Source organism: Aliiroseovarius crassostreae (assembly GCF_049803815.1).
In the GTDB taxonomy this organism is placed as follows: Bacteria; Pseudomonadota; Alphaproteobacteria; order Rhodobacterales; family Rhodobacteraceae; genus Aliiroseovarius; species Aliiroseovarius crassostreae_A.
On record NZ_JBNAGI010000002.1, the window covers coordinates 451455 to 566797 of the forward strand.

The 115343-nt window shown below is 59.4% G+C and carries 95 protein-coding genes and 2 tRNA genes (2 of these 97 cut by a window edge); 46 read left to right on the top strand and 51 right to left on the bottom strand.

The window, feature by feature from the left end:
- The 5 genes from ACP15V_RS07980 to ACP15V_RS08000 form a co-directional block, all read right to left on the bottom strand.
- Positions 1-501, bottom strand: the 5' portion of a protein-coding gene (locus ACP15V_RS07980) for a carbohydrate ABC transporter permease (protein ID WP_424943142.1). 432 nt of this gene lie to the left of the window's left edge; the window shows 501 of its 933 coding nt (coding positions 1-501); its start codon is at positions 499-501; the stop codon falls past the left edge of the window.
- Positions 501-1760 (bottom strand): ABC transporter substrate-binding protein, encoded by a 1260-nt coding sequence (locus ACP15V_RS07985; protein WP_424943143.1) that lies wholly within the window; start codon positions 1758-1760, stop codon positions 501-503. The genes ACP15V_RS07980 and ACP15V_RS07985 overlap by 1 nt, the downstream gene beginning before the upstream one ends.
- 42 nt (positions 1761-1802) lie before the next feature.
- Complete coding sequence (locus ACP15V_RS07990; RefSeq protein WP_424943144.1) at positions 1803-2954, bottom strand: aminotransferase class I/II-fold pyridoxal phosphate-dependent enzyme; 1152 nt, start codon at positions 2952-2954, stop codon at positions 1803-1805.
- Positions 2947-3705: a FadR/GntR family transcriptional regulator gene (locus ACP15V_RS07995; RefSeq protein ID WP_424943145.1), complete on the bottom strand. Its 759-nt coding sequence runs from the start codon at positions 3703-3705 to the stop codon at positions 2947-2949. Before ACP15V_RS07995 ends, ACP15V_RS07990 begins: the two co-directional genes overlap by 8 nt.
- Positions 3706-4196: 491 nt before the next feature.
- Positions 4197-4916, bottom strand: a complete 720-nt coding sequence (locus tag ACP15V_RS08000) for a response regulator (RefSeq protein ID WP_424943146.1) — start codon at positions 4914-4916, stop codon at positions 4197-4199.
- 113 nt (positions 4917-5029) lie between these two features.
- Between ACP15V_RS08000 and torC the strand changes: the two genes are divergently transcribed.
- From torC to ACP15V_RS08025, 5 genes are all read left to right on the top strand, one after another.
- Positions 5030-6205, top strand: coding sequence for a pentaheme c-type cytochrome TorC (torC, locus tag ACP15V_RS08005; RefSeq protein ID WP_424943147.1), 1176 nt, complete (start codon positions 5030-5032; stop codon positions 6203-6205).
- Positions 6198-6833, top strand: coding sequence for a TorD/DmsD family molecular chaperone (locus ACP15V_RS08010; protein WP_424943148.1), 636 nt, complete (start codon positions 6198-6200; stop codon positions 6831-6833). Before torC ends, ACP15V_RS08010 begins: the two co-directional genes overlap by 8 nt.
- Before the next feature lie 154 nt (positions 6834-6987).
- Entirely contained in the window at positions 6988-9447 is a 2460-nt protein-coding gene (gene torA, locus ACP15V_RS08015; protein WP_424943149.1) for a trimethylamine-N-oxide reductase TorA, read from the top strand.
- A 79-nt stretch (positions 9448-9526) separates the two neighbouring features.
- Entirely contained in the window at positions 9527-10150 is a 624-nt protein-coding gene (locus ACP15V_RS08020; protein WP_424943150.1) for a hypothetical protein, read from the top strand.
- A 62-nt stretch (positions 10151-10212) separates the two neighbouring features.
- Positions 10213-12558, top strand: a complete 2346-nt coding sequence (locus ACP15V_RS08025) for an ATP-binding protein (RefSeq protein ID WP_424943151.1) — start codon at positions 10213-10215, stop codon at positions 12556-12558.
- A gap of 396 nt (positions 12559-12954) precedes the next feature.
- Here the strand turns inward: ACP15V_RS08025 and ACP15V_RS08030 are convergent, their stop codons facing one another.
- The 5 genes from ACP15V_RS08030 to ACP15V_RS08050 all read right to left on the bottom strand — a co-directional run bounded on the left by ACP15V_RS08030 (position 12955) and on the right by ACP15V_RS08050 (position 21821).
- Complete coding sequence (locus ACP15V_RS08030) at positions 12955-13476, bottom strand: hypothetical protein (RefSeq protein ID WP_424943152.1); 522 nt, start codon at positions 13474-13476, stop codon at positions 12955-12957.
- Positions 13477-13537: 61 nt separating this feature from the next.
- Positions 13538-14449 (bottom strand): hypothetical protein, encoded by a 912-nt coding sequence (locus ACP15V_RS08035; RefSeq protein ID WP_424943153.1) that lies wholly within the window; start codon positions 14447-14449, stop codon positions 13538-13540.
- Between the two features lie 11 nt (positions 14450-14460).
- Positions 14461-16863 carry a vWA domain-containing protein gene (locus ACP15V_RS08040; RefSeq protein WP_424943154.1) on the bottom strand — a complete coding sequence of 801 codons (2403 nt, stop codon included), beginning with the start codon at positions 16861-16863 and terminating at the stop codon, positions 14461-14463.
- Between the two features lie 75 nt (positions 16864-16938).
- A complete protein-coding gene (locus ACP15V_RS08045; protein ID WP_424943155.1) occupies positions 16939-18675 on the bottom strand; it encodes an alpha/beta hydrolase in 1737 nt (578 codons plus the stop codon).
- 356 nt (positions 18676-19031) lie between these two features.
- A complete protein-coding gene (locus tag ACP15V_RS08050; RefSeq protein ID WP_424943156.1) occupies positions 19032-21821 on the bottom strand; it encodes a bifunctional aconitate hydratase 2/2-methylisocitrate dehydratase in 2790 nt (929 codons plus the stop codon).
- A gap of 421 nt (positions 21822-22242) precedes the next feature.
- Between ACP15V_RS08050 and aroQ the strand changes: the two genes are divergently transcribed.
- Together aroQ and ACP15V_RS08060 are read left to right on the top strand one after the other, a co-directional pair.
- A complete protein-coding gene (aroQ, locus tag ACP15V_RS08055; protein WP_424943157.1) occupies positions 22243-22683 on the top strand; it encodes a type II 3-dehydroquinate dehydratase in 441 nt (146 codons plus the stop codon).
- 2 nt (positions 22684-22685) lie between these two features.
- Positions 22686-23453: a helix-turn-helix transcriptional regulator gene (locus ACP15V_RS08060; RefSeq protein WP_424943158.1), complete on the top strand. Its 768-nt coding sequence runs from the start codon at positions 22686-22688 to the stop codon at positions 23451-23453.
- A gap of 444 nt (positions 23454-23897) precedes the next feature.
- Here ACP15V_RS08060 and tsf read toward each other — a convergent pair whose 3' ends face one another.
- The 4 genes from tsf to ACP15V_RS08080 all read right to left on the bottom strand — a co-directional run bounded on the left by tsf (position 23898) and on the right by ACP15V_RS08080 (position 30047).
- On the bottom strand, positions 23898-24773 hold the full coding sequence (gene tsf, locus ACP15V_RS08065) for a translation elongation factor Ts (RefSeq protein WP_424943159.1): 876 nt from the start codon (positions 24771-24773) through the stop codon (positions 23898-23900).
- A 139-nt stretch (positions 24774-24912) separates the two neighbouring features.
- On the bottom strand, positions 24913-25695 hold the full coding sequence (gene rpsB / locus ACP15V_RS08070) for a 30S ribosomal protein S2 (RefSeq protein ID WP_424943160.1): 783 nt from the start codon (positions 25693-25695) through the stop codon (positions 24913-24915).
- 325 nt (positions 25696-26020) lie between these two features.
- Entirely contained in the window at positions 26021-29470 is a 3450-nt protein-coding gene (mfd, locus tag ACP15V_RS08075) for a transcription-repair coupling factor (RefSeq protein WP_424943161.1), read from the bottom strand.
- A gap of 52 nt (positions 29471-29522) precedes the next feature.
- Positions 29523-30047, bottom strand: coding sequence for a component of SufBCD complex (locus tag ACP15V_RS08080; RefSeq protein ID WP_424943162.1), 525 nt, complete (start codon positions 30045-30047; stop codon positions 29523-29525).
- Positions 30048-30303: 256 nt separating this feature from the next.
- Here ACP15V_RS08080 and hemB point away from each other — a divergent pair, with 256 nt between their 5' ends.
- Positions 30304-31323, top strand: a complete 1020-nt coding sequence (gene hemB / locus ACP15V_RS08085; RefSeq protein ID WP_424943163.1) for a porphobilinogen synthase — start codon at positions 30304-30306, stop codon at positions 31321-31323.
- 219 nt (positions 31324-31542) lie between these two features.
- Entirely contained in the window at positions 31543-32121 is a 579-nt protein-coding gene (locus tag ACP15V_RS08090) for a YSC84-related protein (RefSeq protein ID WP_424943164.1), read from the top strand.
- 67 nt (positions 32122-32188) lie between these two features.
- Here ACP15V_RS08090 and ACP15V_RS08095 read toward each other — a convergent pair whose 3' ends face one another.
- Entirely contained in the window at positions 32189-33061 is an 873-nt protein-coding gene (locus tag ACP15V_RS08095; RefSeq protein WP_424943165.1) for an NAD(P)-dependent oxidoreductase, read from the bottom strand.
- Between the two features lie 78 nt (positions 33062-33139).
- Between ACP15V_RS08095 and ACP15V_RS08100 the strand changes: the two genes are divergently transcribed.
- A complete protein-coding gene (locus ACP15V_RS08100) occupies positions 33140-35611 on the top strand; it encodes a penicillin acylase family protein (protein WP_424943166.1) in 2472 nt (823 codons plus the stop codon).
- Positions 35612-35838: 227 nt separating this feature from the next.
- On the opposite strand, the gene hflX is transcribed toward ACP15V_RS08100, so the two are convergent.
- The 9 genes from hflX to dusB all read right to left on the bottom strand — a co-directional run bounded on the left by hflX (position 35839) and on the right by dusB (position 47863).
- The gene (gene hflX, locus ACP15V_RS08105; protein WP_424943399.1) at positions 35839-37125 is read right to left on the bottom strand and encodes a GTPase HflX; all 1287 of its coding nucleotides are present in this window, start codon (positions 37123-37125) and stop codon (positions 35839-35841) included.
- Positions 37122-37358: an RNA chaperone Hfq gene (hfq, locus tag ACP15V_RS08110; protein ID WP_424943167.1), complete on the bottom strand. Its 237-nt coding sequence runs from the start codon at positions 37356-37358 to the stop codon at positions 37122-37124. Before hfq ends, hflX begins: the two co-directional genes overlap by 4 nt.
- A gap of 141 nt (positions 37359-37499) precedes the next feature.
- Positions 37500-39032 (bottom strand): potassium transporter TrkG, encoded by a 1533-nt coding sequence (locus ACP15V_RS08115; protein WP_424943168.1) that lies wholly within the window; start codon positions 39030-39032, stop codon positions 37500-37502.
- 23 nt (positions 39033-39055) lie between these two features.
- Positions 39056-40432, bottom strand: a complete 1377-nt coding sequence (gene trkA, locus ACP15V_RS08120) for a Trk system potassium transporter TrkA (RefSeq protein WP_424943169.1) — start codon at positions 40430-40432, stop codon at positions 39056-39058.
- A gap of 150 nt (positions 40433-40582) precedes the next feature.
- Positions 40583-42019 (bottom strand): sigma-54-dependent transcriptional regulator, encoded by a 1437-nt coding sequence (locus ACP15V_RS08125; protein ID WP_424943170.1) that lies wholly within the window; start codon positions 42017-42019, stop codon positions 40583-40585.
- A 13-nt stretch (positions 42020-42032) separates the two neighbouring features.
- Complete coding sequence (locus tag ACP15V_RS08130; RefSeq protein ID WP_424943171.1) at positions 42033-44264, bottom strand: ATP-binding protein; 2232 nt, start codon at positions 44262-44264, stop codon at positions 42033-42035.
- A 193-nt stretch (positions 44265-44457) separates the two neighbouring features.
- Positions 44458-45825, bottom strand: coding sequence for a response regulator (locus tag ACP15V_RS08135; RefSeq protein WP_424943172.1), 1368 nt, complete (start codon positions 45823-45825; stop codon positions 44458-44460).
- 11 nt (positions 45826-45836) lie between these two features.
- On the bottom strand, positions 45837-46889 hold the full coding sequence (locus tag ACP15V_RS08140; protein ID WP_424943173.1) for a two-component system sensor histidine kinase NtrB: 1053 nt from the start codon (positions 46887-46889) through the stop codon (positions 45837-45839).
- A complete protein-coding gene (dusB, locus tag ACP15V_RS08145; RefSeq protein WP_424943174.1) occupies positions 46886-47863 on the bottom strand; it encodes a tRNA dihydrouridine synthase DusB in 978 nt (325 codons plus the stop codon). The genes ACP15V_RS08140 and dusB overlap by 4 nt, the downstream gene beginning before the upstream one ends.
- 172 nt (positions 47864-48035) lie before the next feature.
- Here dusB and ispD point away from each other — a divergent pair, with 172 nt between their 5' ends.
- From ispD to ACP15V_RS08170, 5 genes are all read left to right on the top strand, one after another.
- Positions 48036-48695, top strand: a complete 660-nt coding sequence (ispD, locus tag ACP15V_RS08150; protein WP_424943175.1) for a 2-C-methyl-D-erythritol 4-phosphate cytidylyltransferase — start codon at positions 48036-48038, stop codon at positions 48693-48695.
- Between the two features lie 3 nt (positions 48696-48698).
- Positions 48699-49178, top strand: coding sequence for a 2-C-methyl-D-erythritol 2,4-cyclodiphosphate synthase (ispF, locus tag ACP15V_RS08155; RefSeq protein ID WP_424943176.1), 480 nt, complete (start codon positions 48699-48701; stop codon positions 49176-49178).
- A gap of 3 nt (positions 49179-49181) precedes the next feature.
- Positions 49182-49685, top strand: a complete 504-nt coding sequence (locus ACP15V_RS08160; RefSeq protein WP_424943177.1) for a phosphatidylglycerophosphatase A family protein — start codon at positions 49182-49184, stop codon at positions 49683-49685.
- 3 nt (positions 49686-49688) lie between these two features.
- Positions 49689-50171: a CinA family protein gene (locus ACP15V_RS08165; RefSeq protein ID WP_424943178.1), complete on the top strand. Its 483-nt coding sequence runs from the start codon at positions 49689-49691 to the stop codon at positions 50169-50171.
- Positions 50172-50334: 163 nt separating this feature from the next.
- The gene (locus ACP15V_RS08170) at positions 50335-51516 is read left to right on the top strand and encodes an ammonium transporter (protein WP_424943179.1); all 1182 of its coding nucleotides are present in this window, start codon (positions 50335-50337) and stop codon (positions 51514-51516) included.
- A gap of 160 nt (positions 51517-51676) precedes the next feature.
- On the opposite strand, the gene ACP15V_RS08175 is transcribed toward ACP15V_RS08170, so the two are convergent.
- Positions 51677-53041 (bottom strand): MmgE/PrpD family protein, encoded by a 1365-nt coding sequence (locus tag ACP15V_RS08175; RefSeq protein WP_424943180.1) that lies wholly within the window; start codon positions 53039-53041, stop codon positions 51677-51679.
- Positions 53042-53153: 112 nt separating this feature from the next.
- Here ACP15V_RS08175 and ACP15V_RS08180 point away from each other — a divergent pair, with 112 nt between their 5' ends.
- Both ACP15V_RS08180 and ACP15V_RS08185 read left to right on the top strand, forming a co-directional pair.
- Complete coding sequence (locus tag ACP15V_RS08180; protein WP_424943181.1) at positions 53154-54446, top strand: HlyC/CorC family transporter; 1293 nt, start codon at positions 53154-53156, stop codon at positions 54444-54446.
- Complete coding sequence (locus ACP15V_RS08185) at positions 54443-55063, top strand: M23 family metallopeptidase (RefSeq protein ID WP_424943182.1); 621 nt, start codon at positions 54443-54445, stop codon at positions 55061-55063. Before ACP15V_RS08180 ends, ACP15V_RS08185 begins: the two co-directional genes overlap by 4 nt.
- 72 nt (positions 55064-55135) lie before the next feature.
- On the opposite strand, the gene ACP15V_RS08190 is transcribed toward ACP15V_RS08185, so the two are convergent.
- Positions 55136-56686 (bottom strand): helicase HerA-like domain-containing protein, encoded by a 1551-nt coding sequence (locus ACP15V_RS08190; RefSeq protein ID WP_424943183.1) that lies wholly within the window; start codon positions 56684-56686, stop codon positions 55136-55138.
- Between the two features lie 494 nt (positions 56687-57180).
- On the opposite strand from ACP15V_RS08190, the gene ACP15V_RS08195 reads away from it, so the two are divergent.
- Positions 57181-57858 (top strand): invasion associated locus B family protein, encoded by a 678-nt coding sequence (locus ACP15V_RS08195; protein ID WP_424943400.1) that lies wholly within the window; start codon positions 57181-57183, stop codon positions 57856-57858.
- Positions 57859-58053: 195 nt separating this feature from the next.
- Here the strand turns inward: ACP15V_RS08195 and ACP15V_RS08200 are convergent, their stop codons facing one another.
- The 4 genes from ACP15V_RS08200 to ACP15V_RS08215 form a co-directional block, all read right to left on the bottom strand.
- Positions 58054-59265 (bottom strand): beta-ketoacyl-[acyl-carrier-protein] synthase family protein, encoded by a 1212-nt coding sequence (locus ACP15V_RS08200; RefSeq protein WP_424943184.1) that lies wholly within the window; start codon positions 59263-59265, stop codon positions 58054-58056.
- A gap of 4 nt (positions 59266-59269) precedes the next feature.
- A complete protein-coding gene (locus tag ACP15V_RS08205; protein ID WP_424943185.1) occupies positions 59270-59533 on the bottom strand; it encodes an acyl carrier protein in 264 nt (87 codons plus the stop codon).
- Positions 59534-59627: 94 nt separating this feature from the next.
- Positions 59628-60737 carry a UDP-3-O-(3-hydroxymyristoyl)glucosamine N-acyltransferase gene (locus tag ACP15V_RS08210; RefSeq protein WP_424943186.1) on the bottom strand — a complete coding sequence of 370 codons (1110 nt, stop codon included), beginning with the start codon at positions 60735-60737 and terminating at the stop codon, positions 59628-59630.
- Between the two features lie 98 nt (positions 60738-60835).
- Complete coding sequence (locus ACP15V_RS08215) at positions 60836-62419, bottom strand: L,D-transpeptidase family protein (RefSeq protein WP_424943187.1); 1584 nt, start codon at positions 62417-62419, stop codon at positions 60836-60838.
- A 443-nt stretch (positions 62420-62862) separates the two neighbouring features.
- On the opposite strand from ACP15V_RS08215, the gene ACP15V_RS08220 reads away from it, so the two are divergent.
- Positions 62863-63408 (top strand): YcbK family protein, encoded by a 546-nt coding sequence (locus tag ACP15V_RS08220; protein ID WP_424943188.1) that lies wholly within the window; start codon positions 62863-62865, stop codon positions 63406-63408.
- Between the two features lie 310 nt (positions 63409-63718).
- On the opposite strand, the gene ACP15V_RS08225 is transcribed toward ACP15V_RS08220, so the two are convergent.
- The gene (locus tag ACP15V_RS08225; RefSeq protein ID WP_424943189.1) at positions 63719-64381 is read right to left on the bottom strand and encodes a cytochrome b/b6 domain-containing protein; all 663 of its coding nucleotides are present in this window, start codon (positions 64379-64381) and stop codon (positions 63719-63721) included.
- A complete protein-coding gene (locus ACP15V_RS08230) occupies positions 64378-66030 on the bottom strand; it encodes a tetrathionate reductase family octaheme c-type cytochrome (protein WP_424943190.1) in 1653 nt (550 codons plus the stop codon). Before ACP15V_RS08230 ends, ACP15V_RS08225 begins: the two co-directional genes overlap by 4 nt.
- Positions 66031-66234: 204 nt before the next feature.
- Here ACP15V_RS08230 and ACP15V_RS08235 point away from each other — a divergent pair, with 204 nt between their 5' ends.
- A complete protein-coding gene (locus ACP15V_RS08235; protein ID WP_424943191.1) occupies positions 66235-66981 on the top strand; it encodes a glutamine amidotransferase in 747 nt (248 codons plus the stop codon).
- 70 nt (positions 66982-67051) lie between these two features.
- On the opposite strand, the gene ACP15V_RS08240 is transcribed toward ACP15V_RS08235, so the two are convergent.
- The gene (locus ACP15V_RS08240) at positions 67052-70291 is read right to left on the bottom strand and encodes a calcium-binding protein (protein WP_424943192.1); all 3240 of its coding nucleotides are present in this window, start codon (positions 70289-70291) and stop codon (positions 67052-67054) included.
- Between the two features lie 797 nt (positions 70292-71088).
- Between ACP15V_RS08240 and ACP15V_RS08245 the strand changes: the two genes are divergently transcribed.
- The 3 genes from ACP15V_RS08245 to ACP15V_RS08255 all read left to right on the top strand — a co-directional run bounded on the left by ACP15V_RS08245 (position 71089) and on the right by ACP15V_RS08255 (position 74471).
- Positions 71089-72231, top strand: coding sequence for an aminotransferase class I/II-fold pyridoxal phosphate-dependent enzyme (locus ACP15V_RS08245; protein WP_424943193.1), 1143 nt, complete (start codon positions 71089-71091; stop codon positions 72229-72231).
- 64 nt (positions 72232-72295) lie between these two features.
- On the top strand, positions 72296-73162 hold the full coding sequence (locus ACP15V_RS08250; protein ID WP_424943194.1) for a glycosyltransferase: 867 nt from the start codon (positions 72296-72298) through the stop codon (positions 73160-73162).
- Positions 73163-73238: 76 nt separating this feature from the next.
- Positions 73239-74471 carry a lipopolysaccharide biosynthesis protein gene (locus tag ACP15V_RS08255; protein ID WP_424943195.1) on the top strand — a complete coding sequence of 411 codons (1233 nt, stop codon included), beginning with the start codon at positions 73239-73241 and terminating at the stop codon, positions 74469-74471.
- A 35-nt stretch (positions 74472-74506) separates the two neighbouring features.
- Here ACP15V_RS08255 and ACP15V_RS08260 read toward each other — a convergent pair whose 3' ends face one another.
- From ACP15V_RS08260 to ACP15V_RS08270, 3 genes are all read right to left on the bottom strand, one after another.
- The gene (locus ACP15V_RS08260) at positions 74507-75379 is read right to left on the bottom strand and encodes a right-handed parallel beta-helix repeat-containing protein (protein ID WP_424943196.1); all 873 of its coding nucleotides are present in this window, start codon (positions 75377-75379) and stop codon (positions 74507-74509) included.
- 17 nt (positions 75380-75396) lie between these two features.
- Positions 75397-76986 (bottom strand): FAD/NAD(P)-binding protein, encoded by a 1590-nt coding sequence (locus tag ACP15V_RS08265; RefSeq protein ID WP_424943197.1) that lies wholly within the window; start codon positions 76984-76986, stop codon positions 75397-75399.
- A 331-nt stretch (positions 76987-77317) separates the two neighbouring features.
- Positions 77318-77407, bottom strand: a tRNA-Ser gene (locus tag ACP15V_RS08270).
- Positions 77408-77614: 207 nt separating this feature from the next.
- On the opposite strand from ACP15V_RS08270, the gene ACP15V_RS08275 reads away from it, so the two are divergent.
- From ACP15V_RS08275 to ACP15V_RS08305, 7 genes are read left to right on the top strand one after another with little or no spacing between them, the layout of a single operon-like run.
- A complete protein-coding gene (locus ACP15V_RS08275) occupies positions 77615-78487 on the top strand; it encodes an SPOR domain-containing protein (protein WP_424943198.1) in 873 nt (290 codons plus the stop codon).
- Between the two features lie 16 nt (positions 78488-78503).
- The gene (locus ACP15V_RS08280; RefSeq protein ID WP_424943199.1) at positions 78504-79682 is read left to right on the top strand and encodes a D-alanyl-D-alanine carboxypeptidase family protein; all 1179 of its coding nucleotides are present in this window, start codon (positions 78504-78506) and stop codon (positions 79680-79682) included.
- A gap of 11 nt (positions 79683-79693) precedes the next feature.
- On the top strand, positions 79694-80329 hold the full coding sequence (gene tmk / locus ACP15V_RS08285) for a dTMP kinase (protein WP_424943200.1): 636 nt from the start codon (positions 79694-79696) through the stop codon (positions 80327-80329).
- Positions 80326-81453, top strand: coding sequence for a DNA polymerase III subunit delta' (locus ACP15V_RS08290; protein ID WP_424943201.1), 1128 nt, complete (start codon positions 80326-80328; stop codon positions 81451-81453). The genes tmk and ACP15V_RS08290 overlap by 4 nt, the downstream gene beginning before the upstream one ends.
- Before the next feature lie 28 nt (positions 81454-81481).
- On the top strand, positions 81482-82294 hold the full coding sequence (locus ACP15V_RS08295) for a TatD family hydrolase (RefSeq protein ID WP_424943202.1): 813 nt from the start codon (positions 81482-81484) through the stop codon (positions 82292-82294).
- Positions 82294-83094 carry an MBL fold metallo-hydrolase gene (locus tag ACP15V_RS08300; protein ID WP_424943203.1) on the top strand — a complete coding sequence of 267 codons (801 nt, stop codon included), beginning with the start codon at positions 82294-82296 and terminating at the stop codon, positions 83092-83094. The genes ACP15V_RS08295 and ACP15V_RS08300 overlap by 1 nt, the downstream gene beginning before the upstream one ends.
- Positions 83094-84026, top strand: a complete 933-nt coding sequence (locus ACP15V_RS08305; RefSeq protein WP_424943204.1) for an AEC family transporter — start codon at positions 83094-83096, stop codon at positions 84024-84026. The genes ACP15V_RS08300 and ACP15V_RS08305 overlap by 1 nt, the downstream gene beginning before the upstream one ends.
- 11 nt (positions 84027-84037) lie before the next feature.
- Here ACP15V_RS08305 and ACP15V_RS08310 read toward each other — a convergent pair whose 3' ends face one another.
- Positions 84038-84850, bottom strand: coding sequence for a helix-turn-helix domain-containing protein (locus ACP15V_RS08310; protein ID WP_424943205.1), 813 nt, complete (start codon positions 84848-84850; stop codon positions 84038-84040).
- 391 nt (positions 84851-85241) lie between these two features.
- On the opposite strand from ACP15V_RS08310, the gene pcaF reads away from it, so the two are divergent.
- The 8 genes from pcaF (at position 85242) to paaZ (ending at position 93030) form a co-directional block, all read left to right on the top strand.
- Entirely contained in the window at positions 85242-86444 is a 1203-nt protein-coding gene (pcaF, locus tag ACP15V_RS08315; protein WP_424943206.1) for a 3-oxoadipyl-CoA thiolase, read from the top strand.
- A gap of 2 nt (positions 86445-86446) precedes the next feature.
- Positions 86447-87436 carry a 1,2-phenylacetyl-CoA epoxidase subunit PaaA gene (gene paaA / locus ACP15V_RS08320; RefSeq protein WP_424943207.1) on the top strand — a complete coding sequence of 330 codons (990 nt, stop codon included), beginning with the start codon at positions 86447-86449 and terminating at the stop codon, positions 87434-87436.
- 12 nt (positions 87437-87448) lie between these two features.
- Positions 87449-87733 carry a 1,2-phenylacetyl-CoA epoxidase subunit PaaB gene (paaB, locus tag ACP15V_RS08325; RefSeq protein WP_055192062.1) on the top strand — a complete coding sequence of 95 codons (285 nt, stop codon included), beginning with the start codon at positions 87449-87451 and terminating at the stop codon, positions 87731-87733.
- Positions 87733-88494, top strand: coding sequence for a 1,2-phenylacetyl-CoA epoxidase subunit PaaC (gene paaC, locus ACP15V_RS08330; protein ID WP_424943208.1), 762 nt, complete (start codon positions 87733-87735; stop codon positions 88492-88494). Before paaB ends, paaC begins: the two co-directional genes overlap by 1 nt.
- Before the next feature lie 72 nt (positions 88495-88566).
- A complete protein-coding gene (paaD, locus tag ACP15V_RS08335) occupies positions 88567-89028 on the top strand; it encodes a 1,2-phenylacetyl-CoA epoxidase subunit PaaD (protein WP_424943209.1) in 462 nt (153 codons plus the stop codon).
- A gap of 49 nt (positions 89029-89077) precedes the next feature.
- Entirely contained in the window at positions 89078-90142 is a 1065-nt protein-coding gene (locus ACP15V_RS08340; RefSeq protein WP_424943210.1) for a 2Fe-2S iron-sulfur cluster-binding protein, read from the top strand.
- Positions 90143-90179: 37 nt separating this feature from the next.
- Entirely contained in the window at positions 90180-90938 is a 759-nt protein-coding gene (locus ACP15V_RS08345) for a Phenylacetic acid catabolic protein (RefSeq protein ID WP_424943211.1), read from the top strand.
- Between the two features lie 64 nt (positions 90939-91002).
- Positions 91003-93030: a phenylacetic acid degradation bifunctional protein PaaZ gene (gene paaZ / locus ACP15V_RS08350; protein WP_424943212.1), complete on the top strand. Its 2028-nt coding sequence runs from the start codon at positions 91003-91005 to the stop codon at positions 93028-93030.
- A gap of 121 nt (positions 93031-93151) precedes the next feature.
- Here the strand turns inward: paaZ and ACP15V_RS08355 are convergent.
- The 3 genes from ACP15V_RS08355 to rplM form a co-directional block, all read right to left on the bottom strand.
- Positions 93152-93228: transfer RNA gene (locus ACP15V_RS08355), tRNA-Arg, on the bottom strand.
- Positions 93229-93327: 99 nt separating this feature from the next.
- Positions 93328-93816 (bottom strand): 30S ribosomal protein S9, encoded by a 489-nt coding sequence (gene rpsI, locus ACP15V_RS08360; protein WP_424943213.1) that lies wholly within the window; start codon positions 93814-93816, stop codon positions 93328-93330.
- Between the two features lie 2 nt (positions 93817-93818).
- Complete coding sequence (gene rplM / locus ACP15V_RS08365) at positions 93819-94283, bottom strand: 50S ribosomal protein L13 (RefSeq protein ID WP_271054690.1); 465 nt, start codon at positions 94281-94283, stop codon at positions 93819-93821.
- A 311-nt stretch (positions 94284-94594) separates the two neighbouring features.
- On the opposite strand from rplM, the gene speD reads away from it, so the two are divergent.
- Both speD and speE read left to right on the top strand, forming a co-directional pair.
- Positions 94595-95110 (top strand): adenosylmethionine decarboxylase, encoded by a 516-nt coding sequence (speD, locus tag ACP15V_RS08370; protein ID WP_424943214.1) that lies wholly within the window; start codon positions 94595-94597, stop codon positions 95108-95110.
- Entirely contained in the window at positions 95107-95961 is an 855-nt protein-coding gene (speE, locus tag ACP15V_RS08375) for a polyamine aminopropyltransferase (RefSeq protein WP_424943215.1), read from the top strand. The genes speD and speE overlap by 4 nt, the downstream gene beginning before the upstream one ends.
- 74 nt (positions 95962-96035) lie before the next feature.
- Here the strand turns inward: speE and ACP15V_RS08380 are convergent, their stop codons facing one another.
- Positions 96036-97463 (bottom strand): PLP-dependent aminotransferase family protein, encoded by a 1428-nt coding sequence (locus ACP15V_RS08380; RefSeq protein WP_424943216.1) that lies wholly within the window; start codon positions 97461-97463, stop codon positions 96036-96038.
- Between the two features lie 94 nt (positions 97464-97557).
- On the opposite strand from ACP15V_RS08380, the gene ACP15V_RS08385 reads away from it, so the two are divergent.
- Positions 97558-97791 carry a DUF1127 domain-containing protein gene (locus ACP15V_RS08385; protein WP_424943217.1) on the top strand — a complete coding sequence of 78 codons (234 nt, stop codon included), beginning with the start codon at positions 97558-97560 and terminating at the stop codon, positions 97789-97791.
- Positions 97792-97872: 81 nt separating this feature from the next.
- Here ACP15V_RS08385 and ACP15V_RS08390 read toward each other — a convergent pair whose 3' ends face one another.
- Both ACP15V_RS08390 and ACP15V_RS08395 read right to left on the bottom strand, forming a co-directional pair.
- Positions 97873-98847 carry an SLAC1 anion channel family protein gene (locus ACP15V_RS08390; RefSeq protein WP_424943218.1) on the bottom strand — a complete coding sequence of 325 codons (975 nt, stop codon included), beginning with the start codon at positions 98845-98847 and terminating at the stop codon, positions 97873-97875.
- Between the two features lie 76 nt (positions 98848-98923).
- Positions 98924-99349, bottom strand: coding sequence for a PaaI family thioesterase (locus tag ACP15V_RS08395; RefSeq protein WP_424943219.1), 426 nt, complete (start codon positions 99347-99349; stop codon positions 98924-98926).
- A gap of 113 nt (positions 99350-99462) precedes the next feature.
- Between ACP15V_RS08395 and ACP15V_RS08400 the strand changes: the two genes are divergently transcribed.
- Entirely contained in the window at positions 99463-100257 is a 795-nt protein-coding gene (locus ACP15V_RS08400; protein ID WP_424943220.1) for an enoyl-CoA hydratase, read from the top strand.
- Positions 100258-100425: 168 nt separating this feature from the next.
- Here the strand turns inward: ACP15V_RS08400 and ACP15V_RS08405 are convergent, their stop codons facing one another.
- Together ACP15V_RS08405 and ACP15V_RS08410 are read right to left on the bottom strand one after the other, a co-directional pair.
- Positions 100426-101202, bottom strand: coding sequence for a class II glutamine amidotransferase (locus ACP15V_RS08405; protein ID WP_424943221.1), 777 nt, complete (start codon positions 101200-101202; stop codon positions 100426-100428).
- Between the two features lie 20 nt (positions 101203-101222).
- The gene (locus ACP15V_RS08410; RefSeq protein WP_424943222.1) at positions 101223-101429 is read right to left on the bottom strand and encodes a DUF6356 family protein; all 207 of its coding nucleotides are present in this window, start codon (positions 101427-101429) and stop codon (positions 101223-101225) included.
- Positions 101430-101542: 113 nt separating this feature from the next.
- Here ACP15V_RS08410 and ACP15V_RS08415 point away from each other — a divergent pair, with 113 nt between their 5' ends.
- From ACP15V_RS08415 to typA, 3 genes are all read left to right on the top strand, one after another.
- Positions 101543-102001 carry an Lrp/AsnC family transcriptional regulator gene (locus ACP15V_RS08415; RefSeq protein WP_424943223.1) on the top strand — a complete coding sequence of 153 codons (459 nt, stop codon included), beginning with the start codon at positions 101543-101545 and terminating at the stop codon, positions 101999-102001.
- A gap of 99 nt (positions 102002-102100) precedes the next feature.
- Complete coding sequence (locus ACP15V_RS08420; RefSeq protein WP_424943224.1) at positions 102101-102430, top strand: SMR family transporter; 330 nt, start codon at positions 102101-102103, stop codon at positions 102428-102430.
- A 93-nt stretch (positions 102431-102523) separates the two neighbouring features.
- Entirely contained in the window at positions 102524-104344 is a 1821-nt protein-coding gene (typA, locus tag ACP15V_RS08425; protein ID WP_424943225.1) for a translational GTPase TypA, read from the top strand.
- Between the two features lie 61 nt (positions 104345-104405).
- Here typA and ACP15V_RS08430 read toward each other — a convergent pair whose 3' ends face one another.
- The 6 genes from ACP15V_RS08430 to guaB all read right to left on the bottom strand — a co-directional run bounded on the left by ACP15V_RS08430 (position 104406) and on the right by guaB (position 114234).
- A complete protein-coding gene (locus ACP15V_RS08430; RefSeq protein WP_424943226.1) occupies positions 104406-104693 on the bottom strand; it encodes a DUF1330 domain-containing protein in 288 nt (95 codons plus the stop codon).
- A 102-nt stretch (positions 104694-104795) separates the two neighbouring features.
- Positions 104796-107441 carry an alanine--tRNA ligase gene (gene alaS / locus ACP15V_RS08435; protein ID WP_424943227.1) on the bottom strand — a complete coding sequence of 882 codons (2646 nt, stop codon included), beginning with the start codon at positions 107439-107441 and terminating at the stop codon, positions 104796-104798.
- A gap of 163 nt (positions 107442-107604) precedes the next feature.
- Positions 107605-108678, bottom strand: a complete 1074-nt coding sequence (recA, locus tag ACP15V_RS08440; RefSeq protein WP_424943228.1) for a recombinase RecA — start codon at positions 108676-108678, stop codon at positions 107605-107607.
- Positions 108679-108870: 192 nt separating this feature from the next.
- Positions 108871-111459, bottom strand: a complete 2589-nt coding sequence (locus ACP15V_RS08445) for an ATP-binding protein (RefSeq protein WP_424943229.1) — start codon at positions 111457-111459, stop codon at positions 108871-108873.
- A gap of 124 nt (positions 111460-111583) precedes the next feature.
- Positions 111584-112738, bottom strand: a complete 1155-nt coding sequence (locus ACP15V_RS08450) for an RsmB/NOP family class I SAM-dependent RNA methyltransferase (protein ID WP_424943230.1) — start codon at positions 112736-112738, stop codon at positions 111584-111586.
- 47 nt (positions 112739-112785) lie between these two features.
- Positions 112786-114234, bottom strand: coding sequence for an IMP dehydrogenase (gene guaB / locus ACP15V_RS08455; protein WP_424943231.1), 1449 nt, complete (start codon positions 114232-114234; stop codon positions 112786-112788).
- Positions 114235-114458: 224 nt separating this feature from the next.
- On the opposite strand from guaB, the gene ACP15V_RS08460 reads away from it, so the two are divergent.
- Positions 114459-115343, top strand: partial view of a pyridoxal phosphate-dependent aminotransferase gene (locus ACP15V_RS08460; protein WP_424943232.1) — the 5' portion only. Its footprint extends 297 nt past the window's final position; 885 of the gene's 1182 nt are visible here — the first part of the coding sequence; it begins with the start codon at positions 114459-114461; its stop codon lies beyond the right edge, outside the window.

The window sequence follows — 115343 nt, forward strand, 5'->3', positions numbered from 1 at the left end:
GATGTTGTAGGGTTCTGACAGAACGCCAAGGGCCGCCAGCCAATGGGGCAACGGGCCGATCACCGGGTTGAACAGCCACGCCCATGTCAGCGCGGACAGAAAGGTCGGAACGGCCCAGGGTAGGAAAACCAGCGCCTGAAACAGTTTCTTGCCATAGAAATGTGTGTTCAGAAGCATGGCAAGGCCCAGACCCAGCAGGAACTGGAAGGTGATCGACCAGAAGGTCCAGAACAGCGTGTTTTCCATCGCGATCCAGAATTTCCGGTCGCTCCAGAGATCGACATAGTTTTCAAAGCCGATCCAGCCCGAGGCAAAGGGTTTCAACAGCTCAATGGATTGGAACGAGTAGGACACCCCGATGATCAGCGGGAACATGATCACCGCGCCAATCAGAAGGATGGCCGGCGACAGGTAGAAGAACGGCTCGACCAAATATTGCAGGTAAAGCGAGCGTCGTGCCCGGGTTTCCCCGGGCCTGACAGTTTTTTGAGCGCGCGCCATCACTGGCTTGCCTTCCACTTTGCGTGTTCCTCGGTCAGGAACGCAGCCCATTCATCCGCAACCTCTTGCGCGCTGCGTTGTCCCAGCAAGGCTTCCTGGCTGGTTTCCAGCAACATCGTGCTGGCGAAATACCCCCATTGTTCAAGGTAGAAGGGCATAATGGTCGGTACATATTCTTCGCCATTCAGCTCTTCAAACCAGCCCTTGAACTGCTCGGTCTTGAAATAGGGGTCCTGATCGGCACCTTTGTGGATCGGAATGACGCCAACCCGTTTGGCCCAGGTGGCGTTGGCCTCGGGCGAAGACAGCGCCGCGACCAGATCAAAGGCTTCGTCTTCGTGCTCGGTGGCCTTGAAGACTGACCAACCGGCATAACCGATCGTTGGGAAGGCCTTGCCCGCCGGGCCAACCGGCATCGGAATAACCGCAAAATCTTCGGCGGGCATCCGTTCGGCGATGGCGATCAGCGCGTCGGGATCCTGATCAAGGAAAGCGCAGGTGCCGGAATAGAACCCGGCCACGATTTCGTTGAAGCCCCAGCTGACGCTGTCCTTGGGGGCATATCCGTTTTGATACATGTCGATCATGAACTGGATGCCGTCGACAGATCCGGGTTCGTTGATGCGGCTGACGCCATCTTCGGTGAAGAACTCGTTTGTGCCATTCATGGCCGCGGCGAACATGATCCAGCCATTGGTGCCGCCGGGACCACCGCGCAGACAATAGCCGTGTTTGCCATCAAGCTTGGACACCGCTGCCGACGCCGCCATGAACTCTTCCATCGTGTTCGGAGGGGTGTCGATGCCCGCTTCGGCCAGCAGTTTCTTGTTGTAGAACATCGCCCGCAGATAGAAGCCATACGGGATCATATAAAGATCGCCCGACTGGCTGCCCATCGCGACGGTCTTGTCGGTCAGCGTCGCCCCATGTTCCCACCCGGCAACATGTTCTTTCAGGCTGGCCAACTGGCCGGACCCTGCATAAAGCGCCTGCCAGCTGTCGGGCATTTCAACCACATCGGGGATGTCGCCCCCCGCCACCATTGTGGCCAGCTTTTCAAAGGCGCTGCCCCATGGCAGTGACACGATTTCAACCGTGACATCAGGGTTGTCGGCCTCAAACTCATCGACCACCCCCTGAAGCACCTCGGTGCGCTCGGGGCTTGTGATCACCTCCACAAGTTTCAGCGTGGTCTCGGCATATGAAGCCGTTCCCATCAGCACGGCAGCAGCCGTCAGCCCTGCAAATAGATTTTTCATGTTTTCCTCCTGTTGGTTTTATGTCTGTGCAAGCCCGCGCTTTCAGGCGGTGCTTGCGGCAAGCGCCGATGTGAAATCGGCCCAAAGATCTTCAGCGGACTCGAGCCCGAGATTGAGGCGCACCAGGTTGGGCGAGACGCCAAATTTCTGCATCGAGTTCTGCTCTCCGGCCTGGGCGAGGCCGACGCGGGCCGGCAGGATCAGGCTTTCAAAGCCGCCCCAGCTCACGCCCAGGCGGAACAGGGTCAGCGCATCGGAAAACTTCGCGATGTCGACGCTGTCATCGAATTCAATCGACATCAGACCCGAACGGCCCGTCAGCCCGGGAACGTCATTGGCACCCGGTGAATTGACCCGGCGCACCTGTGGCACACTGGCCAGCCGGTCGACAAACAGATTGGCCGTCGCCTGATGCTGCATCATCCGCGCGTGCAAGGTGCGCAGGCCGCGTGTCAGCAGGAACGCCTCAAACGGGGCCAGTTTTGCCCCCAGCAAAGGGAGGGTCAGATCACGGATGCGGGCGATATGGTCCTGAGAGGCGACCACCACGCCCGCAACCGTGTCTGAATGCCCCGAGATATATTTCGAGGCGGAGTGAATGACGATGTCTATGCCCAGCGTGAGGGGATGTTGGAAAACCGGGCTAGCCCAAGAGCTGTCGATCATCGTCAACACATTGTGACGTTTGGCATGGTCCGCGACGCGGCGCAGATCCAAGGCGTCAAAAACAACCGATCCGGGGCTTTCCAGATAGGCCAGTGTCACATTCGAAAGAAGGTCGGGGTCATTTTCAAACCGTTCCGGCGCATGGTAGTCAACATGCACCCCAAACGGGCGCAACATGCGTTCGAAAAACCGGTAGGTGTCGGGATAGACATGTTCGACACAGGCGATCCGGTCCCCGGGTTTGACAAATGCCAAAATCGTGGACGAGATTGCCGCCATCCCGGAAGCAAACCCAACCGCGGCCTCGCCGTGTTCGGCGTCTGCCATAAGCTTTTCAAACGCGGCCACCGTTGGGTTTTCCACGCGCGTATAGATCGCCGTGTCAGACCGGCCCGCCATCCGGTCTTCGAAGCTTTGGTAGCTGTCGAAGGTAAACAACGAGGTCTGAACGATCGGCGGCGTCACCGCCCCGTCTGCGTCTGGAAACACCGCGGCAAGTAGGGTTGCAAGCTCTTGTTGATCAGACATCCTGACACTCCATGATTTGCAGGATTTCGGCTTCGACCATATCCATGATTTCCCCCACAATCCGTGCCGCTTCATCCGCGTTTCCGGTCACAACCGCCTCTGCAAGGGGGGTGTGCAGGGGAATGGTCGCCTGACCCAGATGCGGCTGTCCGAAGGGGGCTTCGTAAACCTCGTTAAATCCCTGTTGGATCTGGTGGATCAGTTGCCCGAACAAAGGGTTGCCGGTTGCCTCGTGCAGGGAGGTGTGGAACCGATAATCAGCCTCACGCCAATCCTCGCCGGCGGCGTGTATCGCAATCAGCTCGGCAACACGGGCGGTGATCAGGCGCCCATGCTCTTCGGTACAGTTCAGGGCGGCCATCCGGGCGGCTTCGACCTCCAGCGGTCGGCGCACGGCATGGGTCCTGAGCAGGCTCTCTGCCTCAAGCTTCAGCGTCAGTGGAAGGTGGATTGCATTGGTCGATACTTCGGCCGCCAGACGTGTCCCGGCTTTCTTGTTGCGCACCACAATGCCCATGTTTTGCCAGCTCGTCAGGGCCTCACGCACCTTTGCCCGCCCAATGCCAAGCCGACGCGCAATCTCAACCTCGGGGGGCAGGCGGTCCCCGACTTTCAGACCTTCCGCTTCGATCATTGTGGAAAGCGCATTCAGCACATCGCGGCTGGTGCTGCCCGAAGGCAAAGCCTTCAGCGAGGTTCCAGTACCTTCGCTTAGAGCTTGGTTTTGAGATTTTGCTGCCACGTGCGACATCTCCGAATCAAGTTGTCTTTAAACGATACATATATTGTCCGACATAATAAACATTAATGTCCGACATTATAGATGTTCAGCTTAAACCGGATCGGGGATAGACTTTTTACTTATTTGTTTTCATTGACTTAGAAGGGGAGATAAAGTTCAGCACCCGACCCCCAAAAGGACGGGTCCGAACGGCCCAGCACAGCAAAAACGGCCACAGCGCCGGTATGAAAACGCCGCGGCGTCTTGGTCGAGGCCTGTCGGCACGCCCTGATGAGGGCAACAGGAACAAAACTCACTAGACCGGACTTCTAACCGGCCTGGAACAGGATATTGTTGGAGCTGTGAAGGCTGAAAAAATCAGTTTCCTACGTTTTTTTTCGAGATTGAAGAAGGTATCACCCTCTAGTAAACGCCCAAAAGAATGGGGAAGGGACCCGGACATGCAGTTGGCCCCAGTCGGCCAAGTCGCCACGTCGGCCAAGTGACCACGTCATGCAATCCTAAGATGCCAATTCGGCCTTTCCCATGAAAACATACCCAACGCCGTGAACAGTTATCACGATCGCAGGGGTTTTCGGGTCGGATTCAATCTTGTTGCGCAACCTACCGATCAGGACATCGATTGTGCGATCAAAGGGCTGCCATTCGCGCCCAGCCAGACAATCGAGCAATTGATCACGCTGCAGCACCCGACCCGGGCGCTGCGCCATAAAGCTGAGCAGGTCAAATTCCCCCCGGGTCAGGTGAACATCTTCGCCGGATGCTTTTGTCAATGTGCGTGCGGCGCGGTCGAGGGTCCAGCCGTTGAACTTTTGCAGTTCATCCGTTTCCTGGGGTGGGGTTGCAGGCATGGCCATGCGGCGCAGGATGTTCTTGGTGCGCACCAAAAGCTCGCGCAGATTGATTGGCTTATCAAGATAGTCATCCGCGCCGATTTCCAGCGCCACAATGTGATCGACGTCTTCGGTGCGCGCACTGGTCACTATGACCGGAACATCGGAATGGGTGCGCAATTCACGCAGGAGCGTCAGCCCGTCTTTGCCCGGCAACCGTATGTCCAGCACGATCAGGTCGATGACATGGCGCTTTAGCGCGCGTTCCATTTCATCGGCATCACGGGCGCGCACCACCCGGTATCCTTCAACCTCGTAATACCCGGAAACAGCTTCGAGGCTGGTGGGGTCATCTTCGACAACCAGGATTTGTTTGGCCAGATTCATACCCGCCTCCGCTCTGTTTACACGACGTTTACATATTTTTACCAACGGTTCAAAGCCCAAAGGTATGCCATTTACAGCCCCCGCCTAAGACAGGGGCAGACGGAGGCATAAAGATGTTCAAACGACTGTGGAAAAAATTCTGGGGCCCTGCCGGTGCGTTATCGTTCGGGGTTCTGATGATTGGCGGCTTTATTGCCGGGATCATCTTTTGGGGCGGTTTCAACACCGCGATGGAAGCCACGAACGAGATGGAGTTCTGTATCTCGTGCCATGAGATGCGCGACAATGTGTATGAGGAATACAAGCATTCGCCGCATTTCATGAATGCCTCGGGCGTGGGGGCGGTCTGTTCGGATTGCCATGTGCCCAAGGCCTGGGGGCCAAAGGTGCTGCGAAAGATCAAAGCGTCATATGAGCTTTACGGTCACTTTGTCACCGGCGTGATCGACACGCCTGAGAAGTTCGAAGCCCACCGTGCCGAGATGGCGCAACGCGTGTGGGCGACCATGAAGGCCAATGATTCTCTGGAATGCCGGAACTGTCATGCGGTTGAGCATATGGATTTCAAACTGCAGGACCCGAAAGCGGCGGAACTGATGCAGGCCGGGTTTGAACGCGGTGACACCTGTATCGATTGCCACAAAGGCATCGCGCATAAAATGCCGGATCTGTCGCAGGGCTATCGCAAGAAATTCGAAGACCTTGAACAGATCGCGGCGCAGGGTGTGGATGGTGACACGGCCTATCCGGTCAAAACCATCCCGCTTTATGGATCCGCTGCGGATGCGGCATCCGGCGAAAACGCCATTGGACAGGTGCTGGCCGCCACCCAACTGACGGTGCAGGACCGGTCTGACGGAATGCTGAAGGTCACCATCGAGGGCTGGCAGCAAGACGGGGTCGGGCAGGTGGTTTATGCCCTGCGCAGCCACCGGATTTTTGAAGCCACGGTCAAGAAATCCTCGGTGGATCTGGTGCAGATCCACGGCACGGAAACGGACCCGGATACGGAACTGGTCTGGCACCAGGTCAGCCTGACGGCCTGGGTCGCGCCGGATGCGCTGATTTCAGATGTGGCGCCGCTTTGGGACTACACGTCCGAGATGTACACGGCCAGCTGTGGCACCTGCCATTCGAAACCGGATCCGGGGCATTCCCTTGCCAACCAATGGATCGGCACGCTGAAGGCAATGAAGCGCTTTATCACGCTGGACAAAGAAGAATACCGCGTCTTGCAGAAATACCTGCAGCTGAACGCAAAAGACACGGGCGGGGCACATCATGAGTGATCACCACATGATCCCGCGCCCTGTTGCATATCGCTGGCTGGCGCAGTTCTTTCTGTGCCCGCCGGAGTTGACCACGCTGGAACGCTACCACTCACAAGACGGGATGCAGTTTCTGACCGGGCTGCAATCCATCCCGGCGCTGGACCCTCTGGCGGGCTGGCTGAAGAAGGCAATAGGTGACGCCGAAGATCTCGCCCGGTTGCAGGCCCGGATCACACGCGCCTTCACACAGGTCTTTGATATGGGGGGGCCGCGCGCGGCCTTGCCTTATGCGTCGGTTTATCTGAGCGAGAAGGGCCTGCTCTTTCAACAGCCCACCCGCGACATGAACGCGCTTTTGCAGGAGTTGCAGATGCAATTGCCTGCCGAGATCAACGAACCGGCCGATCATCTGGGGGTGCAGCTTCATGTGGCCGCCGAATTGATCGAACGCGAAGAACTGGGGCAATCGGTGCCGATCTCATCGGCGGCGTTTCTGGATCAGCATGTCCTGAGTTGGCTTGCCGAGTTTCATCAGCGATGTGAGGCCCAAGCCGACAACGCCCCGATCCCGATGCTGGCCCGGGCCGCTTTGGCCCTGGCGCAAGAGAGTTGCCAAGCGGCTGATCTGTGCCGTGAACCCATGTGATCGGGGGGGGGCGTTTACCGTCTGTTTACACAACATTACACGCGGTTAAACCTTTCCCCGAACCCCATTCACATCCGTTTGAAACAGTCATGCCAATCGCAAAGTCAGGCAATCGCGGGCTTTGCAGATGATTTACGAAGCAATGGAGGAAACAATGTCCATTCACAATTCCAATACCATCACCCGGCGCGGCCTTTTGAAAGGGGCCACAGCCCTTGGCGCATTTGCAGCCTTTGCACCGGCCGTTTTGCGGGCAGGGGCCGCCCATGCCGCAGGCGCAGGTGACGTGCTGACCGGGTCCCACTGGGGGGCGTTTAACGCCACCGTTGAAAACGGGGTCTGGACCAAGGTGCGCCCATGGGATCAGGATCCGCATCCCACGCCGATGCTGGAAGGGGTGATGGACAGCGTCTATTCACCCTCGCGCATCAAATATCCGATGGTGCGCAAAGCCTTTCTGGAGAATGGCCCCGGTGCCAGCCCCGAGAACCGCGGTGCAGAAGAGTTCGTTCGTGTCGATTGGGACACCGCTCTTGAACTGGTGACAAATGAACTGAAACGCGTCAGCGACACCTATGGTCCGACCGGCGTGTTTGCCGGGTCTTACGGGTGGAAAAGCTCGGGCAAATTGCACAATTGCCAAAACCTTCTGCGCCGTGCGCTGAACGTGGGTCTGGAAGGCAAGTTCGTGAACAGCTCGGGCGATTATTCAACCGGGGCCAGCCAGATCATCATGCCCCACGTCATGGGCACGCTGGAGGTTTACGAACAGCAAACCGTCTGGCCCGTTGTTGTGGAAAGCACCGATGTGCTGGTCTTCTGGGGGGCTGATCCGATCAAGACCAACCAGATCGGTTGGACCGTGGCCGACCACGATGGCTATCCCTATATGGAAGAGTTCAAGAAGACCGGCAAAAAGGTGATTGTGATCGACCCGATCCGCACCGACACCGCCAAATTCTTTGACGCCGAATGGATCCCGATCCGTCCGCATACCGATGTGGCAATGATGCTGGGCGTCGCGCACGCGCTCTACACCGAAGGCAAACACGATCAGGACTTCCTCGATGAATACACCGCCGGGTTTGAGAAATTCCTGCCCTATCTGACCGGTGAAAGCGACGGGACGCCGAAGACCCCGGAATGGGCTGCCGAGATTTGTGAGGTGCCTGCTGAGCAGATCAAGGAACTGGCGGCGCTCTTTGCCGACAACCGCACGATGCTAAGCTCCGGCTGGTCGATCCAGCGCCAACACCATGGCGAGCAATCGCACTGGATGCTGGTCACTCTGGCCTCGATGCTGGGTCAGATCGGTCTGCCGGGCGGCGGTTTTGGTCTGAGCTATCACTATGCCAACGGTGGGTCTCCTTCGGCCAATTCGGTTGTGCTTCCGGGGATTTCGGATGGGGGTGCCGCTGTCGAAGGGGCGGCCTGGCTGACCGAAGCGGGGGCCGCGTCCATCCCCGTCAGCCGGATTGTCGAAATGCTGGAAAACCCCGGCGGCGACATGGATTTCAACGGCACGCGGACCCAGTATCCCGAAGTCAAAATGGTCTATTGGACCGGCGGCAACCCGTTTGCCCACCACCAGGACCGCAACCGTATGATCAAGGCCTGGCAGACGCTGGAAACCGTGGTTGTGCAGGACTTCCAATGGACGGCCACCGCGCGGTTTGCAGACATCGTTCTGCCCGCCACCACATCCTATGAGCGCAACGATATCGAGCATATCGGGGATTATTCGCTGAAAGCGATCCTGGGCATGAAAAAGGTCGTGGACCCGGTCTTTGAATCGCGCACTGATTTCGACATCTTCACCGATATTGCCACACGGCTTGGGGCAGGGGACGCCTTTACCGAAGGCAAGGACGAGATGGCCTGGATCAAGGGGTTTTATGAAGATGCCGCCAAACAGGGCCCGGCCAAAGGTGTGGATGTGCCCGGTTTCGACGACTTCTGGAATGCCGGTGTGGTTGTCTTTGATATCCCGGAAAGCGCCAAACAATTCGTGCGCTATGCCGATTATCGCGATGATCCGCTTTTGGAACCGCTGGGCACACCCACCGGTAAGATCGAGATCTATTCGAAAAACATCGAGAAGATGGGCTATGACGATTGCGGCCCGCACCCGATGTGGATGGAGCCGGTGGAGCGTCTTGGGGGGAACCAACCCTATCCGCTGCATGTGAACTCAGGCCACCCGAATGACCGTCTACACTCGCAGCTGTGCGGCACCAAGATCCGCGAAGGCTACACCGTGGCCGGGCGCGAACCCTGCGTGATCAACACCGACGACGCTGCTGCACGCGGTATTGCCGATGGCGATGTTGTGCGGGTGTTCAATGATCGGGGTCAGGTGCTGGCCGGTGCGATTGTGTCTGATGACATCCGGGCAGGGGTCATTCGCCTTTACGAAGGGGGGTGGTATGACCCGGTCAACGGTGGCGAAGCTGGATCGCTTGACGCCTACGGTGATGTGAACTGCCTGACCGTTCCCAATGGCACATCAAAACTGGCGCAGGGCAACTGTGGTCACACCGGGCTTGCCGATGTCGAGAAATTCACCGGCGACCTGCCAGCAGTGAATGTCTTTGACGCCCCGGCAGAAGGGTAATCGAACCAATTCAGCGCGCGCGGAGCTTCGCGCGCGCTGTTTCTTTTCAGGAGTGGGAAAAATGCGGCTATTGCTCTGTTTGTTCACATCATTCGTATTCGGATTTGCCGCCCACCTGCCGGCCTATGCGCAAACCCTGCCAGCTTCGGACCTGTCCTATCTGGATGGCACGTTTGCCATTCACGCCGCGCCAGATGGGGATGCGCGCCCCATGGGCAAGCTGTTGGTTTCCGCCCCTTTGCAGGTCACGTCACATCAGGGGGATTGGAGTGAGGTCGTGTTGCAGGGCTGGACCCAGGCCGGGGCCGAAAGAATTCTCTATGCCGCGCCGGGCATTCGCGTCCTGCACGCGGCCCTGTCCAAATCGGCAATCACGGCCCTGACATTTTCGGACCAGATCACCGATCCCGACACCGGGCTGGTCTGGACCAGGACCGAGCTGAAGGGGTGGATAAAATCCCCTGTTTTACGCCCCGGATTGCAAGATATCTGGGCGCGGGCCGAACCGCTGTTTTCAGAGCGTTGCACCGCCTGCCATCAGCGACGCATCCCACATCATTATACCGCAAACCAATGGACCAGCCATTTAAAGATCATGGGACCACGCACCGGATTGCCAAAGGAGGATCAATTTCTGATCCGGGCATATCTGCAGTACCATTCAAAAGATGCCGACAGGCTGGGTCCGACGCCCGCGCATTGATCTGCCCCAAAGCCGCACGCCCAGGCGTGCCGTAGGATGCCACTTTCACCAGAGGATCGACCATGCTGAACCTGAAAACGCTGATTGAAAACCACGAAGAATGGCTGACCGATCGCGTGGTGCATTACGCGCAGCAAAAATCCTATACGCAATATTCATCGACCCTGCGCGAGGCGTGGCGCATTTCGATCTGCGGGCTGAGCGAGCCGCTGGTGCAATTCATCGAGGCCGCCCAATCAAGCGACGTCCCCCACAAAGCCGCCGTTCAGGACGCCACCGAATTTGGCGTCGCCCAGGGGCTGCGGCATCGGGCCTTGGGCATTGATCTGGGCAATTTCGTCGGGCTGTTGAAACTCTACCGCAACGCCTATCTGGATCTGATCCACGCCAAAGAACCTGACAGCAATCAAAGCGGACTGCTGCGGGATCTGATCATGGAACTTTTCGACAGTATCGAGGTCGGATTGCTGGACGCCTGGGGCACCACGAATGTCTCGGATCAGCTTGTCGAACTGCAAACCCGCAATCGCGAGCTCAGCAATGAGAAGAACAAATATCTGACCGTGTTTGAAAGCATCGCTGAACCGGCGATTTTGCTGGATCCGGAAGGGGCGCCCACCCATGTGAACGCGGCCGCCAACCGGTTGCTTCTGGGCGAAGAGCAGCCCGGGGCAGGGTATTACGGAGATCTGACAAACCCGCTTTTACACATGATTGTCGGCAAACTTTTGCGATCCAGCAAGGCCTCTACCGGCCCTGTAACGCTGGACACGCCCCATGGGGAGCGCTCGTTTGACGTGTCGACCCAGAATATGCTGGACATCAGCAAGAAATTTGCCGGCAGTGTGATCATTCTTCAGGACATTACCGATTATCTGAAAGCGATCGAGGCGGCGCAGGCGGCTGACCGGGCCAAGTCGATGTTCCTCAATACGATCAGCCATGAAATCCGCACGCCGCTGAACAGCATTCTGGGGCTGACGGGCTTGATGGAAGATGGCGAATTTCCCCCCAAGGAAACACGGCAGCTTCGCAGCATTCGTGCCTCGGGTGAAATGCTGTCCGCCCTGATCGAAAACGTGCTTGGCCTGTCGAAAGCGGAAGCGGACGCCTTGCAACGTGTCGAACAGGACTTTCATCTGGAAGACATGTGTGACGCCATCTTCCAGGTTCTGGAACTGGAAGAAGACAGGAAACGCCCCAAACTGATCCGCCATATTGCGCCGGATGTCCCGCTGCACCTTCATGGGGACGGGCACAAGTTGCGTCATGTGCTTTTGAACCTCTTATCCAATGCGCTGAAATTCACGGATGAGGGCACGGTGACGCTTTCCGTGTCATCGCAAGGGGCGCTTGACGCAAACCGCCATCCGTTGCGATTCGAGGTCATAGATACCGGACCCGGCGTGGCAGATGACGCAATCGACACGCTGTTCGAACCCTTTCTTCAAGGCGAACACAGCGGTGCTGTCACGCCCGGGGGCAGTGGCCTGGGGCTGGCGATCTGCAAACATCTTGTCGATTTCCTGGGCGGAGAGATTTCATATCGCCCCAATCCGGCCGGGGGCAGCATCTTTACTGTGGTGATGGATTTTTCCCCGGCCAAGCAACACAAACAACCGGGGCAAAGCGCCTCATGCCATCGGGTGTTGGTGGTGGAAGACGATCCGGTGAACGCCATTGTGATCGAGGGATACCTGAAAGAGCTGGGCAACGACGTCACACTTGTCCGCTCCTTTCCCGACGCTGAACTGGCCTTGTCGCAACCCGACTTTGACCTTGTTATCACCGATTACAGGCTGGGACAGCATACCGGTCTGGATGTGGCCAGAGCGGTGCGCGAAACAGAACTGAAAACCGACCGATCGATCCCGATCGTGATTGTCACGGCTGCCATTCCGCACGACAGCAACAACCAGATTCAAAAGCTGGGCATCGACCTTTTCCTCGAAAAACCGTTTTCGCGCTACGAACTTGCCAATGCTCTGTCCTGTGTCGGGCCGGGAAACACGGTGGATCCTCACGCGGATCGAAACAGCACGTACCAACCTGTCAGCCGTGATGCCCTCAACCGTCTGTTGTCCGACCTTGGGTTCACCCGATGCCAAACTGTCGTGCAAAGCTTTCAAAGCAATCTGCCCAGCATGATGTCAGGGATGCAGTCCCGACTGGACCTTGACGATGTCGATGGAATTTCTGAACTGACGCACCAATTGATCAGCGCGGCCGGGTTCATCGGCGCGGGCAGGCTGGTCAGCTTGGCCAAGCAGCTGAGGAAAAACTGCAAAAATCGCGAACGCGCACCGATGTCAGAAGCGCTTGACGATCTGTGTTGCGAAGGGAAACGTGTGTTGATGGCGCTTGAACGGGAATGGCGGGAGATCAGTGCGGCATATCTCGGACCCTAAAGTGTGCGGGATAAGACGGAAGCCGAAACGTCACGAGGTCGGAGTGGTGATTGTCCAGCAGTCTTCATAGGAACATCAGGGGCCAGCAACCAGGAACGCAGACGCCATTTGGGCGCTCTGACGATCTATGACAGGTCCAATCCCGGGGGAGAACGCTGCACAAAGTGTTGAAGCCGAGTTGGAGTTCTTGGAGCCGTGGAAGCCGGTGAAATCTAAATGCTTTTACGCCTCTGATTTCGTGAGAAGGCGAATATCATTCATTTGATCCCATAATTTACGTACTCCGACACATGGGTCCCGCGTGCATCAGCAATACGCATAATCAGTATTATGTAATATTTCTTACATCAGGAACGCCTAGTATGTTTCTTTACCACAAGGCTTTTCCAACATGTCTTATCGCGACCAATGTGTCGCGCGTTTGGCCTGTCCACCCATCGCGTGCAATTCCCCCGACAGGATGCCGTACATGGAACGTTCGTTCAGCACGAAGAGGAACAGCTCGAAATCTACCATCCCTTCGGGGTCCTGGAACTGGCCGGATGTATAGACCTGCGGTAGCATTTGCCCCTCGGCGCAGCCCGCGATCAGTGCTGCTTCCTCGTGGGTCACAATCTGGGGCTTTTCGCCGAAAAGATGCTCTCCGGCGTCCAGGATGGTTTGGCTGGGCGCATCGAGGGTAAAGCGCGCGTCTTCGATGAATGTCAGCTCATGTGTGCCCGGCGCCATGTCACCGACCACCGCCAACCCGGTTTCCGTTGGCACAATCTGCGCCCGCGCCGCGTTGCCCGCCGGAAGGGGCATCGTCTTGCCTGCGAAAGTCAGCGTGCCATAGCTGTTGGTCACCTGCCAATCCCCGATCAGGGACAGCGTAAGCTCCTCCTTGCTGAGGGTGCAGGCGGCGGCGGGTGGCGCCATTGACGCGAGCAGACCCAATGCAGCGGAAATTATTTTCACACATGATATCATAATCATAACCCTAATTCTTAATGTATTTTCCGATCACAATGGCCGAGCAGACCTCAGCCCCGCCCGCCATCCGGGCCAGCATGGGGGTCAGCGTCATCAGCACGCGGGACCAGACGTTGATCCTAGTCTCTGACGTTGCGACAAGGGCCATGCTGACAGTCAGCGCCATGCCTGACCCCTCTGCCTGCAACCTATAGGGTTGCGCGTAAAACCCGTTGGGTCCGTTCCGCTCCCAGGCAAAACGCGCATAATCAGAGTTCAGGTCGGCTGGCGTCCAGCCCGAGGGCGCAAAGGTGACGTTGGCCGCGCCCGCGCGGGCCACCTGCGTGGCCGCCATCTCTCCGACGCCGGGCGGGCAACCGGTGATGTCGGGTGCGTTCAACTGAATGCTCCACGTCCCGTTTTGGGGCTGAATCGGGGTGGATCCGCCGGAAAAGAAACCCTTTGGCCCGTCAAAACCGGCCCCGGGTGTCTGCGCCTCATCGGCGGTGAAGGTTAGATCCTCGCGGGTCTGCGTGCCCTCCCCCTCAGCAAACTCCAGATCCTCGCGAACGTCCGTGCCTTCATCCTCGGCAAAGTCCAGATCCTCGCGCAGGTCAGACCCTTCATCTTCCGCAAATGTCAGATCGTCATGCCGGTCGTGCACAACCCCATCCGCCCCGAAGACCATTTCGTATTCCTCGGGCGAGGTGTAGACCGGGCTGGGGGCGCCGGTTTGTGCGTCTTTCACGATGATCTCGGGGGTGCCAAAGATATCGACAATACCGCGCCCGCCGAACATGTCGTTCAGCTCCGCATCATTTAACATCGTGCCGGTAAAGCTCAGCTCGCCGCCATGATCAATGTAAAGCGGCAGCTCTTGCGCGGCGGCGGCACAGGGCAGCGCTGACAGCAGCACAGCGGGGAAAATAAATCGGTTCATGGCACGGCCCCTTAATAGAGTTTCACAAAGGCGGTCTGGTTGGTGGCGCTGTTGGTGATCTGGCCGGACCATTGATTGCTGGTGCCGTCCCAGCCGCCCGGACGAGACAAGAGCATGTCAAGCTTGCCATCGGCAAAACTCACTGTGCCATCCATGCTGGTCACGACAGGGCGATTGTCCCAGCCAAGGCGCAGCTCGGCCTCGGCCACCGACCTATCCTGCAGCCCAAACTGGCCGGGGTTGGACAGCATCAGCTGTACTGTGATGGTCCCTGCCCGCTCCTCTGGTTCTGTTATTTTCATCAGGCCGATTGTCCCACCCATGATCTTGTCATCCACGGTCCAACTGCGTTCCAGCGGCAGCCAGCCGTCAGGTCTGGGCATCTCGCCGTGGAAGCTGAAATAAATCAGTTCGAAATCGGTCTGGTCGCGCAGCACATCCGTGGCCTCGTGGCAAAGCATCCCTTGTGGCACCTCGACACAGGGGCCAAGCTGGGCGTCCCATTGCCGGGGGTTGAGCGCCACGGTAAACGCCCCGCCCTGCACGCGTCCCATGTGAACGGTGGGGTGGTCCGCCTGCGCGCCGCCTGCGGTGGTGTAGTAGAACGGTTCGTCACTGGCCCAACCGGCGGGCATCGCCCATTCCAGCGCCACGCGGCGGTCCTGAATGCGGCAGGGCGCATCGCCCTCGCAGGTTTTCCAGATCTCGAAGGGCAAGGTTTGCGGGCCGTTTTCCGCCGCCAGCTCTTCGTCGCTGAGCATGGTTTGCGCGGTTTCGCCCCCCTCTGCATGGTCCCCCATGTCCTGCGCGCTGGCAGGCAGGATGTCGATCACGTCCAGATGATGTTCCGTCCCATCCGCGCGCAGAAGCTGCAAGCGATAGGTGCCGGGCTGGGTCTGTGGCGGCACAAGGATCAGCCCCCCGTCGGGCACCCCGGCCATCTGGCTATCCTGCCCATCCAATCCGATGAACATCACCTGATCATTGGTGGCAATTGGCCCCTCTACCCGCAACCCGCCCCCGGTGCCCGGGCCGATGGGTTCGATAAGCTGCGACAGGGTGAATTCCGGCGCGGAAGCGTCGGTGGCGGCATTGTCAGTCTCATCCGCGATGGCGCCGATGGCCCCCGGTTCAACCAGCGTGATCGGGAAACGGCCCAGATTGTCGGCCAGATCATAGCCTTCGCCCATCACAATGATTTCATACGGCCCCGCCGCAAGATCATATTCCCACGGGTAAAAACTGTGTTCGGTGGTCTCGGGGTCGCTGCCAAACCGGTAGGAGAAGGTCACATTCTGATCATAGGCAGTGGCCCCTGCGGGAAAGAGCATCACGCTGTAGGTGGCGTTTTGCTGCAAGGGTTTCAGGCTGCGCAGTTTGAACTCGATGGTGCCATCGGTGGCAAACGGCCCGCTGCCGGTCAGCGCGAAGGCGGCGGTGCTGGCGGCGAAGGGGATCGACACCTCTTGGGTGGCCTCGCCAAGCGCAACCTCCACCTCCCCTGCCCCGCCATCGCCCTGGGCGGCAAAGCGCCAGTTGCCCTGTGGCAGGTCAATTTTTAGCCCGGTCAGCACCTGATCAGCGCCGGACAATTGGCCAAGGGCGCGGGTTTCACCGGTGTCGGCCTCGGTTGCGGTCAGGGTCACGGCGGCGGGCCGTGCGGTGCCGTCGGTGACGGATATCGTCACATGGGCCGAGGTGATCCCGGTGGGCGCATCCCACGCCTTTGTGACCTGCGTGTTTGTGACCTGCGTAAACGCGTCGGACAGCGTGGCGGCGTCCCGCGCATCCACATAGGTGCCGCCGGTGTTTTCCGCCAGGCATTGCAGCTGGGCCTTATCCGCCGCGTCGCGAATATCAAAGCCGATCACATGGGCGGTGAAATTGACCCCCAGCCGTTCCAGCTCTGCCCCCACGGCACAGGGGTCAAGGTCACAGGTTTCCTTGCCATCCGACAACAACACAACCGTGGCGGCGTTTTCGGTAAACTTCAGCTCTTCCGCCGCCATGCGCACCGCTTGCGACAGCGGGGTTTTGCCACGCGGGGTCAACCCGTTCACCACATCTGCCAAAGACGCGGCCGCCGCGGCCGAGGGCGGGGCCACCAGTTCGATGTCGGAACAGTCGCCCTTGCGCCGATGCCCGTAGGCGATCAGGCCAACAGACTGGCCTGAACTTGCCCAATCCGCGGACATATCGCTGAACACGTCCCGCGCAATCTCGATTTTTGCAGTTCCGCCAACCTGACCCCACATCGACCCGGAGGCATCAAAAACCACCATGAGATCGGGGGTTTGCCCGTTCTGCTGCCCATCCTGCTGCCCGTCCTCGGCAAACGCCGTGGACCCTGTGAATGTCAGTGCGGCTGTTGCAAAGCCCAACCAGATTGCCCGAACGGTTTTGCCGTATATCACCTGAAGTCTCCTGTTCTTTTGCACCAGATCTAGAGCCTGTGGAAACCGGGTTCATACCCTAAATAGTGTATAGCCTTACCGGTCCTGATCCACGGTCTTGATGATGTGGTTCAGGATGAACTCTGTTTGTTGATAAATCAGCAGGTCAGCGGTGTTTTCGACGGGGATAACGGTGATGTTCGGATTGCGCGTTTCAAGCGCCTGATATTCGCGCAGATCAAACAGCCCGTCTTCGGTCGGGACCAGGCTGCACATGGGAATGGTCAGGCGGTCGATGGCCTCATCAACGGGGGCGTGAAACATCTGCATATCCCGCACAAAGGGGCGTGTGCCCTGAACCGCCAGATGGGCGCAGGCGTCACGCACAAGCGTGGCGGTTTCGGGACTGCGGCAGGTCTGAAGATCAAGCGGCGTCGACGCATGGGCGCGTTCCAGATACCAGTCCAGCCCGTGTTTTTGCATCATCCGAAAGCCCAGTTTCGCAATCAGCTCCAACAGGTCCGGGGCATATTTGCCCAGACGCAACAGGGTGGCTTGCGGCACGGGGAGTTTCCTGAATGCCGCCCGATTGAGACAGCCGTTGAAGCCGACAGACACGAGGGCGCAAAACCTGTCCGGGTGCAGATCCTGCTCTGCCAAGATCGGAATGATGCCATCCGACAGCCCCACCCCGACACAGGTTTTCAGCTCCAGCGCCGTCATGAAATCGTGCAAAAGGGTGCGATTGTCCTCAAGCGGTGACAGATCCTCGTGCAGCGACGAGTTCCCATAGCCGGGGCGCGACGGGATCAGCAGCTTAATCCGGGCTTTGGTCAACAGGCCCTCGGCCTGCGCGGGCAGAAGATAGCCCATCGCCATACCGCGCAGAAAGATCACCGGGGTGCCTTTGGGATCCCCCATCCAGGTCCAGGCAATTTTGCGGCCCTCGGGCGTGACGATGATTTTCTCGCGATCCAGCGGATCCCGCCACGTGGATCGGAGCCCTTTTGTTTCAAGCAACTGACGGCTGGCGACCATCGCAAACAAGCGGATCAGGTCGGCCTGCGATGACGCCCCGGTCTTGGACATGATGGTTTTCATTTGCGTGCGAACCGTGTGGCGCGACACGCCGCGCTTTTCGGCAACCAGGGTCAGGTCACATAGCTGGAAGAACTGCCGCCCCACCTCAACCTCGGCATCGGTCAGATCAAACGCCTGTTTCAACCGGTTGGATGTCGCAGACGACCAGGCCAGTTCCAGCGTCCGAATGGCAATATAGGGTTTGGGCTGGTTTGGCAGCCAGCTGAGAAAAATCTCGGCAGGAAAGGCGGCATCATCTTGCCCCTGATCAATGATATGGATCACCGATTGCGCGGCGTTGCCCCTTTGATTGGCCGCCCTGACAACCGCGTCAAACATTTTGCGCGACGCCGGATCGACGCGATCTTCGCAAAAAAACGCACCGGTATTTGTGCCGAAACTGTTGATCCCTTCCACATTGATCGACGCAACCCGCAAATCAGGGCTGAGCACAATGGCGGGCCCGGCCACCTCGGACACAATTCGTTCCAAGGGATCGCTATGGTCGCTGACATCCAGCCGATCCAGGGTATCCCCGGCCGCGTCCAATTGCGCGATAAAGGCGCTGGCAAATCTGTTGCCCCAGCTGCCATCCGCCGTTTCAAGGGCATTCAGCTTCTGGTTCCAATTGAGGATCAGCTTGTCAAACGCGTCCTGATCGACAATGGACCGGAACGTGTCAGAGACAATTTCAAGATCAAGATTGCTGACCGCCTGTGCGCTATCATCTGCCGTTTTCCGTTCGTCACTCATTCAAAGGAACCGCTTCTGCCCAAAGGTCTCATGCCCCCAACCTAAAGCGTTTCGCAGGTAATCTGAAACACAGATTTGGGGCGCCCCTGGGGGAATAGTGTTGGATCTGTCGTTGCTTGACAGGAACGGCCGCGGCTCTGAGCCGTTGCCATCATAGTTTTGGGCGGTGTTTTGGCGGGATGAAGGCGCAAAACAGCCATGGATATTTGATCTGCGGCCCCAAAACTGATGGTGGACACCACAGTTTTATGACCCCGTAAAAAACTTCCAAACCAATAGAAAAAAGATCACCGGATTGCGCCGGTGATCTTTGATTTATTGCGCTTGCAACCATGTCTGGCCGCAGGTGGCGATCATTAGAAATGCGCCGATTTCGAGGTTGCCGGGATTTGCAGCGGCGGCGCGAATTTGGTCAGATCAATGCCTTCGACGGCGGTTTTGTATTCATCGAGCGTCGGCGTGCGACCAAGGATGGCCGAGAGCACAACAACCGGGGTCGAGGCCAGCAGGCTCTCGCCTTTCTTGCCCGGCGCATCCGCCACAACGCGGCCCTGGAACAGGCGGGTCGACGTGGCCAGAACCGTGTCGCCTTTTGCGGCTTTTTCCTGGTTGCCCATGCAGAGGTTACAGCCGGGACGTTCGAGATAGAGGATGTTCTCATACTCGGTGCGGGCGTTTTCCTTCGGGAACAGGTCGTCGAAGGTGAAGCCCGAATATTTCTCGAGCACCTCCCAATCGCCTTCTTCCTTCAGCTCGTCGATGATGTTGTAGGTCGGCGCGGCCACAACGAGCGGCGCTTTGAACTCCACCTTTCCCTCGGATTTCTCAAGGTTCTTCAGCATTTGCGCGACGATCTTGATGTCACCCTTATGCACCATGCACGATCCGACAAAGCCCAGATCCACGTGCTTTTCCGCCTTGTAGTAGGAAATCGGGCGGATTGTGTCGTGGGTATAGCGCTTGGACACATCTTCGTTGTGAACGTCCGGGTCGGCGATCATCGGCTCGACGATCTTGTCCAGATCCACCACGACCTCGGCGAAATATTTCGCGTTGTCGTCCGGTGCCAGCGCCGGGTTCGTCCCCGACTTGATATCCGCGATACGGGCATCGGCCTTGTTGATCAGGCCTTGCAGCAGCTGCGCTTCGTTGTCCATGCCCTTGTCGATCATGATCTGGATGCGCGATTTCGCCAGCTCAAGCGAGCCGATCAGCGTTTCGTCGTTCGAGATACAGATCGAGGCCTTGGCCTTCATCTCGGCGGTCCAGTCGGTGAAGGTGAAGGCCTGGTCAGCCAGAAGCGTGCCGATATGCACCTCGATCACGCGACCCTGGAACACGTTGTCGCCGTGTTGTGCCAGCATCTGCGCCTGGGTGGCGTGCACCACGTCGCGGAAATCCATGTGATCGGCCATTTGGCCTTTGAAGGTCACCTTGACCGATTCCGGGATCGGCATCGAGGCTTCGCCGGTGGCGAGCGCCAGCGCGACGGTGCCCGAGTCCGCGCCAAAGGCCACGCCTTTTGACATCCGGGTGTGGCTGTCGCCGCCGATGATCACGTCCCAGTCATCCACGGTGATGTCGTTCAGCACCTTGTGAATCACGTCGGTCATCGCGGGATAGTTGCCCTTGGGGTCGCGCGCGGTGATCAGGCCGAAATCATTCATGAATTTCATCAGCTTGGGGATGTTGGCCTGGGCCTTTTTGTCCCAAACCGACGCGGTGTGACACCCCGACTGATAGCCCACGTCAACCGATGGAGAGATCACGGTGGCGGCCATGGCTTCCAGTTCCTGCGCGGTCATCGGCCCGGTGGTGTCCTGGCTGCCGACCACATTCACCTTCACGCGCACATCAGAGCCTGCGTGCAGGGTGGCACCCGGCGTGGTGCCCAGGGCGTTGCGGTTGAAGATCTTTTCAACAGCGGTCAGCCCCTGCCCTTCGGCGGTCACCTCTTTCGACGGTGCATAAGCCGATTTGAGCTCTTGCCCCAGCGCCTCGGCGGCAAAGGTTTGCAGCTTTTTACCAAAGACCACAGCGTAAGAGCCGCCCGCCTTCATGAATTCCATCTTCTGGGGCGTGAAGGCTGCGGCGACGCTTTTCAGTTCTTTGCCAGAGGCGTCATGCAGAGTTTTGGTTTTTGAGTTGATGGTCAGCACGGTGCCGGTGGCCACGGAATAGGCCTCTTCCAGCACGGGTTCACCATCATCATCCAGCACGACATTGCCGTCTGCATCGGTTTTCTTGACCCAGTTGTCCAGATCTATGCCAATGCCGCCGGTCACGCCCACGGTGGTCAGGAAGATCGGCGAAATGCCGTTGGTGCCGGCCACGACAGGCGCGATATTGATGAAAGGCACATAGGGGCTGGCTTTCTTACCGGTCCACAGCGCCACGTTGTTCACACCCGACATCCGCGACGAGCCCACACCCATGGTGCCCTTCTCCGCGATCAGCATCACGCGCGCATCGGGGTGCTGTTTTTGCAGCTCCTGAATTTCGGCCTGCGCTTCGGGGGTGATCATGCATTTGCCGTGCAGCTCGCGGTCAGCGCGCGAATGCGCCTCGGCGCCGGGCGACAGAAGGTCGGTCGAGATATCGCCAACCCCGGCGATATAGGTCACGACTTTAATCTCTTCTTCCACCTCGGGCAGCTTGGTGAAGAACTCGGCCTTGGCATAGCTTTCCAACAGGTCTTTCGCCACGGCGTTTCCGGCTTTGTAAGCCGCTTCCAGACGGTCGGTGTCGGCTTCGTAGAGGAACACCTGGGTTTTCAGAACCTCGGCCGCCTGCCCCGCAATCGCGACATCCTCGCCCAGGGCCAGATCCAGCAGAACCTCAACCGAGGGGCCGCCTTTCATGTGCGACAGCAGTTCAAACGCGAAATCCGGCGAGATTTCATCGACACTCACCTGACCCAGAATGATCTCTTTCAGGAAGGTGGCCTTCACGCCCGCCGCACTGGTCGTGCCGGGCAGCGTGTTGTAGATGAAGAAGTTCAGGCTGTCTTCGCGATGGGCGTTGCCCTGATCCTTGATCTGCTCGATCAGTTCCCCCACCAGCGCGCCATCATCGATGGGTTTGGGGTTCAGGCCCTGGGTCTTGCGGGCTTCAATCTCGGTTAGGTAGTCGGTGTACAAGCTCATGACGATCCCTACGCGTTAGAGTTTGGGTTAAGCTTGAACGCCGGGTCGCGAGGCATTTCTGGCGGGCCGGGAAAAAGCTTGCTGAGCGCAGTCATATTTCAGCATACATTTGTATGCAAGAACTTTTCGGCCTGAAAACCAAGGGAGTTCCCGAACAGGGCCCCTGCCCCTGCGCCTGCCCGACAAACCTGTGCCGGTCCAGATCGCGGTTCACGGACTTCGGTGAAATCCCCTCACGAAGACGGATCACACAGGTCCAGTGAAGCCCGCCCATTTTTTACATTTGCGTCGGAATTTCGGGAAAGCGGCTGACCCCACGATATATGCACCTATACTTAAGGAGCTGTTCGAGGAATGGCCAACCCCCTCGACAACCTTGATCATTCGTGGCTAAGTTGTTCACGGGAAAAGGGATAACTACATGTCATCATTACTGGTTCTGAATGGTCCGAACCTCAATCTGCTGGGGACACGGCAGCCTGAGATTTACGGCACCACAACACTTGCGGACATCGAAGCCGACTGCCTGCGCCACGCCAAGACACGTGGGGCTGAGTGCGTGTGCCTGCAATCCAATCACGAAGGCGCGCTGGTGGATGCGATCCATGCGGCGAAATCGCAGCATGACGGGATCATCCTGAATGCCGGCGCCTATACCCACACGTCGATTGCCCTGATGGATGCCATTATCTCCACGGAAATGCCGGTGGTAGAGCTGCACCTGTCCAACATTCACGCCCGCGAGGAGTTTCGCCATCAATCCTATATCGCAAAGGTGGCCATCGGCCAGATCTGCGGGTTCGGGGCGCAGGGCTATGTACTGGCAATTGACGCGCTTTTGGCGCATCTCGAAGCCACCTGATCATGTCTTTGATGGATCGGATCCGCGATGTGTGCAGCTGCACCTCTTTGCAAGAGGTCTGGCAATTGCAGCGCGAGGTATTTGATGCATTTGGTTTCGACCGGATCATCTATGGCTATTCACGTTTCTTCACCCTGAACAATTTTGGCCCACGCGAGGATATCCTGATCCTGTCGAACCATGAGCCGGAATATCTGAAATCCTACACAGAAGAAGAGATGTATGTGCATTCGCCCATGGCGATCTGGGCGGCACGGAACACCGGGGCCTGTTCCTGGCGCTGGGTGGCTGAAAACGCTGATCTGATGGGAGAGCGACAACGCGAAGTGTTGGAGGTCAACCGGCGTTTGCAGGTGACCGCGGGCTACACCATCGCCTTCCCATCCGCCACGTCCCGGACGCGCGGCGTGATCGCCGCCACCGCCAAACCGGGGCTTGATCAGGACGAGGTGGACGATATCTGGCGCGACATTGGCCATGATCTGGAAACCTTTGCCAATGTATCTCACCTTAAGATCATCTCGCTTCCTATTGAAACCCAAAGACAACCCCTGACGGCCCGTCAACGCGAGGCGCTGGAATGGGTGTCTGATGGCAAGACCACGCAAGATATTGCAACCATCATGGACGTCTCGGTTGCGACGGTGGAAAAGCACCTTCGAATCGCACGCGAGAAGCTTGGGGTCGACACCACGGCGCAGGCGGTCGCAAAAGCCTCGTTTTTCAACCAGATCTACATGGTGGCCGGAACCGCAGAAGGTGGAAAATAAGCAGGAAAAATAGCGTCCTCATTGGGAGGTAAGGAAAACCCGACTATCGCAAAAGACATTCAAGGTTGATAATACAATTGTTCCGTGAGTGGTGGCTTTGGCCTTTGGAACATTGGGGTGAGGGACCTGTGATTTCAGATGTCGTTCATTCTTTCGGGTAACCGAGGGCTGGTGCCTATGGAGTATTTTTCCCTCTGGCACCAGTTTTTCTTTTCCCTTGAGAGGGGTTCGCTGTCCCGCGGATCCATCTTTGCGGCGTCAACTTTCCCCGTTGGCGCCGCTTTCCTTTCACCGCATTGCCGGATCTGAAGGCGCTTCTGCAGAGCCATAACGAATTCGTCGCGGAAAAGACCCCACCAAAAGATGCACATCACATGAAAAAGGGGCCGGACACCCGACCCCTTTCCAATTCACGCAGAACAGTCTCCTGCCCTGTGATCCGATTTAGCCTTTGACGGCAGCAGCCACTTCAGCGGCGAAATCGGTTTCTTCTTTCTCGATGCCGTCGCCCACTTCCATGCGCACGTACCCAACGATCTCGGCACCCGCTTCCTTGGCGGCCTGTTCGACGGTCAGGTCAGGGTTCAGAACAAAGTTCTGGCCCACCAGGGTCACCTCGGCGAGGAACTTTTTCATGCGGCCCTTGATCATATTTTCAATGATGTTCTCGGGCTTGCCGCTTTCACGGGCTTGCTCGGTCAGGATGGTGCGTTCTTTTTCAACAACAGCCGGATCCAGATCCGCTTCGTTCAGCGCAGCCGGGTTTGCCGCAGCCACGTGCATGGCAACCTGCTTGCCGAACGCCTCGTCGCCGCCTTTCAGCGCAACCAGAACACCGATTTTGCCCATGCCGTCAGCAGCCGCATTGTGGATGTAAGAGGCAACAACGTCCCCTTCCACCGATGCCATGCGACGCAGCGACATGTTTTCGCCGATGGTGGCGATCTTGTCGGTGATGGTGTCAGCAACCGATTTGCCACCCAGATCAGCCGCGTTCAGACCGTCAATGTCCGACACGTTCAGGGCAGCGTTTGCAATGCCAGCCACCATGCCCTGGAATTCGGCGTTCTTGGCGACAAAGTCGGTTTCCGAGTTCACTTCAACGGCAACACCTTTGCCACCTTCAACAGCCACGGCCACCAGGCCTTCTGCGGCGGTACGGTCGGCCTTTTTGGCGGCTTTCGCCAGGCCTTTGGTGCGCAGCCAGTCCTGGGCGGCTTCCATGTCGCCGTCGTTTTCGACCAGGGCTTTTTTCGCGTCCATCATGCCAACGCCGGTGGATTCGCGCAGTTCTTTCACGAGTGCAGCAGTGATTGCCATCTTAACTCTCCTTGAGGATCTTCGGCCGGGACCTAGCCCATGCCGGTATCAATTCTGTGACATCGAGAATACCGATGCCCGCAGTCTATAAAGGCGATGAGACAGGCAGGGACGCGCCCTGCCCGTCTGCAAATCGTTCTTAGGCGTCTGCGCCTTCAGCAGCAGCGTCTTCCGCCACAGCCTCTTCGGTCATGCCGTCTTCCAGCTCGCCCAGGTCGATGCCAGCTGCGCCCATTTGGGCCGACATGCCGTCCAGAGCAGCGCGGGCGGCCAGGTCGGTGTAAAGCGCGATTGCGCGGGCCGCGTCGTCGTTGCCCGGGATGATGTAATCCACACCTTCCGGCGGGCAGTTGGTGTCGACCACGGCCACAACCGGGATGCCCAGCTTGTTGGCTTCGGCAATCGCCAGCGCTTCTTTTTTCACGTCGATGACGAACAAAAGATCCGGAACACCGCCCATTTCGCGGATGCCGCCCAATGACGCCTGCAGTTTGGCCTGCTCGCGTTCCATGCCCAGACGTTCTTTCTTGGTCAGGCCTTCAGCGCCCGAAGCAAGTTTCTCGTCAAATTCTTTCAGACGCTGGATCGATTTCGACACGGTCTGCCAGTTGGTCAGCGTGCCACCCAGCCAACGGTGGTTCATGTAATACTGTGCGGAACGCTCGGCAGCGTCTGCAACGGCCTTCGACGCCTGGCGCTTGGTGCCGACGAACAGAACGCGGCCACCTTTGGCAACGGTTTCGCGCACGGCGTTCAGGGCCTGGTCCAGCATCGGAACGGTTTGCGTCAGGTCGAGGATGTGGATCCCGTTGCGCTCACCATAGATGAACGGACCCATACGGGGGTTCCAACGCTGAGTTTGGTGGCCAAAGTGTACGCCAGCTTCCAGCAGCTGACGGAGAGTGAAGTCAGGCAATGCCATGTTCTTTTTCCTTTTCCGGTTTCAACCTCGGCGAAGCGTTTCGAAGGATACCCCTTCAACCGGTGGACGTTATGGGGATGTCTCCCCCATAGGCCCGCACTTCGCCTGTGGATTAACAGGCGCGCGTATATAGCGAGTTTTCAGGCATGGCAACCCCCCGGAACCGGATTGACCGCATTTCCGGTCACAAAACCAGAAAACTAGTTTTCTAGTTTTCTAGTTTTCTAGTTTTCTAGTTTTCTAGTTTTCTAGTTTTCTAGTTTTCTAGTTTTCTAGTTTTCTAGTTTTCTACGAAATGCGCAGCTGACCAAGCGGCGTCAAGCGCTTAACCTTTCGCCTTCTGTGCCTCTTTCACCTTGATCGCCAGATCCTGGGCAATGGCAAAGGCCCCCTTGATCTTATCCGACGTTTTCCGCCAGTCGCGTCGCACCACGATTTTATTGTCACGCACCTTCGCCAGCCCGTTTTGCGCTTGAATGAATTCGACCAACCCCTGCGGATTGGCAAATTTGTCATTGTGGAACTGGATGGTCGCCCCCTTGGGGCCCCCGTCCAGCTTGGCAATCCCTGCGCGTTTGCACATCGCCTTGATGCGCACCACCAACATCAGGGTGTTCACCTCTTTTGGCAGATTGCCAAACCGGTCGATCAGCTCGGCGGCAAATCCTTCCAACTCGACTTTGGTCGACAGCGACGACAGGCGACGATACAGGCCCAGACGCACATCCAGATCAGGCACGTAACTGTCCGGGATCAACACGGGAACGCCCAGGTTGATCTGCGGCGCCCATGTGCCATCGCTGTCGGCCAGCCCTTCCAGTTCACCCGATTTGATCTTGGCAATCGCCTCTTCCAGCATCTGCTGATACAGTTCATAGCCCACTTCGCGCATCTGGCCGGATTGCTCTTCGCCCACCAGGTTCCCCGCCCCGCGAATATCCAGGTCTTGCGAGGCCAGCGTGAACCCGGCCCCCAGAGTATCCAGAGACCCCAACACCCTCAGCCGCTTTTCGGCAGTGGCGGTCAGCGGTGCACGGGGTTTTGTGGTGAGATAGGCATAAGCGCGGGTTTTTGACCGCCCTACCCGACCCCGGATCTGGTAAAGTTGTGCCAGACCAAACATGTCGGCGCGATGCACAATCATCGTGTTGGCAGTGGGAATGTCGATCCCGCTTTCGACGATGGTGGTGGCCAGCAACACATCATATTTCCCATCGTAAAACGCGTTCATCCGGTCATCCAGCTCGCCTGCGGCCATCTGACCATGCGCGACCACGAAACTAACCTCGGGCACGTGATCGGCCAGAAAGGCTTCGATCTCGGGAAGGTCCTTGATGCGCGGCACCACGAAAAAGCTCTGCCCGCCGCGATAATGTTCCCGCAACAGCGCCTCGCGGATGGTCACGCTGTCAAATTCGGACACATAGGTGCGGATCGACAGACGGTCCACCGGCGGCGTGCCGATGATCGACAGGTCGCGTACCCCCGACAATGACATCTGGAGCGTGCGCGGAATGGGGGTCGCGGACAGGGTCAGAACATGCACGTCCGAGCGCAGCTCTTTCAGCCGCTCTTTGTGGTTCACGCCAAAACGCTGTTCCTCATCCACCACCAGAAGGCCCAGATTGTCGAACCGCACGTCCTTGGCCAGCAGCGCATGCGTGCCCACAACAATATCCATCGTGCCGCGCGACATGCCTTCGCGGGTGCGCTTGGCCTCGGCGGTGCCGACAAACCGGCTCAGCTGCCCGACATTGATCGGAAAACCGCGAAACCGTTCCGCAAAGCTTTTGTAATGTTGCCGCGCCAGAAGCGTGGTGGGGGCAATCACCGCCACCTGCTGGCCGGACATGGCAGCCACAAACGCCGCGCGCATCGCGACCTCGGTCTTGCCAAAACCCACATCGCCACAAATCAGACGATCCATCGGGCGACCCCGCGACATATCGTCGATCACGTCTTCGATCGCCGCCAGCTGGTCGTCGGTTTCCTGGTATGGGAAACGAGCGGAAAACTCCTCCCACGCGTGGTGCGGCGCTTCCAGGACCGGTGCTTTGCGCAGTTCACGTTCGGCGGCCAGCCGGATCAGCTTGTCGGCAATCTCGCGGATGCGTTCCTTGAGCTTGGCTTTCTTGGCTTGCCACGCGCCCCCGCCCAGCTTGTCCAGAAGCCCGGTGTCATGGCCAAATTTCGACAGAAGCTCGATGTTTTCCACTGGCAGGAACAGGCGATCCCCGCCCGCATATTCCAAAAGCAGGCATTCATGCGGCGCGCCCATCGCGGTGACGGTTTCCAGGCCTTTGTAAATGCCAACCCCGTGATCCACATGCACCACCAGATCGCCGGGCGAGAGCGCATTGGCTTCGGTCAGGAAGTTTTCGGCCCGGCGTTTGCGTTTGGGCGCGCGGATCAGCCGGTCGCCTAGCACATCCTGTTCGGAAATCACCGTCAGCTCCGGTGTTTCGAACCCGTGTTCCAAAGGCCAAACCGTCAAATAGACCCCGTGCCCCGCATCCGGCACATCCCGGAATGTCTCGACCAGAACCGTGCCGGACAGGCCCTCATCCGCCAACAACCCCTGAAGACGTTCGCGTGCGCCCTCTGAATAACTGGCCACAAGGGTCGGGTGGCTGGTCTTTGCTTCGATGTGACGCACGAGGGCTTCAAACAGATTGACGTTTTCCTGTTGGCGTTCCGGCGCAAAGTTGCGGCCGATCCGTCCGCCGCCATCCACCACCCCCGGCCCAGTGGCTTGCGGAAGGACAGCGAACTGCACCACGCGCCTGTCCTTGACGGTTCGGGTCCAGGCCGCATCATCCAGATACAAAAGCTCGGGTGGACAGGGCTTATAAACCGTATCCATCCGGTTCTTGGCCCCCATCGCGATCTTGCGCGTTTCATATTGATCCGCAATCGCGTCCCATCGCGCCAAACGCGCCGCCGTGGTCTGATCATCCAACATGACAGATGCGTCGGGCAGATAGTCAAACAGCGTTTCCAGCCTCTCGTGGAAAAACGGCAACCAATGTTCCACACCCTGATGCTTGCGCCCCGCACTGACCGCTTCGTAGAGCGGGTCATCCGAGCCGGCGGCGCCAAATTCAATCCGGTAGTTCTGTCGAAACCGGGTGATTGACGCCTCGTCCATCAACACTTCGGACACCGGCGCCAGATCAATCCCGGTCAGCTTTTCCGTGGTGCGCTGCGTCACCGGATCAAAGCGGCGCACCCCGTCCAGCACATCGCCAAAGAGATCCAGCCGCACCGGGCCGCTTTCCCCGGGTGGGAAGATGTCGATGATCCCCCCGCGCACGGCAAAATCGCCGGGTTCCATCACCGTAGGGCTTTGCGAAAAGCCCATACGCACCAGAAAGGCGCGCAGCTTGTCCACATCGAGCTGGTAATCCACACGGGCCGAGAAACTTGCCTCAGACAGCACCGAACGCGCAGGCACGCGCTGCATCGCGGCATTGAGCGTGGTCAGCAGCACGAACTTGCCCGACAAGGCGCCGGTGGCCAGCCCCGCCAGCGTGGCCATCCGCGCCGCGGACACATCGGCATTGGGGGAAACCCGGTCAAACGGCAGGCAATCCCAGCCCGGAAAGCTGACCACCGTGGTGCCCGGGGCAAAAAACGCCAACGCCGCCTGCATCGCGGCCATGCGTTTGTCATCCCGGGCCACATGAATGACCGGGCCATCCGCCCGCGCGAGCTCGTTCAACAGAAGCTGCGCATCATAGCCTTCTGGGGCTCCGGAAAGAATCACATGGGTCATCGGGGTGTCCGGGGTTGATGGGATCAAGGGTTGGGGCGATGCGGCCGGTCGCCTAACCCCAGGCATTCAGCGCGAGGTTTTGGTACATTCCCCACAGGGAGGTGACAAAGATAGAGATCATGCCGAGAACCTGAACCTGCAGACGATGCCGGGTCAACCGATCGCGCAATGCCTTTCCGTCCAACTGCTGATCGCGGATGATGCGCGCCGTGTTCAGCGACATCAGCCCCACGAGGGACATGGGAAAAGCCAGCAAAAACACGGCCTGGGAAAACTCGACCCCATAAAGGAACCCCAACAACAGCAGCGTGGTCAAAAGGCCGGACACGATGCCAAGCAACCACAATCCGGTGGTGCCGGCGATATAGAGGATGCGATTACAATAGATGCGCACCAGCACTTCAAGATCCAGCTGCAATTGGCCCCCGCGCCGCGCCGCGCGCTGCACCATGTCATAGGGCACACCGATCACCCAATGGCTTGCCGTCGACCACATGACCGCCAAAGCGATCCAATACCAGAGATTGGAAAACGACCGCATGTCGATGATTTCAAAAAGTGTCGTATACCAGTCCACTGATGTCTGCCTTGTCGTTCATGCCTACTCGATTTGCCGCGACAATACGCGGGCATCGGGGCCTTGACCAGAGTGGTTTTAGGCCCTGAAATCGCGCGCGCTTATCGACATACCGGCATGAGGACTTGCGGCAAACCGATTGTCATGGCAAGGAAAACCGAACCTGTCGCAACTTCGCGCGCTTGCGAAGGACACGATTGGAGCAAAACTGCCCAGATGACGTCCGGTCCGTACCGGAACCAGCCAGGAGAGCCAGATGAGCCGCCCCATCCCCTCGCGCACCGTCGCACCCTTCCCGATCACCCGCCTGCGCCGCACCCGCTCCTCCGCCGCGCTGCGCGATCTGGTGCGGGAAAACACCCTGACGGTTGAGGATCTGATCTGGCCGGTCTTCGTAGTGGACGGGGAGAATGTTGAACAGGATATCCCGTCGATGCCCGGTGTGCGCCGCAAATCCATCGACAAGCTGGTCGAGGCGGCCCATGAGGCGGCTGATCTGGGCATTCCGGCAATGTGCCTGTTCCCCTACACCGATCCAGCGTTGAAAACCGAAGCCTGCGAAGAGGCCTGGAACCCTTACAACCTGTCGAACCGCGCCATTCGCGCGATCAAGGAAGCGGTGCCGGATATTGCGGTGATGACTGATGTTGCACTCGACCCCTACAACGCCAACGGCCATGACGGGATCGTCAAAGACGGCGAGATCGTGAATGACGAAACGGTCGAAGCGCTGGTCAAGATGGCCCTGGCCCAGGCTGAGGCAGGCGCCGATATCCTTGGTCCGTCCGACATGATGGACGGGCGCATCGGCGCCATTCGCGTGGCGATCGAAGAGGCCGGGCACCGCAACCTGACCATCATGAGCTATACCGCGAAATATGCCTCTGCCTATTATGGCCCGTTCCGGGACGCGGTTGGGGCGTCGGGGGCGCTGAAGGGCGACAAGAAAACCTATCAGATGGATCCCGCCAATACCGACGAGGCCATGCGCCTTGTGGAACGCGACCTGATGGAAGGGGCGGATATGATCATGGTGAAACCCGGCCTGCCCTATCTGGATATCTGCCGCCGGGTGAAAACCGAGTTCGGCGTGCCGACCTTTGCCTATCAGGTGTCGGGCGAATATGCGATGCAAGAAGCCGCCGCCGCCAATGGCTGGCTCGATGGCGACAAGGTGATGGCCGAAAGCCTGATGGCGTTCAAACGGGCGGGCTGTGACGGGATCCTGACCTATTACGCCCCGCGCATGGCCCGAGTCCTGTCTGAAACGCTTTAAGATCTCTCGTTGCTCAAGGCAGTTTTTCGCCACTCTTCACAGGCTTAGCGCGCTCTTTGCGTGACAGCTCCGCGTGGGCAGGCTATAGTTTGCCCACAGGCAGGCGCAGACCTGTCCCACTGAAAGAGCAAACAGGCACCAGCCCCGGCGATCCTGCGCAACCACAATGGCGTGTTGCGGATCCTGGTGACGGTTGGCAAGGCGATACGAGGCTTTGATATGAGCAGTTCAAACAAGACATCCGATCTTTCCCGGCGCGGTTTCATGGTGACGCTGGGCGGCGCGGGGCTGGTCATGACCGGTTGCGCCAATGGCGTGGGATCGCAGGACGGCCCCCGCATTGACGCGCGGGTCGATCAGACCATCCGCTATCTTTACAACCGCTATCCCGACATTCAGCAGCTGGCGGCCAAATCAACCGGTATGCTTGTCATGCCGCTGGTCACCGAAGCGGGCTTTGTCGTGGGCGGGGCTTATGGGCGTGGTGCGCTGCGCATCGATGGGGTTACGGTGGATTATTACCTGCAGACCCAAGCGAGCGTTGGCCTTCAGATTGGCGCACAGCAATACGCCCATGTGCTCTTTTTCATGACCAATCAGGCGCTTCAGGAATTCCGCACCGCGTCGGGATGGGTGGCTTCGGCCGATATCAAATACGCGTTCCAGACCGAGGGCGATCGCCTGACAGCGGATACGATCACCGCCTCTGACCCGGTGGTTGCCGTGGTCTTCGGCCAGGCCGGTCTGATTGCAGGGGCCGCGTTGGAAGGGGCGAAATACACCCGCATCATCCCCTGATCTGGACATCTTTTCGCATATATAAAAAGGGAGGCACCACGCCTCCCTTTCTTCTATTTTCAAAGGGTTAGTCGAGCTTCCTTAACCTCTTGAACAGGCTGGACGTGTCCCAGCGCCCACCGCCCATCTTCTGCACCTCTTTGTAGAACTGATCGACAATGGCCGTGACCGGAAGGCTCGCGCCGTTTTCATTGGCCGTGTCCAGACAGATGCCCAGATCCTTGCGCATCCAATCCACCGCAAACCCGTGGTCAAAATGATCATCCGCCATGGTGTCATGCCGGTTCACCATCTGCCAGCTGCCCGCCGCACCGCCCTGGATTACATCCACAACCTCGCGAATATCCAGCCCGGCTTTCTCGGCAAAATGCAGCCCTTCGGACAGGCCCTGCACGAGGCCCGCAATACAGATCTGGTTGACCATCTTGGTCAGCTGCCCCGCACCGCTTTCGCCCAGCCGTTTCACCGTGCGCCCATAGGCCTGCATGATCGGCTCTGCCGCCGCATAGGCCGGCGCATCCCCGCCACACATGATCGAGAGAATGCCATTTTCGGCCCCCGCCTGCCCCCCGGACACCGGCGCATCCACAAAAGACACCGCCTTGTCGGACGCCGCGGCATAAAGCTCTCGTGTGACCTTTGCCGAAACAGTGGTGTGATCGACAAAGATTGCGCCCTCGGACATTCCGGCCAGGGCGCCATTTTCGCCCAGCACAACCGAGCGCAGATCGTCGTCGTTGCCGACACAGGCCATCACGACATCCGCTCCCAAGGCGGCCTCGCGCGGGCTCGAGGCCCATTTGCCGCCATGCGCCTTGGCCCAATCCTGCGCTTTCGCCGTGGTGCGGTTATAGACAATCACCTCATGGCCGGCCGCCACCAGATGGCCCGCCATCGGGTATCCCATGACCCCCAAGCCCAAAAATGCGCATTTTGCCATAACCACTCCCTTTCGTTGTATTCCTTTGTCAGGCACAGTAGTTACCGCCCTAGCGGTGAACGTCAACAAGAGGGTATCATGGCGCTTGTGTTTCGGTGGTTGATCCGGCTGGTTTCAGCCATGCTGGTTGTGGCAGTGCTGGGCATCGCCATGGTCTATTATCTTGCGGCCCAATCCCTGCCAGATTACGACGCAACACGCGAGACCCGGGGCATTTCCGCACCGCTGGAAATTGTCCGCAACAACGCCAATATCCCCCATATATTTGGCCAAAATGACAGCGATGTCTTCTTCGGTCTGGGCTATGCCCATGCGCAGGACCGTCTGTGGCAAATGATGATTTTGCGCCGCACCGCACAGGGCCGTCTGTCCGAAGCCTTTGGTGCACGCACCCTGAAAGTCGATGAGCTGATGCGCCGCCTGGGACTTTACACCTATGCTCAGGGCGCGTTGGAAGAACAAGATCGCGACACACGCGCCGCCCTCGACGCGTATGCATCGGGTGTGAATGCCTATCTGTCGCGGGTAAACTCCGAGGCCCTGGGCCGTGGCGCGCCAGAATTCTTTCTGTTTTCAAATGATATTTCCCCGTGGCAACCCGCCGACAGTCTGGCCATTCTCAAACTGATGGGGGTGCAACAATCCGGTCAGTTGGAAAACGAAGTGCTGCGCGCACGCATCTCCCTGACATTGCCGGAAGAACGCGTTGCGGACATCCTGCCCGACATGCCCGGAAGCGGTGTCGCCGCCCTGCCCGATTACGCCAGCCTTCTGGGGCGTGACCGTTCGGATTTTGCCCATAACCACCCGCGAACCGCCCGTCCCGATTTCTGGCCCGCGCCCCGGCGTGGCCTGTCAGGCGCATCAAATGCCTGGGCCGCCGCCCCGGATCGCTCTGCCGCCGGGGCGTCACTTCTGGCCAATGACCCACATCTGAAACTGACGGCGCCGACGCTCTGGTATCTTGCCCGGCTAGAGCTGTCGACCGGCGGGGTGATTGGCGGCACCATTCCGGGGATGCCCCTTATGCTGGTGGGGCGCTCCGAAGGGTTTGCCTGGGGGATCACCTCATCCTATCTGGATGATCAGGACCTGTTCATCGAAGAGTTGAACCCCGATAATCCGCAACAGATCCGGACCCCGGACGGCTGGGCGCCCATTGCCACGCGCTCGACCATCGTGAAGGTCAAAGATCAGAGCCCGGTCACGCTGCAATTGCAATATTCACCAAACGGTCCGATCCTGCCCGCTGACATGTTTGATCTGGGCGCGATCACCCCCGCGGGCCATGTGGTGTCGCTGGGCTGGACCTTATTGACGGAACGAGACCGATCCATGAGTGCGGGCATTCGACTGATGCGCGCCGCCAGCGTGACCGAAGGGATTGCCGCAGGGGCGGATTTTGTTGCCCCAAGCATGAACCTGACCATGGTGGACCGCGAACAGATCGCCATGAAGGTGATCGGGGCCATGCCGAAACGCAACCGCGCCCATCAGACCAAGGGGCGAATGCCCAGCCTCGGGGCGATCGCTGCAAACCGCTGGGACGGGCTGGAAACCTACACCGCCAATCCGGAGTTTGTGCAGCCAAAAGGCGGGATCGTGGGCAACACCAACAACAAGGTGGTCAGCCGCCCCTTCCCATTGCACATGAGCTATGACTGGGGCGATAGCCAACGCGTCCAGCGCTGGACCCGCCTGATGCAGGCCCGCGCCGTGCATACGCGCGACAGTTTCATCGAAGCACAGCTTGACACCGTCTCAATCACCGCCCGCACACTTTTGCCCCTGGTGGGCGCGGATTTATGGTTCACCGGCGAAGCCGCCCCCGAGGGCACGCAAGAGCGAAAACGCCAGCGTGCGCTAACCCTGCTGGCGAATTGGAATGGCGAAATGAACGAGCATATGCCCGAACCGCTGATTTACTCGGCCTGGATGCGTGCCCTGCAAACCCGCCTGATCCGCGACGAACTTGGCCCCCTTGCCTCGGAATTTCCGCATGTGGAGCCCTTGTTCATCGAGCGGGTGTTTCGCGACATCCGGGGGGCTGGCATCTGGTGTGACGTGATCCAGTCAGCGCCGGTTGAAACCTGCACGGAGATTGCCCGTGCCGCGCTGGACGATGCGCTGTTATGGCTGGATGAAAACGCGCGGGGCGAACAGGAAAGCCTGCGCTGGGGGGATCACCATATCGCCACGCAAGATCACCCTGTGCTGGGCAAGTTTCCGTTCCTCAAACTTTTTGTGAACATCCGTCAATCGACCTCGGGTGGGGACAATACACTCATGCGGGGCAAAACCGCCGGGGACGGGCCAGACCCATTTTTGAACGTGCACGGGGCCAGCTACCGCGGGGTTTATGATATGGCGGACCCGGACAGTTCGCTTTTCGTGTCCTCAACCGGGCAATCCGGGCATCCGTTGTCACGCCATTATGACGATCTGGGCGAGCTTTGGCGCAGGGGCGAATACACGCCCATGTCGCTGGACCCCGATCTGGCGCGCGCGGCGTCTGTGGGTGTCACCCGACTGATACCAAAGGGGAATTGACGCGAAAGCGTTTCGACGTTTGGTGAGACACGAGAATGAAGCGGAACGCTCACAACCCACTGATGTTGCGGGTGTTTCGAAATCAGATTGCTATTCAAGTCAATCTCGAAACGCTTTAGGCAAAAGGGGCGCTGCCCCTCGCCGCCTGCGCGGCTCACCCCGGGATATTTCTGACCAGAAAATAGGAAAGCCCCCGGTCCCCTGTTTTGACGGGATCCGGGGCAATTTTACAAAGCCGCGTAGTCGGCCTTTTGCCGTTCGGTCCAGGTGACGGTGAGGTTCCAACCGTTCTCGTCCTGATCTTCGGCATCCACCACGCCCTGCGCAAACAACCACGCGCGCTGTTTTCCCTCGGCAAAACCAAGCCGCAATTCGATGGTTTCACGCGGCGCATCCAGTTTCGCTTCCACCGCGTCGAGCAAATCGCCAAACCCCTCGCCGGTCAGGGCGGAGAGTGTGAAGATTTCGTCATTGCGAGAGGCTTCGCGGCAGCGCGCGTCAGCGTCGTCTGGATCCAGAAGGTCCAGTTTGTTCCAGACTTCAAGCATCGGCGTGTCCTCGTTCACGCCCAGCTCTTCCATGATCTTTTCCACATCCGCTGCCTGTTCATCCGAGTTTTCAGACGAGATGTCACGGACATGCAAAACAAGGTCGGCGGCCAGCACCTCTTCCAGCGTCGCGCGGAAAGCAGCGACCAGTTGCGTGGGCAGATCCGAGATGAACCCTACCGTGTCGGACAAGATGATCTTGCGGCCCGAGCCCGGCAATTCGATATTGCGCATGGTCGGATCCAACGTGGCAAAAAGCATGTCTTTTGCCAGAACCTTTGCCCCGGTCAAGCGGTTGAAAAGCGTGGATTTCCCGGCGTTGGTATAGCCCACCAATGCAACAATCGGAAACGGCACCTTGGCGCGGGCGGCGCGGTGCAATTCGCGGGTTTTCACCACTTTGTCCAACTGTCGGCGCAAGCGGTTCAACTGGTCGTCAATCGCGCGTCGGTCGGCCTCGATCTGGGTTTCGCCGGGGCCGCCCACAAAGCCAAGCCCGCCACGTTGCCGTTCCAGGTGGGTCCAGGCGCGCACCAGACGGGTACGTTGATAAGACAGCGCGGCCATTTCGACCTGCAGCACGCCTTCGCGGGTACGGGCACGGTCCGAGAAGATTTCCAGGATCAGCCCGGTGCGATCGAGGATCTTGACCTTCCACAGCTTTTCCAGATTGCGCTGCTGCACCGGGCTGACCGGCCCGTCGATCAGCACCAGATCCACATCGGCGGCCTGGATACGGCTTTTCAGCTCTTCGATCTTGCCAGAGCCAAAAAGCTGCCCGGGATGCGGGCGGGCGATGCGCACCACCTCTGATCCCTCAACCACCAGATGCGGAAGGGCGGCGGCCAACGCCACGGCTTCGTCAAGCGCAGGGCCAGGGGCGCGGCGCTCGCGATCGGAAGTCAGTTCGGGATGGAGGACCCAGGCCTTGGTCGGGTGTTCCTCCTGTTCGACGAGATCAGTCAGCTTTCTTCGCCATCATACAGGTTGATCGGTGCGCCCGGCATGATTGTCGAAATCGCATGTTTGTAAACGAGTTGCGATTGACCGTCACGGCGCAGGAGCACACAGAAATTGTCGAACCAGGAAATCACGCCCTGAAGCTTCACCCCGTTGATCAAAAAGATCGTCACGGGCACTTTCGATTTGCGCACATGGTTCAGAAAGGCATCTTGCAGGTTTTGCTTGTCCGCAGCCATCGTTTTTTTTCCTTTTTATCTCGTGCTGCCGATCACCGGCAGGAAAGTCCTATGGGTATAATATGGCCCGTGAATTTGCCAGATTCCACCCCCAAACGCGCTGCAAAATGCGGGTATGGCGACAAAATCACAGATCAGGCGTCATTTGCGCCAACTGTCCGGGTTGAAAAGCGCGATAATGGCAAGGGTTTCCAGCCGCCCCAGGACCATCGCCGCAACCATGATCAGCTTGGCAGGGTCAGACAGATCCCCATAAGAAATCGGCTCCACCGCCGCGACCTGGGCCAAGGGGCCGGTGGTGGTCAGCGCCGCGATGGTAAGGATCATGGCGTTTTCAAAGCTTTGTCCCGTCAGGGCCAGCGCCAAGGTGATCAGGGCAAGCGACATGGCCATCAGCATAAAAAACACCCACGCCATATAGGCGCCGCGCCCGCGCATGTGCCGCGCATCGGTGCCGCTGCCGCCGATCGACGAGGGATGAACCAGCTTTTCCAGTTCACGCATCCCATGCAGATAAAGCGCATACACCCGCATCAGTTTGGCCCCCCCCGCAGTGGTCGCCACGCCCCCCCCGATCAGCACCAGCCCCATCAGGACCAGACCCGGCGTTTGCAGGCCCGACCAATCCCGACTGGTATCCCAATGGGCGCTTTCGAAACCGGTGGTGGTCAGGAAAGACAGGGTCGTAAACACGGCCCCCCACAGCGATGAGAGACCCACCCATATATTGAGTTCCTCATCCACCTCAAATGCCCCCAGCCAATGGCGCAGGAACAAAAAGCACGGGACCACCAGGATCACCGCCAATGCCATGCGGATTTCAGCATCCGACACCAGCCCCCGCAGATCATCAGCCTGCATATCGGTCGCGAAGGTCAGCCGGGAAATGGCGAAGACAAAGAACACGGCGATCATCACTTCGCCGCCGATGCCCGCCTCGGCCCCCGACGGCCCGCCAACCGGAGAGATGCCACTGGTGGCCAGCGTCGACATGGCGTGGCACAGGGCGACAAAGGCGTTTTCCCCGGTCAGGATCAGCCCGATCCACAACACCGCTGTCAGCCCGGCATAGACCGGGAACAGCTTGATCCCATAGGCGCGGATCCGATCCGACAGGTCAGCCACTTTGGTGATTTGCGTCAGCCCCGCCCCAAAGCGGCCCACATCCACCCGCGCGCCAAAACGCGCCCGCACTTCAAACCCACCAAGCGCCATGGGCGCAAGAATGGCAATGGCACCGACCCAGATGAACAATCCCCCCAGCCAGCCCACCAGGGCGCGCCACAGATGCAAGGTGTTCGCCAACCGTCCCGGATCATCAAAAAGCGAGGCCCCGGTAGTGGTGAGCGCCGACACCATTTCCACATACGCATTGAGAAAACTGGTTGTTTTTACCGCCTGATGAAAGGGCACGGCCAGCATCAGGGGCAACAAGACAAACAATCCCAAAAGCGCCATCAGGTGGCGGCGCGGGCGGCTGGAACGGGGCATATCTGCCATCGCCAGGGCCAGGAACGTGGTCAGAAAGCCAAACAGGATGGCACCGTAGAAAAAGACGCGAGATTCAAAGAACTCTGCCGCAAACCACCCATAGACTGCGGGCACCATCATGGCGACCACGCCGATCCCCATCAGGATCACCAGCAACGGCAGTTTCAGGATCTGCGAAACCAAGGGATTTGTGCTGGGGCCCGCCATCAGAAATAGTCGATCTGCACCTGCAACAGCCGTTCGACCTCGGGCACGTCTTCGGCCATGGCAAACAGCGTAACCACGTCGCCTTCGTCGATGCGCAGCTTGCCCGTGGGCTTGAGCACCTCATCGCCCTTCATGATGGCACCGACCAGCACCCCTTCCGGAAAATCAATGTCGCGAATGGCCTTGCCCGCCACGGGGGACGTGGCCAGAACCTGCGCCTCGATCACTTCGGCTTCGGCATCCCCCAGCGAATAGACCTCGCGCACCTTGCCATGACGGATATGACGCAGGATCGAGCTCACGGTTTGGGTGCGCGGGTTGATATAGGCGTCGATGTCCAAGGGGTCCATCAGCCCCGCCAGCGAAGGGTCATTGATCAGGCAGATCGACATCTGGCATCCAACAGATTTCGCGCGCACCGAGGTCAGAAGGTTGACCTTGTCATCATCGGTCACGGCGAGGATGGCATCGGCCTTGGGCACACCCGCCTCTTTCATGAGCTCGATATTCATTCCGTCGCCGTTCAAAACCACCGTGCGCTCCAGCGCATCGGCGGCTTTTTCAGCAACCGCCCGGTTCAGCTCCACCACTTTGGCGCGGATCCGATCGGTGCGGGCCTCCAGCGCCTGCGCCACGGCCAGCCCCACATTGCCACCGCCCAGGATCACCACGCGGTTTTGACGTTTGGTAGATTTACCAAACACTTCCAGCGTGCGGTCCATGTCTTCGGTCTTGGTGAACACGTAACATTGATCGCCCGCAAACAGCTGATCCCCCGGTTCCGGGGCAAACAAAGATCCGTCGCGGCGCACCCCGACCACGATGACCGACAGGGTAGAAAACAGATCCGTCAGCTGACGCAAAGGCGTGTTCAGGACCGGGCATTCCTCGTCAAGCTGCACGCCCAACAGCTGCACCCGGCCGTCAAAGAAGCTTTCGATATCGAACGCAGAAGGTGCAGCCAGCCGTTTCAGAACCGCTTCGGCCACTTCACGTTCCGGGCTGATCACCACGTCGATCGGCAGGTGATCCCGGCGGTAAAGATCCGCATAGATCGCATCCAGATAGGACTGGCTGCGCAGTCGGGCGATTTTGCGCGGCACGGCGAAAACCGAATGGGCCACCTGGCAGGTGACCATGTTCACCTCATCCGAATAGGTGGCGGCAATGATCATATCCGCATCTCGTGCGCCGGCGCGCTCCAATACATCCGGATAGGACGCAAACCCGGAAATCCCTTGAACATCAAGTGTTTCCGTGGCGCGGTTCACCAATACTGGATTGTTGTCCACCACCGTTACATCATTCTTTTCCGAGGAAAGATGTCGCGCGATTTGCCAGCCCACCTGGCCTGCCCCGCAAATGATCACTTTCATGGCCGATCGTTTCCTATGCTCGTTTCCGGTGCTCGCATTCGGGCGCCCCCAGCGCCGGACATCTTACCGGTCTGCAGGTGTAAAAGACCTGCCATTCAAATGGGTAGAGGTCAAGCACCACCGGACCGCCGCTTTGTGGCGGCGCCTGATCTATGCCTCTTCGCTGGCCTCTTCCTGCGCCACATAAGCGACCCGGGCACCAGCCTTGTTGCCGGTCACCACGCCAAGCGATTTCAGCTTGCGATGCAATGCGCTGCGCTCCATGCCGACAAAGTTAGCGGTCCGTGAAATATTGCCGCCAAAGCGGTTGATCTGCGTCAGAAGATATTCCCGCTCAAACGCCTCGCGCGCCTCGCGCAGCGGCAATGTGGCCAGCGCGGTGGGCAGGGCCAGCATCTGATCACCTGCCCCATCCTCGGCCCCCGTATCCGCCCCCGGAAGCTCGGACGCCTGGATCGCGCCGGTGCCATCGCCCAGGATCAGCACCCGTTCCATCATGTTCTTGAGCTGGCGCACGTTGCCCGGCCAGTTTTGCGCCTGCAACATTGCCTGCGCCTCTTCGCTGAGATCACGCAGGGTCAGGCCCTGTTCGCGATTGAACATCTCCAGGAAATGGGCGGCAAGTTCGGGAATGTCTTCGCGACGATCCGCCAGCGCCGGCACCGAAATTGGCACGACATTCAGGCGGTGAAACAACTCCTCGCGAAAGTTACCCGCTTCAATTTCCTGCTGCAAATCCCTGTTTGAACTGGATATTACCCGAATATCTACGCTGACCTTCTCGTTTCCACCCACACGCTGGAACCGCTGATCCACCAGCACACGAAGGATTTTCGATTGGGTGCCAAGCGGCATGTCGGATACTTCGTCAAAGTAGATCACCCCCCCGTTGGCATCTTCCAAAAGGCCTTGCTCCACCCCTTTTTCGGTGGTTTCACGACCAAACAAAACCTCTTCCATCCGGTCCGCTTCGATCGAGGCGGAATTGACCACAACGAATGGCGCCGAGGCCCGATCGGAATTGGCGTGAATATAACGTGCGGCCAGTTCTTTGCCTGACCCCGCCGGACCAGACAGCAACACGCGACCGTTCGATTTGGTGACTTTATCCAGGTTACTTTTCAACAGCTTGAACGCAGAACTTGATCCAATCATGTCGCGCGGCGCGCCATCCCGGCGCTTGAGCGCATTGTTTTCCCGACGCAGGCGGCTGGTTTCCATGGCGCGGGTCACCACCACCATCAACTGGTCGATATTAAAAGGTTTCTCGATGAAATCATACGCGCCCTGCTTGATGGCCGCGACGGCAATTTCAATATTGCCGTGGCCGGAAATGATCACCACAGGCACTTCGGGATGTTCGCGTTTGACCATCTTCAGGATGTCGATCCCATCCATCGCTGAATCCTTCAGCCAGATGTCGAGGATCATCAACGCCGGTGTCTCGGTCTTCACCTGCGCCACCGCCTCGTCCGACGTGCCGGCCAGCCGGGTGGTAAACCCTTCATCTTCCAAGATATCCGAGATCAATTCCCGGATATCCCGTTCATCATCGACAATCAGAATGTCACCGCGTGTCTCGCCCATCTCAACCTTTTCCTTATGTCTTTGCGGCCGCCGGCGGCAGGTCCGCCGGAAGCCAAATAATTGCCATAGCACCGCAATGCGCGCCGTCTTCAAACGGGGGGGCATCCTCCAATGTCAGCGTCCCCCCATGTTCTTCGATGATCTTTTTCACGATCGGAAGACCCAAACCGGTGCCCTTGTCACGGGTGGTGACATAGGGTTCAAACAGCCGCGCCCGATCTTCCGGCAGGCCAATCCCATTGTCGGCAATGGTGATCTGCACCCCGGTTTCCATCAGGCTCATCACCACTTTAACTTGCGGCGAATGATCATCGTGACCACCCTTTTCCTGCAATGTTTCAATGGCTTCGCCCGCGTTTTTAATCAGGTTTGTCAGCGCCTGCCCGATCATGGTCGGATCAACGTCCAGCTCGACCACCTGATCTGGCAATTGCGCCTGGATCGATACACCTTCCTGACCAGCCTGCTGCAACAGCACCGCATCACGGGCCAGCGCAACAATGTCGGTGCGCCGCCGTTCCGGCTCCGGCATGCGCGCAAATTTCGAGAACTCGTCGACGATCCGGCGCAGGTCATTGGTCTGGCGCACGATCACCTCGGTATATTGCTCCAGCGCCTCGACATCGACGCCCTCAACGCGCGAGAACTTTCGCTTGATCCGTTCGGCCGACAATTGGATCGGCGTCAGGGGGTTCTTGATTTCATGGGCAATGCGCCGCGCCACATCGCCCCAGGCCGCCATGCGTTGCGCAGAGACAAGATCCGTCACATCGTCAAAGGCGATCACATAGCCTTCCAGCGCGCCGTCTTCGTTGTGACGCATCGCAATACGCACCAGCAGGCTTTCCTGCGTCCCGCCGCGGGCAAGGCGCACCTCTTGCTGAACGCTGTCACGATGGCTTTGCCGCAGCTCGTCCAGCAGCGGCTGAAATTCCGGCACCACCAGGGCCAGTTCGTGCTCCTGCCCGGTTTCATCCTGCACTTCCAGCAGGCGTTCCGCAGCGCGGTTCAGGAAGGTCACGCGCCCCTCTGCGTTCAGGCCAATCACCCCCCCGGTGATCGAGCTGAGCACGCTGTCGAACAAGCGGCGGCGCGCATCGATCTGTTGTGTGTTGTCCACAAGGCGTTGGCGCTGGCCTTTCAGCTGCCGGGTCATCTGGTTGAAATAGCGCCCCAGCATGGCAATCTCGTCATCACCCCGCTCTTCGAGCACCTGAACATCCAGATCCCCTGCCCCCACACGTTTGGCCGCCCCCGCCAGGCGCCCCACCGGACGCGCCAGACGTTCGGCAAACCACATGCCCATCCAGACCGCCGCCAGAATCAGGATCATCGCAAAGCCCAGATAAATCAGGCCAAATTGGAACAGGCGCTGGCCCCGCTGGCTTTCCAGCTGGGTGTAAAGCCGCGCCGCTTCTTGCGTTTCATCCACCAGATCCAGGATGTCGCCATTCACTTCGCGAGTCAGGTAAAGAAGGTGATCCGAAAAATCAGTCAGGTTTAACAAGACGCGGAATTCGTTTTGCGCCCAATCCTCGATGACCACAGCCTCACCGGCCAGGGCCCGCTCGATGTCCTCCGCGCCGGGAGGGTCGAAGTTGAACAGGTAGGACCGGTTCCCACGCACCCGGATATCGCCATCGGAATTGAGGATAAACGCCTCTTTCAGGCCCCGCTGGATACGCCCTTGCGCGTCGATCAACAGCTGCCCCAATTCGCCTTCCGTCAGCAGGAACTGGCGCTGGCGCTCCAGGGTCAGGAAAGCGGAAATGGCCGTGGCGTCCTGCAACAACCCATCCCGGCTTTCCCCTTTATAGGCTTCAGCCGCGGCGCGGGAATTGCCCACCACAAGACGCACCCGTTCGGAGAACCAGCCCTCAAGCCCCAGATTTACCGTCAGCATGGCAAAAATCGCCACAAGCACCGTGGGGCTCAGGGCAATGAAGGCAAAAACACCCGTCAGGCGCAGGTGCAAACGCGATCCGGCACTTTCATGCCGGCGCGCTGCAATCATCCGCGTGATCCCGGCAATCACCATGCCAGCGACCACAATCACATACACGATATCGGCCAGCAGGATCAGGCGCAGCGCAATGCTGTCGCTGCCCTGGGCGAAGAACCCCATGATCAGAAAGGTCGCGACCGCCAGAACGGGACCAAGCAGAATCAACCCCAGGGCTGATGCCGTGCGAAGCCTGCGCCAGTTTCGCAGCGCGATGTACCGCTCAAGGCTGGTTTTGCGCATCCTGCGCTCTGCCAACGTCTTGCCCCCCAACACTCACCGGACCACCATTGCCCTATATTGCCCGTGTTTTCACTGGACATGGGCCGACGGTCCCGCCTCGTTCACCGGTTGATCCGGCCAATTCGCATCACAACCTGTTTGGCTTGATTGACCCGCAGCGGACCAGTGCCGAATTGCAACGCTTGTTGCCCTTTTACATCAACTTGCGGCGGCGTGTCACCTCGATTCCGAGGTCGGTGATCTTTTTACGCAAAGTATTGCGGTTGATCCCCAGCAAATCAGCGCATTTCGCCTGATTGCCACCCGTCGCATCCAGGGCGATTTCCAGCAGGGGCAGTTCGATTTCGCGCAAAATCCGCTGGTAAAGCCCCGGCGGCGGCAATGTGCCCCCGTGCAGATCGAAGTAATGCTGCAAATGCCGCGCAACCGAAGCGGAAAGCCGCTCATCCGGCGCGCCGCTTGGGGCTTGTCCGCCAAAATCGCTCGACAGGGCCGTTTCAATTTCACCCGTGGTGATGTCTTCTTCGCTGCCGGTGACCAAAAGGCGGGTCATCAGGTTTTCCAGCTGGCGCAGGTTGCCCGGCCAGGGATGGGCGCGCAGAATGCCAATCGCCTCGTCATTCAAACTGCGTTTGGCCAGCCCATCCCCTGCCGTGCGCGCGATGAAATGCTCGGCCAGCGCCGGAATGTCCTCAAGCCGTTCACGCAACGCCGGGACGGCAATCACCACACCGGCCAGACGATAATACAGGTCTTCTCGGAAATCCCCGGCGCGGATGGCAGCAGACAGATCCCCCTGCGAAATGGCGATCACCCGTGGCCCAGAGGCGCCAAGCCCGTCCACAAAGCGTGACAGCCGCGCCTGGGCGTCCGCATCCAGATCGCCAACCCCGTCAAACAGGATGGTGCCCTGCCCGGCCCGGCGCAAAAGATCAGACAGCGCATCCGCCGGGCCCAGATCATCAGGTGTTGCCACCACAAAGGGCGCATCCCGCCGCGTTGAAAAATCATGAATTGCGTGGGCAATCAGGGATTTCCCCGTACCGCTTTCCCCGGTGATCAGAACCGGTAGATCCACGTTCAGAACACGGGCCACAAGGCGATACAGTTCCTGCATCGCCGGACTGCGGCCCACCAACGGCAGATCCGAGCTCTGCGCCCCGCCGTCATGCGTTGCGGCATGAGAGGGACGTAAACGCTTGCGCTCCAACGCCTGCCCCACGCGTTTCATCAGGTCCGGCAGGTCAAACGGTTTTGGCAGGTAATCAAACGCCTCGGCCTCGGCGGCCTGAATGGCGGTCATGATCGTATTTTGCGCCGAGATTACGATCACCGGCAGGTCGGGCCGCATCTGGGCGATCTTTGGCAGGTTTTCCAAGCCGTTCCCATCGGGCATGATCACATCGGAAATCACCACATCGCCACGCCCTTCTTCAACCCAGCGCATCAGGGTGACCATTGATCCGGTCGCATGCACCCGACACCCGGCGCGGGTCAGCGCCTGTGTCAGCACGGTACGGATCGTGCGGTCGTCATCTGCGATCAATACGGTTCCATCCATGGACCCACTCCTTAGGTTTTGGTTGGCGCAACAGGCGGCGCGATCGGCAGGGACACGCGAAACACGGTCTTGCCGGGATGTGAGGTGACAGCGATCAGCCCACCGTGGTCGGTCAGGATCTTGGACACCAGCGCCAGCCCAAGGCCGGTGCCGTTTTCGCGCCCTGAGACAAAGGGATCAAAGATATGATCAGCAATGTCAGGCGGCAGGCCCGGCCCATTGTCGATGATCTCGACCTGAAGCGGCAACGCCAAACGTTCGCCATCTGGTCCGCGCCGGTGCAGCCCTGCATCATAGTAAGTTCGAATTTTAATTTCTCCCTTACTACCCGTGGCTTCTGACGCGTTCTTAAGAAGGTTTAGAAACACCTGCATCAATTGATCAGCATCTACATATGTCAGGGGCAACGAGGGATCGTAATCCTCGGAAATCTCGCAGCCCTGCGCATATCCGACCCGCGCCGTGGCCCGGGCGCGTTCCAGAAGATCGTGAATGTTCACCGCGTCACAGGCGGGTGGGCGCAGGTCGCCGAACTGCTCCACCTGATCCAAAAGCGCCACAATCCGGCGGCTTTCCGCAACAATCAGATCGGTCAGCTCGCGATCTTCCGGCCCCAGCCCCATCGACAAAAGCTGCGCGGAACCCGTGATCCCGGCCAGCGGGTTTTTGATTTCATGGGCCAGCATTTCCGCCATGCCAATCGCCTGCCGCGCGGCCTTGCTGCCTTGCACCTGTCCCAGATGCTCCCCCTGCTGCGGTTGCAAAAGCAACAGCAGACCATCCCCCATCGGGGTCAGTTGCAGCGTGACTTCGCGCGGGGCCGCGTTCAGGGGCGAGATTTTGACCTTATCCACAAAAAGGGGCCCCTGAGCGGCCTGCACCCGCGCCATAGCCTCCTGCAGATCCAGCCCCAGAACCAGGACATCCTGACAGGGTTTTCCCAACATGCCCTTTTCTGATTGGTTCAAAAAGGCTTCGCCCGCGCCATTGACCTGTTCAATCCCCCCGTCCGCGGACAGGGCAAGCGCCGGGATCGGAAGGGCGGACCACAGCGCATCACTCATGCCGCCGCCTCCTCAAGCAATGCGGCCGGGATCAGGTCTAGGACCTGCGCGGGATCGCGGGAGGACAGGATGGTTTTGCGAATGTCCGGTGGTGTGCGGGCATTGTCCATATACCAGCCAAGGTGTTTGCGAATGACCCGCCCACCCAGCTCGGGGCCATAGAACTCCAGACTGGCGCGGTAATGGTCTTGCACCATATCGACCAGCGCGGCACCGGTGGGAATGGTCGGGGCCGGCGCACCGTATAGATCATGCGCCACTTGTTGCAAAACCCAGGGTCGCCCGCCAGCCCCCCGGCCAATCATCACGCCATCGGCCCCCGATTGCGCCAGCGCCTGACGGGCCGTGGCGGTGTCAACGATATCCCCGTTGGCAATGACCGGAATGGACACGGCCTCTTTCACCGGGCGAATGGCGGCCCAATCAGCCCGGCCCTTATAAAACTGACACCGCGTGCGCCCGTGGATGGTGATCAGCTGGATCCCTGCCCCTTCCGCCCGCCGCGCGAGCTCCGGCGCGTTCAGACTGTGATCATCCCACCCCAGCCGGGTTTTCAGCGTCACCGGAACAGAAACCGCGCCGACAATCGCCTCGATCAGCTTCAGGGCATGATCCAGATCGCGCATCAGCGCAGACCCGGACATGCCGCCCACCACTTTGCGCGCGGGGCAGCCCATATTGATGTCGATCATTTTTGCGCCATTGGCTTCCACCATCCGTGCAGCTTCTCCGGCCCAATAGACGTCACGCGCGGCCAGCTGCACGGCGGTGTTCGCCAGCCCAAAGCCCAGCTCCGCCCGTTCGCGCACGCCCGGTTTGGCCTGCACCATTTCCTGGCTCGCCACCATTTCCGACACCACCAACCCGGCCCCAAACGACCCGACCAGGTGACGAAACGGCAGATCGGTGATCCCGGCCATCGGGGCCAGAACCACAGGCGCGTCCAGCGCGACATTTCCGATCGAAAGAGCCATGCCTATTCCTTGTGCAGTCGTGAAAACCCTGCGCGCGGGATTGCAAACAAACAAGAATTTGCCCAATCCCGCGCCGCTGGATTTTCATTTTGCACATTTTTTAGGCAGTTTCCATGGGGCAATCGCGCCCATTGTTCTCTTTCGCAGCAAAGCCTAAACATGGGGCATGAACATGAAGACCCAAAAGATTGCCGCCCTCATAGTGGCCGCCGGGCGTGGAACGCGCGCGGGTGGCGGGGTGCCAAAACAATGGCGCGCGCTGGGCGAGGCCCGTGTCGCGGATGCCACGGTAGCACGGTTTCGCGACCATCCCCGCATGGGCCAGATTTGTCTGGTCGTGCACCCGGATGATCACGCGATTGCCGCAGACATCGAGGGTGTCACCCTGGTACATGGACGCGCCAGCCGTGATGGATCGGTGCAGGCCGGGCTTGAGGCTCTGGAACCGGATGCGCCGGACTTGGTGCTCATCCATGATGTGGCGCGGCCCTTGGTGTCGGACAGGGTGATTGATGCGGTGATAGACGCGCTCGACACCCATCCGGGGGCCGCCCCGGCCATACCGGTGACCGACGCCCTGTGGCGCGGCGCGGGGGGGCGGGTCACCGGCACGGAAAGCCGCGAGGGGCTTTACCGCGCCCAGACCCCGCAAGGGTTCCACTTCGCCAGGATCCTCGCCGCCCATCGCACCCATCCCGGCGGGGCCGCAGATGATGTCGAGGTTGCGCGCGCCGCAGGGCTTGACGTGGCCATCGTCCCGGGCGAGGAGCGGAATATGAAAATCACCACGCCCGAGGATTTTGCCCGGGCTGAAGAGCTGATGAAGGGCTGAGACATGGATATTCGGGTGGGCCAGGGCTATGACGTGCACGCGTTTGACGCGGGCGATCATGTGGTGTTGTGCGGGGTGAAGGTGCCGCATAACAAGACCTTAAAGGGCCACAGCGATGCGGACGTCGGCATGCACGCGCTGACCGATGCGATTTACGGCGCTTTGGCGGATGGCGATATCGGTCAGCATTTCCCACCGTCGGACGCGCAATGGAAAGGTGCTGAAAGCCACATCTTCCTGCGCCACGCGGTCAGCCGCGCCACGGATCGCGGCTATCGCATTTCAAATGTCGACGTGACGCTGATCTGTGAACGGCCCAAGATCGGCCCGCACGCGGTGGCGATGCGCACATCACTGGCGGGGATCATGGGGCTGGAGATCGGTCAGGTCTCGGTCAAGGCCACCACGTCGGAACGGCTGGGCTTTACCGGTCGCGAAGAAGGCATCGCCGCGATGGCTGTCGCGACGTTGATCAAGGGGTAAGCAATGCAACAGTCCACCGCCAAGCTGATCGCGACCTTCTTTTATTCAGGTCTTCTGAAACCCGCCTCCGGCACCTGGGGCACGCTGGCCGCCCTGCCCGTGGCCTGGCTGCTGCATGTTATCGGCGGGCCCGTTGCGCTGACCGCGGCGACCATTGCGGCCTATCTGATCGGCCTGAAGGCGACGTCGGCCTATACGGCAGGATCTGACAACCACGACCCGTCCGAAGTGGTGATCGACGAGGTGGTGGGCATGTGGATCGCCCTGTTCCCCGTGTCTTTCGGCGCGCGCATCATGGGCGCGGATATCCTGCAGCTTTACCCGGGTTGGATCGTCGCCTTTCTGGCCTTCCGGTTTTTCGACATCACCAAGCTGGGTCCAATTGGCACGGCCGACCGGCGGGGCGACGCCACCGGTGTGATGCTGGATGACGTATATGCCGGGGTTGCCGCCGCGATCACGGTCATTGCGGCGGCTTATCTCTCGCACGCCGTTTTGATGGGATAAGACATGCGCGTTGCCGACCTGCTTGATCTGTGCCGCGCCAAGGGGCTGAAAATTGCCACCGCCGAAAGCTGTACCGGGGGCATGGTGGGGGCCTGGATCACTGCGGTCCCGGGCAGTTCGGATGTCTATGATCGCGGGTTCATCACCTATTCAAACGCCGCCAAGACCGAGATGCTGGGGGTCAGCCCTGAAACCCTGCACGCCTTTGGGGCGGTCAGTGAGGAGGTGGCGCGAGAGATGGCGGCGGGGGCTCTTCAAAACGCGCAGGCCGATATCGCCGTGTCGATCACCGGCATCGCTGGCCCCGGCGGGTCAGAGCACAAGCCCGAAGGGCGGGTGTGTTTTGGCATCGCCACCACGGATGACACACATAGTGAGACGATCGAATTCGGCGCGCCGGGGCGCGATGCGGTGCGCCAAGGGGCCGCGCAACACGCCCTGTCTCTGCTGCTGGACGCTGCGGGGCGCGCCCGACCCCGTCCGTAAATCGCCGCCGTTTACGCCACCCAGCAGAGCAACGCGCCCATATTTTAGGCGACGCGCGAAAATCCCCCCTTCAGACGCGCCCTGATCGCGGCTTTTCTCCTCATCCACGCAGATTTCCGCCATTTCGATAGGCAATTGCGAAATCGGATCGAAGGGGACTGCAATGAATGCCGCCGATACAGCCTGGATTTTAACCGCAACGGCCCTGGTGCTGTTCATGTCACTGCCGGGGCTTGCGCTGTTTTACGGCGGCCTTGTGCGGGCGCGCAACGTGCTGTCGGTCTTCATGCATGTCTATGCCATCGCCTGTTTGATGAGCGTGTTGTGGTTCATCGCGGGCTATTCCATTGCTTTTGGCGGGTCAGATCACGGCGTCTGGGGCGGCTTGGGCAAGCTCTTTTTGAACGGAGTCAGCATCGACAGCCTGTCGGGCACCCTGCCCGAGGTATTGTTCTTTGCCTTCCAGATGACCTTTGCGGTGATCACCCCGGCGCTGATCGTCGGTGCCTATGTGGAACGGGTGGGGTTTGGTTTTGTCCTGACCTTCTCGGGTCTTTGGATGCTGTTGGTTTACGCCCCGGTGGTGCATTGGATCTGGGGCGGCGGCATGATGTCGGATGGCGGCATTTTCGGTGACATTGGCACCAAGGATTTCGCCGGTGGCATCACCGTGCATGAAACCGCAGGCATCGCCGCTCTGATCATCGCTTATGTGCTGGGACCGCGCAAACACCGCACCACGCCGCCGCACGCACCGGGCCTTGTGTTCATGGGCGCGGGCATGTTGTGGGTGGGCTGGTTTGGCTTCAATGGCGGCTCGCAACTGGCCGCCGATGGCGGGGCCGCCATGGCGATCACCGTCACGCATATTTCCGCCGCGACCGCCTCGCTCACCTGGGCCGTGTGGGAGCGGATCAAATATGGCAAAGCGTCGCTTGTGGGCATCGTGACCGGCACCATCGCGGGCCTCGCCTCGATCACGCCCGCATCAGGGTTTGTGGGTCCCGTTGAGGCGCTGATCATTGGCGCGGTGGCCGGGATCTTGTGTCAGGAAGCGGTGAACTTCGTGCGCAACAAGATGAAAATCGACGACACGCTGGATGTGTTTGCGGTGCATGGCGTGGGCGGGATTTTTGGCACGCTCATGATCGCCGCCTTCGGCCACGGGGCGTGGGTGGCGCAGGTGGGGGCGCTGGTCATTGTCGGCATCTTCACCTTTGTCGTGACGCTGGCGCTGGTGAAACTGGTGGCCCTCATCACGCCAATCCGGGTGGATCTGGAAACCGAGACCAACGGGCTGGACCTGTCGGCCCACGGGGAACGCGCCTACGACTTTACCTCGTAACGCAAGGTTTGACCGCCCGTTCCTGACTGTCAGGGCGGTCATTGGGCGCGCATCGGTCGACGGGGCCATCCTGACCAGGCCCGATTGACCGCTCACTTTTGATGCGCGTCGTGGCGGGGGCCTTCGGGCCTCCGCCTTATTTTTCTGATGTGAACGCCCGTCACGCCAGCCGCAGCAGCCGGGTCAGGGCCGCCAGATCCGGGCCGTCCTCAACCATCACCGCCGCCCACAACCGGTCCGCCTGCCCGCCCACGAGACTGCGGGATTTGGCGCGCAATTTTCGGCTGCGCGTGTCGATCTCCATCGGGGTGTCCAGATCGTGCTCTACGCGCTTGCGCCCCTCACTGGTGTCGATCTCCAGCACCGCTGCGGTTTCTGGCAGGCTGTCATCGCCGATCACCTCCAGCTTGGCCGCCAGGTCGACCAAATCCGGGTCCAGCGCCAGATCGTCGGTGAAGCTGTCCAACGCGCCCGTGTCGCGCCCCGCAATCGCCATCGCCGCCACATGGGCGTATGAAAACTTCACCTCCAGCCCGGTTTTGGGCGCGGGGATGTTGCAGACCGACAACCAGCGCGGATGGGTGTTCAGGCGCATCGACTGGATTGTGTCGGGTTTCAGAAACAAGGGCGACAGCGCCTCGAGCATCGCGTGGGTGCCGTGGCAGCAGGCGTGGAACTTATGGCTGATCGTGAGGATCTGCCAGTCTTGCCCCAGGCCATCAAACGCGCCCTCGTTGGCCTCGCCCGCATGTGTGGGGCCAAACCCTTGCGGCCCGGCAATCCCATCGGGGGCCGACAAAAACCCGGCCCTGGCCGCAAATGCAGCTTCGACCCCGGTCTGGGCGGCCATCCCGGCGTGATAGGGTTTGCCCATCGTGCCAAACTGGCTTTTCAGCCCCGCCGCGCGGGTGGCGGTCAGGCCAAGGGCATGGGCGGTTTGATCGGCAGTTAGTTGCAAGAGCCGCGCCACACCCACCGTGGCCCCAAAGGCCCCTGCCGTGGCGGTCTGATGAAAACCGGTCTGGTAATGGCTGCGCCCCAACCAGATGCCCATCCGAATGGACGCCTCGACCCCAACCAAGGCAGCCTCCAACAGGTCCGGCCCGGTTGTCCCGTCCGCTTCGGCCTCGGCCACCGCCAAAACCGCCGGGATCACCGCCACCGAGGGGTGGCCGATATGGGCGAAATGCGTGTCGTCATAATCCAGCGCGTGGCTGGTGGCCCCATTGATCAACGCCGCCGCGCGCGCTGGCAGACGGGTTTGCGACCCGATCACACTGGCCTGCGCGTTGCCCCCATCCGACAGGCCCATGTCGCGGGTGATCCGCGCCACCGGCTCGTGCACCCCCGCCATCGCAACCGACGCCCAGTCCAGCAGGGACAGGCGCATCATCCGCAGCGCGTCAGTCTCCTTTGCCAAAGGCGCATGGGCAAAGGCCACCAGCGCGGCCGACGGATCGCGCGCGCGCGTGGATGTATCTTCCTTTAAAGACGTCACTGCCTGTTCGGATTGATGTTCTTCCATCACCCACTCCCTTGAAAACAATCGGTCTTGAGCCCATACATCCCTAAGGGGTTTCGATTGCAACAAAAAGCCGAAACCCGATTGTGACATCATAAAGGAGAAGGCCCCCATCATGCTCGACACCAGTTTCTGGATCACCGCCGCCGCCATTCTGGCGCTTCTGGTGCTGTCGGCCTTTTTCTCGGGCTCGGAAACCGCCTTGACGGCGGCCTCTCGTGGTAAGCTGCGGTCACGTGCCGACAAAGGCGATCGGGGGGCGACCCGGGCGCTGGATATCACCGAGGACAATGAACGGCTGATCGGGTCGGTCCTTTTGGGCAACAACCTTGTGAACATCCTCGCCACCTCGCTGGCGACGGCATTGTTCACCCGGCTTTTCGGCGACAGCGGTGTGGCGCTTGCGACCCTGGTCATGACCTTGCTTGTTCTGATCTTTGCCGAAGTCCTGCCCAAAACCTATGCCATCACCCGCCCGGAAACGGCCGCCGGCGCGGCCTCGGGCCCGATTTCCTTTATCATCCTGATCTTTGCGCCCATTGTGGCGGCCGTGCGCAGCATCACCCGCGTGGTGCTGCGGATCTTTGGTGTACAGACCGACCCGGACAGTCAGATCCTCGCGGTGCGCGAAGAGATTGCCGGGGCGATTTCCTTGGGCCATTCCGAAGGCGCGGTGGAAAAGGAAGACCGCGACCGCCTGCTGGGCGCGCTGGATCTGGGCGACCGTGTGGTGGAAGAGATCATGCTGCACCGCTCGAAGATCGAAATGCTGGACGCAGACGCCCCGGCCATCGAGGTGCTGGAACAAAGCCTCGCCTCGCCCCATACGCGCCTGCCGGTGTTTCGCGAAGAGCAGGAAAACATCATCGGTTTGATCCACGCCAAGGACCTGAGCCGCGCCATGTATGCCTATCAATCCGAGGGCAAATCGCTGGATGATTTCGACGTGATGCAGGTGGCGAAAGAACCCTATTTCATCCCCGAAACCACCACGCTTGATGACCAGATGCGCCAGTTCCTGCGCCGCCACACGCATTTTGCCCTGGTGGTGGATGAGTATGGATCGCTGGAGGGGCTGATCACGCTTGAGGACATTCTGGAAGAGATCGTGGGCGAGATTACCGATGAATTCGACAGCGCCGAGGAAGATGAAATCACCCGCACCCCGGATGGGCATTTCCTGATTGACGGGGCCATGACCATCCGCGACCTGAACCGCGCGCGCGACTGGCAATTGCCCGATGACGAGGCCAACACCATCGCGGGGCTGGTCATTCACGAAGCACAGATGATCCCCAATGAAGGACAGGTTTTCAGCTTCCATGGGTTCCGCTTCGAAGTTCTCAAACGTGAGGGCAACCGCATTGCCGAACTGAAGATCCGGGCGCTGAAAGAAGACCACCGATGATCCGGCTTGCCGCTTTGATCGCGATGGTTTCGCTGACCGGTTGCGTGACTGGCGGCTCTGGTACAGCGGCGTCTTATCGTCCGCATGTCGACGCCATCCCACTGACGATGCCCAAAGGGGCGCATCCGATTGCCCAGCAATTCATGCCCCTGTCCCCCGGCGGTGGCGCGGGTCACAAGGGTATCGATATCGCGGCCCCCACCGGCACCCCGATCCTTGCTGCCGCCCCGGGCCGGGTCACCATCAGCCTGTGGGAACCCGCCTATGGCAATCGGGTGGTGATTGAACATGGCGTGGACGACCAGGGACGGCGGGTGCAAACGCTCTATTTCCATCTGGAGACGCGTTTGGTTCAGGTCGGAGATCGCGTGGATCGCGGCGAGCAGATCGGCACCCTTGGCGCAACCGGTGTCCTGGCGTCTTACCCCCATCTGCATTTCGAATATCATCGCGAAAACGCCCCCGGCGCCCGAACAGCGTCCGGAACCAACTGGTGGCAAGGCATGACACAGTTGGACCCGAACCGTTTTTGGGCCGATGGTGTGGGGCGCGTGACCTGTTTCACCGGGCAAGACGAGCCTGCGGACAAGATCACCTACCCGACCGCGTGCCACTAAGCGCGGACCTGATTTGGGGCCTCGCGACGCCAGCCTCCTCCGAACCGCTTTAGGACCGTCCCGTAAACCGGATCACCGCCCCTTGAACAGCGATCCAAAAATGCCCCGCACAATGCGCCGGCCCGTGGTGCCTTTCAGCTCTTTGATCACCACGCTGGCCACGGCTTCGCCAAAACTCTGGTCAGATTTGCGGCGCGGTTTGCGCGAGGTCGACCGGCCCACACGATTGCCGGAATAGCGCCGCCCGGCGCGATATTCACGTTCGGCAACAGTTTCGGCTTCTTCTTCGGCACGTTCCGCCTCTTCCGCCTCTTTTGCGGCCTTCTCGGCCCGCGCCCGCAGCTGTTCAAACGCGCTTTCGCGATCCTTCAGCTCTTCATACTTGCCAGCAATCGGCGACGCCGCGATCAGTGCCTTGCGCGTGACCGCATCCACCGGGCCAAGTTGCGACGAGGGCGGGCGGATCAACGTCCGCTCTACCACGCCCGGCGCGCCTTTTCGTTCCAGAAACGAGGTCACCGCCTCGCCCACCCCCACTTCGCGGATCGCGTCTTCGGTGGAAAAGCGCGGGTTGTCACGATAGGTCTCTGCGGCCTGACGCAGTTCCTTGCGATCCTTGGCCGTAAAGGCGCGCAGCGCGTGCTGCACCCGGTTGCCCAGCTGGCCAAGAATATCTTCGGGCACATCCGCCGGATTTTGCGTGCAGAAATAAACGCCAACACCTTTCGACCGGATCAATCGCGCCACCTGCTCCACCTTGTCCACCAGCGCCTTGGGCGCGCCGTCAAACAGCAAATGCGCCTCGTCAAAGAAGAAAACCAGCTTCGGTTTGTCCGGATCCCCCACTTCGGGCAGCTCTTCAAACAGCTCTGACAAAAGCCATAGAAGGAAAGTGGCATAGAGCTTGGGCGCGCCCATCAGCTTGTCGGCGGCCAAAATGGAAATCCGCCCGCGCCCGTCCGTGTCTGTGCGCAGGATATCGGAAAGCTCCAATGCGGGTTCGCCAAAGAGCCGGTGCCCACCCTGGTTTTCGAGCACCAGAAGCGCGCGCTGGATCGCCCCCACCGACGCGGTGGACACATTGCCGTATCTCAGGCTGAGATCCTTGGCGTTTTCGCCGACCCAGACCAGAAGCGCCTGCAGATCCTTGAGATCCAGAAGCGGCAGCCCCTGTTCGTCGGACACGCGAAAGGCAATGTTCAACACGCCCTCTTGTGCCTCTGTCAGGTCCAGAAGCTGCGCCAGCAGAAGCGGCCCCATTTCCGTGACCGTGGTGCGGATCGGATGGCCCTGCTCCCCATAAAGGTCCCAGAACGTCACCGGGAAGGCCGCATAGGAATAGTCGGCAAAGCCGATCTTTTCGGCGCGCGCGGTGAAGGCGTCGTGGAGTTTGAACCCCTCGGACCCGGCGACGGCCAAGCCCGAAAGGTCGCCCTTCACGTCCGACAGAAAGACCGGCACACCCTGCGCGGCAAAGCTTTCGGCCATGATCTGCAACGTGACTGTTTTACCGGTGCCCGTGGCCCCGGCCACCAACCCGTGCCGGTTGGCATATTTCAGCAAAAGCCCCTGTGCCTCGGCATAGTCCTCGCCGCCGCCCCCGATGAAAATACGCTCGCTCATACCGCCCCGATGCCCCGCTAAAATCGTTTTGAAACTGCCTGTTGCAGTGGATGTGCGCACTGCGCGCCCATCACAGTTCTCCCTGACAATACAAAATTAACCCTTATGTGAAAGAGTGAATTCATTCCCGATGGGCAAGCGTCCCGGGAATACTTCCTCCCTGTCAGACTGCCGCGCCTTTTGGGCGCGGCTTTTTTCTGATCCAGATCAAATCCCCCCTTGACCCCTGCGACCTTTCGTCTTAGCGTCCACGCATAAGCCGGTCAGTCCGGCAGGGAGAGAATTGGAAAGGGATCCGCAGCGTCGGGTCCTTTTCTTTTTTTCTGCGCAAGATCCGGGGCTTGGCGACCCGCTTTCAGGGATCTCCGCGGTTTCGGTGATCTCTGCAAATCAGCGGATTTCCCCAATTTCTGCCTTTTCGGACTGACAGCTTCGGCGTCCCATGATATGCCCAAGCTCAATGAAACCTTGGACGTTGGAAAAACGGAAATATGATGAAGGCTGAGCTGATTAAATCCCTCTCCGTCGCTGCAATTCTTGCCATGGGCACCGCTGCACTGGCCCAAGACGGAACTGAACCCGCTGCCACCGAAGGTGAAGCAGCTGAAACCACCCAAGCGGCCCCGGCGGACGGTGCTGGTGAGACCGCTGGTGAAGCCGCGGAGGGCGGCCTGTCGATGGGCACCGAAGTGGCGGAAGGCGAACTGAAACCCGGACAACCCTATGTGCAGGAAAAAGAGGGCGACTGGGAAATCAAATGCCTGAAAAATCCAGATGGTGATGATCCTTGCCAGATGTACCAGCTTTTGACCGATGAGCAGGGCAATTCGGTGGCTGAAGTGTCGATGGGCAAACTGCCCGCCGGTGGTCAGGCTGTGGTTGGCGCCACTGTTGTGGCCCCGCTGGAAACCCTGCTGACCCAGCAGCTGACCATCAGCGTGGATGGTGGCCAGACCCGCCGCTATCCGTTCCGCTTCTGTGCCCAGCCCGGCTGTGTGGCTAATATCGGCTTCACCTCGGGCGAAGTGGCCTCGTTCAAGAAAGGCGCCAAGGCAACGGTGACCATCGTTCACGCCGCCGCCCCGGGCCAGAAAGTGAACCTGAACATGTCGCTGACCGGTTTCACCGCCGCCTATGACAAGCTGGTCACACCGAAGGTCGCAGAACAGTAATCCGGATGTCACCGGAGACCAGAAACGCCGCCCTAAAGGGCGGCGTTTCTTTTTTCAAAACAATATCTTAAAGCGTTTCGAGATAAACTTGAGTCACAAGTTGATTTAGAAACGCCCGCAACATCAGTAGGATCCGAGCGTTTCGCCTCATTATTGTGTCTCAACAATAAGTCGAAACGCTTTAATGACAGGCGTTTAGCTGAACTTACGCAACGCCAGAACCGCGTTCAGCCCGCCAAAGGCGAACGCGTTTGAAAGCACAGCCTGCACCCTTGCCACACGCGCCTCGTTTGGCACCACATCCAGCGCGCATTCCGGATCGGGCTCTTCATACCCGATGGTGGGGGGAATCACCCCTTCGGTCAGGGCCATGATACAGGCCAACAGCTCTACCGCGCCGGTGCCGCCGATCAGGTGCCCATGCATGGATTTCGTCGAAGAGATCATCAGATCATCTGCATGATGTCCAAAGGCATCCGCCACGGCCGCACATTCCGTTTTGTCATTGGCCGCTGTGCCGGTGCCGTGGGCGTTGATATACCCCACCTCTTCCACATCTAACTGCGCGTCGGTGAGCGCCCCCTTGATGGCGCGCGCCGCCCCTTGTTTCGACGGCATGACAATATCGGCCGCGTCAGATGACATGGCAAAGCCTGCCACTTCGGCGATGATTTCGGCACCACGCGCCTTGGCATGCTCATATTCCTCGAAAACAAACACCGCGGCCCCTTCGCCTTGGACCATGCCATTGCGATTGGCGGAAAACGGGCGGCAGGCGTCTTTGGACATCACGCGCAGCCCTTCCCATGCCTTGATCCCGCCAAAGCAAAGCATCGCCTCGGAGCCACCAGTGACCATCACATCGGCCATGCCAGAGCGGATCATCTGCATGGCCTGCCCCATCGCGTGGTTGGAACTGGCGCAGGCGGTGGCGACGGTAAAGCTTGGCCCCTTCAGGTTCCATTCCATCGACACATGGCTGGCCGCCGCATTGTTCATCAGCTTCGGCACCACAAAGGGATGCACCCGATTTTTGCCGTCTTCATAGACGGATCGATAGTTTTCATCGAGCGTGTTCATCCCCCCGCCCGACGTGCCCAGCACCACGCCAGAACGCGTCGCCAATTCGCCGGAGAACACCAGCCCGGACTGGTCCAGCGCCTCTTTGGCCGCCAGAAGGGTGAACTGGGTAAACCGATCATAAAGCGAGATTTTCTGGCGGTTGAAATGCGCCTCGGGGTCGTAGCCCTTGACCTGCCCGCCGATGCGGATCGACAGGCGCTCCACATCCTGAAATTCCAGTTCCGAAATGCCGCAGCGCCCTTCGCGCATCGCGTCAAAGGTTTCTGCCACATTGCGGCCAAGAGCATTGATTGTGCCCTGCCCCGTGATCACCACGCGCCGCATGGGATCAGGCGGCCTGTTCTTTGATCAACCCTTCGACGGCGGTGATGATCGCCGCCACGGAGGAAATATCAAAATCACTTTCGCTGGGATCATTGGCGTTGAATGGCACCGAAATATCAAAGGCTTCTTCGATGGCAAAGATGCTTTCCACCAATCCAAGACTGTCAATGCCCAGATCTTCGAGCGATTGTTCCAGGCGCACATCGCCGGGCTCTAACACGGCCTGTTCGGCAAGTATGGCGATCACGCGGTCTTTAATATCAGACATGTTCCGTCCTGCTTTCCTGCATGGCCCTGTTTCCTGCCTTATTTAGGCAATGGCGACCCACCACTCAAGTGGCGGGTCCGGGGCCATATGTCTTTCACCCGTCCTTATCTGTCAGCTTTGCAACAGTTTTTTGAAGGTCGCGCAAAGTTTGGGCCAGTCGTGGCAAGCGGCGCAACTCGCGGCGAATGGCCATTTCGGTTTCGATCTTCACCGCAGGGCTGCCCAGCACCGCGCGGCCAGCTGGCACATTGGTATAGATATTGGTGCCGCCCCCGGCGATCACGTCATCGCCGATGAAGATATTGTCACTGACACCGACCTTGCCCCCCAAAACCACACGGTTGCCGATCTTGGCAGATCCCGACACGCCCACATTGCCGCACATCATGACGTGCTCGCCAACAATGGCGTTATGCCCCACCTGGACCTGACAATCGATCTTGGTGCCCGATCCGATCTGTGTGGCACGGATGGTGCCCCGGTCGATGGTCGAGGTGGCACCCACTTCAACATCGTCTCCGATGTCCACCCCGCCCAGCGAATGCACCCGCGCCCAATGGGCACTGCCTTCCACCTTGTCCTGCTCTTCCCCCTCGGCCATGCCACCCCGCAGGCTCTCCACCGCGCTTTCCTTATCCAGCGTCACAAACGAGAATCCGTCCCCGCCAATCACCGCGTTGGATTGCAGGGTGAACCGGTCGCCGATGGTGCAAAGATGCGCCACGCGCGATCCGGGATGCAGGGTGACATCGTCGCCAATGATCGTGCCATATCCGACCGAGACATGGGCGCCGATCGTGGCATTGGCACCGATTTTGACACCGGCCCCGATCACGGCCAGCGGGCCAATTGCCGCGCCTTCGCCGATCTGCGCCGTTTCATCCACAACAGCGGTCGGGTGAATGCCGGGGACCACGCCCAAACCCGGGTCCAGCGCTTTGGTCAACAGCGGCATTGCTGTCTTGCCACGTTTCAGGCTCACAGCGCCCTCAAGACCCAGCGCCTGCCAATCTGCCCCGTCCCACAAAAGGGCTGCCCTGGCCTGTCCCTTTGCCAACCCATCCGCATATTTCGGGTCCATCGCCAGGGCCAATTGGTCCGCCGTTGCTTCCCCCGGTTCTGCTGCCCCGGTCAATACAATATCGCCACGCCCCAGAACCTCGGTTCCCAGGGCGGTCGCAATCTCGGCAAGTGTGAATTGCATCTGTCTCTCCTTGTGGGGGGCCTGACCGCATGTGACACCAGGGACGGGCCCGAACACCGGGACAATTTACCACGCCCCGGCATATCTTACACAAGGATTTAGCTGCCTACGGCACGAAGCGCCACCCCGGCTTTGTTCAGCGCGGCCCATACCTTTGCGTCACGCCCATAGACATCGCGGCGATAATTGGCACGCCCCTTGGCGGGCATAACTGCGGTCCGATAGACAATATGCACCGGCACCGGCGCTTTCAGGTCAATCCGGGTTTCGCGCCCGGAGTTCAAAGCCTTGTGGAAGGTGCCCTTCGGGTCGGAACTTTGCTTTTTCAGCAGCGCATAGGCGAAATCAAACGGGTCCCCAAGTCGGATACAGCCATGGCTGAAGGCGCGCACTTCGCGGGCAAACAGGCTTTTGGAGGGGGTGTCATGCAGATAAATATTGTGCTTGTTCGGGAACATGAACTTGACCAGGCCAAGCGCGTTGCGGCTCGACGGCGGCTGTTTGATGGCGAAAGGAAACGACTTTGCCGTGTATTGCGTGAAGTCCACTGCACCGCGGTTTACGGTGCGCCCCCGGCTGTCGATCAGCTTCAGATGGCTCACCGCATTGCGGTTCTTCTTCAGCATCGGCAGGTATTCCTTGGTGGCAATCGAACGCGGCACGTTCCAGGTCGGGTTCACCACCATGAATTCCATCACGTCGGAAAATTCCGGGCTGCGACGATCAGAGGTGTTCTTGCCGACCACAGACCGGGTCTGGAAGGTGACTTTGCCCCCATCCATGATTTTCGCGCTGAAATCCGTCAGGTTGACCCAGATATGGCGCTTGCCCCGCTCGATATTCATCCAGCGCTCGCGCTCCATCGCCACCAGGATCGAGGCCAGCCGTTTTTCAATACCGGTATTGATCTCGGCCATCGTGCCGGTCCCGGCGACCCCATCCGCGGTCAGCCCGTGATCCATCTGGAACTGCTGCACCGCTTTCTGGATCGACGCGTCATAGCTCTGGCTGGCGGATCGCTTCAGGTACCCCATCGCCATGAGGCGATTGCGCAGCGCCACCACCGCAGCACCCGACTGACCAGGTTTGAGCGATTTGGCTGGCACTTTTGCCCCCCAGCCGCCCTTGCCCAGTTGCTTTTCCAGCCGCAGCTTTTCCTTCATCAGCCGCTTGTATTCCGGGGCTTGCGGCGGCAGAGCCTTCAAAAACCCCGAGGCGCTCGACCTGGCGAAGGCTGCCAGCAATTTGGCCCGGTCCCGCAGGGGCACCTGACGCACGATGCCGCTGTCCACCCGTTTCGGGGTCAGCACACCGGTTTGCACGTCCTGCGCATAATCCAGAAACAGTTTCGACATCTGAACTTCAAGCTTGCCCAGATCCCGGATGCTTTTGACCGACCGCAGATTGGTCGTCAAAAGCTCGGTATCGTAAGCCGCGACCGGAAGACCATGGTCCGCCGCCCGCGACAGCGCCTGCAACAGCGCCTTGCGTCGGGATCGATCCTTGTTGCCCTTGCCGGTCCAGATCGGCGTATACCCATTGGCCTTATAGAACGCCGCCACCGAGGAATCGCGCGCCGCCGCTTCGGCAACCGCCTGTGCAAAGGCCGAGGGTTTCGACTGCGCACGTGCCGGTGCCCCGGCAGACAGCACAAACAGCCCTAGGCTCACTGTCCAAACCATGAAAAACTTCAGGAAATTTGCTTTTCGCCGCCCCAGCGTATACGTCGTCATCTCAATCCCATAGGTCGCAATGTTTTGTAGGTGCGGCAATTTTCCTCAATCTCTTCAACTCTGTCCATTCACAAAAGAGAAAACTGTGTCGCATTTGATCCGTGTCATTGCAAACCCGCCCGATCTGGAGCGTTTGGGTCACGCTTAACCAGTTTTTTATCAATTTCAGCAAAATTTTGCCTATTAGTCTTGAATTTGGGAACCCTTTGAAAACTCCCCTTGGTTTGCGATTCGAGTTATGCCATAAAGCAGGCGCACCGGGGGGAAAGGTGACAACAATTTCTCGCGTCTTCAATGCCTTGACATAAGGGCACAGGCGCAGCAGGCAAGCGACGGGACACGCTAGAACGATGACGAGCAAGCTTTCGAACGGGCAAAGCACTCCTATACATATGACACGCCGGGGGCTCCTTGGGGCCTTTGCAGCCACTGCTGTCTCGGCCGCACCAATGTATGCCAATGCCGCAGGTTTCCTGCGCGGTGGCGGTGATGTTCGTCGCATCGCCATGTATTCCGGTCGCACCGGTGAATCGATCAATATGATTTACTGGGTCGAAGGCAAATACATCAAAGAATCCCTGAAAGAGATCAATCACTTCATGCGCGACTGGCGCGTGGACCGGGCGATCAAGATGGACACCCGCACCATTGACATCATGGCCGCAGCACACGGGCTTATGGATGCACGGGAACCTTACATGATGCTGTCCGGCTATCGTTCGCCGCAAACAAATGCCATGCTGCGTCGCAAATCACGCGGCGTCGCCAAAAACTCCCTGCATATGAAGGGGATGGCCGCCGATTTGCGTCTGAAGACCCGCAGTGTGAACCAGATGTTCAAAGCCGCAGCCGCCTGTCGCGGTGGTGGGGTCGGCAGATATTCGGGTTCCAACTTTGTGCATATGGATTGTGGCACTGTCCGCACCTGGGGCCGGTAACTTCGCTCCGGTCGGAGGCACCCTCTACCTGACCTCGCGCGGCCTTGCTTAGCAATCGGGGCATGGCAATCGGGGCTTAGCAATCGGAAAATCAGAACACCATGTATGAAGGCTCCCCTCTGGCGAGCCTTTTTTGGTGTGCCAGGCTTTTATGAGCCAGACTTTGGTATGCCCGACTTTGCTGTGCCCAACTTTGCTGAGCCAGACGGCCATTTGCCTGACCTGTCCCTCACCGCCCTCACCTGCCCTGCAGCTCACATGAAAACGCGGGTCGATTTGGACCCGCGCCTCCAACAGAATAGCGTGCACCTCAGCCCTGGCGCGGCATAAGCCTATCCGGTTCGTTGGCCTCAAGATAGGCCTCTTGCTCGGGCGTCAGATCGACCTCTTCATAGCCGCTGATCATCGGGCGCACATGTTCGCGGAACCCGTGGCCGATGGTCAGCATATAGACATGGATCACCACGAAAGCGGCGATCACATAGGCCGCCAGAAGGTGCAGGTTGGCAATCACGTATAGCGCGAAACTCGCATCCCCATCCGCCCAGAAATTATAGGTCATATACAAGATGCCAGTGCCCCAGATCATCGGGAAGACACATATCTTCAACCCGAAATAAGCAAATATTTGCAATGGGTTGTGCTTGCGCCAATACTGTTTCTTGTATGGGTGCTTTTCCCCCTTGAAGACCCCGTAGGCGTAAAAGCGCATCACCTGCATCATGCCATCCAACTGGGGCACGAACTGTTTCCAGGTGCCGGTGGTAAAGAGCCAGAAGGTGGCGAAGATCCAGATGCACAACAGCGCCAGCGCCGCCATCGTGTGAAACATCACAGCCGGGCCAAAGGGGATCAGATTATGCACCCCGTTCAAACCGAACCCGGTCACCATCAGCACCATGATCAGCACCATCTGTGTCCAGTGCCAGACCCTTTCAAACCGCGGGTAAACCTTGACGATACGTTTGCTCATGACGAGATCCCCCCTTGTTTGCGGCCGATGACACGCAGCAGCGTGTGGCCAATAACCCCCAGCACCGCCAGGGCCAGGACCACCATGCCAATCAGGGCAAACGGCCCTTTCGGGTCGGTTCCCGGCAGATAGACGTTATCAATCCCTTCAAGCCGGCCGTCCTCGGCATGACAGGCCACACAATCGAGCGCCTGTTCCGCCGGTGCCACCATATGGGTGATCGGCCAGTACATATAGGTATCGGTGAAATCGAACTGACCGGAATAGTCCCGCCCTGCCGCTTTCATCCCTGCCTCAATCGCTTTGGCCCAATCGAAATTGGTCCAGAAGGCCGTGTCAGTGGTGGGGCCCCAAACCTGCGAATAGGTGAGCTTCATTGACGCCGTGTCATAGGCCTGACGCCCTTTCATGCGTTTGAACGGCCAGATCCGACTGTCTGTCGCCCCCGGCGTGCCACCCAAACGGTTCACTTCAACCACTTGCGTGGGATCGATCACCTCGTCGGTTGCATATTCCACATGGCCATCAAACCAGGCGTAATGCGGCACCACGTCCTCGCCGTAATCAAAAATGCCTTTGGTCGACAGGTAGGTGTGCAGTTTTTTTCCGTCGGATTGCACCCAATTGTCTTCATGCATCGGTTTGCCATCCGGTCCCATGCGGCCCGCAGCCGACCAATCCCAATAGGTCTTGGTCGCCACACCGCCACGGGCAAATTCCGGGATATGGCAGGATTGGCAGGCCAGCTTATCGGTGTGATCATTCAGCTTCACGCCCTTGATAGTCAGGGGATGTGGCGCGTCAGAGTGGCAGCTTTCACAGGTCGCCGTGGTGCGCCCGGCGCCGGGTTGACGCAGGCCCGTCTCTTGCACCACCGTATCATAACGCGAGCCGGCCCAATTGTGCTTGTCTTCCACATGGCAGGTTGCACAGGTGAAATTCGCGCCGTCCGGGGACATATGCACGTCGACCTCCGGGGTCGGGTTGTAAAGCGCTGAACTGAGATCGCCATGTTTCACATTGTCGCCGCCGCCGCCGTAGAAATGGCAATTGCCGCAATTGTCACGCCCCGGCATCCCCACGGATTGCGCGGACTTGGGCAGATCCACCGCCCAGGCCAGCGCCCCGGTGATCGTCTTGGTGCCCGGTTTTACGGGATCCAGCGGCGGATGTCCTGCCCCGGTGGCAGATTTGGTGTATTGCCCCGACCGGTCATGACAGACCAGACAATCCGGGGCGACATTTGCCTGTTGCGGGGTCTTGGACATGTCATCCCAGCCATAGCCCGCATGACAAGAGGTGCAGCGCGGTTCATTGCCGGCCACATTGCCACAAAACGCGTTGATCACCTTGGATTTGCCCAGCGACTGGCCCGACTCGCTGTCATAAGACCAGTTGAAGTGGATCGAATGCATCAACTGATTGTCCGCCTCGGTATGGCAGGACAAACAGGCTTTGGTCACCTCGGGGCCGGATGCAAACGGGCCTTTCAGCGCTTCGAACTGACTGTGATCCGCGGTGGAACTGGTGGAAATGATGGTGGGGGCATCGGGCACCACCGCCCCTGTGGTTGTGGTTTCCGCCCAAGCCATCTGCGCAAACATCAGCCCGAACGCAACCAGAACCATCCTTTTCAGGATATATTTCATGGCTACCTCTCCTTGTCCCCGGTTCGCGCGACGAAGACACACTTTGCTACTTCACATGTTCGCAAATAAATTCACATATAGGAATGTTTCAAATCGACGCATCCCCAAAGATCCTTTTGGTCCGCAGACACTGCAGAAGACAACGCAGATTGCCCTTGCCCATCGGATCGGGCATTGTCGCGAAAACTCAACCGAAGGCCCAAGATGAAACCGTTTCTGATCCTGCAGCTGCGCCCCGAAACCGACGCGTCGGATGACGAATTTCAAGCCATCCTGACCAAAGGCGGATTGTCCGCAGATGAGGTGCATCGCATTCGCTTGGACCAGGACAACTTGCCGATGGATCTTGATCTGGGTCGTTATTCCGGGGTGATTGTCGGTGGCGGACCGGGATGCGTGTCGGACGCCCCGGAACAAAAGAACCCACTCGAAGCGAAGATCGAGGCGGAATGCCTGTCCCTGATGCCGGAGATCACCGCGCGCGACATGCCCTTTCTGGGCTGTTGCTACGGGATTGGTATTCTTGGGCATCACCTGCAACCCGGTGCCATTTCGAAAGAGAAATATGGCGAACCGGTGCGCGCCACCCCGTGTCGCGTGACCGAAGACGGAGGATCTGACCCTCTGCTCAAAGGTTTGCCGCAAGAGTTTGAAGCCTTTGTGGGTCATAAAGAAGCGATGCAGTTTCTGCCCGAGGGCTGCACCCATCTTGTCACCGCCGACGAATGCCCGTTCCAGATGGTACGCTTTGGGCAAAACGTCTATGCCACGCAATTCCACCCCGAAGCAGACGCCCATGGGTTTGAAACGCGGATCGGGATTTACAAGCACCACGGGTACTTCCCCCCGCAAGAGGCCCAATCCCTGATCGATATGGTCCATGCGGCCAATGTGGTGGTGCCTGAAAAGATCCTGGCCAATTTCGTGGCGCACTATCGGCAGGAGGAATAGATTTCCGGATATGAAAACGCCGCCCGAACGGACGGCGTTCCCTTGTTTCGGGATCCCCCAAGGCAACGGGTCAGGCAAACAGGAAATCATCCGCCGTCAGTAGCGCGGCATCAAAATGCTGCAGTTCAAGGAACTCCGAAGGGTTATCGCTTTGCTTAACCCGCGCATGACCGCCATCTTGGGTGATGGACAGCATGGACATGTCAGTTACTCCCCAGGCGGAGACATCAATCCTGTCTTCACCTGAGGTGAAATCGATGATGTCGTCCTTGGTGTTGTCCGCCGACAGGACAAAGAGGTCGGCACCGCCCCGGCCCTGCATTTCATCGCGCCCGGCGCCGTCGGTGAACCGGTCTGCCCCGTCGGTTCCAACCAGCCTGAAATCTCCATCCGGGCCGTCCCGGTTGTCCGTGTCATCGCCCGTCACCTCGTTATAGCTCGGGTCAGGACCACTGCCGCCACCGCTGTCCCCGGCAAAGATGAAACTGTCCCCCGAGATGTCGCCCAGCAGGGTATTCATCAACTCGATCCGTTCTCCGTTCCCGCCGGTTTCATAGATGATCCGAACACTGCTGCCATCCTGATCAATGCGTAGGTCTGAAATATCGGTCACGCCCCAGGCAGAAATGTCGATCCGGTCTTCGCCGCTGGTGAAATCAAGAATGTCATCCTTGGCCTCATCTGAGGACAGGACAAAGAGGTCGGCACCGCCCCGGCCCAACATTTCATCGCGTCCGGCGCCGTCGGTGATCCGGTCTGCCCCGTCGGTTCCAACCAGCCTGAAATCACCATCCGGGCCGTCCCGGTTGTCCGTGTCATCGCCCGTCACCTCGTTATAGCTCGGGTCAGGATCTGTACCGCCGCCCGAGCCGTCCGCAAAAAGGAAACTGCTTGCGGTGATGTTTGCCAGTTGGGTGTTCATCAGCTCGATCCGCGCGCCATCTCCGCCTGCTGCATAGATGATCCGCACGCTGGTGCCATCCTGATCGATGCGCAGGTCTGAAATGTCTGTCACACCCCAGGCGGAAATGTCGATCCGGTCTTCGCCCGCCGTAAAGTCCAGAATTTCATCCTTATGCTCATCGACTGACATGACAAAGATATCGTCACCGCCATTGCCCCTCATTTCATCCTTGCCCGCGAGATCATAGAAAATGTCTGCGCCTTCGGTCCCGATAAGCACGTTGAAGTCGTCATTGCCCTGGATGACAGTGTAGGTCGGATCTGGATTGCTGCCGAACAGCGTCGGGAAGGCTGCAATCAGATCTGGCGTTGCCTCGATCGTGATACTGTCACCACTGCCGTAGCTGAGCACATAGTTGCCATCCACAGTTGTGCCACTGACGCCGGAGGGCAGATCGGCCAGATCGTTGAGCTCGGTGCCATTGATGATCAGCTTGTCGACCCCGGCTTCGAAATCGGTGATGCGATCCGCGCCATCGCCTGTGAAAAAGCGGAACTCATCCGCCCCGCTGCCACCGGTCAGAACATCATCGCCAGGATCGCCCTGGATCTTGTCCTTCCCGGACCCGCCATCGATCAAATCGGTGTATGCGCCAAATCCGCCAGTGATGAAATCATTTCCCGCACCGCCCAGCAGGATGTCTTCACCGGTTCCGCCATAAATACCATCGTCGCCGTCGCCGCCGTTCACATAGTCGCGCCCGTCGCCAGCGCGGATCCAGTCGTTGCCCCCCTTGGCATCGATGTAATCATCCGTGCCAAGGGTGTCCTGGATCACATCCCGGGCGTCCGTGGTCGCAGGGGCGGCCTCATACATGTCAAAGGTGATCTTTGCGATCTCATAGGCACCAAGTTCGATGTCGGTCAGCATCCCGGTGAGCATGTTGATAGTCGGGTCAGAGCTTACCCACCGATCCATCAGCGCGCCGGGTTGCAGATAGTCTGGAACGCCGTAAAGCGACACAATGCCAGCGATCACCACCTGAGCATCCGGGGCGTCTTTGATGCCAATCATTTCGACCGACACGGTTCCGGGGATCGCCAGCAGGCTGAGAAGGTTCAGATCAAAGCGCTGCGCGGCCTCCTGTAGGGACGACAGATACATCACCCCCTGATGATCCCCGCCCATGTCACGGGTGAACAGATGGGTGTCATAGCTGACCTCGCGCCCCGCCCCACCACCGGACAGCTCGGTATATTGATAGCCTTCCAATTGCGTCAGCTCTTCGCGGAAAAACTGGCCCACCACGTGCAACCCATAACCCTGATCCGGATCGGAAAGCTGATCTTGTTTTGGTTCCCGAGCGAGCGCCGAGGCCTTGTAAAGCGCGGACCAGAACTGGGCGGCCTCCGCCCCATTTGAAATCATTGCGGAAAACAGTTCCAGCGTCGGGGCCAGTTGTTTCAGGCCATAAGCAACAAAATCGCTGTCCTGCCCATTTAAATCTGTACCGTCCACCAGCGTTTTCATTGCCACATTCCATTCGGTGAAATGCAGCTCCATATCCTTGCCCGCGGCGGCCTCCCACGCGTCTTTCAACTGACCATAAATATCGATCCGATCATCGATTGTTGCATAGACATGCGTGGTATTGGTGTCTTCCCCATACTCTTTTCCCGGCTTGTAATAGTGATGCGCAGCCACCCCATCGATCAACGACAAATCGCCGCCGGCCCAAACGTCGTAAGCCTGAATGATCTTGAGGTTTTTCGCCAAGAAATCGGCGGGATCATTTGCGCCCCCCTGATGCGCATCTCCCCAGATCTGGACCAGCACGTCAGGATCAGCAAGATCGGCATAGGCGGCTTCGCGAAGCACCTCATCAACAGCATGGGCGACAATGGCCGCGCCCTCACCATAGGCCCCCGGAGACGCCCATTTGGTTCCCCAAAATTCGTTGCCAATCTCAAACGCCTTGATCGTGACCCCATCAGCCACGTCAAGTACGTTGCGAATATAGGCCTTTAACTCAGCCTTTGCCTCGGTGAGGGCGTAAACGCCGTTTGCAGGATCATCCCGTAAAAGCCATCCATTTGCATTCACCAAGGGATTGGTGGGGATGACAAAGGTGATCGCTTCACCCGTTTCCCTTGCAAAGGCCACCGCCTCGGCAAAACTGGTATCGCCCCCGTCATCTGTCGCCCCGTTCAAGTAACTTTGCGCTGCGTTCTCACCATCGCCCAGATACTGGTTGATGATCACAGGATCTTCGCCCTCGGGGACTTCGATGTTTTTTTCCGCATCCACCCCGCCGGGCCAACGAATGGTGGTTGCGTTGCTGCGCGCATGTACGTCGTCAAAATTGTTCCATCCGGCGACATCCGTCACGGATTCATATTGCCCCACCAGATTAAGGCCGAAATGGTCCTGGGTGATGATAGTGTCATAGGTGAGGGAAGAGTTGGAATTGAATTCAAGGGAATCGACATGGTCTGACCTTTCACTCTGTCACTAGGTAAGCGTGTTCAATCTGGCCATGGGGCAGCGGAAATCTCCGGGTCTTACCCGTGGATCATGCGGGACCCCTCCGCGAACCACCATAACAAGATCATACAGTCATATGGACACTTTAATGGGCATGTTGCTAGCATTACGCAACTATCTAATGTCCTGCGATAGGGTATTACATCCCAAGACCGTGATGCGCGCGCGGCTGCCCCCTTGCCGTAACATGGCCGGGGAACACACCGCGGGATCCGGTTGTTTATGGCGTGATATCAATCACCTGCCCGCCAAAGATACCGGAACCTGACACGCGCGCTCAGCCTCTCCAGCCCGGAAAACCTTGCCCTGTTCCCCCGGACCGCCGCCAATTGGAATTTTGAATAACAAGTGTTTCATGCTAGCATTTGACGATTGATTTATTGTTTCGGGGTTTCCGGGAAAGCTGCTTATTCATCGCTTCGAACCCCTGTGTGAAATATTTGGGGGGACGAATAATGTCGGAAACGCATGACAATAGAGGTTTGGGTGCAAACGGATCTGTCAGGTCCGGTGCGGCTGACCCCCACCCTTCCTCGATCCAAAAAAGTCACAAACACCAGCACGGGGCGTTCCGATCCATACGCCCTCAGAAGGCACGGCTGGCTTTGTTAGGCGGGCGTCCGGCCTTTGCGCACGCCCTACATGTCGGGCGCCCAAATATGCCTGACAACGCGGCTTATATGGCCCGGATCGAGACGATGTTGCAAAGCGGCTGGTTGTCCAATGGCGGTCCGATGGTGCGCGAGTTTGAAACCACCGTGGCGCGCATATCCGGCGCAAAACACTGTGTCGCGACCTGCAATGGCACATTGGCGCTGGAACTGGCCATCGGCGCATTGGACCTGCGCGGAGAGGTGATTGTACCGTCCTTCACCTTTGTCGCCACGGTGCATGCCCTGACCCGAATGGGACTGACCCCGGTCTTTTGTGACATAGACCCCGCCACCCATTGCCTTGATCCACGGCAGGTCGAAGGGGCGATCACCGCGCGAACCTCTGGTATTCTTGCGGTGACGCTTTGGGGCAACCCCTGTGACGAAGTGGGATTGCGCCGCCTGGCTGATCAACATGGGCTGTCGCTCCTGTTCGACTCGGCCCACGCTTTTGGATGTGATCTTGGGCGGGGCACGGGCGCGCGGCTTTGTGATCTTGAGGTCTACAGCTTTCACGCCACCAAATGCATTCAGGCCCTGGAAGGTGGGGCCATTGTGACCGATGATGATGAGCTGGCCGAACGGCTGCGCCAGATGGGAAACTTTGGGTTCACTGGCGAAGACAGGGTCGATCTTCTGGGCACCAACGCCAAGATGAACGAGGCCGCAGCCGCCATGGGGCTTTGCTCGATCGAACAGCGCAAGCGGATCTTTCACCAAAACCGCGAAAACCACCTGGCCTATTGCGCGGGTGTAAAACATCTGCCCGGGATCAGCATGGCGGTCAACCCTTTGGGAGAACACCATAATTACCAATATGTGGTGCTGGATTTCGACGCAGAGGTGGCGGGGGTGTCGCGCGATCAGTTCATTGCCGCCTTGCGGGCGGAAAACATTCTGGCGCGGCGGTATTTTTATCCGGGCGTACACCGCATGGCGCCCTATCGTGACCGGCCCGACTGCGCCCGACACAGACTGACCGTGACCGAACGGGTCGCCCGCCGCACAATTGTCATGCCGTCGGGCCTGTCGGTCACCCAGCAGGATGTCTATCGGATCTGTGAAACAATGGGGGCCATTTTGAACCACGCCGGGGATGTGGCGGCCAGCCTTCCGGTCGGGGATCCCCGGCTTCCGCCAATCCTGTGAGACGCCCCGTGCATCCCCCGCCCTTCACCCCATGCGCCCCCGGATCGACGCGGAGGCACGCGCCGTGAAACTTACCGTTGCCATCGTGACCTTCCAGCACGAAGCCTTCATCCGTCAGGCGCTGGACAGCGTGCTGGCCCAGGACACCCGGTTCGACTTTGATGTGGTGATCGGCGATGACGCCTCAACCGACAGAACCGTCGAGATCCTGAAGGACATCCAGTCGACCGCCCCCATTCCGATCCGGATAGAAGTGGCAGACACCAACCCCGGAGATCGCGGGGTTACGAATTTTCTGAACACTGTGAAAGCCGCAACGGGCGATTATATCGCCCTGCTGGACGGGGATGATTACTGGACCTCACCGGACAAGCTGCAACGGATGGCGGATTTCCTTGACGCCCACCCGGACTGCGCCCTTTGCGCCCATCGCACGATGCACCTTTGGAACACTGGCGAAACGCTGTTGTCGCCGCGCCCCCACAGGGGGGATGCGGTTATGCGCCCCGGCAGCCTGCTCTATTCCAACTACGCCGACCGGGTCGCCACCGTGGCCCGCCGCAGCGCGGTCCAGGCGGGATTGCCCGATTGGTTTGATACGGTCGATGTCACCTCGGCCGATTGGCTGTTCAATATCCTGGTCGGGCGCCATGGGAAGATCGGCTATGTGGACGAGGTCATGGCCATGCATCGGCTGCATTCGGACGGGTTGACGATGAATGCCGGGCTTGATCGGATGATGGCCGACAAGCTTGCGCATTTCGACATGCTTGCCGCGCATCTCCCCGGGCAGCGGCTTGATATATTGCGGGCCAAATGGGTGATCGGCGCCAAGCTGGCCATGCATCGGATCAGCCCGAATTTCTATATGTCTCTCAAAAAGTTACGCTACGCCTTTCATCGCTCAAACCAATCCGAGGGCAAACATTGACCGGTCTTTGGGCATCCGGCCCCGGCCCTTGTCGGATACAGTTGGGGGCATGGAACGCCCCTCTCGGCAGGTCCCAATGACCGCGCGCTCTTCCCTTGCCGCCAGAACCGCCAGTGTCGCTGGCGGCACAAGTTTCTACATGCTGGGGCAGCTCGTGTTCATGACCCTGCTGGCCCGGTTGGGGGATCCGATCCTGATCGGCGCCTACGCGCTGGCGACCGCCATCCTGAACCCGATTTTCTATTTCAGCCGCATGGGGATGAAGCTGGCGCAGGCCACGGAAAACACGGATGGGTTCGATTTCCAGACCTACAAGATCCTGCGCTATTGTCTTCTTTGTGCGGCGGTGGGGATCACCTTTGTGATTGACCTGTCACTGCACCAACCCGGTCTGGTGCGCTATGTCCTGTATGTCGTGCTGGCGGCCAAGATCGTCGAAAGCCTGTGTGACCTGAAATACGGGTTGTTCCTGCAGGCCAATCACCATCATGCCATCGCTGCCTCTTTGTCGATGCGCGCAGGGGCGAGCATTGTGCTTTTCGGGATCATCTGGGTCCTCGCTGATGCGATCATTGCCATCCTTGCCCTGCCAATCGGCTGGGCGGTAGTGTATGGGCTGCATGACCTGCGCCACGCGCGCCAGATCCTGAAACCGCGCGCCACCGCGCCGGTGTCCCTGTCCAACCTGCGGGCGCTGTTTATCTTGTTGCTGCCCCTGGCCCTTGCCGGTTTTTTTGGCCAGCTTGGCACCGCGGTGCCCCGATATGTGATCGGTCTGGGCATCAGCGCCGAGGTGCTGGGCCAACTGGCGCCCGCCCTGATGCTGCACGTTTTTGTGGGCGCTTTTGCCGATAGCATCGCCCAGGCGCTTCTGCCCTCGGTCGCGCGTGATCTGGAGCGCGGGCGGCGGACAGAGACCTTGAGCAGGCTTGTGAAAATCGCGCTGGGTTTGCTGCCGCTGGTGCTGACGGGGATTGCCTTGTCCTATTGGGCGGGGGGCTGGTTGATCACCTTTGTTTTCGGCGAAGGTTATGCACTTTCGGCGAGCTATCTTTGGGTCATCGCCCTGTCCTGGTCGTTTCGCGCCTATGCCACCCTGTTTGAAAACATCATTCTTGGTCACCGCAGGTTCAAAAACATGTTGGGCATTCATGTGACCGGGTGTGCAATCTATGCGGTCACCAGCCTGGGGCTTTGGCAGGGTTTCGGGCTGACCGGCGCGATCTGGGGCATTGCGCTGGGCAGTCTCCTGTATTCAGTCCTGATGATGATGGTGAGCAGGCGATTGATCCAGAGCGGGGCTGCCTGACGGGATATGTTGGCGGAGGGGGCGGCGAACGACGCCTACTCTGGCGTAGCCTCCTGCGACGTCCCGCCCCCAAGCCACGCCGCGTTTTCCCGGATCCAATCGGCGGCAGCGCTTTCCCAATGCGCGCGTGCTTCGGCCCCTTCCAGCAACACAAACCCCTCTTTCGGCAGGGGGTAATCCTTCGGCAAAGGGGTGTCGGTCAAGTTCAGCAAGACATTGCCAGAGGCCTCTCGCACCTTGCCCCAGGCGATCTTCATCCGCCGTTGCCCCGCGTGGTTCACATCCGATATGGCAAAGACAGAGTCGCGAATGATCAGTCCGGGGCTTGTGTCCGCGACCTTGAACATGGCGCCATGGGTGACGCGCCCCCTGTATCTGAACGTCTCCATCCGCATCAGGAGCTTTTCAAGTATCACAAGATGGTCCTGCGCCGGTTGCGACCCCCCGTCCGCCAGGCTGAGGCCCACAAACACGCCATCAAACAGGCTGTTGCGGATCGTGCCATTCCAGCCATCATCGTTTTCCACCCCGTCATCGCGGATGTCCTTCAGATAGACCTGTTCGATCCGAAAATTGTCCCCTGCCCCATCGACGCGGATCGCGTCCCAGGCCTGCGAGATCGACCAGTTTCGGATCACCACATTCCCGGTGTCACGCATGAAAACGGCGGCGGAGTTTTCATAGGCCTCCTCCCAATCCAGATCCAGCGGCACCTCGCCCGCGATCACACCGCCAATGGCCGTCACGCGGTTGCTTTTGTCGACGAGGAACGGGTATTTATTTGTTTTCGCACCCATATTTGCGACGATCCAACGGGCATCCGTGGCATCGATCACCACCTCTTCGATCCGGGCAACGCGGTAATCCTGATACCCAAAATCTCCGTCAAGGTAGAGTGTCTCGCCCATAGGTCTTCCTTTGCGAATTACACCGTCCGGGCCAGGCGCGGCACCAGATCCTGTGCGCAAAGCTTGGCAATTTCGGATATCCCGCGCGTCGTTTCCAGATGCCAACGGCACACGCCCGTGCGATCCACATTCCCAGCATAGAGCGGCCCCAGAACAGAGACATCCGGCGCAATCAGGAAACTGCCAGAGGCGGTTTTGAAGCCCCGGCCAGACCGGTTCTGTCTGGCGCCAAGATCGGCAAAAAGTGATTGGATCAGCGGGTTGGACGATTGTTCCAACGGGTGTTCAAACCCCGAGCAATCCACCACCAGATCGAAGGTTTCCAATTCTGTTTTTCCGGCCGCCTCATAGGTCACCCCGGCGCCACCTTCAGATGGCTGAATGTCCACGACGCACCCCGACATCGTTTTCACCTGCCCATCGTCCAGGGCGTTGCGGTAAAGCTCGGCATAAATCGGGCTGGTCATATAGAACCTGCGCGACAGGTCATTGCCGTAAACCTCTACAAAGTCGCACTTTTCTTCGGGTGACAACCGCCCGATCAATGCCAGAACATGACGATAGATCAGGGTTTTTGCCTCACCGATATGCACGCCCCTTTCCTGCATCTGGCACAGATCCTGCAAGGCACAATCATAGATATCGCGCGCGGTTGGCGACTTTGGCGACGCACCCCGTTCGGCCAACGCCGCACAGGGATCATCGCGCGCGTCCTGGCTGTCACGGTATTCCGGTGGAAACTGGCCTGAGGGCGACATGCTGGTGATCCGCGCGGTTTTTCCTTGTTGCCGATGCAAATCGAGCAAGACCGACACCACATCGAGCGAGGACGCATTGGACCCAATGATCAGCACCTTTGGCCCAAGCGCCCCGTCATAATCCTGCAACCGCTCTTCCAGATCACGGCGCAAGGCAGAGACCCCGTTTTCCAACGGCTTTGTCATCAGCGCGCGACCCACGGGGATCCCGGCGGGCAAAGCACCAAATGTGCCACTGCCCACGGCCACGACCAACTGGTCGGTCTTGTAGGTAGCCCCGTCTTCAACCGTTACGAAAAGCCCCTTCTCACCCGACCGGCGCCCCACCCGCCTGACGCCCTTTGGCAGGATATCCACCCGGGCATAGCCCTTGGCCTCCGCGTCCTGCATTGCCAAACCCACCTGATCCTCAAGAAACCAGCCGATGACCGATCTTGGCAGGAACGCCCGCTCAAAATCTCGGCGTTCCACGGCATCAATCAGGCGCGGCAACCACGCCTGAACAATTGCATTTTGCGAGTGTTGCAGGCGGTTTTCCCAAAGGGGCCGGTTTTGCGCCAACCACCGGGTCAACACATTGCCACCCTCTGCCACAGGGGGCATCATCTCCGAGGCCGGGGTGATCAGAAATGCGCTTGATGTTTCATCTTCTGAATAGGACAGCCCTTTGGGGAACCGGCCGCGATCATCAAACACCGCAATCCGGATCGGGGGCAGTTCAGGCCCATCCGCCGCCGTCCGACGCCCGGCAAGTTCCTGCAGAACATGGATCAATGTCATTGATGCGGAAAAGCCGCCCCCCGCAAACAACAATTCATATGCGCCAGTGGGCTGGTCATATCCCAACATTCAATTCCCCATAAAAATAAGCTTTTCCTCCATTCTGGTGTGCAATTGGCGGGTTTAGCAACATATTTGTCATGCACTCTGGTGAGGATGCTCCCGCTCAAAAGACCCTGACAACAGGCCCGGACAAACATCAGCCCGCCCCGTTCCCACGCACATCAGGCGCACAAAGCGCCCCGCACGCACCAAAGATCAAATACCGCTTTCATCCTCTTGATCCGCAGAAGCCACCCATGGAAAGACGGTGCCGGTCCTGGCGCAGCACGGCAATTGCGCAAGCGCGCGCCACACAAACCCAGTGCAAGCCATTGTTTTATATGAACTTTAAAGATGATGGCGGAGGAGGTGGGATTCGAACCCACGGTAGACTTTCACCTACGTCGGTTTTCAAGACCGGTGCATTCAACCACTCTGCCACTCCTCCGACCCGGGCAGACATAACGGCAGGTTTTTGATTCTGAAACCCCTGATCCGCAGGGTGAATTCATGAATATGCGCTCAGGTTTGCCGGTTCTTGCTCATGCGTTCAGGAATGATGCCAGAAGTCTTTTCTTGAAGCGTGCAAGCCGCTAGTATGGCCGCAATGGGCAGTAACGGCAGATAGCCAACAAGAAATTTAGGGGCATACCACATGGCGGACAAGACCACTTTGAAAGTGGCGCTGATCCTGACCGGCGCATTGGCGCTGGCAGGGTGTGACGACACCAATCTACCAGGGTTTCTGAAAAAAGATGCCTCCGCCACCGCGGATGATGGCGGTGCCACCACAAGCCGCACCGTTGAACGGGATGTGGAAGCACCCGAAGTGTTCCAGATGTCGGAAACCGGCCTGTGGGATGGACGCCCCAGCCTAGGAGGCGTCTGGGTGGCCCATCCGGCGGCGGTTGATCCGGAACGGGTGATCATCCGCAACGAAGGCAATGGCAAATTTGTGATCGGCGCCCTGTTCCGTCGCGAACGCGACGTGCCAGGCCCTCGGTTCCAGGTCTCGTCCGATGCCGCCGAAGCGCTTGAAATGCTGGCAGGAAACCCGGCCAACCTCTCGGTCACGGCCCTGCGCAAAGAAGCGGTGGCCCCAGAGCCGGACACCGAAGATGCGCCTGTTCCTGCCCCTGGAACTCTGGCTGCGGATGCGATTTCCGAAGGCAGTCTGGAAGATCCGATCAAAGCCGCAGAGGCCGCGCTGGATCGCGCCGAGGGCACAGCGGTCGCCACGGCCGCAGCCGCCCCCAAACCGACCCCGAAACCCACACCCAAACCAGCGGGTGGCCTAAGCAAACCCTTTATCCAGATCGGGATTTTCAGCGTCGAAACCAATGCCAAGAACACGGCCGAGGCGTTGAAACGCGCGGGCATGTTGCCGACGGTGAAACCCGGCAGCTCCAGCGGCAAAGCGTTCTGGCGGGTGATTGTCGGCCCGACCACCAGCAAATCGGAACGCTCCTCGATCCTGAAAAAGGTCAAGGATCTTGGCTTTGCTGACGCCTATTACGTGACCAACTGACGAGACGGACAACCTGATGCGCTTTCGCTCCCTGCCCTCGCTTCTTCTGATCGCCACGCTTGCCGTTTTGGCCGCCCTGCCCGCGCGCGCCTTTGATACGCGCGCCGCATCCGCCTATGTGCTGGATGTGACCACCGGCACGGTGTTGATGGAAAAAAACGCTGATGTGGCGCTGCCACCTGCCTCCATGTCCAAACTGATGACAGTGAACCTGCTGTTTGAGGCCCTCGCCGATGGGCGTGTGACCATGTCGACCCCCTTTGGCGTCTCGCAACGCGCCAAGGATATGGGCGGATCCACCATGTTCCTGAACAAGACCGACCGCCCCACGGTCGAGGATCTGATCCAGGGCATCATCGTGCAATCGGGCAATGACGCCTGTGTGGTGGTGGCCGAGGGTCTGGGTGGCACGGAAGAAGCCTTTGCCCGCATGATGACTGAACGGGCCAAGGATCTGGGCATGACCAATTCCAGCTTTGGCAACTCCTCGGGCTGGCCCGACCCGCGCCAGCGCATGTCGATGAAAGATCTGGCGATCCTTGCCAATCACATCATCACAGAGTTCCCGCAATATTATCCGTATTTCAGCCAGACCGAATATCACTATAAAGACCGCGCGCCGGACAATCGCTTCAACCGCAACCCGCTTCTGTCTCTGGGGATTGGGGCAGACGGGCTGAAAACCGGTCATACGCAAGAGGCCGGCTATGGCTTGGTTGGCTCGGCCCTTCAGGGCAACCGCCGGATCGTCTTTGTGATTTCGGGCATGAATTCGGAAAAGGAACGTGCGGAAGAGGCCGAGGCCATCGTAAACTGGGCCTTTCGTCAATTTGCCATCAAAACCCCGGTCAAAGCCGGGGAACGCGTGGCGGACATTCCGGTCTGGCTGGGTCAGGCCAACGCGGTTGGGTTGACCACCGAAAGCGATGTGTCGCTTCTGGTCTCTGCCCTGGGCCGCGGTCCGCTTGAGGCCGAGATCAAATGGACCGGCCCGGTCGAAGCCCCCATTACAGCCGGGCAACAGCTTGCCGAAATGGTGATCGCACGTCCTGACCTTCCCGACGAAATTGTCCCCCTTGTGGCTGCGGAAGACGTGGCCGCAGCGGGCATCGGCAAACGCATGGGGGTGGCCGCACAGAAGGTTCTGGGCAAGGTTCTGGGCCAGGACAGCGCCCTCACCTCAATCCTGAACTGACGGGCCAGATCATGACAAAAGGCAAACCGTCCGGGCTGTTCATCAGCTTCGAAGGCATTGACGGGTCCGGGAAATCCACCCAGGCGAAAATGCTTGCTGATCATCTGCGCAGCCAAGGGCATGACGTGGTGCTGACCCGCGAACCGGGCGGCAGCCCGGGGGCCGAGGAAATTCGCGCCTTGGTGTTGCAGGGGGATCCAGACCGCTGGTCGGCAGAGACCGAGCTGCTGTTGTTCACCGCCGCCCGGCGCGACCATCTGGAACGCCTCATCCGCCCGGCCCTGGCCGCGGGCAAGATCGTGATCACCGATCGGTTTGCCGACAGCAGCCGGATCTATCAGGGCACCCGTTCGGGCGATCTGCGCGCCACGGTCGATGCGCTGCATGACCTGATGATTGGCCAGGACCCGGACCTGACCTTCCTGATCGACATGGATCCCGACACCGGCCTTGCCCGCGCCAAGGGGCGTGGCGGCGCGGAAGAACGGTTCGAGGATTTCGGCGCGGACCTGCAAAAGCTGATGCGCAAAGGGTTTCTCGACCTCGCAGATGCCGCACCGGATCGGTTCCTTGTGGTCGATGGCGCACGCGATATCGAGACCGTCGCCGCCGAGGTCGCGAAGCTGGCGGAACAGGCGCTGGCATGAGCAGTGTGGACGAAATCCCTGAACCCGATTGCATCGAAAACACCCCGCATCCGCGTCATGCGGCACGTCTGATTGGGCAGGACGGGGCCGAGGCGCAATTTCTGGACGCGTTTACCTCCGACCGACTGCATCATGGCTGGTTGATCACCGGCCCGCGCGGGGTGGGCAAGGCCACGCTGGCCTGGCGCATTGCGCGCTTTCTGCTGGCGACGCCCCCCGATGATGGCGGCATGTTCGCCGCCCCTGCCCCAACCAGCCTGGACATTTCGCCCGATCATCCGGTCGCGCGCCGGGTGAACGCTCTGTCCGAACCGGGCCTCTTTCTGTTGCGCCGCCCGTGGGACGAGAAGCTGAAGCGCCACAAACAGGACATCACCGTGGACGAGGTGCGCAAGCTGAAAAGCTTTTTCGCGCTCAGCGCCGCCGGTGGCGGGCGTCGTGTGGTGATTGTCGATGCGGCGGACGAAATGAACAGCTCGGCCGCAAACGCGCTGTTGAAAGTGTTGGAAGAACCGCCTGCGAACGTGGTGATGCTGCTCATTAGCCACCAACCCTCGCGGCTGTTGCCCACCATCCGGTCGCGTTGTCGCGAGCTGCGCCTGTCGCCGCTGGCCCCCGACGCGTTGGCGCAGATCATGGGCGATCTGGACGAGTTTCCCAGCCCGGACGAGATGCAGGCGCTTGGCGAACTGGCCGGGGGGTCGGTGGGCGAGGCGCTTGCGGTGCTGAACCTTGGCGGCATTGGGATTTATCAGGAACTGATCCGCATTTTTCAGTCCGCCCCCAATTATGACCGGCCGCGCGCGTTGAAGCTGGCGGATGGCTGTGTGGGCAAGGCGAACGCGCCGCGCTTTGATTTGACCTTGCGGCTGATCGACCTGTTTCTGGCCCGTATGGCACGGTTTGGGGCGGGTTTGCCGCCAGCCTCGCCCGCGGCTGACGGGGAAATTGCCCTTTTTGATCGCCTGTCCGCCCACGGGCCTGCCGCACGGGCCTGGGCACAAATCCAACAGGAATTATCGGCCCGCGCCGGTCATGGACGGGCGGTCAATCTTGACCCGGCGGCCCTGATCCTTGATATGGTTTTCAAGATCAATGAAACGGCGGCCCAACTTGCCAGATGAAGGGCCGCAGGAAAGGCCTTTAACGAGCATGTCCGACCAGCCCGTCCCCAGCATCACCGACAGCCATTGCCACCTGGATTTCCCGGATTTTGCCGACGAGTTGGATGCGGTGATTGCGCGAGCCAAAGAGGCCGGGGTGACGCGCATGGTCACCATCTGCACCAAGCTGAAAAACCTGCCGCAGGTGCAACAGATCGCCGACACCTATGCACCTGTCTTCTTCGCCGCGGCCACACATCCGATGTCGGTCGCGGACGAACCGATGGTCACGGTCGAGGACCTTCTGGCCGTGGCGCGCCATCCGAAATGTGTAGGGATTGGCGAAACCGGGCTGGATTATCATTACACCGCCGATACAAAAGACGTGCAGATCGAAAGCCTGCGCATCCATATCGAAGCGGCCCGTCAGACCGGCCTGCCCCTGATCATCCATTCGCGCGATGCGGATGAGGATATGGCGCGGATCCTGACCGAAGAACACGCGAAGAGCGCCTATGACTGCGTGATGCATTGCTTCAGCTCGGGGCCGGAGCTTGCGCGTGCAGCGATTGATCTGGGGTTTTACCTGTCCATGTCCGGCATCGCCGCCTTCCCGCGCAGCCAGGAGGTGCGTGATATTTTTGCGGCCGCCCCGGTGGACCGGGTGCTGGTCGAAACCGACGCGCCCTATCTGGCCCCGCCGCCCAAACGCGGCAAGCGCAATGAACCGGCCTATACGGTGCATACGGCCAGGGTTGGCGCAGAGCTTTACGGGCTGAGCTACGCCGCGTTCGCGGCCCAGACGCAGGACAATTTCAACCGCCTCTTTGCCAAGGCCGCCGCCTTCAAGGTGCCCGCCTGATGGCCCGGATCGAATTCACCATCCTGGGCTGCGGATCGTCGGGCGGCGTGCCCCGGATTGGCGGCCATTGGGGCGATTGCGATCCGGACAATCCGAAAAACCGCCGCACCCGCTGTTCGGCGCTGGTCACACGAACGGATGACACTGGCGGCATGACCCGCGTGTTGATCGACACCTCGCCCGACATGCGCCAACAGCTGTTGGATGCCGGCGTGGGCGAGCTGGACGCCGTGGTCTATACCCACAGCCACGCGGATCACATGCACGGCATCGATGACCTGCGTATGATCGTTTATAATATGCGCAAACGGATCCCGGTCTGGGCCGATGGGCCGACGCAACAATCCCTGATGTCGCGCTTTGGTTATGCGTTCGTGCAGCCCGAAGGGTCCAGCTATCCACCCATTCTGGACCTGCACACCATTGACGGAGATCTGCTGATTGACGGGGCGGGCGGCCCGATCCGCCTGACACCGTTTGAGGTGGAACATGGCAATATCGACGCGCTGGGGTTTCGGATCGGCGATCTTGCCTATCTGCCTGATGTCAGCGAAATTCCGGAAAGCGTGATGCCCACGCTGATGGGGCTGGATCACTTTGTAATCGACGCGCTGCGCCGCTCGCCGCATCCAACCCATTTCAACCTGGACGAAGCGCTGGCGTGGATCGCGCGCACCGGGGTGAAACAGGGGATCCTGACCAATATGCACATCGACCTGGACCACGCCACGGTCGAGGCGGAAACACCAGATCACGTCATTGCCGCCTATGACGGCCTGACCATCGGTTTCGACGCGTAATGTCCGCGCTGATCGAGGTCATCCTGCCGGTCTTTCTGGTGATCGGCATCGGATACCTCGCCACGTGGCGGCGCCTGATCACCCCCGAAGCGGTCGAGGGGTTGATGTATTTCGCCACCAATCTGGCGGTGCCGATCCTGCTGTTCCTTGCAATCTCGCGCCTGGATTTGCAGGCGAATTTTCAGCCCAAGCTGCTGATCAGCTTTTACACCGGCGCGGTGTCTGGGTTTTTCGCCGGGCTTTTGGGTGCGCGGTTCCTTTTTGCCCGCCCCTGGCCCGATGCGGTGGCGATCGGCTTTGTCACGCTGTTTTCAAACTCGCTGCTGCTGGGCCTGCCGATCACGGAACGCGCCTTTGGCGCGGATGCGCTAGCGGCGAACTACGCCATTATCTCGATCCACGCGCCGACCTGCTACGTGATTGGCGTGATGGCGATGGAGATTGCCCGCAACCAAGGGGGCGGGATCTGGTCCGCCTTCAAGGGGTTTGTGACCTCGATGGTCCGCAATCCGCTTGTGATCGGCATTGCCCTGGGATTTGTGGTGAACCTGACCGGCCTTGCCCTGCCCGGCATTGTTTCCGACGCATTTGGCCTGATTGCCAAAGCGGCCATTCCGGCGGCCCTGTTTGGGTTGGGCGGCGTGTTGTACCGGTATCGCCCCGAAGGGGATTTTCGCACCGTCGCCTATCTGTGCGCCGTATCTCTGGTGTTGCACCCGGCGATCACCTGGGGCGTGGGGCGCCTCGTGGGGTTGGAGGGGGCCGCCTTTCGCTCTGCCATCATCACCGCCGCCATGGCGCCCGGGGTGAACGCCTATGTGTTTGCCAATCTCTACGGGGTAGCAAAACGGGTGGCCGCGACCGCAGTTCTGGTGGCGACGCTTTTGTCGATCCTGACCGCCTGGGGTTGGCTGAGCCTTTTGGGATCCTGAGGCCAAGCGCCTTAACGCACTTTGCCGCGCAGCCCGTGAGAAATGAAATCGGGCAGGTCCGCCATCGCGCGCCCGCCCCGGTCGCGCAACGCCAGGCGCAATCCTTTGCCCTGTGGCAGATATTCCAGAACACAGCGCTCCACCCGCGTGGCCTGGGTCAGCTCCGGCCGGGTGATCAGCACGATCCCCGGCAACACCGGGCTGTCTGCGGACAGGACGGAAAGATAGCTCATCGACATGCGCTGGTTGTCTTCCTGAAAGGCAAGCATCACCACGCCATCCACCTGGGACATGAAAAACCCGCGCACCTCATGTGATCTTGACACCGGATGGGTGTTCAGAACCTTGTCCCGTCGCGGGTCGGCATGGGCACGAAACACGGTGGCTCCATCCAGTTGGAACAGCCGGATCGTATAGCTATTCACCCAATCCTTATGCAAAGAGGAACGTTGCCAATAGCGATGAACCCCCAGACGAACCGGATGAACCAGTTTCATGCGGTCATGGTCGGACAGGATGAAATCCCGAAACGGCTTCCCCCTGGACCAGCGGTCGACCTGTTGCGCTTTGATATCCGAAACAAGCGGCAATGGTTCCAGCAAAACACGTGCATCCACCTGAAAATAAATACATATGCGATGCAGAATATCGGGTCTAGGACTGGCCTGACCCGCCAGATAGCGGTTGAACTGCGTGCGATTCACCCCCAGTTCCTGACAAATCCGGGTGACGGAGACATCTTTGCGTTGAACCAGTTTTTTCAGATTTTCCGAGAAGATCCCATATATCTCTCTGGGGCTTATCTGATCTTGTGTCGGTATCATAGGGCGTCCTGAAGCCTTTCAACCTCAATGCGATGACAGGGTTTCATAGGAAACGGACCATCAGTGGCAACGATACAATCCAGCGATTGCAACACCTCTCCCCTATTCAACTTTTACCATAGGGCGTTGCATTATGCAAAATATGCCGCAAGGCGTGCGCCGAGACCAGCCCGAAAACCGTTAATTTCGGCGTAAAAACAACATCCTTTAAGTCATTGCAGTTTGCAATGAACCAACATTGCTTGCGCAGGTCATCCCGTGCTGTCACAGCGTCCAGATGGATTTTTTGACAAATCCTCTTGCCCGAACCCACTCTCGGTCGTATTGTCGACCAAACGGTCGGTTTTGTGAACAGTGAAAACAATTCGACCGGAGGATCTGGGAGGACCACATGAACGCATTCATTTGCGACGCGGTGCGCACACCGATTGGCCGCTTTGGCGGTGCGCTGTCGGGATTGCGCGTTGATGACCTGGCCGCATTGCCGATCAAAGCCCTGATGGACCGCAACCCCGACCTGGACTGGGCGCGCGTGGATGATGTGATCTATGGCGATGCCAACCAGGCGGGCGAAGACAACCGTAACGTGGCACGCATGGCGTCGCTTTTGGCGGGGCTGCCGATCGACGTGCCCGGCACCACAGTGAACCGCCTCTGCGCCTCTGGCATGGATGCGGTGGGCATGGCGGCCCGGGGTATAAAGGCGGGCGATTATGATCTGTGCATCGCCGGCGGAGTCGAAGGCATGAGCCGCGCGCCCTTCGTGATGCCCAAGGCCCACAGCGCCTTTTCCCGTGCCAACGCGGTCTATGACACGACCATCGGATGGCGCTTTGTGAACAAGGCAATGGACGCGACCCACGGCACCCATTCCATGCCGCAAACCGCTGATAATGTGGCAGAAGACTATCATATCAGCCGCGAAGACCAGGATGCCTTTGCCGCCCGCAGCCAGGCCCGTTGGCAGGCCGCGCAGGAGGCAGGTGTTTTCGCGGATGAAATCATTCCCGTCACCATCCCCCAACGCAAGGGCGACGCGCTGATCGTCGACACGGATGAACATCCCCGCCCCGGCACCAGCGCCGAAAAGCTTGCCAAGCTGAAGGGCGTGAATGGCCCGGACAAAACCGTCACCGCGGGCAACGCCTCCGGCGTGAACGACGGGGCGGCTGCGATGATCGTCGCCTCGGACGCGGCGGTTGAGAAACACGGTTTGAAACCGATGGCCCGCGTGGTGGCGATGCAGGCCGCAGGCGTCGCCCCGCGCGTGATGGGCATCGGCCCGGTGCCCGCGACGCGCAAGGTGCTGGCGAAGGCCGGGCTGACCATCGAGCAGATGGACGTGATTGAACTGAACGAGGCTTTCGCAAGCCAAGGGCTTGCCACCCTGCGCGAATTGGGCGTGGCCGATGACGCCCCCCATGTGAACCCGAACGGGGGCGCAATTGCGCTGGGTCACCCGCTGGGCATGTCCGGCGCGCGGTTGGTTCTCACCGCCGCCTATCAACTGCAACGCACCGGTGGGCGCTATGCGCTCTGCACCATGTGTGTGGGCGTGGGCCAGGGTGTGGCGCTAATTCTGGAAAGGATCTGACGATGTATGCACAGATGATCAAAACGGCACGTTCCGGCGTGAAGAGCCGCGAGGAAATGACGGATCAGGAACGAGAATTCCAGGATCGCATTGACCGCGACGAAAAGATCGAACCGAAGGATTGGATGCCGGATGATTACCGCGCCACGCTGATCCGCCAAATGGGCCAGCACGCCCATTCCGAGGTTGTGGGCCAGCTGCCGGAAGGCAATTGGATCACCCGCGCGCCGACGCTGGAACGCAAGGCGATCCTGCTTGCGAAAGTGCAGGATGAGGCCGGTCACGGGCTTTACCTCTATTCGGCCGCCGAAACCCTGGGCGAAAGCCGGGACGAGCTGGTGCGGCTCTTGCATGAAGGGCGGATGAAATATTCCTCGATCTTCAACTACCCGACGCTGAACTGGGCCGATATTGGTGCAGTGGGCTGGCTGGTCGACGGGGCCGCGATCGTGAACCAGGTGGCGCTGCAACGGACCTCTTACGGGCCTTACTCTCGCGCGATGATCCGCATTTGTAAGGAAGAAAGCTTCCACGCCCGCCAGGGTTACCATGCGATCATGCAGATGGCCTTCGGCACGCCCGAACAAAAGGCGATGGCGCAGGACGCGGTCAACCGCCTGTGGTTCCCGGCGATCATGATGTTTGGACCAAATGACAGTGAAAGCACGCACTCCGAACAGTCGATGGCCTGGAAAATCAAGGTGAAATCCAATGACGAGCTGCGCCAGCAATTTGTCGACCAGACGGTGCCGCAGATCGAATATCTTGGCCTCGACCTGCCGGATCCCGGCATCAAATGGAACGAGGAACGCGGGCATTACGACTTCTCGGATCCGGATTGGAGCGAGTTTTTCGACGTGATCAAGGGCAATGGCCCCTGCAATGTCGACCGCCTGAAAGACCGGGTCGCGGCCTGGGAAGACGGCGCCTGGGTGCGGGACGGTCTTTTGGCCCACGCCCGCAAGAAATCCGCGCGCACCGCAGCAGAATAAGGGAGAAATCAGATGAGCAACGAATGGCCCCTTTGGGAAATCTTTATCCGCGGTCAACACGGGATGAGCCACCGTCACGTGGGCAGCCTGCACGCCCCTGACGCGGAAATGGCCATCAAGAACGCCCGCGACGTTTACACCCGCCGCAATGAAGGCGTGTCGATCTGGGCGGTGGAAGCGGCGCATATTGCGGCCTCCAGCCCGGAAGAAAAAGGCCCGCTTTACGAGCCGTCCAATTCCAAGGTCTATCGCCACCCGACCTTTTTCGACATTCCCGAAGAAGTGGGGAGCATGTGATGGCGGATCAGGACAAACTGTTTCAGTTCCTCCTGCGCATGGGCGACAACACGTTGGTGCTGGGCCATCGGGTCAGCGAATGGTGTGGTCACTCCCCTGTGCTGGAGGAAGATATTGCGCTGGCAAACACCGCGCTGGACATGATCGGCCAGACCCAGCTGTGGCTGGGGCTTGCGGGCGAAGTTGAGGGCAAGGGCCGCTCAGCCGACGATCTGGCCTTTCTGCGCGACGTCTGGGATTTCCGCAATGTGCTGTTGGTGGAACTTCCCAATGGCGATTTCGGCCAGACCCTGATGCGCCAGTTCCTCTATGACGCCTGGTCGCAGGTGATGCTGGCGGAACTGGTGAAATCCTCGGACGAGCGGATCGCGGCGATTGCCGAAAAAGCCTCGAAAGAGGTGGCCTATCACGTGGAACGCTCTGGCGACACGGTGATTGGTCTGGGCGACGGCACCGAGGAAAGCCATCAACGGATGCAGGCCGCGCTGGAGTACCTCTGGCCCTATGTGGGCGAGATGTTTGCCAGCGACGAAGTGGACGCCGCCATGGTGGAGGCGGGCATTGCCCCCGACCCGGCATCGCTGCGCGCCGCCTATGACGCCAAGATCCAAGCAGTGCTGAGCGAGGCCACCCTGTCCATCCCGGGCAGCGGGTTTGCCCATAAAGGCGGGCGCACCGGCCGGATGCACACCGAGCATCTGGGGCATATGCTTTGCACCATGCAATGGCTGCAACGGGCCTATCCCGGAGCCAGCTGGTAGGGCACCCGTTTTCTTGCAAGAAAACGGATCGGAAATTTGCAAATTTCCGGCCCCCAGTGAAGGAGGAAAATGATGACCCAGCCGTCGGTTGATACGATCTGGACCTGGCTCGATCAGGTGCCTGACCCGGAAATCCCGGTGATTTCCCTGGTCGATCTGGGCGTGATCCGGGACGTGCGGTGGGAGGGCGACATGTTGCATGTCGCCGTCACCCCCACCTATTCCGGCTGCCCGGCCACGACGATCATCAACCTTGATATTGAAACCGCGTTGCGCGACCGCGGCATCAAACGGCTAGAGCTGCATCAGCAGCTTTCCCCCGCCTGGACCACCGATTGGCTCAGCGAAAAAGGGAAGGCAAAGCTGGAAGACTATGGCATCGCCCCCCCGTCGCCCGGCGGCACCCCGGATCGCTGCCCCAACTGCGGCAGCAAAGATCTGACCCGGACCAGCCAGTTTGGATCCACCCCCTGCAAGGCACTTTGGAAATGCAATAGCTGTCTTGAACCTTTCGACTATTTCAAATGCATCTGACGCGGTTCGGCCTTCCGCAACGGAGACCGAAACATCTGAGGAGAGACCCATGGCGCGCTTTCACAAACTGACCGTGACCGACATTCATAAAACCATCCGGGACGCGGTGGTGGTGACCCTGACCCCGGACGACCCGGATAGCTTTGATTTCACCCAGGGCCAGTACCTGACCTTCCGCCGCGATTTTGACGGGCAGGAATTGCGCCGTAGCTATTCGATCTGCGCCGGCAAGGATGACGGCATCCTGCAGGTGGGCATCAAACGCGTGGATGGCGGGGCGTTTTCGACCTGGGCCAATGAAGAGCTCACCAAGGGCGACACCATTGAAGCCATGCCGCCGATGGGCAACTTTCATACGCCGATCGAACCCGGCACCGCGAAATCCTATCTGGGGTTCGCCGGCGGGTCGGGCATCACCCCGGTGCTGTCGATCATCAAAACCACGCTGGCGCGCGAACCTCACGCCGATTTCACGCTGGTTTACGCCAACAAATCCGCCACCACGATCATGTTCCGCGAGGAACTGGAAGACCTCAAGAACCGTTACATGGGCCGCTTTACCGTGATCCATGTGCTGGAGGCGGACACGCAGGAAATCGACCTGTTCACCGGATTGGTGGACGAGGAAAAATGCGCGCTGCTGTTCAAACAATGGATCAATATCAAATCCATCGACACGGCGTTCATCTGCGGCCCCGAACCGATGATGCTGGGCATTGCCAAATCTTTGCGCGACCACGGGCTGACGGACAGCCAGATCAAGTTCGAACTCTTCGCCTCTGCCCAACCGGGCCGCGCCGCCAAGAAGGCCGTATCGAAAGGCGCAAGTTCCGGCACCGGCACCGAAGCGGTGATCAACCTCGACGGTTCGTCACGCACCATCACCATGGACGCCGACACCTCGATCCTGGATGCGGCCCTGGCCGAAAACATGGACGCGCCTTACGCCTGCAAGGCCGGGGTCTGTTCGACCTGCCGCTGCAAGGTTCTGGAAGGTGACGTGGACATGATCGCCAACCACGCGCTGGAGGATTACGAGGTCGAAAAGGGCTATGTGCTCTCGTGTCAGGCCTATGCGAAATCCGACAAGGTTGTCGTGGATTACGACCAATAATCAAAGTGATAGAAGACGTATTTAAGGGAGGAATGTCATGAGCGAGATGAGCATCACCGACTATCTGGCGCAAGGTGGCCAGCTGACCAGCCCCGGCAATGTGCCAGCCCGCTATCGGGCGGAACTCATGCGTCTGATGGCGTCTTTTGTCGACAGCGAATTGGCGGGCGCCGCCGGGTTTGCCGACATGATCAACGCAGGCCCCGGGATCAAGGAACGGATCGCGGCCGCCAAGATCGTGCTGGAAAAGACCGACAATGCCGATAAGGTGTTGAAGATCATGGGCGAATTTGGCGCCAACACCGACCGCTACGCCACCCACCATCCCTGGACCGACCGCCTGCCCCGCGAGGCAGAGGTGGGCACCAGCCGCAACGCCCATGACATGCGCCTGTCGGTGTTCAACTACCCGCTGACCTCGTGGGAGGACGCGGTGGTCATGAACATGCTGATGGGGCTGGCCGTGTCGGTGCAGATGAAAGAACTGACCCGCGTGTCCTACCAACCCTTGGCCGACACGTTCCGCGATATCCTGCCGGTTGAGGTCAATCACACCGATCTGGCCATTGAAGGCGTGGAACACATGCTGGCGGACGGCGTGGACAAAGACACGATGCAAGCCTCGGTCGCCTATTGGTGGCCGCGTGTGGATGCGAGCTTTGGCCAGACCGTGTCGAGCCGCGCCAGCCAGCTGACCAAGTTTGGCCTGCGCCATTCCACCAATGCCGAGCTGCGCGAAGCCTGGGACAAGGCCGCGTCAGACCAGCTTGAGGCCTTGGGTCTGACCGCGCCGTGACGCTTTAAGACCTATACGCAACCCACGAATAATACTACGCTTCTTGCCCCAAGAGGACCTTGATATGAGCATCATGAATGTCGCCAGCTTTGCCGCTGGCCAGTGGGTTGCCCCCGGCGCCCAGGCCCGCCCGATCCATTCCGCCATCACCGGCGCGCAGATCGCGCAGGCGGGCGGTGCGGATCTGGATATGCAGGCGATGATTGATTACGGCCGCAACGTTGGTGGGCCGAACCTGCGCAAAATGGGCTTTCATGATCGCGCCAAGATGCTCAAGGCGCTGGCGATGCATCTGGGGGCCAACAAACAGGCGCTTTATGATCTGAGCTTCGACACCGGTGCCACGCAATCGGACCACATGATCGACATTGACGGCGGCGTCGGCACGGTGTTTGTCTTCGCTTCAAAAGGGCGGCGGGAAATGCCGGATGGCGACATCTATATCGACGGGGATATTGAACAGCTCAGCCGCAATGGCACCTTCCTTGGGATGCATATTGCCACGCCTTTACAAGGGGTTGCAGTGCATATCAACGCGTTCAACTTCCCGGTTTGGGGGATGTTGGAAAAGCTCGCCCCCACACTCCTCGCCGGGGTGCCCGCGATTGTGAAACCGGCCACCGCCAGCTGCTACGTGACCGAGGCCTGCGTGCGCCTTATGCTCGACAGTGGCATCCTGCCCGAGGGAGCGCTGCAACTGATTTCCGGCGGCACAGGTGACCTTTTGGACCGGCTCGGTCCGCAGGATGTGGTCAGCTTTACCGGCTCTGCCCAGACCGCATCCATGTTGCGCTCAAACCCAAATATCCTGAAGAACTCGGTCCGGTTTGTGGCCGAACAAGACAGTTTGAATGCGTCCATTCTGGGGCCGGACGTGGCGCCGGGAACCCCTGAATTTGACCTCTTTATCAAAGAGGTACATCGCGAGATGACCACGAAGGCCGGGCAGAAATGCACCGCCATTCGCCGGATCATCGCGCCTGAAGCGCAAGTCCAAAACGTGATCGAGGCGCTCTCCGCACGGCTGGATAAAACTGTGATCGGCGACCCGCGCACCGAAGGGGTGCGCATGGGCGCGCTGGTCTCTGCCGGACAAAAGCAGGACGTGCTGGAAAAGGCCGCCGAGATTGCCACCGAGGCCACCCGCGTTTATGGCGACCCGGAGGACAATGAGTTCACCGGGGATGTGGACGCAGGTGCATTCGTAAAACCGATGCTGTTTCACTGCGAAGCCCCGGACACGGCCACCGTGGTGCATTCCACCGAAGCCTTTGGACCAGTGTCCACGATCATGGGCTATCGCGACATCCCGCACGCGATTGAGCTGGCGAACAAGGGCGAAGGCTCGCTTGTGGCCTCGGTCATCACCGCGTCAGGCGACGTGGCGCGCGAGATGGCGCTGGGGGCCGGGGCGTTCCACGGGCGGCTTTATTTCAACAACGCCACCTCGATGAAGGAAAGCACCGGGCACGGGTCGCCCCTGCCCCATATGGTGCATGGCGGGCCGGGCCGCGCGGGCGGCGGCGAAGAAATGGGCGGCGTGCGCGGTGTTCTGCACTACATGCAACGGACCGCCATTCAGGGCAGCCCCGACATTCTGACCGCGGTTGGCAACCGCTGGGTACCGGGATCGACGGAAATCACCGGCCCGGCCCATCCGTTCACCCGCAAGTTTGGTGAACTGTCGATCGGCGAGACCCTGCACACCAAATCGCGCGAAGTGACGCTGGAGGATATCGAGACATTTGCCCATTTCACCGGCGACACTTTCTATGCCCATATGGACAGTGAAGCCGCGAAACGAAACCCGTTTTTCCCGGATCGCGTGGCCCATGGGTATTTGCTGCTAAGCTTCGCGGCAGGGCTGTTTGTTGAGCCCAATGAGGGGCCCGTGCTGGCCAATACCGGGCTGGACAACCTGCGCTTCATGAAGCCGGTCGAGGCGGGCGACAGTATGAAAGTGCGCTTGACGGTAAAGGCCAAAACCCGTCGCACGGAGGAGTATGGCGAGGTCCGCTGGCACGTAACCCTGACCAATCAGGAGGACGAGTTGGTGGCGGAGTACGAGCTTTTGACCATGAACGCCTATTAAGCGCGCTCACATCTTACACCAAAGGGGCGGCGCATCACGCGACCGCCCTTTTTCTTTGCGCACAAAGACTTATGCAAACCACAGCAGATACAAATCAGACCAAAAACGCGGAGGGGGAAGGTGGCGCACCCGAGAGGATTCGAACCTCTGGCCTCTGCCTTCGGAGGGCAGCGCTCTATCCAGCTGAGCTACGGGTGCCTGAGGGGTGATATAGGCCAAAGCCCTGCCCCCCGCAATATGAAAAGGGCCGCCAGATGGCAGCCCTTTCCAGAAAATTCTGTCCTGTCCGGAAACGCCTTAACGCTTCGAGAACTGGAAGCTCTTACGGGCTTTGGCCTTACCGTATTTCTTACGTTCCACAACGCGCGAGTCGCGGGTCAGGAAGCCGGCCGCTTTCAGAGCGCCACGCAGCGAGGGTTCGTAAAGCTGCAGCGCTTTCGAGATACCGTGTTTCACAGCACCCGCCTGGCCCGACAGACCGCCGCCTTTAACGGTGGCGTAAACGTCGAATTCGCCCAGAACACCGGCCACTTCGAACGGCTGGCGCAGGATCATCTGCAGAACGGGGCGCGCGAAATAGACGTTCACGTCGCGACCGTTGACTTCCACTTTACCCGAACCCGGTTTGATCCAGACACGGGCCACGGCGTCTTTCCGTTTGCCGGTGGCATAGGCACGGCCCAGCTCGTCCCGGACGGGCTCACGGGGGGCAGCAACTTCAACAGCAGCTTCGGTGCCTTCAACGACGGCGTTCAGCTCATCAAGCGATTTGATCTCTTCGGTCATGATCAGCCCTCACGCGTGTTTTTCGGGTTCATGGATTTGACGTCCAGCACTTCGGGGCTCTGGGCCTCGTGGGGGTGCTCGGCGCCGGCGTAGATGCGCAGGTTGGTCATCTGCTGACGGCTCAGCTTGCCGCCCGGCAGCATGCGCTGCACGGCTTTGGTCAGCAGACGCTCGGGATGGTCACCCTCAAGGATCTGACCCGCGGTGCGCGACTTGATGCCGCCCGGGTAACCGGTGTGCCAGTAGTGCACTTTGTCGGTGCGCTTCTTGCCGGTCATTTGGACTTTGTCCGCATTGATCACGATGACATTGTCACCCATGTCCATATGCGGCGTGAACGAGGCTTTGTGTTTGCCACGAAGACGCATTGCGATGATCGAAGCCAGGCGGCCCAGAACAACGCCTTCAGCGTCGATCAGGATCCACTTTTTGTCGATATCTGCAGGCGTTGCAGAGAAGGTTTTCATGTGTTCAGCCCTAATTGGGTTTCGGATGGGGTGGTTTTAGTGATTTCCAGCGACGGGTCAAGCGACAAAACACGCAAATTATTCTGCAAATACAATATGTTAAAAATATGGTATTATTTTACCCCACTCCTATCACCGCTTCCCCCGCCCTTTTGTGGCCAAATCACCCCTTATGCAAAGAAAATCCTTGCACGACTCGCTTCCCCTTCGTAAATGCCGCCCCACATGAGGGACCGATCCCAACCCTGGCACGGCCGGGGGGGCGCTAAGGGACCGACTGGAACGAACTGCTGGTAACGAAGGGGAGCATTATGAAAGATGCGGACCTCTTCCAACTGGGGATCGGTCTGGAGACAGGCGCCCACGAGGAAGGCTCACTTGGCCCGATTGCGGCCAATTCAAATATTGCATGTGAACTGTTGGACGAAGATCGTCACGACCATTTCATTCGGAAGGGTGGCAAGGTCTATGCCGGCACCCACCTGATCATCGAGGTGATGGACGGGCACGGGCTTGATGATGAAGCGCGCATTCAAAAGGCGTTTCGCGATTGTGTCGAAACCTGCGGCGCGACGCTTTTGCACATCCATACCCACAAGTTCAGCCCACAAGGCGTGAGCGGCGTGGCGGTTCTGTCGGAAAGCCATATCTCGGTGCACACCTGGCCCGAAATCGGCTATGGCGCGTTTGACGTCTTCATGTGCGGCGACGCGCAGCCGTGGAAGGCGGTGGGCGTTCTGAAGGCGGCCTTCGGCACGGAAAACGTGCGCGTCAAGGAACTGTTGCGCGGCGATGGGATCGTCGCCTCAGAGGAGGCCGCCGCATGAGCGATCAGGACAACTGGGTCACCGAAAAGCTGCATGACCACTACGCCCAGGCGCTGCGCATCGACGAGATGCTGTATGACAGCAAGACCGAGCACCAGCGCCTGAAAGTGTTTCAGAACGGCACATTTGGCCGGATTCTGACGCTGGATGACGTGGTGCAGACCACGGAAGGTGACAATTTCATCTATCACGAGATGCTGACCCATGTGCCGATCCTGGCCCATGGCGCGGCCAAACGCGTGTTGATTGTGGGCGGCGGAGATGGCGGCATGGCCCGCGCGGCGCTGGATCACAAAAGCGTTGAACACGTCACCATGGTTGAAATTGACGCGGGCGTGGTCGAATTCTCTAAAGAATATCTGCCGAGCCTCAGCCGCGGGGCCTTCGACGATCCGCGCCTGAACCTGGTGATCGCGGATGGCGCGGATTTCATGAAGGGCACCGAGGGTGGATTTGATGTGATCATCATCGACAGCACCGACCCGATTGGACCGGGTGAAGTGCTGTTCACCGACCATTTCTATGGCCACGCGAAAAACGCGCTGGCGTCGGGCGGCATTCTGGTTACGCAAAACGGCGTGCCGTTTATGCAGGGCGACGAGCTGACCGGCACCATGCGGGCCTTTCAGTCGCTCTTTGCAGACGCGACCTGCTATCTCGCCACCATCCCCACCTATGCGGGCGGGCCGATGGCGTTTGGTTGGGGTACGGACAGCGACGCGCGCCATGTGTCGGTTGACGTTCTGAATGACCGCTTTGCTGCGGCCGGGATCGAGACCAATTACTATACCCCCGAGGTGCACAAAGGGGCCTTTGCCCTGCCCCCCTATGTGTCGCGCCTCATTCCCTGACGCGGCTCTTACGGCTTCAAATAACAAAACGCCCCGGCATGGTCCGGGGCTTTTTTGTTGATCAGGTTTGTGGATCAGGCGCTCAGGCTTTCCGGTGGGTGATCCAGCATATGGGCGATCTGCCCCAACACCATGCGGAAGCGATCCAGAGGCATCTGCCCGTTCACAGAGATCCTGACCGCATGAACCGCAGGCCCATCGCGCAGGGCAAAATCATCCCCCGGTCGCACCCGAATGCCCTTGGCCTCGGCCAGTTGACTGAAGGTGGACACGCGCCAGCCATCCGGCAGCTTCAACCACAAAAACGGCACGTCATGGGACCAGCCCAGATCAAACCGCCCCAGCACATTCAGGGCCACCTCGATATATTCGCGGTTCTTGTCTTGCATCCGCGTCAGGATCTGCGTCAGGTCTGGGTGGGTCAGCACGTGATACAGCGTCTCATAGGCCGGGGCCGACACGCCGAAGTAATTCACATCCAGCACCCGCCGCATCTTGCCCGCCCAATTGTCGGGGGTCACCACATAGCCCGCCCGCAGCGCAGGGGACACGGTTTTCGAGAAAGATGAAATGAACCAGCCCTGTTCCGGCAACAGGCTGCGATAGCTCGGGCCGATGGGCGCCCCCAATCGGTAACAATCATCCTGCACCACGTGAAATCCGCGCCTGCGCGCAATTTCCGCCACCTGATGCCGCCGCTCTTCCGATGTGACGGTGCAGGTGGGGTTATGCGCCTCGGGCATGGTGAAGAACAGCCGCGCATCCGTGTCGCGCGCAATTCGGTCCAGCGCGTCGGGAATGACCCCGTGCGCATCCATCGGGGCGGCCACCACCTCGGCCCCCAACAATTCCACCGCGCGGCGCAAACCGGGATAGGACTGCTGCTCCACAATCACCCGACGCGAACCTTCCGCCAAAAGGGTCTGCATCGACAGCATGATCCCGTTCTGCCCGCCATTGGTGACCACCACATCATCCCGATCCGCCGACATGCGCATGTCTTCGGGCAATTGCCGATGCACCGCCTCTCGCAAATGCTGTTGCGAGGTGAAAAATGGGTAGCGCAACAGCATCTGATCCGGCAGAGCGGCCGCGGCCATCATCGCCTCGCGGATCACCTTGACCTGCCCGACATCCGGCAAGCGCGGCGCAAAGAGGAAATCGTTTTCGGGCTCCTTATGCAAGGCCAGCTCTTGGTAGGTTGGCTGTTGATAAATGGGCTGTGTGGCAGATGGCACATCAGCGACGGGCACCGGCCTGCCGCGCACATAAGTGCCCCGCCCGACCTCGGTTTGCACCCACCCTTCATCAGACAAGATAGAATAGGCCCGCGCCGCCGTGCCCGGTGTGATGCCCAATTGCCAGGCCAATTCTCGCACCGGGGGAAGCTTTTCGCCCTTGTTCAAATCACCCTCCTCGATGGCCCGCTGCAGGCCTGAAACCAGACGCTGATATTTCGGCCCATCACCAGCCAAAAGCGTGTCCGAGAATATTGTACCCATTACAATGTTCCAATTGTTTTGAATGCCGCCACTTTGTATCCATTCATTATTGGCACATTTGCCATATTGTATCAATACAATTTTGGAGGTCATCATGGATCACGGATACAGCCCCCGGCAAGACCGTCTTGCCTATCTCGACACACAGACGTCACTGCCCGCCATTGCGGAAGTTGCGCTGGTCGTCGCCGTGACCTGGACCAAATGGGCTGAACGCCGTGCAATGCGAAAGCATTTGCGCGATCTGCCAGAGTATCGGCTGAATGATATTGGTGTCACACAAACAGAGGCTGATCTGGAAGCAGAGAAACCCTTCTGGAAAGGCTGACACCCGACAAAGACATCAATACGAAATCTCTTCCTGGGCCGGGGTCTTCCCCGGCCATTTTTTTCTGGCTTTTTCAGCGCATTATTCGGGACGACAGACCTCGTCACGCAAGATCGCCTTGAACGTGCGCCAGATCAGCCCGGCAATCACCAGAACCAACAGCGCCAGCACCAAAATCCCGATGGTCTGATGTGCACGCGATCCGTCCAGCTGAGAAAACCGGAAGGACGCGATGGACAGCGCGGCGAGCGGGAAGCTCAGCGCCCACCAGCTCAGCGCAAAGGGCAACTTCACCAGACGCGGCACCTGCGCCAGCACCAACGCCCCAAAGATATAGCCCGCATTCATCAGGATCCGGGCAAACCCATCCACTTCGCCCACCATGCCCACATAGGCGATGAAGGCGACCGAGGGCGGCGCGATCAGGATCACCATGGTGGGAAACAGACGCGCGACAATCGGATCGTGGAAAATCAACCGGTTCATCACCAGCGTCAGCAACACGATCCAAAAAAGCATCCCGCCAGAGAAAAACAGCCAGGATGTTTCGATATACCCAATCCGTGCGCCCAGAACCGGGACAATCACATTGCCCACGGCAGGGATGAACCAGGCCGGGGTCAGATGCCCCACCTCAAAGGATCGGTGCGAAATCCAGCCGGTCACCACCGCGATCGTCAACACCCCCTGCCCCACAACCGCCACCAGCCAGATCCATTCCGCCAGCGCCGGCGCATAAGGATGGGTCGCCGTGGCCATCAGCAAAAGCGAAATGGTGATGGTTGGAAAGAAGGCGATCTTGACCGGGTGATGCCATTCCTCGATCACCATCCCCGGATAGCGCAGCGCCTTGGCGATATAGATCACGGACACAACCGCCATCACCGCCACCGAAATCAGCCAGACCAGCGACGATGCCGCCCCCAACCAGGGAAAGGCCGGCACGCCTGCGTGCAAGGCAAGCGTCAATCCCATCAGGCCCATGATGATGGCAAAAAAGGTTACGGGATAATGGGCCAGGCGGGAAAACTCCTGCGGCGCGGACTGCTCGGTCATGACGCATTCCTTTCAATGAATTCTTGGTCAAGAGGTGGCCCAAGGGCCGGGGAAGGTCAAGCCTTGTTGGCCCGGCTCAGCCCTTTTCGGGTGGGATCGAATAGGTCAGGCTGGCCCGCGCCACCGGGGCGTCATCGCCTTCGGAATGGATCAACACATCACCCACCGCCAGGACGCGCCCCAGCTTGTGCAGCCTGCAATGGGCAATCAGATCGGCATCTGCCGCCGGTTTGCGCATGAAATCGATCGAGCAATTGGTGGTCACCGCCAGCGCCTTTGGCCCGATCATGGCAAGGATCGCCAGATAGACCGACACATCCGCCAGCGCGAACATTGTAGGCCCTGACACCGTCCCACCGGGGCGCAGATGTTTGTTGCCCACCCGTTTGCGCATGGTGATTTGCATGGGCGCCACATCCGCCACTTCGAAATCATCCGCCACCTGCGGAAACTGCTCTTGCAGAAAATCGGTCAGCTCGGCCCGGTTCATCTTCAGTTCCATATCCCCCCCTTGCGTTTCGCCAATCCAGTTTGTCACGTGACGTTCTTTTGCATTCCGCTACGGAAATGCCCGCTTTCCCCCTATCGTGACGGCCAGACCCAAGGGAGGACAAGATGGCAGATCCGATTCTGATCCGAGACGACGCAGCGTCAGTGGCGCATTTGACCCTGAACACCCCCGGCACGCTGAACGCGCTGTCGGATGACATGCTGACGGCCCTGACAGATGAGCTGAAGAACATCGCGGCGGACAACAGCATTCGCGCGGTGATCCTGTCGGGCGCAGGCAAGGCGTTTTGCGCAGGTCATAATCTGAAGGAAATGACCGCTGCGCGCGCGGCCGAGGATGGTGGCAAAGCGTATTTTCAGGACCTTTTTGCCCGTTGCGGCAAGATGATGACCCTGATCACCCGCATGCCACAGCCGGTGATTGCCCAGGTCCACGGCATCGCCACCGCCGCCGGGTGCCAATTGGTGGCCAGTTGCGACATGGCCGTGGCCGCCGAAGGCACCCGTTTTGGGGTAAACGGTGTCAATATCGGGCTGTTCTGTTCGACCCCAATGGTGGCTCTGTCGCGCAATATCCCCCGAAAACAGGCGTTTGAGATGTTGACGACCGGAGCCTTCATCCCGGCGGAACGCGCCGAAGCGCTGGGGCTTGTGAACCGCGTGGTGCCACAGGAAGACCTGGAGGCCGAGACGCGCAAACTGGCGGACACCGTGGCGTCAAAACTGGGGGCCGCGGTGAAAATCGGCAAATCCGCCTTTTATGATCAACTGTCCATGGGGTTGGAAGATGCCTATGCGTTTACCGGTGATGTGATGGCGCAAAACATGATGTTTCGTGACACCGAAGAAGGCATCAATGCGTTCATCGAGAAGCGCGAACCGGATTGGGATCAGAGCTGATGCGGGAGTAAGGGGCGCTGCCCCTCGCCTCTTCGAGGCTCACCCCGAGGTACTTTAAAGCGTTTCGCCTTATTGTTGAGACTAAAGAATGAGGCGAAACGTTCGAAACCTCCTGATGTTGCGGGCGTTTCGAAATCAACTTGTGACTCAAGTTAATCTCGAAGCGCTTTAGGCAAGAGGAAGCGGCGTGAGGGTGATTTTTTCACCCTCAAACATCGCGATCTGGCCGGGGGCAATCGCGGTCCAGTCGCCCTCATTTTGCTCCAGCGGTTCGCTGACGACAGCCCAACCCTGACGCGTGTCAGACCAGCGATAATAGACCGAGGGCGCGATGTGATCAGAGCTGGCGCGGGCGGCCCAAAGCCGTTCTCCGTCTGAAAAGGCGGCGGACAGGCGCATATGCGGGGTTATGCCGGTGGCGCGGGACAGGTCGGCCAAGGTGCTGGCCGCTTTCGACAGCGCGCGCACCGGATCATTCGCCAGCCCGGCCTCCAGTGCCAGCAGGAACAGAACCTCGCTGTCGGTGGCGCCTTTCCGGCTGGCATAAAGCGCATCTGGCACCGCCATATCCGCCTGTTTGCGAAACCGTTCAAATCCACCAAACTGACCATTGTGCATAAAGCTCCAGTTTTCATGCACAAACGGGTGGCAATTGTTGCGGCTGATCGCCGATCCGGTGGAGGCGCGCACATGGGCCAGGAACAGGCGCGATTTCACCTGCTCGCAGACCGAACGCAGGTTCGGGTCGGACCAGGCGGGGTAAATGTCGCGGTAAAGCCCCGGTTCGGGCCGCGCGTCATACCAGGCCAGGCCAAACCCGTCGCCATTTGTGGCCGTCTTGCATTCCGTGGCCTGCTGGCTTTGCGCAATCAGAGAATGGCCCGGGCGCGTCACCACCTCGTCCAGAAAAATCGGTTTGCCCACATAGGCCGCCCATCGGCACATAACGCTTTTGTCCTGCTGTTTTACTGCCCCCGGTTATGGGTCTTGGCATAAAGTTTCGCAATGATCCGGCTGCCGGTTTTTTCAAAGACCGCGGGGATCACCGCGTGGATCAACGCAGCCCCAGCCGCCAGAAACAACCAGAAGGCAAACCAGCCTGCAAATCTTGCATGTTCAAAATAGCTTTCCTCCACAGAGGCGGGGTGGTCGAGGAAGAGTTTGTTGATCATATCGCGCTCCTGTTCATCCGTTGTCCCATCACACCGCATAGTCGCGTAGAATTCTTCCCAATCTCACTGTTTTTCGTATGGATCTTGAGAGCTTATCACGTTAATCTTTCCAAATGGTGGATATTGATACATTGGATCGAAAGATCCTGGGTGAATTGCAACGTAACGCAGATCTCAGCCTGGAGGAGCTTGGTGCACGGGTGAACCTGTCGCGCAATGCCTGTTGGCGGCGCATTCGTCAGCTGCAAGAGGCGGGCGTGATCCGCAAGCGGGTAGCCCTTCTGGACGGGGACAAGCTGGGGCTGGGCCTGTCGGTCTTTATCCAGATCCGCACCGCGAACCACGCCCCCGACTGGCTGGAAAACTTTGCCCGTGCCACGCGGGATATCCCGGAAATCCTTGGCGCCTATCGCATGACCGGGGATCTGGATTACCTAATCCGCGCGCGGGTGGCTGACATGGCCGATTATGACCGGCTGTATCAGGCGCTGATTGCGCGGATTGAACTGAGTGATGTCTCGGCCAGTTTCGTCATGGAAGAGCTGAAGGACACAACCGAATTGCCCCTATAGCTGCCATCGCCCCCCCACGACATCAGATGTCGCCCCCGCGCTAGACATGCTGCACCCCGCCAGGCAGGTGCAAAGTGATCCCCAAATCGCAGGTTCCCCATGCCCTATCTTGTTCTGATCTTCGCCGTGATCGCTGAAACCATCGGCACCTCTGCCCTGCAGGCCAGCCATCAGTTCACACGGCTCTGGCCCTCGGTCACCGTGGTTGTGGCCTATGGGATCAGCTTCGCGCTTCTGGCCTGGGTGCTGAAATTCATGCCGGTTGGCATTGCCTATGCGCTGTGGTCCGGGCTGGGCATCGTGTTCATCGCGATGATCGGTTTTGCGGTGTTTGGCCAGAAACTCGACCTGCCTGCCGTGCTGGGCCTCATGCTGATCGTGGCGGGGATCATTGTGATCAACCTGTTTTCGACCACATCGACGCATTAACGCAGGATTAGCGCCAGAAACCGCGATTAAGGCTGGCATTTCGCCCCAAGTCACGCTATTCGCGCGTCAACTTCCTTTGAAAAGGCGCGCAACATGGACCTTCGCAATATCGCGATTATCGCTCACGTTGACCACGGCAAAACCACGCTGGTCGACGAACTTCTGAAACAATCCGGCGCGTTTCGCGAAAATCAGGCCGTGGACGAACGGGCCATGGACTCCAATGATCTGGAACGCGAACGCGGCATCACCATCTTTGCCAAACCCACCTCGGTGGAATGGAAAGACACCCGCATCAACATCGTGGACACCCCCGGTCACGCCGATTTCGGCGGCGAAGTGGAGCGGATCCTGTCGATGGTGGACGGGGTTGTGCTGCTGGTGGACGCCGCCGAAGGGCCGATGCCGCAGACCAAATTCGTGACCTCCAAGGCGCTGGCGCTGGGGCTGCGCCCGATTGTGGTGCTGAACAAGGTCGACAAGCCGGATGCCGAGCCCGACCGCGCGCTGGATGAGTGTTTTGACCTCTTCGCCTCGCTGGGCGCAAACGAAGATCAGCTTGATTTCCCGCATATGTATGCCTCTGGCCGTAATGGCTGGGCGGATGCAGAACTGGATGGTCCGCGCAAAGATCTGCACGCGCTCTTTAACCTGATCGTGAACCACGTGCCGAAGCCGAAACAAATCGCCCACCAGGACGAAGATTTCTCGATGCTGGCCACCACGCTGGGCTCTGACCCCTTTGTGGGCCGTATCCTGACCGGTCGTGTGGAAACCGGGCGCCTTAAGGTGGGCGCCACCGTGCAAGCCATCTCGCGCATCGGCCAAAAAATCGAACAGTTCCGCGTGACCAAAATCCAGGCCTTCCGTGGCCTCGCCCAACAAGACATCGAAGAAGCGCTGGCCGGTGACATTGTCTCGATTGCCGGTATGTCAAAGGCCACCGTGGCCGACACGATCTGCGCGCTGGCGGTGGACCAACCTCTCGAAGCGCAGCCGATCGACCCGCCCACCATCACCGTGACCTTCGGCATCAATGACAGCCCGCTGGCCGGTCGGGACGGCAAAAAGGTGCAATCGCGCGTGATCCGCGACCGCCTGCACAAAGAAGCCGAGTCGAACGTTGCCATCAAGATCGAAGACACGCCGGGCGGCGAAGCCTTTGAGGTGTCGGGTCGTGGCGAACTCCAGATGGGTGTTCTGATCGAAAACATGCGCCGCGAAGGGTTCGAGCTGTCCATTTCACGCCCGCAGGTGATCATGCGCGAAGAAAACGGCCAACGTATGGAGCCCGTCGAAGAGGTGACCATCGACGTGGATGATGAATATTCCGGCGCCGTGATCGAGAAAATCACCGGGGCCCGCAAAGGCGAACTGGCGGAAATGCGCCCGGCAGGTGCCGGCAAAACCCGCATCATCGCCCATGTGCCGTCGCGCGGCCTGATCGGTTATCACGGCGAGTTTCTGACTGACACCCGCGGCACCGGCGTATTGAACCGCGTGTTCCATGGCTGGACCCCGTATAAAGGCGCCATTCCGGGCCGCCGCGCCGGTGTTCTGATTTCCATGGAAAACGGCACCTCGGTCGCTTACGCGCTGTGGAACCTGGAAGAGCGCGGCAAGATGATGATCGGCGCACAGGCCGACGTCTATCAGGGCATGATCATCGGTGAACATAGCCGCGAAAACGATCTGGAAGTGAACCCCCTGAAAGGTAAGAAGCTGACCAACGTGCGCGCGTCTGGCACCGATGACGCGGTGCGTCTGACCACGCCGATGACCCTGTCTCTGGAAGAGGCGATTGCCTATATCAATGACGACGAGCTGGTGGAAGTGACCCCCAACAATGTGCGTCTGCGCAAACGGTATCTGGATCCGCATGAACGCAAGCGGATGGCAAAAGCTGCGCAGTAAGAAAACACAAAAAAAGGGGCCGAACGGCCCCTTTTTCACGTCTAATCAACGAGTTGTCAGATCACTCATCGGTCTCGACAATCAGCAATTCCCTCTCTGACGCGCCCCGCGCATGGCTCAGTGCCTCTTGGTATTCCGGCGAGTGATAACATTTCTCCGCCGCCTCGACGCTGTCAAACTTCGCCACCACATTGCGCGGGCGATCCTTGCCTTCCAGTTGCACATAGCGCCCCGCACGGGCGATGAAGTGGCCGCCATGTTTGGCAATGGCCGGCCCCGCCAGCTTGGCATATTTGCCATAGGCCTCTTCATCGGTCACGGTCACATGGGCAATCCAGAGTGCGGGCATCGGTCTCTCCTTACGGGCGGTCAAAAGAAAAAGGTCGCGCCAGCATGGCACGACCTTTGTGTTGTTGCGAGCGGTTTTTGACCACCCGATCAGCTTTTCGGATCACCCGGCCAGAACGGCCTCTGCTGCTTTGATCGCACCCTCGGCATTTTCCGCCGAAGCACCACCGCCCTGGGCCAGTTCCGGACGGCCACCGCCGCCTTTGCCGCCCAGTTCCGGCACCGCCGCCTTGACCAGATCCACCGCCGACAGTCTGTCGGTCAAATCGGCGGTCACACCGGCGGACACGGCCACCTTGCCCTCATTGTCGGCGATGATCAAAACCGCGCCGGACCCGATGCCATCCTTGTGCTCATTCACCAAGGCCTGCAGGTCTTTGCCGCCCACGCCCTGCACCACAGCGGCCAGAAATTTCACACCCTTGATTTCCTTGACCTCGGCCCCCGCGCCCGCTGCTTTGGCCAGCTCACGTTTCAGGTTGGAAATTTCGGCGTTCAGCGCCTTGCGCTCGTCCATCAGGCCCTTGATCCGATCCACAACCTCTTCCGGCTTGGCCTTCAACATGCCCTGAAGCTCCGACGCACGCGCGGCTTCTTCCTCGATATAGGCAAACGCCGCCTTGCCGGTCAGCGCCTCGATTCGACGCACCCCGGCTGCACTTGCCCCTTCGGACAGGATCACGCAGACACCGATTTCACCGGTCTGCGCCACATGGGTGCCGCCGCACAATTCAATCGAATAGGTCTCGCCATCGGTGCCTTTGCCGGTGGGCGCGTGGCCCATCGACACCACGCGCACTTCGTCACCGTATTTCTCACCGAACAGCGCCTGCGCGCCCATCTCGCGCGCATCATCCGGCGTCATGATCCGGGTTTCGACCTTGGTGTTCTGGCGAATATAGGTGTTCACCTCGCGCGCCACGTTTGACAATTGCTGCGCGGTGACGCCCTTGTTGTGGCTGAAATCGAACCGCAACCGATCATCCGCATTCAGCGACCCGCGCTGCGCCACATGGTCCCCCAGTTCGTTGCGTAAGGCTTCGTGCAGCAGGTGGGTGGCCGAGTGGTTGGCGCGAATGGCCGAGCGGCGCAGGTGGTCCACCGCCAGTTCCGCGCCCTGCCCGGCCTTGATTTCACCCTCTTCCACCTTGGCAAAATGAATAAACACATCGGCCACTTTTTTGGTGTCCGTCACGCGTGCGGACCCGGTTTCGGTGCGGATAAGACCGCTGTCGCCCACTTGCCCCCCGGCCTCGGCGTAAAATGGCGTTTGGTTCACGACAATCTGAACCTCGTCATCGGCTTTGGCGGTGTCCCGACGGTCGCCACCGGACACAAGCGCCAGAACCTGACCTTCCGCATGTTCGGTGTCATAGCCCAGGAACTCGGTCACGCCGTGCTCTTCGGCGAGGTCGAACCAGATCGTCGCATCCGCGGCTTCGCCAGACCCGGACCACGCCGCGCGCGCGCGGTCTTTTTGCTCCTGCATCGCAGCATCAAACCCGGCCTGATCCACGCCACGCCCCTTTTCGCGCAGCGCATCCTGCGTCAAATCGAGCGGGAACCCGTAAGTGTCGTAAAGTTTGAACGCGGTATCGCCGGGCAGGTCGTCGCCCTCGCCCAGGCCCGACAGCTCGTCATCCAGCAGTTTCAGGCCGCGATCCAGCGTTTTCTTGAACCGGGTTTCTTCATTCAGAAGCGTCTCTTCGATCATGGTCTGCGCACGGCCCAGTTCAGGATAGGCCTGGCCCATCTGCGCCACCAGTTCGGGCACCAGACGGTGCATGACCGGATCCTTGGCGCCCAGCAAATGGGCGTGACGCATGGCGCGACGCATAATGCGGCGCAGCACATACCCGCGCCCTTCGTTCGACGGCAACACACCATCCGCCATCAGGAATGAGGTCGAGCGCAGGTGATCGGCGATCACCCGGTGATGTACGTTTTTATCCCCATACGGGTCGACATTGGTGGCATGGGCCGACGCCTCGATCAGCGCTTTGAACAGGTCGGTATCATAATTGTCATGGCTGCCCTGCAACAGCGCGCCGATCCGTTCCAGCCCCATGCCGGTGTCGATCGATTGCATGTCCAACGGCACCATCGACCCGTCCGCGAACTGTTCGTTCTGCATGAAGACGATGTTCCAGATCTCGATGAACCGATCGCCGTCCTCTTCCGGGCTGCCCGGCGGGCCACCCCAGATATGGTCACCGTGATCATAGAAAATCTCGGTGCACGGCCCGCATGGACCGGTTGGCCCCATCTGCCAGAAATTGTCATTGGTGGCGATACGGATGATCCGGTCTTCCGGCACGCCGACCTTTTTCCAGATCTCAAACGCCTCGTCATCGGTGTGATAAACGGTGGTATAAAGCTTGTCCTTCGGGATCCCAAATTCCTTGGTGATCAGCTCCCAGGCAAAGGGGATGGCTTCGTGTTTGAAGTAATCCCCAAAGCTGAAATTCCCCAGCATTTCAAAGAATGTATGGTGGCGCGCCGTATAGCCCACATTGTCGAGGTCATTGTGTTTGCCACCCGCACGCACACATTTTTGCGCCGTGGTCGCCCGCACGTAATCGCGTTTTTCCACCCCGGTGAACAGGTTCTTGAACTGCACCATGCCCGAATTCACGAACATCAGCGTGGGGTCGTTGCGTGGCACCAGCGGAGAGCTGTCCACCACCTCATGCCCCTGCTTTGCGAAGTAATCCAGGAAGGTCGAGCGAATGTCGTTCAGACTGGCCATGTGTCAATGCCTCTTGTCAGCTTTCGCAGTGGTTTACCCGCCCCCGTGCCCCCTGTCCACAGGCCTCTTGATGTTGGTGACAAATTCAATGAACCCCAGAAAAACAAAGGCCGGGAATGACCCCGGCCTCCGCTCAACGTGACTGAAATTTGATCACAAAGGATCAGGCTTCCAGAAGGCCGTCATCTTCGTCTTTCTCACCCGGCGGCATATCGAAATCGAGCCCATGTGCGGCGCGGATCTTGTCTTCAATCTGCAGCGCGGTGCGGGTGTTTTCACGCAAATAGGTCTTCGCGTTTTCACGGCCCTGCCCAATGCGCTCATCGCCGTAGCTGAACCAGGATCCAGATTTCTCAACCACGCCCGCTTTCACACCAAGGTCCAGCAACTCGCCCATTTTCGAGATGCCTTCGCCATACATGATGTCAAACTCGACCTGTTTGAACGGCGGCGCGACCTTGTTTTTCACGACTTTCACGCGGGTCGCGTTGCCCACAACCTCGTCGCGGTCCTTGATTTGGCCGATGCGACGAATATCCAGGCGGACCGAGCTGTAGAACTTCAACGCATTGCCGCCGGTTGTGGTTTCGGGGCTGCCGAACATCACGCCGATCTTCATGCGGATCTGGTTGATGAAAATCACCATGCAGTTGGAGCGCGCGATCGACGAAGTCAGTTTGCGCATCGCCTGGCTCATCAAACGGGCCTGAACCCCGACATTGCTGTCGCCCATGTCACCTTCAAGTTCCGATTTAGGGGTCAGCGCGGCGACCGAGTCGACCACAACCATATTCACCGCCCCGGACCGCACCAGCGTATCAACAATCTCCAGCGCCTGCTCGCCCGTGTCGGGTTGCGAAATCAGCAGTTCATCCAGATCGACGCCCAGTTTTTTGGCATAGAGCGGATCGAGCGCATGTTCCGCATCGACAAAGGCACAGACGCCACCTTTTTTCTGCTCTTCCGCCACACAATGCAGGGTCAGCGTGGTTTTACCCGAGCTTTCCGGGCCGTAAATCTCGACGATCCGCCCTTTCGGCAAGCCGCCGATCCCCAGGGCAATGTCCAACCCGAGCGAACCGGTTGATGTGCTTTCAATCTCAGCGACCGGATTGTCGGCCCCCAGTTTCATAATCGAACCTTTGCCGAACTGACGTTCGATCTGGGCCAATGCGCTGTCCAGCGCCTTTTGCTTGTCGCTATCGCGTTTCATGTCAAAAATATCCGCAGTCGCCATTGTTTCATCCCTTATTTCACACCAAGGTCCGCACGGCAACTCGGCCATTTGTTCACCTGATGTTCTTGCATCCAATCTATAGGACAAAAAGAGAACATATCAACTTGTTATTTACCTTAATGACGATAAGGCGAGTTTGGTAACCAAATTCTTAATCTTCTCAAAAAAGTGGTTACCTTTTGTTTTTAAACATTAATGTATCTGTTGCTGGACCGTTGCGGTCAGCTCTGTGAGGGAAAACGGTTTGGGCAGGAACACCGAATTCGGCACCCGTGCCTGATGCTCCGCCACCGAATCTTCGGCATAGCCGGAGACGAACACCACTTTCACGCCGGGTCGTCGCTCCATCGCTTTCATCACCCAGGTCGGCCCGTCCATGCCGGGCATAACAACATCCGTCACGAAAACATCAACCTCCAATGTGGTATCTTCGAGGATCTGCAATGCCTCTTCCGCGCTTTCCGCCTCAAGCACCGTATAGCCCCGCATGCGCAGCGCACGAGATGCAAATGCGCGCACCGGCGCTTCGTCTTCAACCAAAAGCACCACGCCACCAGCCCCGGAACTGGTCAGGTCATGGGTTGGGGACGGCAGGGCCGATCCATTTGGTTTGCGCCCATGTGCCTGTTCAGGTGCCCCATTGGTCGATCCTGTAACCTTTGAAATGATCGACTGGACGGTCTCATTCTGTTTTTCCTGCGCTGCATCGTCCCTGGCAGGAGGAATTTCATTGGTCAGCACCAAGGGGTCTGGCGAGGAAGCCCCCTGAACAAGCCCCCCCTCTCCCTGGGGCAGGCTGCGCGTGTTTTGCGCATACCCGTTCGCCTCAACTTCGCCTTCATGATTGATATGCGCGGTGCCAGAAGACGTCACATCAGCCATGACCTGCGCCTTCCATACCGGGAAATAGAGCGTGAAAGTGGTCCCTGACCCGGGGACGGAATCCACAAAAATGAACCCCCCGGTTTGTTTGATGATCCCATAGGCCATGGACAGGCCCAGTCCGGTTCCCTGGCCCGCTTTCTTGGTGGTAAAGAACGGTTCAAAAATCTTGTTGACCTTGTCGGCGCTGATGCCGGTGCCATGGTCAATCACCCGCACGGTGACATATTCGCCCGCGGGAACCGTGGCCCGGTCCCGCTCCAACGGGTCGTCCAGGATCACGTTGCGTGTTTCCACCCGCACCACGCCGCCACTGGGCATCGCATCCCGGGCATTCACCACAAGGTTCATAATGACCTGATCCAATTGCCGCCGGTCCGCACGGATTTCCAGAAGCTTGTCATCATGGTCCAGTTCCAACGACACCTTCTCACCAACAAGGCGGTTGAGAAGATGGGTGAGATCCGACAACGTATCAGACAGATCAATCACTTCGGGGCGCAGGGTTTGTTTGCGGGAAAAGGCCAGCAGCTGCCCCACCAATGAGGCCGCACGATTGGCATTCTGATGGATCTGCGCCAGGTCGGAATACTCCGGATCCGCCTCGTCCCGCCCTGTCAACAGCAGATCGCAATGGCCCGAAATAGCGGTCAGCAGGTTGTTGAAATCATGGGCAACACCGCCAGCAAGCTGACCAATGGCCTGCATTTTCTGGCTTTGCACAAATTGCGCTTCCAGCGTTTTCAGCTCGGTGGCATCCTGAAGCACAGCAATCAGCGTCGGCCCCTGTTCATCGCTCATTTGACTGAGTGAAATTTGCAAGAACACCTCGTCTTCGGGTTTGCTGGCACGCACCACTTCGGTGCGCCCCAAATGGCGCCCTGCCCGGGCCTCGGCCAGCCAGTCAGACACCGGTCGCCCCAGCCCCTCCACCTGATCTGAAAGCAAACTGCCCACGGCATCCTCATCAGACAACAAATCGCGGGCGCGTTTGTTGGCCATGGCAATCTGACCGGACGCATCCAGTTTCAAAAGAGGCACGGGCAACCCTTCGACGACAGCCCACTCCCCCTTGGTCATGGTCGGCGAGCTGTCCGCCGGCAACAGGTAGATTTCCTTTCGCTCTGCCGAACAGGCCACTTCGTAAACAATCACGGAAACAGGCCCCGCATGACCGGTCACATTGACGGGCACACCGGTGCGCACCGGCATTTCGACAAAGACGCGGTCCAATGTGGTTTCTCGGCCCCCCAGCATCATCCGCGCCGCTTCGTTCATGAACAGAATCGTCCCGTTCTTTGAAACGGTCATCATCGGCAAGGCGATATTTTCCCCCGTTCTCCCGGTCGCGGCGCGATCCGTCAGGGTGTCCACCCGCCACAAAAATCCGGCATCAGCCATGCTGTGAACCGACAGACGCACGTGACCATGGCGAAGCACGATATCCTCATTGGCCGATTGGGTGGCTTCGGCGCGGCTTTGCAATCGACTAAGCACCGACGAGGGGGCGGCAAAGAGATCCCGGAAGGCGCGGGTCAGGGTTTGTCCGGGCTTGCCGTCGAACTGCGCGCTTGCCGCTTGATTCATATAAAGAATTTCACCATCCGGATCCGTCGCAAACACGGCGGATGAATCATGGTCTGCATAGGTTTTCAGGGCTTGGAACAATCGACCTACCTGATGCCTGGACCACCGCGACAGGCCGGTGATCAGGGCTGCGAGACAAAACAACGTGGCCCCGCAGACCAACAATGCCGTGCTGACCGCGTAAGGCAGATTGGGCAGGGCAATTCCGGCAGCAATGACACCAATGGCCACGGCGAGAACAAGGATCGCGTGCGGCGCCAGATCCTGGGCAGTTTTGACCATCGGGTGCGGAGACAAGGCAGTTCGTGCCACGTGGCTCCCTTTCATAGGTTTACGATTGTCTATCTATGACGCAGGCATCGTTAACGCAGCCTTAACGAACATCGCCTTACGCAAGAAAAAGACAAACCAAACCCCTCAGGTTGATCTAACCCTTTTAAGATTCCCGCGTCAATAGAGCCACAAAAAACCCGTCTCCACCGTCCAGGGGCGTGTATTGCCGCTTGGACCGTAGGGCCCAATCACGCTCCACCGTCGCGATCTGATCCTCGTTTTCCGAGGCAAACAGCGAACACGTGGCATAGGCCATCACCCCTCCAGGACACACAAATTTCGGAATTTCTTTTAAAATAGAACGCTGTATCGACTGAATTTCAGTCAATCTTTCCGCGGACATATGCCATTTTCCCTGAGGATCCCGCCGCCAGGACCCACTGCCGGAACACGGGGCGTCCGCCAGGACCAGATCAAACTTGGGCAGAGCGGCCAAATCCGTGGTGGCACAGGTTTGAATGTGCCCCCCCGCGCGGCGTGCGCGTTCCGGCAAATCCTTCATCCGGCGCGGGGAAATATCGTGGGCCACCACCTCGGCCCCAAGCGCCGCCATGGCCAGGGCTTTGCCCCCCCCGCCAGCACAGTAATCCAGAACACGCATTCCCGGAGTGATCCCAAGACATTCAACCAAAGCCTGAGACGCCGCATCTTGCAGCTCTACCAAACCGGTGCGATAGGCCTCTGACCCGGCGACTTTACGTGGGTTTTCAATGACTTCCAAGGCAGAGCTTGCAAGCGAATGTGGCCTTGCAACCACCCCTTCGCGCGCGAGCGCCGCGATGGCTTCGTCGCGGGTGCACCGGGCGAGGTTCGCGCGTAGAAACACCGGGGCACGGTGGCGCAGACGTTCAAGGATCTGATCAGTGTCTGCGCCCAGCCCTGCCCGAAACTCCTCATACGCCCAGTCGGGGCAATCCAGCGCAACACAGCCTTCTGCTGTAGCAAAGCGGCTGCGTTCGGCATCGGAAATCGGGGCGGGCGCGTGGCCTTCGCCAGTAAACAGGTCCCCCGGCTCCACCCCTTGTCCACGTAGAAGGCCGATCATGATCGACCGACCGTCTGTGCCGCCCCCCAGAACCTGGGAGGAGCGCAGGCGGCGCAGCGCGTCAAACACGTGGTCGCGAATGGCCGCACGGTCCTTGGATCCGGCAAAGCGATGGCTGCGCCCCCAGCCGGACAGCGCCTGCTCAGCGGTCTGCCCGGACTGGATCAGGTCGAGCACCTCAATGGCAGCGCTGATGCGCGCGGCGGGGGTCACAGAGACCCCCAATTCACTTTAACTTTGCCGCGCAACATCATGTTAATTCAACCAATGCGGTAGTTCGGACTTTCGCGGGTGATCTGCACGTCATGCACGTGGCTTTCCTTCAGGCCAGCCCCGGTGATCTTCACGAAATTACAATTCTTGCGCATATCTGCCACGGTGCCATTGCCGGTATAGCCCATCGCCGCGCGCAACCCGCCCACCAGTTGGTGGATCACGGTTCCGGCCGGGCCTTTATAGGGCACCTGCCCCTCGATCCCTTCCGGCACCAGCTTGTCGCTGGCGGCGTCTTTCTGGAAATAGCGATCTGCGGACCCGCGGGCCATGGCGCCCAGCGACCCCATGCCGCGATAGGCCTTGAACGAGCGACCCTGATAGAGGATCACCTCGCCCGGGCTTTCGTCCGTGCCCGCGATCATGCTGCCGACCATGGCGCAGCTGGCCCCCGCGGCAATCGCCTTGGCGAAATCGCCCGAGAACTTGATGCCACCATCAGCAATCACCGGCACGTCGCCTGCCGCCTTGGCACAATCGGAAATCGCAGTGAGCTGCGGCACACCGACGCCCGCCACCATCCGCGTGGTGCAGATCGAGCCCGGGCCGATGCCCACTTTGACCGCATCGGCGCCCGCTTCGATCAGGGCCTTGGTGGCCTCGGCCGTGGCGACGTTCCCGGCCACAACCTGTTGATCGGGCTTATATTCCTTGATCCGTTTCACCGCTTCGATCACCCCGGCGGAATGGCCGTGCGCCGTGTCGACCACAACGATATCCGCGCCCGCATCGATCAGCGCCTTGGAGCGTTCAAACCCGCTTTCGCCCACGGAACTGGCCGCCGCCACACGCAACCGGCCCAGATCATCTTTACAGGCGGTCGGGTTCAGCTTGGCCTGTTCGGTGTCCTTCAGGGTCAGAAGACCGGTCAGCTTGCCATCTTCATCCACCACCAGCAGCTTTTCGATCCGGCGCGCTTTCATCATCGACTTGGCCTCTTCCAGCTCGGCCGGTTCGCGCAGCATGGCCAGATTGTCCGAGGTCATCATCACCGATACCGGCGTGTCATCCGAGGTGGCAAAGCGCATGTCGCGGTTGGTGACGATCCCGACGACGCGGCCGTCTTCCTCCACCACCGGGAAGCCGGTCACGCGATACCGGTCCTGCAATGCCTTGGCATCGGCCAGCGTCTGATCCGGGGTCAGGGTGATCGGGTTATAGACAATGCCGCTTTCAAAGCGTTTCACCCGGCGCACCTGGCGGGCCTGTTCTTCCACATCAAGGTTCTTGTGAATAACCCCCATACCGCCGGCCTGGGCCATGGCAATCGCCATCCGCGCTTCGGTCACCGTGTCCATCGCCGAGGACATCAGCGGGATGTTCAAAGAGATCGATTTGGTCACCTGGGTGGCCGTATCTGCCGTCGAGGGCAGCACATTACTGGCCGCCGGCACCAGCAGGACATCATCAAAGGTAAGGGCCTCGCGAATCTCCATGAGCGTTCTCCTTGGGAGTTTTCGTTTGGCACGTCCCTATCTCATGCGTTGGGGGCTTTGGAAAGGGTTGATTTGAAATTTTATGCCTCCGGCGGGGATATTTATGGTCCAAAGATGGCAGAAGTGGCGTGTGGTCAGGGCGGGCGCGGGAGAATTGCAATTGACTTCACGGGGGGACCCGTGGCGCCGTGCGGGAGAGTTTTGACATCGCGGAGCGTGCAGACATGAAGCTTTCAGGGCGGATCACCGGCATTCTGGATGGCGGCGATGATGGGTGGGGCGTGTTTTACAAGGCGCGTGCCATGATCGCGGCGGGGGAAGACGTGACCGAGCTGACCATTGGCGAACATGACATTCGCACCGATCCGTCGGTGTTGAAGGCGATGCATGACGCCGCCATGGGCGGACATACCGGATATGCCGCCATTGCCGGCACCAACGGGTTGCGTGATGCGGTGGCGGCGCGGGTTGAGGCCCAGACGGGCGTGCCGACCCGGCGCGAAAACGTGATCATCACCCCGGGCGGTCAGGCGGGGTTGTTTGCGGCCCATATGGCTTGTTGCGACCACGGTGAGCGCGCGCTTTATCTTGATCCGCATTACACAACCTATCCCGGCACAATACGCTCGGTTGGGGCAGAGGCCATACGGGTCGCCACCCGCCCGGAAGATGGGTTTCAGCCGCGCGCAGAAGATATTCGTGCGGCGGCCAAGGGTGCCAAAAGCCTGTTGATCAACACGCCCAACAACCCGACCGGCGTGGTGTACACGCCCAAAACCCTTGGCGAGATTGCCCGTGTCTGTCAGGACGAAGACCTGTGGCTGATCTCGGACGAGGTTTATGACACGCAGGTCTGGCAGGGGCGTCATATCTCGCCGCGGGCGCTGCCCGGGATGGAGGATCGCACGCTGGTGGTCGGGTCGATGTCGAAAAGCCACGCGATGACTGGCAGTCGCATTGGTTGGGTAGTCGGCCCGGAACAGGTGATTTCGCAGCTGGAAACCCTCGCCATCACCACCACTTACGGTGTGCCGGGATTTATTCAGGACGCCGCGCTTTTTGCGCTCGAACAGGGGCAAGCGTTTGAAGCACAGATTGCCGCGCCCTTT

Excerpts from the sequence above, each read along its gene's own strand:
- pcaF (WP_424943206.1), top strand. The coding sequence starts at position 85,242 with ATGAACGCATTCATTTGCGACGCGGTGCGCACACCGATTGGCCGCTTT.
- ACP15V_RS08185 (WP_424943182.1), top strand. The coding sequence starts at position 54,443 with ATGATCCGGCTTGCCGCTTTGATCGCGATGGTTTCGCTGACCGGTTGC.
- ACP15V_RS08035 (WP_424943153.1), bottom strand. The coding sequence starts at position 14,449 with ATGAACCGATTTATTTTCCCCGCTGTGCTGCTGTCAGCGCTGCCCTGT.
- ACP15V_RS08400 (WP_424943220.1), top strand. The coding sequence starts at position 99,463 with ATGGCAGATCCGATTCTGATCCGAGACGACGCAGCGTCAGTGGCGCAT.
- ACP15V_RS08095 (WP_424943165.1), bottom strand. The coding sequence starts at position 33,061 with ATGGCAAAATGCGCATTTTTGGGCTTGGGGGTCATGGGATACCCGATG.
- ACP15V_RS08215 (WP_424943187.1), bottom strand. The coding sequence starts at position 62,419 with ATGGTTTGGACAGTGAGCCTAGGGCTGTTTGTGCTGTCTGCCGGGGCA.
- ACP15V_RS08025 (WP_424943151.1), top strand. The coding sequence starts at position 10,213 with ATGCTGAACCTGAAAACGCTGATTGAAAACCACGAAGAATGGCTGACC.
- ACP15V_RS08125 (WP_424943170.1), bottom strand. The coding sequence starts at position 42,019 with ATGGGCGAGACACGCGGTGACATTCTGATTGTCGATGATGAACGGGAT.
- ACP15V_RS08195 (WP_424943400.1), top strand. The coding sequence starts at position 57,181 with ATGAAGGCTGAGCTGATTAAATCCCTCTCCGTCGCTGCAATTCTTGCC.
- ACP15V_RS08420 (WP_424943224.1), top strand. The coding sequence starts at position 102,101 with ATGCCCTATCTTGTTCTGATCTTCGCCGTGATCGCTGAAACCATCGGC.
- guaB (WP_424943231.1), bottom strand. The coding sequence starts at position 114,234 with ATGGAGATTCGCGAGGCCCTTACCTTTGATGATGTCCTGCTGGTGCCG.
- ACP15V_RS08295 (WP_424943202.1), top strand. The coding sequence starts at position 81,482 with ATGTCCGACCAGCCCGTCCCCAGCATCACCGACAGCCATTGCCACCTG.
- rpsB (WP_424943160.1), bottom strand. The coding sequence starts at position 25,695 with ATGGCATTGCCTGACTTCACTCTCCGTCAGCTGCTGGAAGCTGGCGTA.
- paaD (WP_424943209.1), top strand. The coding sequence starts at position 88,567 with ATGACCCAGCCGTCGGTTGATACGATCTGGACCTGGCTCGATCAGGTG.
- ACP15V_RS08165 (WP_424943178.1), top strand. The coding sequence starts at position 49,689 with ATGCGCGTTGCCGACCTGCTTGATCTGTGCCGCGCCAAGGGGCTGAAA.
- paaB (WP_055192062.1), top strand. The coding sequence starts at position 87,449 with ATGAGCAACGAATGGCCCCTTTGGGAAATCTTTATCCGCGGTCAACAC.
- ACP15V_RS08130 (WP_424943171.1), bottom strand. The coding sequence starts at position 44,264 with ATGCGCAAAACCAGCCTTGAGCGGTACATCGCGCTGCGAAACTGGCGC.
- tmk (WP_424943200.1), top strand. The coding sequence starts at position 79,694 with ATGACAAAAGGCAAACCGTCCGGGCTGTTCATCAGCTTCGAAGGCATT.
- ACP15V_RS08390 (WP_424943218.1), bottom strand. The coding sequence starts at position 98,847 with ATGACCGAGCAGTCCGCGCCGCAGGAGTTTTCCCGCCTGGCCCATTAT.
- ACP15V_RS08210 (WP_424943186.1), bottom strand. The coding sequence starts at position 60,737 with ATGCAATTCACACTTGCCGAGATTGCGACCGCCCTGGGAACCGAGGTT.
- ACP15V_RS08200 (WP_424943184.1), bottom strand. The coding sequence starts at position 59,265 with ATGCGGCGCGTGGTGATCACGGGGCAGGGCACAATCAATGCTCTTGGC.
- tsf (WP_424943159.1), bottom strand. The coding sequence starts at position 24,773 with ATGGCAATCACTGCTGCACTCGTGAAAGAACTGCGCGAATCCACCGGC.
- ACP15V_RS08305 (WP_424943204.1), top strand. The coding sequence starts at position 83,094 with ATGTCCGCGCTGATCGAGGTCATCCTGCCGGTCTTTCTGGTGATCGGC.
- ACP15V_RS08260 (WP_424943196.1), bottom strand. The coding sequence starts at position 75,379 with ATGGGCGAGACACTCTACCTTGACGGAGATTTTGGGTATCAGGATTAC.
- ACP15V_RS08410 (WP_424943222.1), bottom strand. The coding sequence starts at position 101,429 with ATGATCAACAAACTCTTCCTCGACCACCCCGCCTCTGTGGAGGAAAGC.
- paaA (WP_424943207.1), top strand. The coding sequence starts at position 86,447 with ATGTATGCACAGATGATCAAAACGGCACGTTCCGGCGTGAAGAGCCGC.
- dusB (WP_424943174.1), bottom strand. The coding sequence starts at position 47,863 with ATGGCTCTTTCGATCGGAAATGTCGCGCTGGACGCGCCTGTGGTTCTG.
- ACP15V_RS08060 (WP_424943158.1), top strand. The coding sequence starts at position 22,686 with ATGTCTTTGATGGATCGGATCCGCGATGTGTGCAGCTGCACCTCTTTG.
- torA (WP_424943149.1), top strand. The coding sequence starts at position 6,988 with ATGTCCATTCACAATTCCAATACCATCACCCGGCGCGGCCTTTTGAAA.
- ACP15V_RS08415 (WP_424943223.1), top strand. The coding sequence starts at position 101,543 with ATGGTGGATATTGATACATTGGATCGAAAGATCCTGGGTGAATTGCAA.
- paaC (WP_424943208.1), top strand. The coding sequence starts at position 87,733 with ATGGCGGATCAGGACAAACTGTTTCAGTTCCTCCTGCGCATGGGCGAC.
- typA (WP_424943225.1), top strand. The coding sequence starts at position 102,524 with ATGGACCTTCGCAATATCGCGATTATCGCTCACGTTGACCACGGCAAA.
- ACP15V_RS08310 (WP_424943205.1), bottom strand. The coding sequence starts at position 84,850 with ATGATACCGACACAAGATCAGATAAGCCCCAGAGAGATATATGGGATC.
- ACP15V_RS08170 (WP_424943179.1), top strand. The coding sequence starts at position 50,335 with ATGAATGCCGCCGATACAGCCTGGATTTTAACCGCAACGGCCCTGGTG.
- alaS (WP_424943227.1), bottom strand. The coding sequence starts at position 107,441 with ATGGCCAGTCTGAACGACATTCGCTCGACCTTCCTGGATTACTTCGCA.
- recA (WP_424943228.1), bottom strand. The coding sequence starts at position 108,678 with ATGGCGACTGCGGATATTTTTGACATGAAACGCGATAGCGACAAGCAA.
- ACP15V_RS08340 (WP_424943210.1), top strand. The coding sequence starts at position 89,078 with ATGGCGCGCTTTCACAAACTGACCGTGACCGACATTCATAAAACCATC.
- ACP15V_RS08280 (WP_424943199.1), top strand. The coding sequence starts at position 78,504 with ATGCGCTTTCGCTCCCTGCCCTCGCTTCTTCTGATCGCCACGCTTGCC.
- ACP15V_RS08380 (WP_424943216.1), bottom strand. The coding sequence starts at position 97,463 with ATGGGTACAATATTCTCGGACACGCTTTTGGCTGGTGATGGGCCGAAA.
- ACP15V_RS08230 (WP_424943190.1), bottom strand. The coding sequence starts at position 66,030 with ATGAAATATATCCTGAAAAGGATGGTTCTGGTTGCGTTCGGGCTGATG.
- ispF (WP_424943176.1), top strand. The coding sequence starts at position 48,699 with ATGGATATTCGGGTGGGCCAGGGCTATGACGTGCACGCGTTTGACGCG.
- ACP15V_RS08090 (WP_424943164.1), top strand. The coding sequence starts at position 31,543 with ATGAGCAGTTCAAACAAGACATCCGATCTTTCCCGGCGCGGTTTCATG.
- ACP15V_RS08205 (WP_424943185.1), bottom strand. The coding sequence starts at position 59,533 with ATGTCTGATATTAAAGACCGCGTGATCGCCATACTTGCCGAACAGGCC.
- ACP15V_RS08275 (WP_424943198.1), top strand. The coding sequence starts at position 77,615 with ATGGCGGACAAGACCACTTTGAAAGTGGCGCTGATCCTGACCGGCGCA.
- rplM (WP_271054690.1), bottom strand. The coding sequence starts at position 94,283 with ATGAAAACCTTCTCTGCAACGCCTGCAGATATCGACAAAAAGTGGATC.
- ACP15V_RS08140 (WP_424943173.1), bottom strand. The coding sequence starts at position 46,889 with ATGAGTGATGCGCTGTGGTCCGCCCTTCCGATCCCGGCGCTTGCCCTG.
- ACP15V_RS08175 (WP_424943180.1), bottom strand. The coding sequence starts at position 53,041 with ATGGAAGAACATCAATCCGAACAGGCAGTGACGTCTTTAAAGGAAGAT.
- ACP15V_RS08045 (WP_424943155.1), bottom strand. The coding sequence starts at position 18,675 with ATGAGTGACGAACGGAAAACGGCAGATGATAGCGCACAGGCGGTCAGC.
- ACP15V_RS08180 (WP_424943181.1), top strand. The coding sequence starts at position 53,154 with ATGCTCGACACCAGTTTCTGGATCACCGCCGCCGCCATTCTGGCGCTT.
- ACP15V_RS08000 (WP_424943146.1), bottom strand. The coding sequence starts at position 4,916 with ATGAATCTGGCCAAACAAATCCTGGTTGTCGAAGATGACCCCACCAGC.
- speD (WP_424943214.1), top strand. The coding sequence starts at position 94,595 with ATGAAAGATGCGGACCTCTTCCAACTGGGGATCGGTCTGGAGACAGGC.
- aroQ (WP_424943157.1), top strand. The coding sequence starts at position 22,243 with ATGTCATCATTACTGGTTCTGAATGGTCCGAACCTCAATCTGCTGGGG.
- ispD (WP_424943175.1), top strand. The coding sequence starts at position 48,036 with ATGAAGACCCAAAAGATTGCCGCCCTCATAGTGGCCGCCGGGCGTGGA.
- hfq (WP_424943167.1), bottom strand. The coding sequence starts at position 37,358 with ATGGCTGCGGACAAGCAAAACCTGCAAGATGCCTTTCTGAACCATGTG.
- ACP15V_RS08050 (WP_424943156.1), bottom strand. The coding sequence starts at position 21,821 with ATGAGCTTGTACACCGACTACCTAACCGAGATTGAAGCCCGCAAGACC.
- ACP15V_RS08245 (WP_424943193.1), top strand. The coding sequence starts at position 71,089 with ATGCCTGACAACGCGGCTTATATGGCCCGGATCGAGACGATGTTGCAA.
- trkA (WP_424943169.1), bottom strand. The coding sequence starts at position 40,432 with ATGAAAGTGATCATTTGCGGGGCAGGCCAGGTGGGCTGGCAAATCGCG.
- rpsI (WP_424943213.1), bottom strand. The coding sequence starts at position 93,816 with ATGACCGAAGAGATCAAATCGCTTGATGAGCTGAACGCCGTCGTTGAA.
- ACP15V_RS08395 (WP_424943219.1), bottom strand. The coding sequence starts at position 99,349 with ATGGAACTGAAGATGAACCGGGCCGAGCTGACCGATTTTCTGCAAGAG.
- hemB (WP_424943163.1), top strand. The coding sequence starts at position 30,304 with ATGAGCCGCCCCATCCCCTCGCGCACCGTCGCACCCTTCCCGATCACC.
- speE (WP_424943215.1), top strand. The coding sequence starts at position 95,107 with ATGAGCGATCAGGACAACTGGGTCACCGAAAAGCTGCATGACCACTAC.
- ACP15V_RS08430 (WP_424943226.1), bottom strand. The coding sequence starts at position 104,693 with ATGCCCGCACTCTGGATTGCCCATGTGACCGTGACCGATGAAGAGGCC.
- paaZ (WP_424943212.1), top strand. The coding sequence starts at position 91,003 with ATGAGCATCATGAATGTCGCCAGCTTTGCCGCTGGCCAGTGGGTTGCC.
- ACP15V_RS08345 (WP_424943211.1), top strand. The coding sequence starts at position 90,180 with ATGAGCGAGATGAGCATCACCGACTATCTGGCGCAAGGTGGCCAGCTG.
- ACP15V_RS08100 (WP_424943166.1), top strand. The coding sequence starts at position 33,140 with ATGGCGCTTGTGTTTCGGTGGTTGATCCGGCTGGTTTCAGCCATGCTG.
- ACP15V_RS07995 (WP_424943145.1), bottom strand. The coding sequence starts at position 3,705 with ATGTCGCACGTGGCAGCAAAATCTCAAAACCAAGCTCTAAGCGAAGGT.
- ACP15V_RS08225 (WP_424943189.1), bottom strand. The coding sequence starts at position 64,381 with ATGAGCAAACGTATCGTCAAGGTTTACCCGCGGTTTGAAAGGGTCTGG.
- ACP15V_RS08030 (WP_424943152.1), bottom strand. The coding sequence starts at position 13,476 with ATGGCGCCACCCGCCGCCGCCTGCACCCTCAGCAAGGAGGAGCTTACG.
- ACP15V_RS08385 (WP_424943217.1), top strand. The coding sequence starts at position 97,558 with ATGGATCACGGATACAGCCCCCGGCAAGACCGTCTTGCCTATCTCGAC.
- ACP15V_RS08255 (WP_424943195.1), top strand. The coding sequence starts at position 73,239 with ATGACCGCGCGCTCTTCCCTTGCCGCCAGAACCGCCAGTGTCGCTGGC.
- ACP15V_RS07985 (WP_424943143.1), bottom strand. The coding sequence starts at position 1,760 with ATGAAAAATCTATTTGCAGGGCTGACGGCTGCTGCCGTGCTGATGGGA.
- ACP15V_RS08405 (WP_424943221.1), bottom strand. The coding sequence starts at position 101,202 with ATGTGCCGATGGGCGGCCTATGTGGGCAAACCGATTTTTCTGGACGAG.
- ACP15V_RS08010 (WP_424943148.1), top strand. The coding sequence starts at position 6,198 with ATGAGTGATCACCACATGATCCCGCGCCCTGTTGCATATCGCTGGCTG.
- ACP15V_RS08300 (WP_424943203.1), top strand. The coding sequence starts at position 82,294 with ATGGCCCGGATCGAATTCACCATCCTGGGCTGCGGATCGTCGGGCGGC.
- mfd (WP_424943161.1), bottom strand. The coding sequence starts at position 29,470 with ATGACCCATGTGATTCTTTCCGGAGCCCCAGAAGGCTATGATGCGCAG.
- ACP15V_RS07990 (WP_424943144.1), bottom strand. The coding sequence starts at position 2,954 with ATGTCTGATCAACAAGAGCTTGCAACCCTACTTGCCGCGGTGTTTCCA.
- torC (WP_424943147.1), top strand. The coding sequence starts at position 5,030 with ATGTTCAAACGACTGTGGAAAAAATTCTGGGGCCCTGCCGGTGCGTTA.
- ACP15V_RS08290 (WP_424943201.1), top strand. The coding sequence starts at position 80,326 with ATGAGCAGTGTGGACGAAATCCCTGAACCCGATTGCATCGAAAACACC.
- ACP15V_RS08135 (WP_424943172.1), bottom strand. The coding sequence starts at position 45,825 with ATGGATGGAACCGTATTGATCGCAGATGACGACCGCACGATCCGTACC.
- ACP15V_RS08220 (WP_424943188.1), top strand. The coding sequence starts at position 62,863 with ATGACACGCCGGGGGCTCCTTGGGGCCTTTGCAGCCACTGCTGTCTCG.
- ACP15V_RS08160 (WP_424943177.1), top strand. The coding sequence starts at position 49,182 with ATGCAACAGTCCACCGCCAAGCTGATCGCGACCTTCTTTTATTCAGGT.
- ACP15V_RS08265 (WP_424943197.1), bottom strand. The coding sequence starts at position 76,986 with ATGTTGGGATATGACCAGCCCACTGGCGCATATGAATTGTTGTTTGCG.
- ACP15V_RS08235 (WP_424943191.1), top strand. The coding sequence starts at position 66,235 with ATGAAACCGTTTCTGATCCTGCAGCTGCGCCCCGAAACCGACGCGTCG.
- ACP15V_RS08190 (WP_424943183.1), bottom strand. The coding sequence starts at position 56,686 with ATGAGCGAGCGTATTTTCATCGGGGGCGGCGGCGAGGACTATGCCGAG.